This is a genomic window from Streptomyces sp. NPDC001502, assembly GCF_042894785.1.
Taxonomy (GTDB): Bacteria; Actinomycetota; Actinomycetes; order Streptomycetales; family Streptomycetaceae; genus Streptomyces; species Streptomyces kutzneri.
Window position 1 is genome coordinate 255,564 of record NZ_JBIAVW010000007.1, and the last position, 113,581, is coordinate 369,144.

96 protein-coding genes and 1 pseudogene (2 of these 97 only partly in view) are annotated in these 113,581 nt (G+C 71.8%); 59 read left to right on the forward strand and 38 right to left on the reverse strand.

Annotation, left to right across the window (positions count from 1 at the left end; translation table 11 throughout):
- Together ACFY0D_RS14695 and ACFY0D_RS14700 are read left to right on the forward strand one after the other, a co-directional pair.
- Positions 1-653: the 3' portion of an enoyl-CoA hydratase family protein gene (locus tag ACFY0D_RS14695; protein ID WP_382538972.1), read on the forward strand. It extends 175 nt beyond the left edge of the window; the window shows 653 of its 828 coding nt (coding positions 176-828); its start codon lies off the left edge, out of view; it ends in the stop codon at positions 651-653.
- 4 nt (positions 654-657) lie between these two features.
- Entirely contained in the window at positions 658-2,907 is a 2,250-nt protein-coding gene (locus tag ACFY0D_RS14700; RefSeq protein ID WP_390798678.1) for a bifunctional salicylyl-CoA 5-hydroxylase/oxidoreductase, read from the forward strand.
- A gap of 40 nt (positions 2,908-2,947) precedes the next feature.
- On the opposite strand, the gene ACFY0D_RS14705 is transcribed toward ACFY0D_RS14700, so the two are convergent.
- On the reverse strand, positions 2,948-4,516 hold the full coding sequence (locus tag ACFY0D_RS14705; RefSeq protein ID WP_390798679.1) for a M12 family metallo-peptidase: 1,569 nt from the start codon (positions 4,514-4,516) through the stop codon (positions 2,948-2,950).
- 309 nt (positions 4,517-4,825) lie between these two features.
- Between ACFY0D_RS14705 and ACFY0D_RS14710 the strand changes: the two genes are divergently transcribed.
- Positions 4,826-5,233, forward strand: a complete 408-nt coding sequence (locus tag ACFY0D_RS14710; protein ID WP_390798680.1) for an SgcJ/EcaC family oxidoreductase — start codon at positions 4,826-4,828, stop codon at positions 5,231-5,233.
- 208 nt (positions 5,234-5,441) lie between these two features.
- A complete protein-coding gene (locus tag ACFY0D_RS14715; protein ID WP_390798816.1) occupies positions 5,442-5,738 on the forward strand; it encodes a YciI family protein in 297 nt (98 codons plus the stop codon).
- Positions 5,739-5,791: 53 nt separating this feature from the next.
- On the opposite strand, the gene ACFY0D_RS14720 is transcribed toward ACFY0D_RS14715, so the two are convergent.
- From ACFY0D_RS14720 to ACFY0D_RS14735, 4 genes are all read right to left on the reverse strand, one after another.
- On the reverse strand, positions 5,792-6,643 hold the full coding sequence (locus tag ACFY0D_RS14720; RefSeq protein WP_390798681.1) for an SAM-dependent methyltransferase: 852 nt from the start codon (positions 6,641-6,643) through the stop codon (positions 5,792-5,794).
- 84 nt (positions 6,644-6,727) lie between these two features.
- Positions 6,728-7,567: a GNAT family N-acetyltransferase gene (locus tag ACFY0D_RS14725; RefSeq protein WP_390798682.1), complete on the reverse strand. Its 840-nt coding sequence runs from the start codon at positions 7,565-7,567 to the stop codon at positions 6,728-6,730.
- A 150-nt stretch (positions 7,568-7,717) separates the two neighbouring features.
- The gene (locus ACFY0D_RS14730) at positions 7,718-8,518 is read right to left on the reverse strand and encodes a PaaX family transcriptional regulator C-terminal domain-containing protein (RefSeq protein WP_390798683.1); all 801 of its coding nucleotides are present in this window, start codon (positions 8,516-8,518) and stop codon (positions 7,718-7,720) included.
- Positions 8,519-8,527: 9 nt separating this feature from the next.
- A complete protein-coding gene (locus ACFY0D_RS14735; RefSeq protein ID WP_390798684.1) occupies positions 8,528-10,183 on the reverse strand; it encodes an AMP-binding protein in 1,656 nt (551 codons plus the stop codon).
- 146 nt (positions 10,184-10,329) lie between these two features.
- Between ACFY0D_RS14735 and ACFY0D_RS14740 the strand changes: the two genes are divergently transcribed.
- A complete protein-coding gene (locus ACFY0D_RS14740) occupies positions 10,330-11,463 on the forward strand; it encodes an acyl-CoA dehydrogenase family protein (protein WP_390798685.1) in 1,134 nt (377 codons plus the stop codon).
- The gene (locus ACFY0D_RS14745; protein ID WP_390798686.1) at positions 11,460-11,858 is read left to right on the forward strand and encodes a RidA family protein; all 399 of its coding nucleotides are present in this window, start codon (positions 11,460-11,462) and stop codon (positions 11,856-11,858) included. The genes ACFY0D_RS14740 and ACFY0D_RS14745 overlap by 4 nt, the downstream gene beginning before the upstream one ends.
- A 168-nt stretch (positions 11,859-12,026) precedes the next feature.
- Here ACFY0D_RS14745 and ACFY0D_RS14750 read toward each other — a convergent pair whose 3' ends face one another.
- The gene (locus ACFY0D_RS14750) at positions 12,027-13,406 is read right to left on the reverse strand and encodes an aminopeptidase P family protein (protein WP_390798687.1); all 1,380 of its coding nucleotides are present in this window, start codon (positions 13,404-13,406) and stop codon (positions 12,027-12,029) included.
- A gap of 173 nt (positions 13,407-13,579) precedes the next feature.
- Between ACFY0D_RS14750 and ACFY0D_RS14755 the strand changes: the two genes are divergently transcribed.
- From ACFY0D_RS14755 to ACFY0D_RS14815, 13 genes are all read left to right on the forward strand, one after another.
- Positions 13,580-15,967, forward strand: coding sequence for a collagenase (locus ACFY0D_RS14755; protein ID WP_390798688.1), 2,388 nt, complete (start codon positions 13,580-13,582; stop codon positions 15,965-15,967).
- A 122-nt stretch (positions 15,968-16,089) separates the two neighbouring features.
- The gene (locus ACFY0D_RS14760) at positions 16,090-17,292 is read left to right on the forward strand and encodes an NAD(P)/FAD-dependent oxidoreductase (RefSeq protein WP_390798689.1); all 1,203 of its coding nucleotides are present in this window, start codon (positions 16,090-16,092) and stop codon (positions 17,290-17,292) included.
- Entirely contained in the window at positions 17,292-17,603 is a 312-nt protein-coding gene (locus ACFY0D_RS14765; protein WP_301365603.1) for a (2Fe-2S)-binding protein, read from the forward strand. The genes ACFY0D_RS14760 and ACFY0D_RS14765 overlap by 1 nt, the downstream gene beginning before the upstream one ends.
- A gap of 85 nt (positions 17,604-17,688) precedes the next feature.
- Complete coding sequence (locus ACFY0D_RS14770; RefSeq protein ID WP_390798690.1) at positions 17,689-19,143, forward strand: NAD(P)/FAD-dependent oxidoreductase; 1,455 nt, start codon at positions 17,689-17,691, stop codon at positions 19,141-19,143.
- Between the two features lie 75 nt (positions 19,144-19,218).
- Positions 19,219-20,133: a dihydrodipicolinate synthase family protein gene (locus ACFY0D_RS14775; protein ID WP_390798691.1), complete on the forward strand. Its 915-nt coding sequence runs from the start codon at positions 19,219-19,221 to the stop codon at positions 20,131-20,133.
- Between the two features lie 18 nt (positions 20,134-20,151).
- Complete coding sequence (locus tag ACFY0D_RS14780; RefSeq protein ID WP_390798692.1) at positions 20,152-21,156, forward strand: proline racemase family protein; 1,005 nt, start codon at positions 20,152-20,154, stop codon at positions 21,154-21,156.
- A complete protein-coding gene (locus ACFY0D_RS14785) occupies positions 21,153-22,169 on the forward strand; it encodes a proline racemase family protein (RefSeq protein ID WP_390798693.1) in 1,017 nt (338 codons plus the stop codon). The genes ACFY0D_RS14780 and ACFY0D_RS14785 overlap by 4 nt, the downstream gene beginning before the upstream one ends.
- A gap of 29 nt (positions 22,170-22,198) precedes the next feature.
- Positions 22,199-23,107, forward strand: a complete 909-nt coding sequence (locus tag ACFY0D_RS14790) for an ornithine cyclodeaminase family protein (RefSeq protein ID WP_390798817.1) — start codon at positions 22,199-22,201, stop codon at positions 23,105-23,107.
- 70 nt (positions 23,108-23,177) lie between these two features.
- Positions 23,178-23,888, forward strand: a complete 711-nt coding sequence (locus ACFY0D_RS14795; RefSeq protein WP_189739203.1) for a GntR family transcriptional regulator — start codon at positions 23,178-23,180, stop codon at positions 23,886-23,888.
- A gap of 79 nt (positions 23,889-23,967) precedes the next feature.
- Positions 23,968-26,082 (forward strand): CHAT domain-containing protein, encoded by a 2,115-nt coding sequence (locus ACFY0D_RS14800; protein WP_390798694.1) that lies wholly within the window; start codon positions 23,968-23,970, stop codon positions 26,080-26,082.
- Positions 26,083-26,094: 12 nt separating this feature from the next.
- On the forward strand, positions 26,095-26,526 hold the full coding sequence (locus tag ACFY0D_RS14805; RefSeq protein ID WP_390798695.1) for a hypothetical protein: 432 nt from the start codon (positions 26,095-26,097) through the stop codon (positions 26,524-26,526).
- Positions 26,527-26,757: 231 nt separating this feature from the next.
- Positions 26,758-26,988: a CD225/dispanin family protein gene (locus ACFY0D_RS14810; RefSeq protein WP_390798697.1), complete on the forward strand. Its 231-nt coding sequence runs from the start codon at positions 26,758-26,760 to the stop codon at positions 26,986-26,988.
- 11 nt (positions 26,989-26,999) lie between these two features.
- On the forward strand, positions 27,000-27,434 hold the full coding sequence (locus tag ACFY0D_RS14815; protein WP_390798698.1) for a DUF2752 domain-containing protein: 435 nt from the start codon (positions 27,000-27,002) through the stop codon (positions 27,432-27,434).
- A gap of 49 nt (positions 27,435-27,483) precedes the next feature.
- Here ACFY0D_RS14815 and ACFY0D_RS14820 read toward each other — a convergent pair whose 3' ends face one another.
- The gene (locus ACFY0D_RS14820) at positions 27,484-29,406 is read right to left on the reverse strand and encodes a bifunctional metallophosphatase/5'-nucleotidase (RefSeq protein WP_390798818.1); all 1,923 of its coding nucleotides are present in this window, start codon (positions 29,404-29,406) and stop codon (positions 27,484-27,486) included.
- Positions 29,407-29,694: 288 nt separating this feature from the next.
- Here ACFY0D_RS14820 and ACFY0D_RS14825 point away from each other — a divergent pair, with 288 nt between their 5' ends.
- The 6 genes from ACFY0D_RS14825 to ACFY0D_RS14850 all read left to right on the forward strand — a co-directional run bounded on the left by ACFY0D_RS14825 (position 29,695) and on the right by ACFY0D_RS14850 (position 36,018).
- Complete coding sequence (locus tag ACFY0D_RS14825; RefSeq protein WP_390798699.1) at positions 29,695-31,440, forward strand: ABC transporter substrate-binding protein; 1,746 nt, start codon at positions 29,695-29,697, stop codon at positions 31,438-31,440.
- 23 nt (positions 31,441-31,463) lie between these two features.
- A complete protein-coding gene (locus ACFY0D_RS14830) occupies positions 31,464-32,609 on the forward strand; it encodes an ABC transporter permease subunit (protein ID WP_390798700.1) in 1,146 nt (381 codons plus the stop codon).
- Positions 32,606-33,592 carry an ABC transporter permease gene (locus ACFY0D_RS14835; protein ID WP_390798701.1) on the forward strand — a complete coding sequence of 329 codons (987 nt, stop codon included), beginning with the start codon at positions 32,606-32,608 and terminating at the stop codon, positions 33,590-33,592. The genes ACFY0D_RS14830 and ACFY0D_RS14835 overlap by 4 nt, the downstream gene beginning before the upstream one ends.
- Positions 33,593-34,618: an ABC transporter ATP-binding protein gene (locus tag ACFY0D_RS14840; protein WP_390798702.1), complete on the forward strand. Its 1,026-nt coding sequence runs from the start codon at positions 33,593-33,595 to the stop codon at positions 34,616-34,618.
- Positions 34,615-35,595: an ABC transporter ATP-binding protein gene (locus tag ACFY0D_RS14845; RefSeq protein ID WP_390798704.1), complete on the forward strand. Its 981-nt coding sequence runs from the start codon at positions 34,615-34,617 to the stop codon at positions 35,593-35,595. The genes ACFY0D_RS14840 and ACFY0D_RS14845 overlap by 4 nt, the downstream gene beginning before the upstream one ends.
- Positions 35,596-35,688: 93 nt before the next feature.
- A complete protein-coding gene (locus tag ACFY0D_RS14850) occupies positions 35,689-36,018 on the forward strand; it encodes a hypothetical protein (protein ID WP_390798705.1) in 330 nt (109 codons plus the stop codon).
- Positions 36,019-36,062: 44 nt separating this feature from the next.
- Here the strand turns inward: ACFY0D_RS14850 and ACFY0D_RS14855 are convergent, their stop codons facing one another.
- Positions 36,063-38,120, reverse strand: coding sequence for an alpha/beta fold hydrolase (locus ACFY0D_RS14855; RefSeq protein ID WP_390798706.1), 2,058 nt, complete (start codon positions 38,118-38,120; stop codon positions 36,063-36,065).
- Between the two features lie 83 nt (positions 38,121-38,203).
- Here ACFY0D_RS14855 and ACFY0D_RS14860 point away from each other — a divergent pair, with 83 nt between their 5' ends.
- Positions 38,204-39,757 carry an MFS transporter gene (locus ACFY0D_RS14860; RefSeq protein ID WP_390798707.1) on the forward strand — a complete coding sequence of 518 codons (1,554 nt, stop codon included), beginning with the start codon at positions 38,204-38,206 and terminating at the stop codon, positions 39,755-39,757.
- A 24-nt stretch (positions 39,758-39,781) separates the two neighbouring features.
- Here the strand turns inward: ACFY0D_RS14860 and ACFY0D_RS14865 are convergent, their stop codons facing one another.
- Complete coding sequence (locus ACFY0D_RS14865; RefSeq protein WP_301365578.1) at positions 39,782-40,291, reverse strand: FBP domain-containing protein; 510 nt, start codon at positions 40,289-40,291, stop codon at positions 39,782-39,784.
- A gap of 115 nt (positions 40,292-40,406) precedes the next feature.
- On the reverse strand, positions 40,407-41,825 hold the full coding sequence (locus tag ACFY0D_RS14870; RefSeq protein WP_390798708.1) for a cytochrome P450: 1,419 nt from the start codon (positions 41,823-41,825) through the stop codon (positions 40,407-40,409).
- A gap of 201 nt (positions 41,826-42,026) precedes the next feature.
- On the opposite strand from ACFY0D_RS14870, the gene ACFY0D_RS14875 reads away from it, so the two are divergent.
- A complete protein-coding gene (locus tag ACFY0D_RS14875; RefSeq protein ID WP_390798710.1) occupies positions 42,027-42,863 on the forward strand; it encodes a class II glutamine amidotransferase in 837 nt (278 codons plus the stop codon).
- Positions 42,864-42,884: 21 nt separating this feature from the next.
- On the opposite strand, the gene ACFY0D_RS14880 is transcribed toward ACFY0D_RS14875, so the two are convergent.
- Positions 42,885-43,406, reverse strand: coding sequence for a hypothetical protein (locus ACFY0D_RS14880; RefSeq protein WP_390798711.1), 522 nt, complete (start codon positions 43,404-43,406; stop codon positions 42,885-42,887).
- 256 nt (positions 43,407-43,662) lie between these two features.
- On the opposite strand from ACFY0D_RS14880, the gene hisS reads away from it, so the two are divergent.
- Positions 43,663-44,991, forward strand: a complete 1,329-nt coding sequence (gene hisS, locus ACFY0D_RS14885; RefSeq protein ID WP_390798712.1) for a histidine--tRNA ligase — start codon at positions 43,663-43,665, stop codon at positions 44,989-44,991.
- A gap of 272 nt (positions 44,992-45,263) precedes the next feature.
- Here the strand turns inward: hisS and ACFY0D_RS14890 are convergent, their stop codons facing one another.
- The gene (locus tag ACFY0D_RS14890; protein ID WP_390798713.1) at positions 45,264-45,497 is read right to left on the reverse strand and encodes a hypothetical protein; all 234 of its coding nucleotides are present in this window, start codon (positions 45,495-45,497) and stop codon (positions 45,264-45,266) included.
- Between the two features lie 135 nt (positions 45,498-45,632).
- Here ACFY0D_RS14890 and ACFY0D_RS14895 point away from each other — a divergent pair, with 135 nt between their 5' ends.
- Both ACFY0D_RS14895 and ACFY0D_RS14900 read left to right on the forward strand, forming a co-directional pair.
- Positions 45,633-46,613 carry an XRE family transcriptional regulator gene (locus ACFY0D_RS14895; RefSeq protein WP_390798714.1) on the forward strand — a complete coding sequence of 327 codons (981 nt, stop codon included), beginning with the start codon at positions 45,633-45,635 and terminating at the stop codon, positions 46,611-46,613.
- Positions 46,613-46,996, forward strand: a complete 384-nt coding sequence (locus ACFY0D_RS14900; RefSeq protein WP_390798715.1) for a hypothetical protein — start codon at positions 46,613-46,615, stop codon at positions 46,994-46,996. Before ACFY0D_RS14895 ends, ACFY0D_RS14900 begins: the two co-directional genes overlap by 1 nt.
- A 216-nt stretch (positions 46,997-47,212) precedes the next feature.
- On the opposite strand, the gene ACFY0D_RS14905 is transcribed toward ACFY0D_RS14900, so the two are convergent.
- A complete protein-coding gene (locus ACFY0D_RS14905) occupies positions 47,213-47,617 on the reverse strand; it encodes a type II toxin-antitoxin system PemK/MazF family toxin (RefSeq protein ID WP_358558285.1) in 405 nt (134 codons plus the stop codon).
- Positions 47,618-47,783: 166 nt separating this feature from the next.
- On the opposite strand from ACFY0D_RS14905, the pseudogene ACFY0D_RS14910 reads away from it, so the two are divergent.
- The 4 genes and pseudogenes from ACFY0D_RS14910 (at position 47,784) to ACFY0D_RS14925 (ending at position 50,377) form a co-directional block, all read left to right on the forward strand.
- Positions 47,784-48,861: pseudogene (locus tag ACFY0D_RS14910) on the forward strand (IS701 family transposase).
- Positions 48,862-49,014: 153 nt separating this feature from the next.
- A complete protein-coding gene (locus ACFY0D_RS14915; protein ID WP_390798716.1) occupies positions 49,015-49,509 on the forward strand; it encodes a hypothetical protein in 495 nt (164 codons plus the stop codon).
- 170 nt (positions 49,510-49,679) lie between these two features.
- Positions 49,680-49,916 carry a winged helix-turn-helix domain-containing protein gene (locus ACFY0D_RS14920; RefSeq protein WP_390798819.1) on the forward strand — a complete coding sequence of 79 codons (237 nt, stop codon included), beginning with the start codon at positions 49,680-49,682 and terminating at the stop codon, positions 49,914-49,916.
- Positions 49,913-50,377, forward strand: coding sequence for a transposase (locus ACFY0D_RS14925; RefSeq protein WP_390798820.1), 465 nt, complete (start codon positions 49,913-49,915; stop codon positions 50,375-50,377). Before ACFY0D_RS14920 ends, ACFY0D_RS14925 begins: the two co-directional genes overlap by 4 nt.
- A 276-nt stretch (positions 50,378-50,653) precedes the next feature.
- Here ACFY0D_RS14925 and ACFY0D_RS14930 read toward each other — a convergent pair whose 3' ends face one another.
- On the reverse strand, positions 50,654-52,183 hold the full coding sequence (locus ACFY0D_RS14930) for a UDP-N-acetylglucosamine 1-carboxyvinyltransferase (protein ID WP_030008959.1): 1,530 nt from the start codon (positions 52,181-52,183) through the stop codon (positions 50,654-50,656).
- 70 nt (positions 52,184-52,253) lie between these two features.
- Positions 52,254-52,739 carry a MarR family winged helix-turn-helix transcriptional regulator gene (locus ACFY0D_RS14935; protein WP_390798717.1) on the reverse strand — a complete coding sequence of 162 codons (486 nt, stop codon included), beginning with the start codon at positions 52,737-52,739 and terminating at the stop codon, positions 52,254-52,256.
- Between the two features lie 97 nt (positions 52,740-52,836).
- Here ACFY0D_RS14935 and ACFY0D_RS14940 point away from each other — a divergent pair, with 97 nt between their 5' ends.
- A complete protein-coding gene (locus ACFY0D_RS14940) occupies positions 52,837-53,721 on the forward strand; it encodes a haloalkane dehalogenase (protein ID WP_390798718.1) in 885 nt (294 codons plus the stop codon).
- A 72-nt stretch (positions 53,722-53,793) separates the two neighbouring features.
- On the opposite strand, the gene ACFY0D_RS14945 is transcribed toward ACFY0D_RS14940, so the two are convergent.
- Entirely contained in the window at positions 53,794-55,719 is a 1,926-nt protein-coding gene (locus ACFY0D_RS14945) for an amidohydrolase (protein WP_390798719.1), read from the reverse strand.
- A gap of 92 nt (positions 55,720-55,811) precedes the next feature.
- On the opposite strand from ACFY0D_RS14945, the gene ACFY0D_RS14950 reads away from it, so the two are divergent.
- The 5 genes from ACFY0D_RS14950 (at position 55,812) to ACFY0D_RS14970 (ending at position 63,420) form a co-directional block, all read left to right on the forward strand.
- Entirely contained in the window at positions 55,812-56,912 is a 1,101-nt protein-coding gene (locus ACFY0D_RS14950; protein ID WP_390798720.1) for a LacI family DNA-binding transcriptional regulator, read from the forward strand.
- Between the two features lie 155 nt (positions 56,913-57,067).
- Complete coding sequence (acnA, locus tag ACFY0D_RS14955; protein WP_390798721.1) at positions 57,068-59,782, forward strand: aconitate hydratase AcnA; 2,715 nt, start codon at positions 57,068-57,070, stop codon at positions 59,780-59,782.
- Between the two features lie 297 nt (positions 59,783-60,079).
- Entirely contained in the window at positions 60,080-61,507 is a 1,428-nt protein-coding gene (gene ngcE / locus ACFY0D_RS14960; protein WP_390798722.1) for an N-acetylglucosamine/diacetylchitobiose ABC transporter substrate-binding protein, read from the forward strand.
- Positions 61,508-61,526: 19 nt separating this feature from the next.
- Positions 61,527-62,471: a carbohydrate ABC transporter permease gene (locus ACFY0D_RS14965; protein ID WP_390798723.1), complete on the forward strand. Its 945-nt coding sequence runs from the start codon at positions 61,527-61,529 to the stop codon at positions 62,469-62,471.
- Between the two features lie 13 nt (positions 62,472-62,484).
- Positions 62,485-63,420: a carbohydrate ABC transporter permease gene (locus tag ACFY0D_RS14970; RefSeq protein ID WP_390798724.1), complete on the forward strand. Its 936-nt coding sequence runs from the start codon at positions 62,485-62,487 to the stop codon at positions 63,418-63,420.
- Positions 63,421-63,442: 22 nt separating this feature from the next.
- On the opposite strand, the gene ACFY0D_RS14975 is transcribed toward ACFY0D_RS14970, so the two are convergent.
- Together ACFY0D_RS14975 and mgtA are read right to left on the reverse strand one after the other, a co-directional pair.
- Positions 63,443-64,318 (reverse strand): hypothetical protein, encoded by an 876-nt coding sequence (locus ACFY0D_RS14975; protein WP_390798725.1) that lies wholly within the window; start codon positions 64,316-64,318, stop codon positions 63,443-63,445.
- 150 nt (positions 64,319-64,468) lie between these two features.
- A complete protein-coding gene (gene mgtA, locus ACFY0D_RS14980; protein ID WP_390798726.1) occupies positions 64,469-67,189 on the reverse strand; it encodes a magnesium-translocating P-type ATPase in 2,721 nt (906 codons plus the stop codon).
- 608 nt (positions 67,190-67,797) lie between these two features.
- Between mgtA and ACFY0D_RS14985 the strand changes: the two genes are divergently transcribed.
- From ACFY0D_RS14985 to ACFY0D_RS15015, 7 genes are all read left to right on the forward strand, one after another.
- On the forward strand, positions 67,798-69,012 hold the full coding sequence (locus ACFY0D_RS14985) for an ROK family transcriptional regulator (RefSeq protein WP_030008678.1): 1,215 nt from the start codon (positions 67,798-67,800) through the stop codon (positions 69,010-69,012).
- A gap of 117 nt (positions 69,013-69,129) precedes the next feature.
- A complete protein-coding gene (locus ACFY0D_RS14990; RefSeq protein ID WP_373038325.1) occupies positions 69,130-70,242 on the forward strand; it encodes a sugar ABC transporter substrate-binding protein in 1,113 nt (370 codons plus the stop codon).
- A 159-nt stretch (positions 70,243-70,401) separates the two neighbouring features.
- The gene (locus ACFY0D_RS14995; protein WP_390798727.1) at positions 70,402-71,190 is read left to right on the forward strand and encodes an ATP-binding cassette domain-containing protein; all 789 of its coding nucleotides are present in this window, start codon (positions 70,402-70,404) and stop codon (positions 71,188-71,190) included.
- Between the two features lie 26 nt (positions 71,191-71,216).
- Positions 71,217-72,506, forward strand: a complete 1,290-nt coding sequence (locus tag ACFY0D_RS15000) for a sugar ABC transporter permease (protein ID WP_390798821.1) — start codon at positions 71,217-71,219, stop codon at positions 72,504-72,506.
- A 263-nt stretch (positions 72,507-72,769) separates the two neighbouring features.
- Positions 72,770-74,686, forward strand: a complete 1,917-nt coding sequence (gene dxs, locus ACFY0D_RS15005) for a 1-deoxy-D-xylulose-5-phosphate synthase (protein WP_390798728.1) — start codon at positions 72,770-72,772, stop codon at positions 74,684-74,686.
- A 123-nt stretch (positions 74,687-74,809) separates the two neighbouring features.
- Positions 74,810-76,309: an amino acid permease gene (locus ACFY0D_RS15010; RefSeq protein WP_390798729.1), complete on the forward strand. Its 1,500-nt coding sequence runs from the start codon at positions 74,810-74,812 to the stop codon at positions 76,307-76,309.
- Positions 76,310-76,439: 130 nt separating this feature from the next.
- Positions 76,440-77,249 (forward strand): class I SAM-dependent methyltransferase, encoded by an 810-nt coding sequence (locus tag ACFY0D_RS15015; RefSeq protein ID WP_390798730.1) that lies wholly within the window; start codon positions 76,440-76,442, stop codon positions 77,247-77,249.
- A 28-nt stretch (positions 77,250-77,277) separates the two neighbouring features.
- Here ACFY0D_RS15015 and ACFY0D_RS15020 read toward each other — a convergent pair whose 3' ends face one another.
- The 3 genes from ACFY0D_RS15020 to ACFY0D_RS15030 all read right to left on the reverse strand — a co-directional run bounded on the left by ACFY0D_RS15020 (position 77,278) and on the right by ACFY0D_RS15030 (position 81,768).
- Complete coding sequence (locus ACFY0D_RS15020; RefSeq protein WP_390798731.1) at positions 77,278-78,315, reverse strand: LCP family protein; 1,038 nt, start codon at positions 78,313-78,315, stop codon at positions 77,278-77,280.
- Between the two features lie 91 nt (positions 78,316-78,406).
- Positions 78,407-80,545 carry a 3-hydroxyacyl-CoA dehydrogenase NAD-binding domain-containing protein gene (locus ACFY0D_RS15025; protein ID WP_390798732.1) on the reverse strand — a complete coding sequence of 713 codons (2,139 nt, stop codon included), beginning with the start codon at positions 80,543-80,545 and terminating at the stop codon, positions 78,407-78,409.
- A complete protein-coding gene (locus ACFY0D_RS15030) occupies positions 80,542-81,768 on the reverse strand; it encodes an acetyl-CoA C-acyltransferase (protein WP_202199161.1) in 1,227 nt (408 codons plus the stop codon). Before ACFY0D_RS15030 ends, ACFY0D_RS15025 begins: the two co-directional genes overlap by 4 nt.
- 315 nt (positions 81,769-82,083) lie before the next feature.
- Between ACFY0D_RS15030 and ACFY0D_RS15035 the strand changes: the two genes are divergently transcribed.
- On the forward strand, positions 82,084-83,250 hold the full coding sequence (locus ACFY0D_RS15035; RefSeq protein WP_390798733.1) for an alpha/beta fold hydrolase: 1,167 nt from the start codon (positions 82,084-82,086) through the stop codon (positions 83,248-83,250).
- A gap of 172 nt (positions 83,251-83,422) precedes the next feature.
- On the opposite strand, the gene ACFY0D_RS15040 is transcribed toward ACFY0D_RS15035, so the two are convergent.
- The 3 genes from ACFY0D_RS15040 to ACFY0D_RS15050 all read right to left on the reverse strand — a co-directional run bounded on the left by ACFY0D_RS15040 (position 83,423) and on the right by ACFY0D_RS15050 (position 86,471).
- Positions 83,423-84,706 carry an HRDC domain-containing protein gene (locus ACFY0D_RS15040; RefSeq protein WP_390798734.1) on the reverse strand — a complete coding sequence of 428 codons (1,284 nt, stop codon included), beginning with the start codon at positions 84,704-84,706 and terminating at the stop codon, positions 83,423-83,425.
- Between the two features lie 161 nt (positions 84,707-84,867).
- Positions 84,868-85,530 carry a response regulator transcription factor gene (locus tag ACFY0D_RS15045; RefSeq protein WP_007267191.1) on the reverse strand — a complete coding sequence of 221 codons (663 nt, stop codon included), beginning with the start codon at positions 85,528-85,530 and terminating at the stop codon, positions 84,868-84,870.
- 284 nt (positions 85,531-85,814) lie between these two features.
- Positions 85,815-86,471 carry a DUF3000 domain-containing protein gene (locus ACFY0D_RS15050; protein ID WP_351155379.1) on the reverse strand — a complete coding sequence of 219 codons (657 nt, stop codon included), beginning with the start codon at positions 86,469-86,471 and terminating at the stop codon, positions 85,815-85,817.
- Positions 86,472-86,562: 91 nt separating this feature from the next.
- On the opposite strand from ACFY0D_RS15050, the gene hemE reads away from it, so the two are divergent.
- The gene (hemE, locus tag ACFY0D_RS15055) at positions 86,563-87,627 is read left to right on the forward strand and encodes a uroporphyrinogen decarboxylase (protein ID WP_382539132.1); all 1,065 of its coding nucleotides are present in this window, start codon (positions 86,563-86,565) and stop codon (positions 87,625-87,627) included.
- A 20-nt stretch (positions 87,628-87,647) separates the two neighbouring features.
- Here hemE and ACFY0D_RS15060 read toward each other — a convergent pair whose 3' ends face one another.
- On the reverse strand, positions 87,648-87,827 hold the full coding sequence (locus ACFY0D_RS15060) for a hypothetical protein (protein ID WP_390798735.1): 180 nt from the start codon (positions 87,825-87,827) through the stop codon (positions 87,648-87,650).
- A 163-nt stretch (positions 87,828-87,990) separates the two neighbouring features.
- On the opposite strand from ACFY0D_RS15060, the gene ACFY0D_RS15065 reads away from it, so the two are divergent.
- Positions 87,991-89,748, forward strand: a complete 1,758-nt coding sequence (locus ACFY0D_RS15065) for a replicative DNA helicase (protein ID WP_390798736.1) — start codon at positions 87,991-87,993, stop codon at positions 89,746-89,748.
- Positions 89,749-89,805: 57 nt separating this feature from the next.
- On the opposite strand, the gene ACFY0D_RS15070 is transcribed toward ACFY0D_RS15065, so the two are convergent.
- Positions 89,806-91,188, reverse strand: coding sequence for an FAD-dependent oxidoreductase (locus ACFY0D_RS15070; protein WP_390798737.1), 1,383 nt, complete (start codon positions 91,186-91,188; stop codon positions 89,806-89,808).
- A gap of 59 nt (positions 91,189-91,247) precedes the next feature.
- The gene (locus ACFY0D_RS15075; RefSeq protein ID WP_390798738.1) at positions 91,248-92,243 is read right to left on the reverse strand and encodes a DUF4349 domain-containing protein; all 996 of its coding nucleotides are present in this window, start codon (positions 92,241-92,243) and stop codon (positions 91,248-91,250) included.
- A 154-nt stretch (positions 92,244-92,397) separates the two neighbouring features.
- Between ACFY0D_RS15075 and hemG the strand changes: the two genes are divergently transcribed.
- Together hemG and hemQ are read left to right on the forward strand one after the other, a co-directional pair.
- Entirely contained in the window at positions 92,398-93,882 is a 1,485-nt protein-coding gene (hemG, locus tag ACFY0D_RS15080) for a protoporphyrinogen oxidase (protein ID WP_390798822.1), read from the forward strand.
- A 4-nt stretch (positions 93,883-93,886) separates the two neighbouring features.
- Entirely contained in the window at positions 93,887-94,600 is a 714-nt protein-coding gene (gene hemQ / locus ACFY0D_RS15085; protein WP_030012590.1) for a hydrogen peroxide-dependent heme synthase, read from the forward strand.
- A gap of 130 nt (positions 94,601-94,730) precedes the next feature.
- On the opposite strand, the gene ACFY0D_RS15090 is transcribed toward hemQ, so the two are convergent.
- The 4 genes from ACFY0D_RS15090 to ACFY0D_RS15105 form a co-directional block, all read right to left on the reverse strand.
- Positions 94,731-96,395, reverse strand: coding sequence for an alpha/beta hydrolase (locus ACFY0D_RS15090; RefSeq protein ID WP_390798739.1), 1,665 nt, complete (start codon positions 96,393-96,395; stop codon positions 94,731-94,733).
- Between the two features lie 133 nt (positions 96,396-96,528).
- Entirely contained in the window at positions 96,529-97,575 is a 1,047-nt protein-coding gene (locus tag ACFY0D_RS15095) for a TIGR04222 domain-containing membrane protein (RefSeq protein ID WP_390798740.1), read from the reverse strand.
- Positions 97,572-98,906 (reverse strand): DUF692 domain-containing protein, encoded by a 1,335-nt coding sequence (locus ACFY0D_RS15100; protein WP_390798741.1) that lies wholly within the window; start codon positions 98,904-98,906, stop codon positions 97,572-97,574. The genes ACFY0D_RS15095 and ACFY0D_RS15100 overlap by 4 nt, the downstream gene beginning before the upstream one ends.
- A gap of 120 nt (positions 98,907-99,026) precedes the next feature.
- Complete coding sequence (locus tag ACFY0D_RS15105; RefSeq protein WP_390798742.1) at positions 99,027-99,779, reverse strand: peptidyl-tRNA hydrolase; 753 nt, start codon at positions 99,777-99,779, stop codon at positions 99,027-99,029.
- A gap of 71 nt (positions 99,780-99,850) precedes the next feature.
- On the opposite strand from ACFY0D_RS15105, the gene ACFY0D_RS15110 reads away from it, so the two are divergent.
- From ACFY0D_RS15110 to ACFY0D_RS15125, 4 genes are all read left to right on the forward strand, one after another.
- Entirely contained in the window at positions 99,851-100,525 is a 675-nt protein-coding gene (locus tag ACFY0D_RS15110) for an AIM24 family protein (RefSeq protein WP_301365491.1), read from the forward strand.
- A complete protein-coding gene (locus tag ACFY0D_RS15115; RefSeq protein ID WP_390798823.1) occupies positions 100,522-101,331 on the forward strand; it encodes an ATP-binding cassette domain-containing protein in 810 nt (269 codons plus the stop codon). The genes ACFY0D_RS15110 and ACFY0D_RS15115 overlap by 4 nt, the downstream gene beginning before the upstream one ends.
- Positions 101,332-101,411: 80 nt before the next feature.
- Complete coding sequence (locus ACFY0D_RS15120; protein WP_390798743.1) at positions 101,412-101,978, forward strand: ABC transporter; 567 nt, start codon at positions 101,412-101,414, stop codon at positions 101,976-101,978.
- Positions 101,979-102,178: 200 nt separating this feature from the next.
- Positions 102,179-102,679 (forward strand): hypothetical protein, encoded by a 501-nt coding sequence (locus ACFY0D_RS15125; protein ID WP_390798744.1) that lies wholly within the window; start codon positions 102,179-102,181, stop codon positions 102,677-102,679.
- Positions 102,680-102,727: 48 nt separating this feature from the next.
- On the opposite strand, the gene ACFY0D_RS15130 is transcribed toward ACFY0D_RS15125, so the two are convergent.
- The 3 genes from ACFY0D_RS15130 to ACFY0D_RS15140 are packed head-to-tail and all read right to left on the reverse strand — an operon-like array spanning position 102,728 to position 106,346.
- Positions 102,728-103,714, reverse strand: a complete 987-nt coding sequence (locus tag ACFY0D_RS15130; protein WP_390798745.1) for a TolB family protein — start codon at positions 103,712-103,714, stop codon at positions 102,728-102,730.
- A complete protein-coding gene (locus tag ACFY0D_RS15135; protein ID WP_390798746.1) occupies positions 103,711-104,979 on the reverse strand; it encodes an MFS transporter in 1,269 nt (422 codons plus the stop codon). The genes ACFY0D_RS15130 and ACFY0D_RS15135 overlap by 4 nt, the downstream gene beginning before the upstream one ends.
- Positions 104,979-106,346: a discoidin domain-containing protein gene (locus ACFY0D_RS15140; RefSeq protein WP_390798747.1), complete on the reverse strand. Its 1,368-nt coding sequence runs from the start codon at positions 106,344-106,346 to the stop codon at positions 104,979-104,981. Before ACFY0D_RS15140 ends, ACFY0D_RS15135 begins: the two co-directional genes overlap by 1 nt.
- A 245-nt stretch (positions 106,347-106,591) precedes the next feature.
- Here ACFY0D_RS15140 and ACFY0D_RS15145 point away from each other — a divergent pair, with 245 nt between their 5' ends.
- Entirely contained in the window at positions 106,592-106,798 is a 207-nt protein-coding gene (locus ACFY0D_RS15145; protein ID WP_390798748.1) for a hypothetical protein, read from the forward strand.
- A 19-nt stretch (positions 106,799-106,817) separates the two neighbouring features.
- Here the strand turns inward: ACFY0D_RS15145 and ACFY0D_RS15150 are convergent, their stop codons facing one another.
- The 4 genes from ACFY0D_RS15150 to ACFY0D_RS15165 all read right to left on the reverse strand — a co-directional run bounded on the left by ACFY0D_RS15150 (position 106,818) and on the right by ACFY0D_RS15165 (position 110,867).
- Positions 106,818-107,732: a polysaccharide deacetylase family protein gene (locus ACFY0D_RS15150; protein ID WP_390798749.1), complete on the reverse strand. Its 915-nt coding sequence runs from the start codon at positions 107,730-107,732 to the stop codon at positions 106,818-106,820.
- A gap of 59 nt (positions 107,733-107,791) precedes the next feature.
- On the reverse strand, positions 107,792-108,832 hold the full coding sequence (locus ACFY0D_RS15155; RefSeq protein ID WP_390798750.1) for a PPK2 family polyphosphate kinase: 1,041 nt from the start codon (positions 108,830-108,832) through the stop codon (positions 107,792-107,794).
- Between the two features lie 86 nt (positions 108,833-108,918).
- The gene (locus ACFY0D_RS15160; RefSeq protein ID WP_390798751.1) at positions 108,919-110,286 is read right to left on the reverse strand and encodes an alkaline phosphatase PhoX; all 1,368 of its coding nucleotides are present in this window, start codon (positions 110,284-110,286) and stop codon (positions 108,919-108,921) included.
- Between the two features lie 20 nt (positions 110,287-110,306).
- On the reverse strand, positions 110,307-110,867 hold the full coding sequence (locus ACFY0D_RS15165) for a hypothetical protein (protein ID WP_390798752.1): 561 nt from the start codon (positions 110,865-110,867) through the stop codon (positions 110,307-110,309).
- A 248-nt stretch (positions 110,868-111,115) separates the two neighbouring features.
- Between ACFY0D_RS15165 and ACFY0D_RS15170 the strand changes: the two genes are divergently transcribed.
- Entirely contained in the window at positions 111,116-112,429 is a 1,314-nt protein-coding gene (locus tag ACFY0D_RS15170) for a cytochrome P450 (protein ID WP_390798753.1), read from the forward strand.
- Positions 112,430-112,468: 39 nt separating this feature from the next.
- A protein-coding gene (locus ACFY0D_RS15175) for an amidohydrolase family protein (RefSeq protein WP_390798754.1) crosses the window boundary here: on the forward strand, positions 112,469-113,581 show its 5' portion. 78 nt of this gene lie beyond the right edge of the window; 1,113 of the gene's 1,191 nt are visible here — the first part of the coding sequence; the start codon lies at positions 112,469-112,471; the stop codon falls past the right edge of the window.

Genomic DNA, 113,581 nt, shown 5'->3' on the forward strand with positions numbered 1-113,581 from the left:
CCGTACGCGCCCTCGTGCTCGGCGGCGAGGGGCGCGGCTTCTGCTCCGGCGGGGACGTCGACGAGATCATCGGCGCCACCCTCGCCATGGACACCGCCCAGCTCCTCGACTTCAACCGGATGACCGGCCAGGTGGTGCGCGCCATCCGCGAATGCCCCTTCCCGGTGATCGCCGCCGTGCACGGGGTGGCCGCCGGGGCCGGAGCCGTCCTCGCGCTCGCCGCCGACTTCCGGATCGCCGACCCCACCGCCCGCTTCGCCTTCCTCTTCACCCGCGTCGGTCTCTCCGGCGGCGACATGGGCGCGGCCTACCTGCTCCCCCGGGTCGTCGGCCTCGGCCACGCCACCCGCCTGCTGATGCTCGGGGAGCCCGTCCACGCGGCCGAGGCCGAGCGGATCGGCCTGCTCAGCGAGCTCACCGAGGAGGGCAAGGCCCACGTACGGGCCGCGGAACTCGCCGCACGCCTGGCCGCGGGCCCCGCCCTCGCCCACGCGCAGACCAAGGCCCTGCTCACCGCCGAGCTCGACATGCCACTGGCCGCGTCCGTGGAACTGGACGCCGCCACCCAGGCCCTGCTGATGCACGGCCAGGACTACGCGGAGTTCCACGCGGCCTTCACCGGGAAGCGGCCGCCGGAGTGGAAGGGCAGGTAGTCACATGGCTCCTGGTGCCATGCGGGTCGCCGTCGTCGGCGGGGGACCGGGAGGGCTGTACGCCGCCGCGCTGCTGGCCCGCCAGGGCCACACGGTGGAGGTCTGGGAGCGCAACGCCCCGGACGACACCTTCGGCTTCGGCGTGGTGCTCTCCGACGAGACGCTCGGCGGCATCGAGCGGGCCGACACCGTCGTCCACACGGCCCTGAGCGCGGAGTTCGTGCGCTGGGACGACGTGGACATCGTGCACCGCGGCCGGCTGCTGACCTCCGGCGGCCACGGCTTCGCGGCCATCGGGCGGCGCCGGCTGCTGGAGATCCTGCACGAGCGCTGCGCGGGCCTCGGCGTCCGCCTCCGCTTCCGCTCCGAGGCCCCGGCGGCCGCCGAGCTCGCGGCCTCGTACGACCTGGTGGTCGCGGCCGACGGGGTGCACAGCGCGCTCCGGGAGGCCGGCGCCGCGCACTACGGGCCGACACTGACCGGCGGACGCTGCCGCTACATCTGGCTCGCCGCCGACTTCGCCTTCGACGCCTTCCGCTTCGAGATCGCGGAGACCGAGCACGGGGTCATGCAGCTGCACGCCTACCCCTACGCGGCCGACGCCTCCACGGTGATCGTGGAGATGCGCGACGAGGTGTGGCGGGCGGCCGGCTTCGACCTGTGCGACGAGGACGAATCGGCGGCCCGCTGCGCCAAGATCTTCAGCGAGGCCCTGCGCGGGCGCCCGCTGCGCGGCAACCGCTCCGCGTGGACGCAGTTCCGTACCGTCGTCAACGAGCGCTGGTCGCACGGCAACACGGTGCTGCTCGGCGACGCGGCGCACACCGCCCACTTCTCCATCGGGTCGGGGACCAAACTGGCGGTGGAGGACGCGCTCGCGCTCGCCGAGGCCGTGGGCGCCGTGCCGGGCGACATCCCGGCCGCCCTCGCCGCCTACGAGGCGGCCCGCCGCCCGGCGGTCGCCAGCACCCAGCGGGCGGCGGCCGCGAGCCGGCACTGGTTCGAGGAGATCGCCGGATACGTCGGCCAGCCCGCCCGGCAGTTCGCCTTCAACCTGCTCACCCGCAGCCGCCGGGTCACGCACGACAACCTGCGGATGCGCGACGCACGGTTCACGCGGGCCGTGGAAGGGGACTTCGGCTGCCCGGACGGCACACCCGCGATGTTCACGCCCTTCACCCTGCGGGGCCTGACCCTGCGCAACCGGGTCGTCGTCTCACCGATGGACATGTACTCGGCCGAGGACGGGCTGCCGGGCGACTTCCACCTCGTCCACCTGGGCGGGCGGGCCCTCGGCGGGGCCGGGCTGGTGATGACGGAGATGGTCTGCGTGTCCGCCGAGGGCCGCATCACCCCCGGCTGCACCGGCCTCTACACCCAGGACCAGGCGGCCGCCTGGAAGCGGATCGCCGACTTCGTCCACACCTCGGCGCCCGGTACCGCCCTCGGCGTCCAGCTCGGGCACGCCGGCCGCAAGGGCTCGACCCGGGTGATGTGGGAGGGCATGGACGACCCCCTGCCCGAGGGCAACTGGCCGCTGGTGGCCGCCTCCGCGCTCCCCTACCGGCCGGGCGTCTCGGCGCTGCCGCGCACCCTCGGGCGCGCCGACCTGGCGGCGCTGCGCTCCGATTTCGCGGCCGCCGCCGTCCGCGCCGCCGACGCCGGATTCGACCTGCTCGAACTGCACTGCGCCCACGGCTACCTGCTCTCCGGCTTCCTGTCCCCCCTGACCAACCACCGCGACGACGAGTACGGCGGCTGCCTGGAGAACCGGCTGCGCTTCCCGCTGGAGGTCTTCGACGCGGTCCGCGCCGTGTGGCCCGAGGACCGCCCGATGACGGTCCGCCTCTCGGCCACCGACTGGGCACCCGGAGGCACCTCGCCCGAGGAGGCGGTACGGATCGCGGCCGCCTTCGCCGCCCGCGGCGCGGACGCCATCGACGTATCGACGGGCCAGGTGGTCGCTGACGAGGCCCCCGAGTACGGGCGCTCGTACCAGACCCCGTACGCCGACCGGATCCGCAACGCGCTCGGCGTCCCGGTCATCGCGGTCGGTGCCATCTCCTCCTGGGACGACGTGAACTCCTTGCTGCTGGCCGGGCGTGCCGACCTCTGCGCCCTCGGCCGCCCCCACCTCTACGACCCCCACTGGACCCTGCACGCGGCCGCCGAGCAGTCCTACGAAGGCCCCGGCGCGCCCTGGCCGGTCCCGTACCGCGCGGGCAGCCGCACACCGCCGACGGGCCGCGGCTAGACGGCGGCCCTTCGGCGGCCCATCGGCGGGACGGCTACGGCTACGGCTGCGCGATCGGGACGAACAGGGCGTTGACGGTCCGGTCCGCGTTCATGGTGAGCTGGTAGTTCGGGTTGTTCCCGTCCAGCTCGATCCCGTCCACCGCCCAGGCGTCGAACCGGAAGCCGGGGTTGGGGACGGCGGTGACGGTGACCTGCGTGCCGGGGTCGTACGGGCCGTACTCGCTGACCCGGACCGTGCCCGCGCCCGCGGGGTCGTGCAGCAGGGTGAGGGAGCGGCGGTTGGTCACGAGGGAGGCCCGGTATCCGGCCAGGGTGTCCGCGTTCTGCAGAGCGACGGCGGCGTTGTTGTTCTGGGCGTTGCCGAGGACCTGACCGTTCCAGGTGCGCTCGGGGGTGGAGTACGAGTTGACCACGTTGCACGCCTGGGGGCAGGCGGTGGAGTACGCCATGAGCGTGCGGTGCTGGCCGTTGGGCGTGACCCAGCCGTAGTTGAACGTGCCCGCGGGGGTGGCACCGCCCTGGTTCGTGACCGTCAGGCGGTCGTGCTTCATGCCGAAGTTGTGGCCGATCTCGTGCGCGAGGTTCTCCCAGGCCGCCACGGACCCGATGCTGGTGACCGAGAACGCGGCACTGTCGGTCGTCGAGGTCGGGCCCGGGTCGGGCAGGCTCGCCGCGCCGGAGCTGTCCTCGAAGGGGACGGAGGCGAGGAGCGCCACCAGGTCACCGCCGTACTGGTTGCGCCGGGCGGCGGCCGTGGCGCCGAGGACCGTGTTCGCGGGGTTGCTGATCATGCTGAGCAGGGTGTTGACGTTCTCTCGGGGGACGCCCGTGGCAGCGGTCTGGTAGGTGTGGACGACGTGCACGCTGGCCGGCACGTTGTCGGTGGCGAGCGCCCGGTTGAGCTGGTTCACGCCGTAGCTGATGCGGGACTGGACCGCCTGGACACTGCCCATCACCTCGACGGTGGCCGGCGTGTAGGCGACGACGATGTCGATGGCGGCCGGGTCGTTGGGCGTGGCGGCCCGCAGACCGGGCCTGTGCGGCTTGTGGGGCTTGTTCGGGTGGTGCGGCTTGTGCGGCTTCTTCGCGGGGACGTTGACCGTGTCGACACCGACCCCGCTGGGCGGCAGTTCGAGGGAGTCGATCTCCTGCAGCTCGTACCAGCCCGGACGCTTGGCCAGCGGCTGGTACGCGTACTGGCGGAAGCCGATCGTGATGACGCCGGAGAGGGTGACCGGTCCCTCGGTGCAGGCCCCGATGGCGGACACGGAGATGGTGTTCTCCGGGTTCTTCGGGTCGTGGCCGCCCCAGTACACCGTGCCGTCCGGCTCCTGGCGCTGGAAGTCCTGCACCGCGGTGAAGCCCTTGCCGCGCCCGAACAGCGGGAACGTGCGGCGCTCGGGTCTGCCCTCCTTCTGCTCACCGCACAGCGAACGGAACGCCTTGGCGTCCGTGCGCTGCGCGGCTGCGCGCACCACCCAGGGCTCGTGCTCCTCCCCGCCCCCACCCGTCCCGGCGGAGGCGGCGGGTGCGGTCAGGGCGAGTGACAGGGTGGCGGTGAAGGCGGTCGCCGCGGCGGAGGCGGCGAGCAGGAAACGACGGCGCATGGGGGACGTGGACCTCTCTTTGGGGGGTGGTCCCGCCTTGTATTCCGTGGCAGGGTTCACGCCACGCCGGTACGGCCGCCCCCGCACCGCCTGCCGGACGAGGTTCACCCGAATACGGTCGCGGGCCCCCCGGCGAGCCCGGCGTCCCTGGGCCTTCGGGGCCTGGGTGTGCCGGCAGGCGGTCTGGGGGCGGCCCACCCGGATCGCCGGGGCACCCCGGTCGAGGACCGCGCCGAGACCGTCCCGGCGTGACCGGCCTGCGAGACGGGCCTTGACCTCAAGTGCCCTTGAGGTTCGATGATGATCCACATGACGACCGAAAACGCAGCCCGGACCGCTGACATCGAGGCCATTCACCAGGTGGTGGCCGCCGTCGAGGCCTCGCAGCAGGCCAAGGACCCCGACGCCTTCCTCTCCCTCTTCCATCCCGACGCCCTGTGGACCACCGGCGGGGGCAAGGTCCTCATCGGCCTGGACGCCATCTCCGAGTTCACCCGCGCGGTTCTTCCCGGCGCGAGCTGGGACGGCCAGGTCAGCTACACCGTCACCCACCTCCAGTTCCTCCGGCCGGACGTGGCCGCGGTCAAGGTCAGCCAGCTCTACCACTCGGCCGACGGCCCCGGGGACGAGGGCGTCCCGACGTACGTGATGACCAAGGACGACGACGGCCGCTGGCTCCTGACCGTCTGCCAGAACACCCAGGTCCCGAAGGCCTGAAGGGAGTTGCAGAAGGCTTGCCGTGGGCAGGCCGGAGGGATCCTGCAGGGGTGCGCCTTCAGGACACTAGGATCGGCCATGCGGACATGGCCCGTGCGGTGCTTGGAGAGACCGGCTTGGCCGGAGCGAACCTGGCTTCACCCCGACCTCGCCGGCTGCGTCCTGGACGGTGTAGGTATGAGGGTGCAAGGAGGCGAACGTGCAGTTCATGCTCATCGGTCGTGATGGGACCGATGAAGGCGCGTTGAGCCGCCGGCTGGCGGTGCGTGATGCGCATGTCGCTCTGGGCGACAAGCTCGTGGCCGAGGGAAGGTTGCTCTTCGGCACGGCTCTGCTCAGGGAGGACGGGAACATGATCGGTTCCATGCTCGTTCTCGACTACCCGTCGAGGGCCGAGCTCGATCAATGGCTTGCCGTGGAGCCGTACGCCACCTCGGGAGTCTGGGAAGAGATCACGATCACCCCGGTACGGGTCGGTCCTTCCTTCGTGGGTCTTCACAAGTAGTGGCGGGTCGCCCTGGCCTCAGGCCGGGGCGATCGGTTCCGGTGCCACTCTGCTCAGGGGAGTTCACCCGAGACGAGGTAGCGCCCGCGCGTTCCCGGAACGCCTGGTGCGACCACCGCGTCACCCCAGCGCCCGTAGTCGGCGTCGGGATCGCCGTACGCTGCTGTGCGAACCGTCCAGCCGAATTCGGAGAACAGCGAATCAGGTTCGTCGCTCCCGGATTTCCAGGGGTGGCCCTGTTCCTCCATCCGCGTGCGCCAAGACGCCATCGCGGAGCTGTCGAGGACGGTCTGGCCCACGTAGTCCGCGAGGATGCGGCTCCCGGACGCAGACATCTCCGACAGGTGCCGCAGCAGCACATCGCGCTGCATCGGGTCCAGGAAGTAGAGCAGCCCCTCGATCAGCCACGTAGTGGACCGGGCCGCGTCGAAGCGCGCTTCCAGCAACGGCGTGGTCCAGTCCGCCACCAGATCCACGCCCAGCGGGACCCTCTCGCACTGGCTGCGGGCGCCGGCACGTTCAAGGAGCTCGTCCTTCAGCGTGAGCAAGGCGGGTCGGTCGAGTTCGAAGACAGTGACTCCGGTCGACCAGGGCAACCTGAAGGCCCGAGTGTCCATGCCCGCGGCGAGGAAGACGAACTGTCGCATTCCATCGCGGTCCTGTGCCACCAACTGGTCGTCGAGGTAGCGAGTCCGAACGGCGAGCGCAGGATCCTCCACGCCTGGCTGGACAGCACCTTCGAACCGACGCATGATCTCGGGACCCTCTGTGCCGGCCAGAAGACCCGCGAGGGGATCGCAGAAGAGGCGGTCCTCGCGGTCATGTTCACGCGCTCGCATCGACGCGGTCCACAGTGCGGTCTTTGCCAGCGGATCCAGCCGATCCCTCGACTCGGATGCTGCCACGCTCCCAAGCTCCCTTCGGATCACCCTGTCGGTGTGCACGCCATCCGATGCCAGGATGCCGGGCTGTTGAGGCGTTGACGTGCGTCACGCCGGGACGATCTCGGCGCGGTCCTCGACCGGGGCGTAGCCCAGGCGTAGGTAGACGCCGTTGCTGGTGGGGTTGGCCAGGTCCGTGAAGAGGAGGACCTCGGTGGCGCCGGCCGCGTACGCCGCTTCGCTCACCGCGTGCGTGACCGCGGCGGCGTAGCCGCGGCCGCGGTGCCCGGGCGGGGTGTAGACGGGGCCGATGCGGGAAGCGGGGCCGATCGGGCGGGAGAAGCCGGCCAGCGAGACGGGAGTCCCGGCGTGTTCCCACAGCCGGATCCCGCCGTAGGAGATCCGGTCGCGCAGCACGTCCTCGGAGGCGCTGCCCGGGACGCCCGCCTCGGCCCTGAAGGCCGTGGTCCACTCCAGCAGCAGCGGGAGGTCCGCCCCGGTGGCGGGCCGGGCCCGCCCGGCCGGGGCGGGATCCGGGGCGGTCAGGCCGGCCAGCCGGTACAGGCGCAGTTCCTCGGCGATCCGGGTGGGCCGGCCCCAGGCTTCGGCGAGTGCTTCCGCGTCCGGGCGGCGGGCGTTGAACGCGTGTGCTGCGGCGAGCAGCGGTTCGGTGGCGAGCGCGGCCCCCAGCGCGCGGACCGCCTCCCGGGGCAGCACGCCGAGCACGACCGGGAACGGCGGGGTGCACAGCAGGCCGCCGGCGACGGCGCCGTCGGGCCCGGTCCACCAGCCGAAGAAGGGGGCGCCGTCACCATAGGCCCCGGCCCCGCGGCGCCGCAGCCCGTCGGCCACGGTCAGCAGAAGGGTGTTGGAGACGGGCTGCGCGGCCGCGGCCGGGCCCGCCGCGGCCAGATAGGCCGTCAGGTCCGTACTGAAGGTCCAGGTCATGGTCCATCGTGGCGCGGCGCGCGGCGCGTCCGCACCCGGATTTCTCACGCGGGCAGCCAACGCGGCCGCGGACGGCGACTGCGGCGACTGCGGTGGGTGCGGAGGAAGACCGGAATGCGTTACAGCACCTCGTGACGCGGCCGGTTGCGTCTACGGTTCCGCGAACCCGGCCCCGATGTTCCGCAGCCGCTCGTGCAGCTCGGTGAAGACCGCCGCCGCCCGGTCGCCCGGCCAGTCCGCCGGGAGCAGTTCCCGCGGCAGGCCCGGGTCGGCGTACGGGAGGCGCCGCCAGGTGTCCAGAGCGAGGAGGTAACTCCGGTAGGCCTCCTCCGGGCTCGGCTCCGGGCCCGGCCGGAGCGCGCGCAGGACGGGTTCGTGCAGGTCGAGGAATTCCTCGTGCTGCTTGGCCAGGGCCGCCAGGTCCCACCAGCGGGCCACCGCCTCGGCGGTCGGGGCGAAACCGAGGTGGGCGCCGCGGAAGAGTTCCACGTACGGGGTCAGGTGCAGCCGCTCCAGGGTGTGCGCGGTCTCCTCGGCCAGCCGGGCCGGGGCGATCCACACGCCCGGCGCCACCGCGCCGAAACCGAGCCGGGCCAGCCGCGAGCGCAGCAGATGCCGTTTGTTCCGCTCCTGCTCCGGCACGGAGAACACCGCCACCAGCCACTCCTCCGACAGCTGCGGGCTGCCGTAGATCCGGCGGTCGCCGTCGTCCAGCAGCTGCCGCGCCTCCTCGGAGAGTCCGTACGCCGCCGAGCCGTCCGCCGCCCGCTCGGGCAGCAGGAAGCCGCGCCGCTTCAGCCGGGACACCGACGAGCGGACCGACGGGGCGTCCACGCCGGCCGCGCCCAGCAGGCGGATCAGCGCGGCCACCGGGACCGGGCCCTCGAAGGCCCGCCCGTAGGCTCCGTAGAACGTGACGATCAGGGATCGCGGAGTGTGCTGCTCGACCACGGGTTCACTCTAGATCCTGTCGGGTGGATCGGGCCGGGCGCCGGGATCGCGCAGCCGGAAGCGCTGCAGTTTGCCCGTCGCGGTACGGGGGAGGGCGGGGAGGAAGACGAAGGAGCGCGGGCACTTGTGCGGGGCCAGTTCCGCCCGCATGAAGGTGCGCAGGACCTCCTCCGTCAGCACCGCGCCGTCGCGTGCCACGGTGTACGCCACCACGATCTGCCCGCGGCGCTCGTCCGGGAGGCCCACCACCGCCGCCTCCACCACGTCCGGGTGGCGCAGCAGGGCTTCCTCCACCTCGGGGCCCGCGATGTTGTAGCCCGCCGAGACGATCATGTCGTCCGCCCGGGCGACGTAGCGGAAGTAGCCCTCCGGATCGCGGACGTAGGTGTCACCGGTCAGGTTCCACCCGCCCTGTACGTACTCCCCCTGCCGGGGATCGGCCAGGTAGCGGCAGCCCACCGGGCCGCGCACGGCCAGCAGCCCCGGCTCGTTGTCCGGGACCGGGAGGCCCGCCCGGTCCACCACCCGGGCCTCCCAGCCCGGGACCACCCGGCCCGTGGTCCCGGGCCGGATGTCCTCGTCGGCGGCGGAGATGAAGATGTGCAGCAGCTCGGTCGCCCCGATGCCGTTGATGATCCGCAGGCCGGTGCGCTCGTACCAGGCCTGCCAGGTGGCGGCGGGCAGGTTCTCGCCGGCCGAGACGCAGCGGCGCAGCGCCGACAGGTCGTACATGCCCACGTCGTACGGGCCCAGCGCGTCCAGCATCGTCCGGTACGCGGTGGGCGCGGTGAACAGCACCGTCACCCGGTGCTCCGCGAGCGCGGGCAGCAGCCGGCGCGGCACCGCCTCCTCCAGCAGCAGCGCCGAGGCCCCGGCCCGCAGCGGGAAGACGACCAGTCCGCCGAGGCCGAAGGTGAAGCCGAGCGGCGGGCTGCCCGCGAAGACGTCGTCCGGGCGGGGCCGCAGCACGCTGCGGGAGAAGGTGTCGGCGACGGCGAGCAGGTCGCGGTGGAAGTGCATGCAGCCCTTGGGCCGTCCGGTGGTCCCGGAGGTGAAGGCGATCAGGGCGACGTCGTCCGCGGAGGTCGGGGCGGCCGGGAAGGGGTCGGGATGTCTCTCGGCCAGCCGGAGCAGGTCGCCCGGGTCCCCGCCGCCGTAGACGGTGATCCGCAGCCCCGGCACCTCGGCCTTGACCAGGTCGTCCAGCACGTCCGCATGGCACAGGGCGTGCCCCACCCGGGCCATCGCGCACACCGTGGCCAGCTCCTGCGCGCGCTGCTGGGGCAGTACGGTGACGGCCACCGCGCCCGCCTTCATCACCGCGAGCCAGCAGGCGGCGAGCCAGGGGCCGGTGGGCCCGCGCAGGAGCACCCGGTTGCCGGGGACCACGCCGAGGTCGGCGGTGAGCGTGTGGGCCAGGCGGTCCACGCGCTCGCGCAGACCGCCGTACGTCCACACCTCGCCCGCGGCGCTGCGGAAGGCCGGGCGGTCGGCGCCCGCGGGGCCGAATCGGGCGATGGTGGCGTCGAGCAGCTCGGCCCCGCAGTTCAGGCGGTCCGGGTAGGCCAGTTCGGGCAGATCGAAGAGGAGCTCCGGCCAGGTGTCCGCGGGTGGCAGATGGTCACGGGCGAAGGTGTCGGTGTGAGCGGAAGGCTTGAGGTCCAAGGCGGGTCGCCCCCCTTGCAGCGGTCCGGGGTGGGGTGGAGCCGGCCGTGCGGTGGTTCCTCCGGCCCTAGCCGGAAGGTCCTTCCAGGAGCGTATCGTGATGGTGACGGCAGTCAACAGGACGCGATAGATGCGGGGATGTTCGGATGACCGGATTCGCGCTCGGGGTGGACCAGGAGGAGTGGTGCGGGCAGTTGCGCGCACTGGCGGTGCAGCGGCTGCGGCCACTGGCCGAGAAGGGGGAGCCGGGGCGGGTCAACCGGCCGCTGCTGGCGGCACTGGGGGAGCTGGGCCTGCTGGAGCGGGTGTTCGCCTCGGGCGCGCTGGAACTGTGCCTGCTGAGGGAATCCCTCGCCTACGGTTGCACGGAGGCCGAGACGGCGCTCGCCCTGCAGGGGCTCGGGGCCTACCCGGTCCTGCGGGCGGGGAGCGGGGAGCAGCGGGAGCGGTGGCTGCCGCAGGTGCGCTCTGGGCGGGCGGTGGCCGCCTTCGCGCTGAGCGAGCCGGGGGCGGGCTCGGACGCGGCGGCGCTGGCGCTGGCGGCGACGCCCGATCCGGCCGGCGGGGGCGGCTGGCGGCTCAGCGGTGAGAAGTGCTGGATCTCCAACGCCCCCGAGGCGGACTTCTACACCGTGTTCGCCCGAACGGGCGAAGGGCCGGGGGCGAAGGGGGTCTCGGCCTTCCTGGTCCCGGCCGACCGCCCCGGACTCTCCGGCGCACCCCTGGACATGCTCTCCCCGCACCCCATCGGCTCCCTCGCCTTCGACGGGGTACCGGTCGCCCCGCGGGACCTGCTCGGCGAACCCGGGCGGGGTTTCCGCGTCGCGATGGACACCCTGAACCTCTTCCGGCCGAGCGTCGGCGCCTTCGCGGTGGGCATGGCCCGGGCCGCGCTGGACGCGACGCTCGCGTACACGGCGGACCGGCCCGCATTCGGCGGAACGCTGAGCGATCTGCAGGCGGTGGCGCACCGGGTGGCCGAGATGGCCACCCGCACGGAGGCGGCCCGGCTGCTGGTGTACGCGGCGGCCGGGGCCTACGACCGGGGGGCCGGGGACGTCCCGCGCCGGGCGGCGATGGCGAAGCTGCTGGCCACGGAGACGGCCCAGTACGTGGTCGACCACGCGGTCCAACTGCACGGCGCGGTCGCCCTCCAGCGCGGCCACCTGCTCGAACACCTCTACCGGGAGGTGCGGGCACCGCGGATCTACGAGGGGGCGAGCGAGGTGCAGCGCACGATCATCGCGAGGGAGCTGTACGGGGCGGTGGCGGCGCGATGAGTCTGGAGCGGATCAACCCGGCGGAGCTGTCGCCCGCGACGGGTTTCTCGCACGCGGTCGCGGCGACCGGCACCCGGCTGGTGTTCCTGGCGGGCCAGACCGCCCTGGACGGCGGGGGCAAGGTGGTCGGCGAGAGCCTGCCGGAGCAGTTCGAGGTCGCCCTCGCCAACCTCCTGACGGCCCTCGCCGCGGCCGGCGGCACCCCGGCGGACCTGGCCCGGGTGACGGTGTACGCGGTGGACGTGGCGGCGTACCGGACCCACGCGGCCGAACTGGGCCGCATCTGGCGGCGGTCGGCCGGCCGCGACTATCCGGCGATGGCCGTCATCGGCGTGGTCCGCCTCTGGGACGATCAGGCCCTGGTGGAACTCGACGGCGTGGCGGTGCTCGCGTAGCGGCGCCGCTGCCCTGCCGGGGCTCCGCCCGGACCCGGTCCTCGAACTCCCCCGGCCACCGCCGGGAGGTGCCCCCTGGACGGGCTGAAACATCAGCCTCGCCGGCGTTTGAGGCGCGGGGTCCGGGACGGAGCCCCGGCAGCGGCGCCGCAGGCGAACCCGTGGTGGTCAGGACCGGTCGGGTTCCAGGAGGCGGCCCATCCACTCCTCGATCCCGGACACCGTGCGCGGCAGCGCACCCGACATCAGGCGCGCGCCGTTCGCCGTGATGACCAGGTCGTCCTCGATGCGGACGCCGATGCCCCGCAGCTCCGCCGGGAGGGTCTCGTCGTCGGGCTGGAGGTAGAGGCCCGGTTCCACCGTCAGGACCTGCCCCTCCTCCAGTACGCCGTCCAGATAGGTCTCCGCCCGGGCCTTCGCGCAGTCGTGCACGTCGAGCCCCAGCATGTGGCCGCTGCTGCACAGCGTGTACCGCCGGTGCAGGTCGCCCTCCGCGTCCTTCAGCACGCCCCACTCCGCCAGGCCCTCCGCGATCACCCGCATACCGGCCCGGTGGAAGTCCCCGAAGCTCGCCCCCGGGCGCAGCGCCGCGATGCCCGCCTCCTGGGCGGCCAGGACCAGCTCGTACACCTGGCGCTGGACGGGGGAGAAGCGGCCCGACAGCGGCAGGGTGCGGGTGATGTCGGCCGTGTAGAGGGTGTCCGTCTCCACGCCCGCGTCCAGGAGCAGCAGTTCCGCCCCGTTCAGCCGGCCGTCGTTGCGGATCCAGTGCAGGGTGCAGGCGTGGGCGCCGGACGCCGCGATCGTCTCGTACCCGGTGCCGTTGCCCTCCGCCCGGGCGCGCAGGCCGAAGACCCCCTCGATCCACCGCTCCCCGCGCGGATGCGCCAGCGCGCGCGGCAGGGCCCGTACGACGTCCTCGAAACCCGCCGTCGTGTGGTCGACGGCCAGTTGGAGCTGCTCGACCTCCCACGCGTCCTTCACCAGGCGCAGCTCCGCGAGCGCGGAGGCGAGTTCGGCGTCGGCGGACGCGTTGCGGCCGGCCGGTGAGCCGAGTGCGTCCAGGTGCGCGCAGCGGATACCGGTGAGGCGCTCGGCTTCCGCGAGGTCCGGCCGGCGGCCCACCCAGAACTCCCCGTACCGGCGGTCCCGGTAGAACTCCCCGTCCCCGTCCGCCCGCGGCGAGCGCGGCCGCAGGTACAGCACGGCTTCGTGGGCGTGCGGGCCCGACGGCTCCATGACCAGGACGTGGCCCGCCTGGTCCTCGCCGGTGAGGCCGGTCAGCCAGGCGTACGCGCTGTGCGGGCGGAAGCGGTGGTCGCAGTCGTTGGAGCGGACCTTCAGCTCCCCGGCCGGGACGATCAGCCGCTCGCCCGGGAAGCGGGCCGAGAGCCGCGCCCGGCGGGCCGGGGTGACGGCGTGGCCGGGAACCCGGCCGGAGTCGGGCAGCGGGGTCGCGGCCCAGTTGCCCGCCATGTACCGGGACAACTCCGGGGACACCGGGCGGTCGTGACTGCCCGTGTTGAGGCGGGCGGACGCGTCGGTCACGAGGACTCCCTCAAGAAAGATGCGAACTGGTGGGCGCACAGGGCTTGTCAGTGCAATTTCACATTACTATGTTACAGCTCACATTGCGGCACGTTAACCCCCGTCAAACGCCGTGTGACGCAGGGCAGTTCACGCACCACCCCCCACCTCACCTCTCCCATCAGGAGTTCTCGGTGCTCAAGCACAGAGCTGTGCGCTCTTCCCTTCTCGCCTCCGCCGTAGCCGTGACCCTCCTCGCCACGGCGGGACAGGCCACCACGCAGGCCGCCGAGTTCACGGCCCCGGCCACCTTCACCGGCGCGCAGGCCGCCCCCGCCACCCCCGCCCCCGGCCCCACGGGGAACCCGTTCGACGAGGTCGACCGCCTGGCCGACGCGAAGGACAACACCCCGGCGCCGGCGCCGGCCCCCGGCGGCCAGAACATCGCCGGGCAGGTCCCCGGTGCGGCCACGCCCGCCGCCGCGCCCGCCGACGACCTGCAGAAGCGCGGCAAGGCGGTCAAGGCGGCCCCCACCGCGAAGAGCGTCGCCGCGGGCGTCCCCTGCACCCTCGACGGGATCACCGGTCTCACCCCGGAGCAGTTCGCCGACTTCCTCGGCGACCAGGCCGTCCTCGCCGACGGCTGTCTGCGCGGGCTCATCTGGACCTGGGACGCCCGCCTGGCCCCGGTCATGTCGGACGCGCACGTCCAGGCCGTCTCCCGCCGGATATCCGGCCTGGCCGCCGCCCACGACGGCCGTAACTCCTCCCACCTGGAGGAGATGTTCACGTATCTGCACGCGGTCGCCTACCACGACTACTCGCGCTCCGAGATCGACGTGACCGACGCCCCCACCGTCGACGCCATGCGCCGCGCCATCGCCGACTTCGGCGCCGCCGCCCACACGTTCGACGCGACCCCCACCAACGCCCGCACCCTGCGCGAGGCCCTCTACGCCGGCAGCGCGCCCGGCCTGCGCCAGCACCAGCTCGGCCTCATCAAGAAGGTCCTGGCCACCATGGACCCGGCCCACCCGGCCACCCACCTCGACGCCGGCTGGGCGGGCGCCGCGCTGGCCGCGCTCTCCGTGACCTACCTGGGCGTCTACCCGGGCAACCAGGACGCCGCCTTCCACTCCGCGGTGGCCGCCGACTCCTCCTACCGCGACGCCTTCAAGGCCTTCTCCGCCTACACGCACCTCAAGGACACGGGCAACGCCTGGGTGGTGCGCGACGCGCTGAGCGAGTACGCCCGCTTCGGCCAGGTCGCGGGCCTGAGGGACCGGGTCGTCGCCGACCTCGGCGCGATGCTCGGCCCCGTCCGGTCCGCCTTCGGCGACGGCAGCGAGCCGTGGGCCAAGGTCGTCTCCTGGCTCAACTTCTACGAGGCCTGCAAGCCGTACGGGGTGTGCAAGGAGGACATCGAGAAGCAGCTGTTCCCCTACACCTACTCCTACGACAACGGCGCCATCAAGGTCCGCACCGCGCTGGACCGGGCCACCGTCGACCAGCTGTACTACGCGAGCAAGCAGGTGAAGTCCCAGTACCACCGCGTGCTCGGCACCGACCAGCCGCTCGCCGGCGACCCCAACACCACGCTGAACATCGTGCTCTACGCCTCCCGCGCCGACTACGTGAACTACCACCCGATCCTGACCGGCTACGGCACCAACAACGGCGGCATCTACATCGAGAACGGCGCCACCTTCTACACCTACCAGCGCCGCGTCCCGCAGGACTCCTCCCTCACCCTTGAGGAGCTCTTCCGCCACGAGTACACGCACTACCTCAACGGCCGCTTCGCCGTCCCCGGCTTCTTCGGCCAGGGCCCCTGGTACGAGAGCGACCGGACGACCGCCATGGACGAGGGCACGGCCGAGTTCTTCGACGGCGCCACCCGCGACAACGGCATCGCCGTCCGCAAGTCCCTCGTCAAGAGCATCATCAGCGACACGGCCGGCGGTGGCCCGCGCATGAGCGTCGAGCAGCTGCTGAACGCCACCTACGACGGCGACGGCTTCCGCTTCTACAGCTACGCGGGCACCTTCTTCGAGTTCCTGTGGACCGAGAAGCCCACGCTGCTGCGCGAGATGTACACGCACCTGCGGGCCGACGACGTGGCGGCGTACGACGCCTGGCGCCACCGGATGGGGGCGGACACCTACCTCCAGCGCGACTACGACCGCTTCCTGAACGCGCAGATCGCCAAGGTCGACCAGCTCTACGTGCCGAACACCTCCTTCACCCCGAACGACCGGCTGCGCGACGCGGCGCTCGCCTCGGTGAAGTCCTCCTTCGCCACGGCCACGTACAACACGCCGGACTGCGTGGAGAACGGCGACCCGGGCAAGCGCCGCTTCACCTGCACCGGCCGGATCACCGCGAACCTGAAGAACTGGCGCAACGACGACCAGAACTTCAAGGACATGTCGGAGACGGTCGACTACTTCATCCTCGACCGGGCGGGCGCGGCGTCCAACAACCTCGCCGACATGAACTGTTCCTTCGGCCCGGTGGAGATCTGGACCAACAAGGTGGCGGGCACCTCCGGTTACAGCTGTGAGGGCCCCCTCCGCAGCTGACCGGCACCTGACCGGCAGCTGACCGGCACCTGCCCGGCGCCGGACCGGTCCCGCATCCGAGGGGGGTGCGGGACCGGTCCCGGCATCTGGGCAGACCCTAAAGAATGTGACATATTACTGCCGTGCTCAAGAGACACTCCCTGGACGCCGTGATCATCGGCGCCGGCGTCGTCGGGGCGGCCTGCGCCTACTACGCGGCCCGCGCCGGACTCTCCGTGGCCGTGGTCGACCGGGGCCCCGTGGCGGGCGGCACCACCGGTGCCGGCGAAGGCAACCTGCTCGTCTCCGACAAGGAGGCGGGACCCGAACTCGACCTCGCCCTGCTGTCCACCCGACTGTGGACCGAACTCGCCGCGGTCCTCCCGCCGGACATCGAGTACGAGCCCAAGGGCGGGCTCGTCGTCGCCCCCGACGAGCGGACCGTGAAGGCCCTGCGGCACTTCGCGGAGGGGCAGCGCGCGGCCGGCGTCGACGCGGTCGAGGTGGCGGCGGACACCCTGCGCGACCTGGAGCCGCACCTGGCCCCGGGCCTGGCGGGCGGCTTCCACTACCCGCAGGACGCGCAGGTCCAGCCCGCCCAGGCGGCGGCCCGGCTCCTGGCCGCGGCGCGCGCCGCGGGTGCGGCCGGAGCCCCGGCCGCCGAGGTGTACCTCGGCGAGGAGGTGACGGAGATCCTGCTGGACCGGGGCGCCGTACGCGGGGTGCGGACGCGGCGCCGCGAACTCCTGGCCCCGGCCGTGGTGAACGCGGCCGGCACCTGGGGCGGCCACATCGCCTCGCTGGCCGGGGTCACCCTGCCCGTCCTCCCGCGCCGCGGCTTCGTCCTGGTGACCGAACCCCTGCCGAGGGTGGTCCGGCACAAGGTCTACGCCGCCGACTACATCGCGGACGTCGCCAGCGGATCCGCCGCCCTGCAGTCCTCGGCGGTGGTCGAGGGCACCCCGTCCGGCCCGGTCCTCATCGGCGCCACCCGGGAGCGGGTCGGCTTCGACCGCACCCTCTCGACGGAGGCCCTGCGCCGCCTGGCCGCCCAGGCCGCGGAACTCTTCCCCGTCCTGGCCGACGTCCGGGTGATGCGCGCCTACCACGGCTTCCGCCCCTACCTGCCCGACCACCTCCCGGCGATCGGCCCGGACCCGCGGCGCCCCGGGCTGCTGCACGCCTGCGGCCACGAGGGCGCGGGCATCGGCCTGGCGCCCGCCACCGGAGCGCTGATCGCCGCCGCCCTGACGGGAGCCGAACCGCTCCTCCCCGCACACCCGTTCCGCCCGGACCGCTTCGCCGCGGACCCGGCCGCCACCGACACCCCCGAGGAGCAGCACTGATGCGCAGCCCCCGCTCGCTGGTCGGCGGCAGCCCGGCAGCCGCGCACGAGATCACCTTCGACGGCCGGGAACTGCCCGCCCTGCCCGGCCAGAGCATCGCCGCCGTGCTGTGGGGCGCGGGCATCCTCGCCTGGCGGACCACCCGGGAGGGCGGCGCCCCGCGCGGCGCGTTCTGCGGGATCGGCAGCTGCTACGACTGCCTCGTCACCGTCAACGGCCGCTCCAACCAGCGCGCCTGCCTGGTCCCGGCCCGGCCGGGGGACACCGTCACCACCCAGGAGGGAACCGGCCATGCCGACCTCGCCGTCTGAGCCCGCCGGCCGCGCGGGCCGCGCCTGCCGCGCGCATCCCGCGGGGCCGCCGAGTCCTGCCGCCGTGTCGGCGCCGGCGCCCGTCGTGGCGTCCGCTTCCGGGCCGGCGCCGGCCCGTGCCGATCTCGCGATCGTCGGAGCCGGCCCGGCCGGGCTGGCCGCGGCCGTCACGGCCGCCCGCCTCGGCCTGCGGGTCACGCTCCTCGACGCGGGCGACCGCCCCGGCGGGCAGTTCTACCGCCACCCCGCCCCGGGCCTGGGCGCGGCCCGCCCCGAGGCGCTGCACCACGGCTGGGCGGAGTTCGCGACCCGCGAAGCCGCCCTGCGCGCCCACGAGTCGGCCGGCCGGATCACGTACCTCCCGCTCCACCACGTGTGGGCGGTCGTCCCGCGCGAGGCGGCCGTGGCGGCCGAGGCGCGCCGCGGGCCTGCCGCACCCGCCGCGGAGTGGATCCTGCACGCCGTCGCCGGCCACGCCCCCGAGGAGCGGGCCACCGCCGTCACCGCCCGGGCCGTGCTCATCGCCACCGGCGCCTACGAGCGGCAACTGCCCTTCCCCGGCTGGACCCTGCCGGGAGTGGTCGGGGCCGGCGGGGCGCAGGCCATGCTCAAGGGCGGGCTGGTCCTGCCGGGCAAGCGGGTGGTCGTCGCCGGGAGCGGACCGCTGCTGCTGGCCGTGGCCGGGTCGCTCGCCGCCGCCGGAGCCACCGTGCCCGCCGTGGTGGAGGCCGCCGCGTACACCGCGTACGCGGGCCAGGCCCCCGCACTGCTGCGCAACCCCGGCAAGCTCGTCGAGGCCGCCGTCCACGGCGGGGCGCTGGCCCGCCACCACGTCCGGCTCCTCACCCGGCATGCCGTCATCGAGGCGCACGGCACCGACCGGGTCGAGGCCGTCACCGTGGCCCGGCTCGACCGCACCTGGCGACCGCTGCCCGGCACCGCCCGCCGGATCCCCTGCGACGCCCTGGCCGTCGGCCACGGACTGGTGCCCCAGCTGGAGTTGGCCACCGGCCTCGGCTGCGCGACCCGCCCCGGCCCGGACGGCGCCGTCGCCCTCGTCCTCGACGCCGGGCAGCGGACCTCCGTCCCCGGCATCTGGTCGGCGGGCGAGACCGGCGGCATCGGCGGGGCCCAACTGGCCATGGCCGAGGGCGAGCTGGCCGCGCACTCCATCGCGGGTACGCCGCCCGGAGCCCGCCTCACGCGCCGCCGCGCCCGGCTGCGCGCCTTCGCCGACGCGATGGCCGCCGCCCACCGCCCCGGCGCGGGGTGGACCGGCTGGCTCCGCGACGACGACGTCGTCTGCCGCTGCGAGGAGGTGCCGGCCGGGCGGATCCGCGAGGCCGCCGAGGACCTCGGCGCGCGGGACGCCCGTACGGTCAAACTCCTCACCCGGGCCGGTATGGGCTGGTGCCAGGGCCGGATGTGCGGCCCGGCCGTCGCGGCCCTGGCCGGGGAGGAGCCCGCGCCCGACCGGCGTCCGCTGTCCTGTCCGGTTCCGCTGCGCCACCTCGCCGAACTTCCGCCCGCCGGGCACTGATCGGGGCGCCGGGGCCCTTGTGGCCACGCCGCACCCGCTAGTAAAATGTCACACACCACTCTAGGGAGCTCTCACATGACCCACGCGCACACCCCCGCGCCCCGCACCCGCCCCTGGCACGGAATCATGGTCGCCACCGCGCTCCCGCTGCGCGAGGACCTCACCGTCGACCACGACGCGTACGCCGAACACGTGGCCTGGCTGATCGAGGGCGGCTGCGACGGCGTGGTCCCCAACGGCTCCCTCGGGGAGTACCAGACCCTCACCGACGAGGAGCGGGCGCGCGTCGTGCGCACCGCCGTCGAAGCGGCGGGCGACGGTGCCCGCGTGATGCCCGGCGTCGCCGCCTACGGCAGCGCCGAGGCCCGCCGCTGGGCCGACCAGGCCGCCGAGGCCGGCGCCGGCTCCGTACTCCTGCTGCCCCCCAACGCCTTCCGGGCCGACGAGGACGCCGTACGCGCCCACTACGCCGAGGTCGCCCGCGCCGGGCTGCCCGTCGTCGCGTACAACAACCCCATCGACACCAAGGTGGACCTGACCCCGGACCTGCTCGCCCGGCTGTACGCCGACGGCTCCATCGTCGCCGTCAAGGAGTTCAGCGGCGACGTGCGCCGCGCCTACGAGATCGCCGAGCTCGCCCCCGGCCTCGACCTGCTCATCGGCGCCGACGACGTCCTCCTCGAACTCGCCCTCGCGGGCGCCGTCGGCTGGATCGCCGGCTACCCCAACGCCCTGCCGCGCTCCTGCGCCCAGCTCTACCGGGCCGCCGTCGCCGGTGACCTCGACACCGCTTTGCCGCTCTACAAGTCCCTGCACTCGCTGCTGCGCTGGGACTCCAAGACCGAGTTCGTCCAGGCCATCAAGCTCTCCATGGACCTGGCCGGGCGCCCCGGCGGCGCCACCCGCCCGCCGCGCTTCCCGCTCACCGGCGAGAGCGAGGCCGCCGTCCGCGCCGCCACCGAGAAGGCCCTCGCCGAGGGCCTCAACTAGCCGTCCGGGGGACCGCACATGCGTACGCGCCACGTCTACCACGCGGTGGACTCGCACACCGAGGGCATGCCGACCCGGGTCATCACCGGGGGAGTCGGGGTGATCCCCGGCGCCACCATGGCCGAGAAGCGGCTCCACTTCATCGCACACATGGACCACGTCCGGACCCTGCTGATGTACGAGCCGCGCGGACACTCCGCGATGAGCGGCGCCATCCTGCAGCCGCCGACCCGCCCGGACGCCGACTACGGCGTCCTCTACATCGAGGTGTCGGGCCTGCTCCCCATGTGCGGGCACGGCACCATCGGGGTCGCCACCGTCCTCGTCGAGACCGGCATGGTGCCGGTCGTCGAGCCGGTCACCACCGTCCGGCTCGACACCCCGGCCGGGCTGGTGAGCGTCGACGTCCGGGTCGAGGACGGGGCGGCCACCGCCGTCACCCTCACCAACGTCCCCTCCTTCAGCGTCGGCCTCGACCTCAAGACCGAGGTCCCCGGCTTCGGAACGATCACCTACGACCTGGCCTACGGCGGCAACTTCTACGCCTTCGTCGAACTCGACGCCCTCGGCCTGCCCTTCGACCGCGCCCGCGGCGACGACCTGATCGCCGCGGGGCTCGCGGTGATGGACGCGGTCAACGCCGGCCCGGACCGGCCCGTCCACCCCGAGAACCCCTCCATCGCCGGGGTCAAGCACGTCTACCTCGCCGCCCCCGGCTCCGACGCCCACCGCTCCCGGCACGCCATGGCCATCCACCCCGGCTGGTTCGACCGCTCGCCCTGCGGTACGGGGAGCAGCGCGCGGATGGCCCAGCTGCACGCCCGCGGCCTGCTGGAGCTCGGCACGGACTTCGCCAACGAGTCCTTCATCGGCACCGAGTTCACCGGCAGGCTGGTCGCGGAGACCACCGTCGGCGGCCTCCCGGCCGTCGTCCCCACCGTCACCGGCCGGGCCTGGATCACCGGCACCGCCCAGTACTTCCTCGACCCGGCCGACCCCTTCCCCGGAGGGTTCCTGCTGTGATCGCCGTCCGCACGGTGGACTACCACACCGCCGGCGAGCCCTTCCGGATCGTCGACTGCGGCGCGGAGGGCCCGGCCGTGCCCGGTGACACCGTCGCCGAGCGCTGCGCCACCGCCATCGGCCCGGGAGGCTCGGGGACCGCTCCGCGCCGGGGCGCGCTGGACGACGTACGGCGCCTGCTCGTGCAGGAGCCGCGCGGGCACGCCGGGATGTACGGGGGGTTCGTGGTTCCGGCCGACGACGACGGGGCCCACTTCGGTGTGCTGTTCTGGCACAAGGACGGCTACTCCACCGCCTGCGGCCACGGCGCCATGGCCCTCGGGGTCTGGGCCGTGGACACCGGCCGGGTCGCCGCCCCGGACGACGGGGACGCCCCGGTGCGCATCGACGTACCGTCGGGGCGGGTCACCGCCACCGTCCACCGCGGCGGGGGCCGCACCACCGGGGTCACCTTCCGCAACGTCCCGGCCCGGGTCGGCGCCCGCAAGGTCCCCGTGGCCACCTCGTTCGGGCTGGCCGAGGTGGACATCGCGCACGCCGGGGCCTGTTACGCCGCCGTCCGCGCGCGCGACCTCGGCCTGGACGTCTCCCGGGCGGCGCTGCCCGCCCTGGTCCGGGCGGGACAGGAGATCCGGGCGGCGCTGGCCACCCACCCCGCCACCTGGCACCCGGACGGCCCGCTGCTCTCCGGGGTCTACGGGGTGATCCTCCACGACGAGCTGCCCGACACCCCCTTCGGGCCGCACCAGCGCAACGTCACCGTCTTCGCCGACGGGCAGATCGACCGTTCGCCCTGCGGCTCCGGGACCTCGGCGCGGCTCGCGCTGCTCGCCGAGGACGGGCGGCTCGGCCCGGGAGAGGACCTGCTGCACGAGTCGGTCACGGGCACGGTGTTCACCGGGCGGATGCTGGACGGCGGGGTCACCGAGGTCACCGGCACCGCCCACCGCACCGGCGAACACGCCTTCGTGGTGGACCCGCACGACGCGCTCGGCACCGGATTCCTCCTGTGACGGGCATCCCCCAGCTCGCCGCCGGGCGGATGGCCGCCCTGCTCACCCCGGCGGCGGCCGCCGACGCCGTGGCCGCCGCCCTGCTCGGCGGCCTCGACCCGGAGAGCTGCCCGCCGCGTTCCGCGATCGAGGTGCCCGGCGGGGGCGAACTGCTGCTGATGCCGGCCGCGTCCGGCTCGTACGCCGGGGTGAAGATCGCCGGGGTCGCGCCCGGGAATCCGGCCCGCGGGCTGCCCCGGATCACGGGCTCCTACCTCCTCCTGGACGGCCCCACTCTGCGCCCGCTGGCCCTGCTCGACGGCGCGGCGCTGACCACCCTGCGCACCCCGGCGGTCTCCGCCCTCGCGCTGCGCCACCTGGCACCTGCCGGGCGGCCGCTGCGCCTGGTGCTCTTCGGCTCGGGGCCACAGGCGTACGGGCATCTGGAAGCAGCCCTGTCCGTACGGGAGTTGGCCGAGGTCGTGGTGGTCGCCCGGTCCCCCGGGGGCGCGGAGCGGCTCGCCGCGTACGCCCGCACCCTGGGTCCGGCCGCCCGGACCGGCAGCCCGAAGGACGTGGCCGACGCCGATCTGGTGATCTGCTGCACCACGGCCCGGGAGCCGCTTTTCGACGGGCGCCTCGTCGGGCCGGGCGCCACCGTCGTCGCCGTCGGCTCGCACGAGCCGACGGCCCGGGAGACGGACACCGCCCTTGTGCGACGGGCGGCGGTGTACGTGGAGTCCCGGGTGGCGGCCCTGCGCGAGGCGGGGGACCTCCTTGTCCCGGAGGCCGAGGGGGCCATCGGGCCCGGTCATATCACCGGCACCCTCGCCGACCTGGTGGGCGGGCGGATGCCGGCGGCCGGGCCGCGGAGTTGTCCACAGCTCTTCAAGAGTGTGGGCATGGCCTGGGAGGATCTCGCTGTGGCGGTCGCGCTGTTCGAGGCCGCCGGAGTGTGAGCAGCGCAACGTGACATTGTACGCTGTTGCCCTCCTCGTCGGTGGTGTCGGGGGTCTCGGAGGAAAAGCAATGGGTGACCTGAAGCAGCACAGTCTCATCAAGGCCCAGGAGCGCCTCCGCGACCAGGTCGGCCACGCACTCCGAGCCGCGCTGATAGCGGGTGAGCTGCGCCCCGGCAGCGTCTACTCCGCACCGGGCCTCGCGGCCGAACTGGGCGTCTCGGCCACACCCGTCCGCGAGGCCATGCTCGACCTGGCCCGGGAAGGACTGGTCGAGCCCGTCCGCAACAAGGGCTTCCGGATCACGGAGGTCAGCGAGCGCGACCTGGACCAGTTCACCGAGCTGCGCACGATGATCGAGGTACCGACCATCGGGCGGATCACGAAGATCGCCACGGCCGAGCAACTGGAGGCGCTGCGCCCCGTCGCCGAGGAGATCGTCACCAGCGCGCGCGAGCACAACCTCATCGGCTACCTGGAGGCCGACCGCCGCTTCCACCTCTCCCTGCTGGCCCTCGCGGGCAACGACCGGCTGGTGGAGACGGTCGGCGACCTGCGCAAGCGGTCCCGGCTCTACGGCCTGACCGGCCTCGACGAGGCCGGCAAGCTGGTCTCCTCGGCGGAGGAGCACATCGAGCTGCTCGACCTGATGCTGAGCGGCGACGCCGAGGCGGCGCAGGAGTGCATGCTCCGCCACCTCGGCCACGTCCGCTCCCTGTGGGCCCAGGGCCGCGACGAACCGGTCGGCCGCGTCCCCGGAGGCCTCGGCTCCGGCCTTTAGGCCTCCCGCTTCGCAAGCCCCTGGGTGGACGCCGTGAAACATCGGGTGTGAACTGAATCCAGGGGTGGAGGTGGATTGGATGAAAGGTCTCCCATTCCAGCTCGAAATCATTGAAGCCGACACCAACTGGATCGTGTCGTGTGCTTCCGAGTACGGTGAAGCGCTGATCCGCGTCCCGGCGCCCTATTCCGAGAACGAGCTCCAGTCTGCGCTCTCCCGGGTGGAGATTTCGCTGGCCAAGTCGTACAGTCCCGTGGTCGTTCGGGGTGCGCCCGTATCGGAAAGGCCTGTCAGGGAATTCGGGGAACGCCTCACCGAAGCGATATTCCGAGATGACATATTCGTCCTGTTCGATCGATGGCGCAGCAGCGCCGCCCGCACGCAGGAAAATCCGTTGCGCATCCTGCTGCGGACCAACGGCCCGCATGTCGCCCACATCCCATGGGAATTTCTCGTCGATCCTTCCCGAGACGACTATCTCGCGCTTCGCGTCCCCGTTGTCCGGTACTTGCGGCTCATGGACCCGGTACCCCCGCTGCCTCTGACTCTTCCTTTGCGCGTGCTGGGAATTTCGGCACAGCCGGATGATCTGCCCGTACTTGAGGGGGCGCGGGAAGTGCAGCAGGTTTCGCAGGCGCTTCAGCGGTGCAGCTCCGAGAGTGTGGACGTCCACTGGCTTCCCGGGGATAAATGGCAAGACCTGGCAAAAGAGCTTCGATTCGGCTCCTGGCACGTCCTTCACTGCGTCAGCCACGGAGGGTTCGACGAGGAGAGGAATGCGGGGTACATTCAGCTCTCGGGTGCCGACGGATCGGCAAGGAAGATATATGCCAGCGACTTTGAGCGGTTGATCGCGGACAGTCCCAATCTGCGTCTCATCGTGCTGAATTCCTGTGAGTCCGCGGTCAGTGGCTCCGAGGACGTGTTCGCGGGTACGGCCGCCAATCTCGTACGCGCCGGTGTGCCGGCCGTGGTCGCCATGCAGTACGAGATCACCGACAAGGCCGCCCTCGTCTTCGCCTCCTCCTTCTACGAGCGGATCGCCGAGGGAATGCCGGTGGACCGAGCGGTCACCCTGGCCCGTGAAGACGTGAAGATGGATCTGGACAGCCTTGAGTGGGCCACCCCTGTGCTGTTCCTGGCATCCGACGAGACCCGGATCTTCTCGGTGCCGAGGACGCCGCAGACCCCGCAGACCCCGCAGAGCCCGCAGACCGCGCAGAGCCCGCCACCGCAGACGCCCACCGTCCGGCCGCCCCCTCCGCCCGAACCGCCGCCTCCCGCACGGCCACCCCGCCTCTCCCAGAGCTTCCTGCTCGCCGACATCGGCCCGTGCAGCCACCTGGAACTAGGGCCCTCGAACCTCCTTGCGGCTGCCTGCCGCGACGGTGCCGTCCGGGTCCTGAACGCAGTCGACGGCGGGCTGGTCAGGCAGTGCATGCCCGTGCAGCGCGAGAACCCGGTACAAGTGGCCTGGGGTCCCTGGCGGCGGAACCTGGCCAGCCGGCACAACGACGGCACCGTCGTCGTCTGGGACCTCCGGACCGAGACGCCGGCCCGCGTGATGAACGTGGGCGAAGAGGGCGGTGCCCTCGCGTTCAGTGCGGACGGCCACTGGCTGGCGGTGACCGTCAAAGACCGTGTCTATGTCTACAACGCGTGGGGTGCCCGGGTGCGGGATCTGCCCGCACGGTCGGGGAAAGAGCCGAAAGTCTGGCAGCGAATGGGCGGGCGCGGCAGTCTCGGTCCCCTTGCCTTCGCACCGGGTGACCGGCACGTCGTCGTCGCGACCGGTGACGGCATGGTGCGGCAGCTGGATGTGCGGGGAAAGCCGGTGGCGACCTGGCGGCACCCGCAGCCCGTGACATGTCTGGCCGTCACGGCGAAGGCGCTCGCCACCGGATGCGCCGACGGCAGGGTGCGTCTGTGGTCCTGGGACGGTCGTCCCCTGCGGCAGACGGAGCACGGCCGACAGCCTTCCCACCTGGTCTTCGCCACCGACTTCCCGGCACTCGCCATGTCCGACGACGACGGCACGGTAACCCTGTGCGATCTGAAGACCGGCGAGCTGACCGTCGTGGCGGAACTGGTGCACCAGCTGGCAGGGCTGGCGTTCCTCGAAGGCGGCAAGGGGCTGGTGACCGGCACCCGATCGGGACGCATCGAGCGCTGGTCGCTGCCCCGCCGACCGTGAAGGGAGAGAGTCATGGCAGACCCCGAGGTAGAGATCTTCTGGCCCTCATCGCTCCCCTCCACTCCGGCGCTGGAGCAGCGGGATGCGTTGCGCGAAGCCGGAGTCACCGCCACCTGCCTGCTGCGGCCCACGCGGAGAGGGGCGGCCGATGCCGTGCTGGTGCTGCTGACGTCCGCCGTCCTGGAGCCGTTCCTCAGTGCGCTGTTCCAGCGTCTGGCCGAAGAGGCCCACAAGGGGCTGAAAGCGTTCGTGGACGGACTGCTGAGAGACGGCCGGGACGGAGCGGTGCCGCCCGAGGGCGTGGTCGTCGAATCGGCGACGGGCGGCCGGGTCACTTTCACGGCGGATCTGCCCGAGCAGGCGTATGAACAGGCTGTCGGCCTGGAGGCCTGTGGTGACCGGTGGATCTGGGATTCCCGACGAGCGATGTGGACTCCTGCCTGAGGGCCGGGTCCGGAGAGGTGTGAAGCCATGGCAGACCGACAGCAACCCCCGCTTCCCGAGGACGAGAACTGGGGCCCGGCGACTTCCTGGCAGGACCCGCTCCTCCCACCGCAGTCCCCGCCGCCACCGCAGTCCCCGCCGCCGTACCAGCCTCCCCAAGCCCCGTACCAGCCTCCCCAAACCCCGCCCCCTCAGTGGCACTCAGGGCAACCGCGAGCGCCGGAGACGTACTTGACCGGCGCCATCCTCGTCACGCTCTTCTGCTTCCTGCCGACGGGAATCGCCGCCATCGTCTTCGCCTCGCAGGTCTCGGAGAAGTGGAAGGCGGGTGATGCCGTGGGTGCCGCCGAATCGGCGCGGAAGGCGAGGCTCTGGGTGATCGTGAGTGTGGTCGCCGGCTGCCTCATGTGGGTGCTCCTCTTCCTCATCGGCCTCGGTGCCGACACGAGCACCACCACGTAGCTGCCACCGCCGTGAACAGGCTGCGCTTCCTGGCCCTCCGCCCTGTTTCGTGGGCCCGCACGCCGAACCGTGTCCGCGACGCCTGGCTCGCCGTCGGCGTTTTCGCAGCGGTCGCCGTTGTCGTAGGACGCGCCGATCCCGCACGCCCCGGCCGGTTCCCCAGCTGTCCGTTCCGCGCTCTCACGGGCTTCGACTGTCCGGGCTGTGGCAGTCTGCGCGCTCTGTACCAGCTCCTTCACGCCCATGTGGCGGCCGCGGCGGACTACAACCTGCTCCTGGTCGTGGTACTGCCGTGCGCCGCCTTCGTGTGGCTGCGTGCCGTCACGGGCAGGGCCACCCGGCGCACTGCCCCTCCCTGGCGGGGGCCGCGTGCGATCCTCGTCGTGATCGCGCTGTGGACAGTGGTGCGCAATCTTCCCGTCCTCGGCGGAGCGCTGGCCGCCTGACGGGCGGAGTGGACGGGCGCTCCGGTGGCCTCGGGGTGACCGCGGAGGATCAGCAGGGCGGGCGGCCGCCGCCACGGGCCGGCAGCGGCCGGTCCGCCGAGATGATCGCCGCCTCCGGGCGCGGTACCGGCGTGCCGTCGGGCAGGAGCAGCACCGGCGGGTCCACCACGGCGCCCACGGCGCCCGCCGCGCTGCTCGCGTTCGCCGCCGTGACCCGCCCCCTGGGCTGCGGGGTCAGTACCGCCGTCTCCCGTACGTACGCCACGAAGCTCTCGAAGTCCCGCTGGTGCCGGTAGGGCTCCTGGAACTCGGAGAGGGCCGGATAGCCGTCGCTCGCCAGGAGCGTGTACGAGGGGGCGGCGAGCCGGTAACTGCGGCCGAGGTCCAGCGGGACGCCGTCGATGAAGACCTCCGCGGGATGCACCCGGTCCCCGACCGGACCCCGCGCGTCGAAGCTGTAGCGGACGTTGCGGGAGACGGCGAGGGGGGCGAAGCGCAGTTCGCCGCTCTCCGCCGTCGTCCACTGCTCCTCCAGCGCGTCGTGGATCCGCTGCCCGGTCACCCACGCGCTGACGATCGGATCGCCGAACCCGATGGCCCGCCAGGCGCTGCCGAAGGTGACGGTGCCGCCCGAGGCCCGGTCCAGGACGAGGTCCCCCGCGATGATCGCCTGGCCGACCCGGGGCGCCACGGCGACCACGGCGAGCTGGGCCGGGACGTTGGGGTGGATGTTGGCGTCGTTCTCGGGATCGGTGGGCCTGCCGCCCGCCCACAGCGCCCAGTCGGCGGCCAGGTTGCCCATGGTGCTCTCGCCCGCCGTGTTCCGGGTGCGCAGGAACGAGCCGCTCTGCCGCCCGACCGCTGACCGGTCGCGCGCGGCCGCCTGCCCCACCCAGTAGGTGACGACCTCCTGCAGCTCCGGATGAGGGGCGATGTCACGGGTGTTGGGGTGGTTGGTGGACACGGTCAGTTCCCGGATCACCCGGCCGGTGAGCGGGTCTAGCCGCAGGTTGATCTCGTTGATGACCTGGCCGTAGCAGCCGGCCTCGACGAACGGGCGGGGGACGCCGTTCGGGTCGGGGACCATCATGTTGAACCGGGTGTGCCAGTGCCCGGTGACGATCGCGTCGATGTCCGGGGAGACGCGCAGTGCGAGGTCGAGGGCCGGCCCCGAGGGGTCGACGCCGCTGTTGAAGTCGGCTCCCGCCACCGCCCCGTCGTGCAGGCTGAGCACGATCGCGTTCACGCCCTGGCTCTTGAGCAGTGCCGCGTAGCGGTCGGCGGTGGCGACGTCGTCGAGGGTGGCGAGGCCCGGCTGGAAGGAGCCGGGGAAGCGTTCGCTGCCCACGGCGGTGAGGTGGATGAACCCGATGGGCAGCTCCCGGCCGTCGGCGGTGGGTACCCGCTCGATGTTGTAGGCGGGCAGGACCGTCTGCCCGTCCTGGCCCCGGACGAGGTTGGCGCTGTAGTAGCGGAAGTCGGCGCCGTGGAAGCGCAGGCCGGAGGAGTCGGTGAAGGAGGTGTCGCGGCCCTCCACCGGGAACGGGATGCCCTGCTCCATGTGGCGCTGGAGCATGGCGGGCGATTTGTCGAACTCGTGGTTGCCAGCCGTCGCGAAGTCGAGCCCCATGCGGCCCAGGGCCTCGATCGTCGGCTCGTCGGCGAAGGCCGCGGCGTCGAACTCCCAGCCGGAGAAGGCGTCTCCGGGGGTGAAGAAGAGGGAGTTGGGGTGGCCGTCGCGGAGTCGTTCGAGGTGCGCGGCCATGTACGCGACGCCGCCGACGGTGTAGCTGCGGCCGCCGTTGCCGACGATGACGGAGTTGCTGCCGGGTGCGCCCTGCAGATAGCCGTGCAGGTCGGTGATGTTGAGGAGCTGGACGTCGACGTACTCGGCGGCGGTGGCGGCGTCCCGGGCATCGGCGGTGGCCCGTGCGGGAACCCCGAGCGCGAAGGTGGCCGCCGCGGCCCCCATCGCGGTGAGGAAGTCCCGGCGCCCCGGCTCCCGGCGTCCCGGATCCCGCCGCCCTTGCGCCGGCGGTCCTGACTCCCGACGCTGTGAACTCCTGCTCGGCTGCGTGGCCTTGGCCTGCGTGATCACACCCGGCATGTTCCCGCCCGCCGGGCCGGCTGTCGCGCCGACGCGCCGCCCGGCCGTTTTGGACACGGCTGGATAACGGCGGCACCAACCCCTTGTCAGTGCAATTTCACATTACTATGTTACCGGTCACATCCTAGAGCGCGGCCCTTCACTGGAGTGACCATGACCAAGCGCACCCAACTCGCCCTCGCCACCGCCCTGGTGGCAGCTCTCGCACTCGGCGCCTCGGGCTGCTCCGACACCAAGAAGGGCAAGGAGGGTGCCGCCTCCGGGGTGAACCCCGCCGCCGCCAACGACGGCAAGATCCTCGGCGGGACCCCGGTCAAGGGCGGCACCCTCACCGTCCTGTCCAACCAGGACTTCGCGCACCTCGACCCCGCCCGCAACTGGACCATGCCGACCATGGACTTCGGCACCCGGCTGCTCTACCGCACGCTCGTCACCTTCAAGGCCGAGCCCGGCAAGCCCGGCAGCGAGCTGGTCCCCGACCTCGCCACCGACCTCGGCACCCCTTCCAATGGCGGCCGCACCTGGACCTTCACCCTCAAGGAGGGCGTGAAGTACGAGGACGGCACGCCGGTCAAGGCCCAGGACATCAAGTACAACGTCGAGCGCTCCTTCAGCCCCGACCTCACCGGCGGCCCCGACTACGCCGCCCAGTACCTGGCCGGGACCGAGGGCTACAAGGGCCCGCTCCAGGGGCAGCACCTGGACTCCGTCAAGACGCCCGACGACCGCACGATCGTCTTCGAACTGAAGCGCCCGGTCGCCGAGTTCTCCGCGACCGCCACCCTGCCGACCTTCGCCCCCGTGCCCCAGTCCCAGGAGAAGGGCACCCAGTACGACGCCCGCCCGTTCTCCTCCGGCCCGTACAAGATCGAGTCGTACGACCGTGACAAGAAGCTGGTCCTGGTCCGCAACGAGCACTGGGACCCGGGCACCGACACCGTCCGCAAGGCCTACCCGGACCGCTTCGTGGTGGTCATGGGCCTCAAGGGCGGCCAGATCGACGACCGGATCATCGCCGGCGAGGGCGCCGACGCCTCCACCGTCCAGTACGCCGACATGCGCCCCGAGAGCGCCCCCAAGGTGCTGCCCAAGCCGGAGATCAAGGCCCGGCTGCTCGCCGAGTCCCAGGGCTGTACGGAGATGCTCCACCTGAACAACTCCCGCGCCCCCTTCAACGACCCGAAGGTCCGCGAGGCCATGCAGTACGCCGTGGACAAGGAGGCCGTCATCACCGCGGGCGGCGGCCCGGCCCTCAACGAGATCGCCACCGCCTACCTGCCCCCGGCCCTCTCCGGCGGCAAGCAGGCCGACGTCCTGAAGATCGCCCCGGCCGGCGACCCCGCCAAGGCCAAGGAACTCCTCAAGGCCGCCGGCAAGGAGACCCTGAAGGTCTCCCTCGCCGTCTCCACCGGCGACAAGGGCAAGGCGGAGGCCATCCAGCAGGGCCTGTCCCGCGCCGGCGTCGAGGTCGTCATCGACACCGTCGACCCGGGCGCCTACTACGACGTCATCGGCGACCTCTCCACCACCCCCGACATGACCCTCACCGGCTGGTGCCCCGACTACCCCTCCGGCTCCACCTGGATCCCGTTCGTCTTCGACGGACGCACCATCAAGGAGAAGGGCAACCAGGGCAACTACAGCCAGTTCCGCGACGAGGAGGTCATGAAGCGCATCGACGAGATCAACGCCATGGCCGACGCCAAGCAGGCCAACCAGGCCTGGATCGACCTCGACGCCGCCCTGATGGCCAAGTCCCCGAACGTTCCGCTCCTCCTGGAGCGCAAGCCGCTCCTCGTCGGCACCAACATCGCGGGCGCCTTCGGCCACCCGGTGTGGACCGGCACCATCGACTACGGGACCGTCGGCCTCAAGGACCCCTCGAAGAGCCAGGGCTGAGGGCCCGAAGGATCCCCGCAGCCATGACCACCACCGCACCGGTCCCGGACGACCGGGCACCCCTGGAGCCCGACGGCCCCCCGGCCCCAGGTGCCGCCCGCGCCCCCGGCAGCACACCGGCCTCCGGCACGGCCCCGGCCTCCGGCAGCACCCCGGCCTCCGGCACGGCCCCGGCCTCCGGCACGGCCCCGGCCTCCGGCACGGCCCTGGCCTCCGGCACGGCCCCGGCCCCGGTCCCCGATGCCGCCACGGTCCTGCCCGCGGCAGCGCCCGGCAGCAGTCCCTGGCAGCTCGCCCGGCAGGAACTGCGCCGCCGCCCCGCCGTCCGCGTCAGCCTCTGCGTCGTCCTCCTCTTCGTCCTCATGGCCGTGACCGCCCCCTGGCTGGGCGCCCTCGGCGGCTGGTCCCCGAACGAGTTCGACAAGACCGCCATCGACCCCTACCTCGGGGGACAGCCCCTCGGCACCCTCGGCGGGATCAGCCCCGAGCACTGGCTCGGAGTCGAACCCGTCACCGGCCGCGACCTGTTCGCCCGCGTGATCAACGGCGCCCAGGTCTCGCTCCTGATCGCCTTCGCCGCCACCGCCATCGTGGTGGTCGCCGGCACCGCCGCCGGGATCGCCGCCGGCTACTTCGGCGGCCGCACCGACACGATCCTGTCCCGGCTCATGGACCTGACCATGTCCTTCCCCTCGCTGATCTTCATGATCGCGATGCTGTCCGTGGCCAAGGACGTCAACCGGATCGTGTTGATGACCACCGTCATCGGGGTCTTCGGCTGGCCCGGCGTCGCCCGCGTGGTCCGCGGCCAGACCCTCTCCCTCAAACACCGCGAGTACGTCGACGCCGCCCGCGTCGGCGGCTCCGGCCCCTGGCGGATCCTGACCCGCGACATCCTCCCGGGCGTCTCGGGCCCGGTCATCGCCTACACCACCCTGCTGATCCCCGGAATGATCAGCACCGAAGCCGCCCTCAGCTACCTCGGCGTCGGCGTCCGCCCGCCCACCCCCTCCTGGGGCCAGATGATCGCCGAGTCCGTGGCCTACTACGAGACCGACCCCATGTACTTCGTCATCCCCAGCGTCTTCCTCTTCCTCGCCGTGCTCGCCTTCACCTTGCTCGGCGACGCCCTGCGCGACATCCTCGACCCGAGGGGCGGCCGCAGTTGATCCTCTACCTCGGCCGCCGGCTCCTCGCCCTCGCCGGCGTGCTCCTCGCCATCGCCGCCGTCACCTTCCTCATCTTCTACGTCCTGCCCGCCGACCCGGCCGCGGCCGCCTGCGGCAAGACCTGCAGCGCGGAACGCCTGGCCGACGTACGCACGTACCTGGGCCTCGACCAGCCGCTGTGGCGGCAGTTCACCGACTTCCTCACCGGCATCTTCACCGGCCGCACCCTGGGCACCGGCCAGTACGCCGTCGCGTGCGACTTCCCCTGCCTCGGCTACAGCTACGAGAACTCGCTGCCCGTGTGGGACCTGCTGATGGACCGGCTCCCGGTCTCCGCCTCCCTCGCCGTCGGCGCCGCCGCGCTGTGGCTGCTCCTCGGCCTCGGCGCCGGGGTCACCGCCGCCCTGCGCAAGGACTCCGCCACCGACAAGGCCCTGATGGTCGGCGCCGTCGCCGCCGCCTCCCTTCCCGTGTACTTCACCTCCGTGATGCTCATCTACGGCGTCATCCGCGTCGCCGGCCTCCTGCCCTACCCCACCTACCAGGCCTTCACCGACAACCCGCCGGCCTGGGCCGCGAACCTGGCCCTGCCCTGGATCGCGCTCGCCCTGCTCTACGCCGCCATGTACGCGCGCCAGAGCCGCGGCTCGATGATCGAGGCGATGGCCGAGCCGTACATCCGCACCGCCCGCGCCAAGGGCATGCCCGAGCGCACGGTCGTCGTCAAACACGGGCTGCGCTCCGGCATGACCCCGATCCTCACCATCTTCGGCATGGACCTCGGCGGACTGCTCGCCGGAGCCGTCATCACCGAGTCCATCTTCGGACTCCCCGGCATCGGGAGGCTGTTCTACGGCGCCCTCGTCAACTCCGACCAGCCCGTGGTCCTCGGCGTCACCCTCCTCGCCGCCTTCTTCATCGTCGTCGCCAACCTCCTCGTCGACCTCCTGTACGCCGTCATCGACCCGAGGGTGAGGTACTGAATGGCCGCGGCCGCTCCGCTTCTCGAAGTACGCGACCTGCACGTCACCTTCACCACCGGGCGCGGGACCGTGCGGGCCGTCGACTCGATCGGCTTCACCGTCGAGGCCGGACGTACCCTCGGAATCGTCGGCGAGTCCGGCTCCGGCAAGTCCGTCACCTCGCTCGCCGTCATGGGCCTGCACCGGGGCCCGGTCGAGGTCGGCGGATCCGTCGCCCTCGCCGGACGGGAGCTGACCGGGCTGCCGGAAAGGGAACTGTCCAAGGTCCGGGGCCGCCGGATGGCCATGATCTTCCAGGACCCGCTCTCCAGCCTGCACCCCTACTACACGGTCGGCGAGCAGATCGCCGAGCACTTCCGGGTGCACTTCAAGGCCGGCCGGGCAGCCGCCCGCAGACGCGCCGTCGACATGCTCGGCGAGGTCGGCATCCCGGAACCGGCCCGCCGCGCCCGGGAGTACCCGCACCAGTTCTCCGGCGGCATGCGCCAGCGCGCCATGATCGCCATGGCCCTCGCCTGCGAGCCCGACCTGCTGATCGCCGACGAGCCGACCACCGCGCTGGACGTCACCGTGCAGGCGCAGATCCTGGAACTGATCGCCCGGCTCCAGCAGGAACGCGGACTCGGCGTCGTCATGATCACCCACGATCTGGGCGTCGTCGCCCGCGTCGCCCACGAGGTGCTCGTCATGTACGGCGGCCGGGCCGCCGAACAGGCCCCGGCGGACGAGCTGTTCGCCGACCCCGCCCATCCCTACACCCGGGGCCTGCTCGACTCGCTGCCCCGCCTCGACACCGCCGACGACGTCCCCCTGCCCTTCATCCCCGGCTCCCCGCCCTCCCTGCTCGCACCCGCCCCCGGCTGCGCCTTCGCCCCGCGCTGCCCCGTGGCCGCCGCCGGTCCGGACGACCGCAGGACGCGCTGCACCGGCGTACGCCCGGAACCGGCGGCGTTCGGGGACGGCCCCGCGCGGACCGTGGCCTGCCACTTCGCCGGGGACCGTACCGCCCAGGAGGCGGCCCGATGACCGACACCGCCACACCGCTGCTGTCCGTACAGGACCTCACCATGACCTTCCCCGGCCGGCGATCCGTGACCGGGCGCCGGGGGGCGCCCGTGCGCGCCGTCGACGGGGTCTCCTTCGACCTGGCGGCCGGCCAGACCCTCGGCCTGGTCGGGGAGTCGGGCTGCGGGAAGTCCACCACCGGCCGGATGCTGGTGCGGCTGCTGGAGCCCACCTCGGGCCGGGTCGCCTTCGAGGGCAAGGACATCAGCCGCCTCTCCCCGTCCGCCATGCGCCCGCTGCGCAAGCACATCCAGATGGTCTTCCAGGACCCGCACTCCTCCCTCAACCCCCGCCAGACCGTGGCCCGGATCATCTCGGATCCGCTGCTGGTGCAGGGCTGGAGCGCGGGGGACGCCCGCCACCGCGCCGCCGAGCTGATGGAGCTCGTCGGCCTGATCCCCGAGCACATCGACCGCTACCCGCACGAGTTCTCCGGCGGCCAGGCCCAGCGCATCGGCATCGCCCGCTCGCTGTCCACCAGCCCCCGGCTGATCGTCGCCGACGAGCCGGTCTCCGCGCTGGACGTCTCCGTCCAGGCCCAGATCGTCAACCTGATGGAACGGCTGCGCGCGGAGCTCGGCCTCGCCTACGTGTTCATCGCCCACGACCTGTCGGTGGTCAAACGGGTCAGCGACCGGGTCGCCGTCATGTACCTCGGCAGGATCGTCGAGATCGGGGACAAGAAGTCCCTCTACGAGGACCCGCAGCACCCGTACACCCGGGCGCTGCTGTCCGCCGTACCGCTGCCCGACCCGGCGGCGGAACGGCGGCGGGAGCGGATCGTGCTGCTCGGCGACCCGCCGAGCCCGGCCGCTCCACCCCCGGGCTGCACCTTCCACCCGCGCTGTCCCAAGGCGCAGCAGATCTGCCGCACCGACCGCCCGCCGCTGCGGCCCGCCGCCGCCCGCGAGGTGGCCTGCCACTTCCCTGGTGACTGACGGGGACCCATGGGAAGCGGCGGTGCCCCGGAGCCGAAGGCGTCTTCGGGGCACCGCCGTACGGTGCGGACCCCGCCGGTTAGGGTCGCGGTCATGAACGCTGATCCGGAGTCCGCGAGTGCCTTCCGGAACCCGCTGCGCGCGGTGACGGCCGGAGCGGCGGCCCTCCTGCTGGTGCTGCACACCGTGGCGGGCTTCTTCGTTCTCAACGCGCTGCTCACCGAGTCCGAGGGGCCCTGGGACCGTACGGTGACGGATACGGCGCGCCTGATGGCCGGGTTCGGCCTGGCGGTGGAACTCCTGGCCCTCGCGGTCACGGCCGTCTGCGTGAACACCGGCCGGCTGCGGCGCTGGTGGTACGCACCGGTGGCAGCCGTGGTCGTCACCGCCCTGATCCGGATGGTCTTCGCCCCGCAGCCCTGACCGCCCCGCCGGTGTCGGGGCCGGCGGGGCGCGGGGGACGGTGCTCAGGCCAGTTCGCGGCGGAAGAACTCCAGCTCCAGCGCCATCAGCTTCTCCCGGGTGCCGCCCGGGGTCATGTGGGTGACGCCGGGGAGGGCCAGCAGCTGGTGCGGGCGGCCCGCGTCCGTCAGCGCCTGGGAGAGGCGCAGGGTGTGGGACGGGTGGACGTTGTCGTCGGCCAGGCCCGTGATCAGCAGCAGGGGGCGGGACAGTTGCGGGGCGTCCGGGATGAGGGAGTCCCGCTCGTACACCTCGGGCTGCTCCTGCGGGAGTCCCAGGTACCGCTCGGTGTACGCCGTGTCGTAGTGCCGGAAGTCGGTCGGCGCGGCCCCGGCGGCCGCCGCGTGGAAGACGTCCGGGCGGCGCAGCACCGCCATGGCCGCGAGGTAGCCGCCGTACGACCAGCCGCGCACCCCGACCCGGCCGAGGTCGAGGTCGCGGTGGCGGGCGGCGAGCGCCTGGAGCGCCGCGATCTGGTCGTCGAGGGTGACCTCGGAGAAGCCGCGGTACATGGCGTGCGTGTAGGCGGGGGAGACGTACGGGGTGCCCCGGTTGTCGATGGTGACCACCGCGAAGCCCTGGTCGGCCCACCACTGGCGGTGCTGGCGGCGGCGCTGGTCGGCGGTGACGTCCTGCATGCCGGGGCCGCCGTAGCCGTCGACCAGGACGGGCAGCCGCCGGCCGGGGACGTGGTCGCGGGGCAGTACGAGGGCGGTGGGGATGCCGTGCTCGGTGACCCGCTCCAGGATCGCGTCCACCCGGTGGGGCAGCGGCTCGGACAGGTCGGCGGGGGTGAACTCCCGCCCGTCGGGGGTGCGTACGGTGCGCCGTACCCCGTCGGCGTCGGCGCAGGTCAGCAGCAGGGTCCCGGCGGACGCGGCCACGGTGTGCACGCCGGGCCCGTCGGCGACCGGGGTCAGCTCCCCGGTGGCCGGGTCCAGCAGCAGCACCTGCTGCTCGGACGGGTCGCGCAGGCCCGCCTCGATCAGCAGCAGGCCTTCGTGAACCCCGGCCACCGCGCGGACCTGGATGCCGTCCCCGGTCAGCAGTTCGCCGTCCACCGCGAGGGCGCGGGCGGCGCCGCCCGGGGTGTCGGCGGAGGTCAGCATCCGCCCGTCGGCGAGGCGGGCCGGGGTGCCGGGGACCAGGGGGTCCACCCACTGCGGGTGCGTGGTGCGGGACAGCTCCCGGGTGCGGCCGGTGGCCGGGTCGGCGGAGAGCAGCAGGACGCATCGCTGGAGCCGGTCCTGGACGGTCAGCAGGATCTCGGTGGCGGACTCCCAGCCCGCGTCGGAGACGTACGGGTAGGTGCCGGCGTCCCAGTCGAGCCGTATCCGGGTCCCGCCGTCGCCGAGCACCCACAGCTGGACGTCGGCGTTGGGCCCGCCGGCCTCGGGGTAGGCGAAGTCCTCGGCCGGCAGCTCCGGGTGCGCCGGGTCGGCGAACCAGCGCCGCTGGAGGGCGGATTCGTCGACGCGGGCGGCCAGCAGGGTGACCCCGTCCGGGGACCACCAGTGGCCCCGGTGGCGGCCCAGCTCCTCGGCGGCGGCGAATTCGGCGAGGCCCCAGCGGGCCCCGTCGTCCGGGCTGATCCGGCCGCCCGGGGCGACGTACAGGACGTCGTCGGCGACGTACGCGGTGCGCGAGCCGTCGGCGTTCGGCCGCGGGTCCAGCGCGGGTCCGGCGGCCGGGATCTCCTTGGGTGTTCCGGCTCCGCCCGCGGCGACCTCGAAGAGCCGCCCGTACAGCGCGAAGACGGCGTGCAGGCCGTCGCCGGAGAGGGCGTACGAGCCGATGCCGGCGGCGACGAGCCGGGTCCGCTCGCGCAGCCGGCGTTCGGCCACGGGGAGAGGTCCGGGCTCGGGGCACAGTTCGCGGGGATCGGCGAGCCGGGTCTCGGCGCCGGTGGTGGTGTCGAGCACCCAGAGCGAGTCGAAGGCGTCGGTGGGGCCCGTCGACCGGAGGAACCAGAGCAGTCGGCCGCCGTCCCCGAAGGAGAAGGCGCGCGGGGCGCCGTAGGTGAAGCGGGCCGTGCTCGCGGAGAGCCTGAGGAAGTCATCCATGATCGTAGTGTGACATGTGAAATGTCACCATTACTAGGCTGTTCGAGTGGTGACCCCAGAGGCGCGGGCTTAGCGTCGAAAAGGTGGATCCGAACGCATCGCCGAGCAACAGCGGGACCGAAGGCAAGGTCCGGGGAAGCGGCAGCGGACTCGCCCTGTTCGTCATCGCCTCCTGCCAACTCATGGTGGTTCTCGACATCACGATCGTGAACATCGCGCTGCCGCACATCCAGACCGCTCTCGATTTCTCGACCGAGAGCCTTTCCTGGGTCGTCAACGCCTACACCCTCGCCTTCGGCGGACTTCTGCTCCTCGGCGGCCGCACCGGCGACATCCTCGGCCGCAAACGCGTCTTCATCTTCGGCGTCCTGCTCTTCGGGCTCGCCTCGCTGCTCGGCGGACTCGCCCAGAACGAGGGCCAGCTGATGGCCGCACGCGCCCTTCAGGGCGTCGGCGGCGCCATCGCCTCGCCGACCTCCCTCGCGCTGATCACCACCACCTTCCGCGAAGGCCCGGCCCGCAACCGGGCGTTCGGCGTGTTCGCCGGCGTCTCGGCCGCCGGCGGCGCGATCGGACTCCTCGCGGGCGGCATCCTCGTCGAATGGCTCGACTGGCGCTGGGTGCTCTTCGTGAACGTCCCCATCGCCATCGTGATCGCCGTGCTGGCCACCAAGGTCCTGCACGAGTCCGAACGCCACCCGGGACACTTCGACTTCGCGGGCGCGCTGCTGTCCACCCTGGGCATGGTCTCGCTCGTCTACGGCTTCATCAGGGCGTCCCAGGAGGGCTGGCGCGACCCGGTCACCCTCGGTTCCTTCGGCGCCGCCGTGGTCCTGCTGACCCTCTTCGTCCTCAACGAACGGCGCTCGCCGCAGCCGATCACCCCGCTGCACATGTTCGCCGACCGCAACCGGGCCGGGACCTACGGCATCATGCTCATGCTCGCCTGCGCGATCTTCGGCATGTTCTTCTTCCTGACCCTCTTCGTGCAGATCGTGCTGGGCTTCAGCCCGATCCAGGCCGGCCTCGCCTTCCTGCCGGTCAGCGCGGTGATCGCCGTGGGCGCCGCGATCACCGCGAAACTGCTGCCGAAGTTCGGCCCCAAGCCCTTCATGGTCACCGGCGCGCTGTCCTCGGCGGCCGGACTCGCCTGGCTGACACAGACCGACGTCAACTCGACGTACCTCGGCAGCATCCTGGGCCCGATGCTCCTCTTCGCCCTCGGCATGGGCCTGCAGTTCGTCTCGCTGACGCTGATGGCCCTGTCCAACGTCACCGACCGGGAGTCGGGAGCGGCCTCCGGACTGCTGAACACGATGCAACAGGTGGGCGGCTCGCTGGGCCTGTCGATCCTGGTGACCGTCTACGGCACGGCGAGCCGCAACGAGGCCAAGCAGCAGATCCCGGACTTCCTCAGCACCGCCGGCCCGGTGCAGAAGGCCTTCTTCCAGCGCACCGGACAGCTCCCCAAACCGTGGGGCGACCAGGTCCTCACCTCGGGCATCAGCGCGGCCTTCGTCGTGGCGTCCCTGTTCACCCTGGTCGGAGCACTGATCGCGCTGTTCGTCATCCAGGTCCGCCCATCGGACCTCGCACGCCTGCAGGGCAACCACCATCCGGCGGCAGACCGGACCTGAGGTCCGCGGGGGCCTTCGGCCCTGCTACGCGGCGGTGACGCGGGCCGCGAAGGCGTCCAGGTTGTCGGACATACGGGCGAGCCGCTCGTCCAGCGTCAGGGACTCCTCGTACCGCCCGGCGCGCAGCTTCGGCTGCCGCTTGCCGCGGACGTACAGGGGGCAGGCGAGGTCCGCGCAGATGTACGTGCCGACCGTGTTGCCCTCGCGGCCGCGGGCGCCCGCCAGCGGGGCGGCCAGCAGGGTGACCCCGGAGGAGGCGTGACCGGTCAGGCAGATCTGGCACAGGCTGGACTTCACCACGCTGGTGCGGCCGACGGCCGGTACGCGCAGCGAGATGCCCAGCGGACCGCCACCGCCCTCCCGGGGCAGCACGAGATGCGCCCGCAGGGGCGCTCCCGGGTCCACCCACCCCAGGAAGTCCAGGTCCTTCCAGGGCAGTTCGGCGAAGTCGAGCGGCAGCCGCAGCCGCGCCGCCTCGCCCTTCGTGCAGTTCACGAAGGACGAGCGGATCTGTTTCTCGGTGAGTGGTTCCACGGGCATCGACCCTACGACCCGCCCTGACCTGCCCGCATCCCAATATCCGGCCCGGAGCACGGCCTGGAGCGCGGCGTGGAGCACGGCGTGCGGCCGGGCCGCGTCCGGACCGCCGTCATCCGTCCAGGCGGCGGATCCGGCAGCGCGCCGGGCCCTTCGTCTGCAGGGTGATCCCGGCGCTGACCGGGATCTCGGTGTCCACGGCCTCGAACTCGTAGGCCCGCAGGATCATCGCCAGCGCTGTCACCGACTCCAGCATCGAGAAGTGCTGCCCGATGCACGCGCGCGGCCCCCCGCCGAACGGGAACCAGGCGTAGCGCGGCCGCCCCGCCTCCGCCTCGGGCGTGAAGCGCTCGGGGTCGAAGCGGTCCGGGTCCGGCCAGTAGTCGGGGTGGCGGTGCGTCACCCAGGGCGCCAGGATCACGTCCGCGCCCGCGGGGACGGTGTGCTCCCCGACCCGGGTGGCGGCGACGGCCTTGCGCCCGATGACCGGCGCGGCCGGATAGAGCCGCATGGCCTCCTTGAGGACCTGGGTGAGGTACGGAAGCCGGTCCAGGTCGGCGGCGCCGGGCGTACGGCCGCCCAGGACGCGGGAGATCTCCTCGCGGGCCCGGGACTGCTCCACGGGGTGGCGGGCCAGCAGGTGCAGGGCGAAGCAGAGAGAGGTGGCGGTCGTCTCGTGCCCGGCGAGCAGGAAGATCAGCACCTGGTCGCGCAGCTCGGCGGCGTCGAACTCCCCGTCGTCCGAACTCCGGGCGCCGGCGAGCAGCGTCAGCAGATCCTCGCCGGGAGCGTCGGCCCCGGCCCCGGCCCCGGCACCGGCCCCGGCGCGCCGGCGCTCCGCGATGATCCGGTCGCACACCCCGTAGAGCTCGTCCATCGCGGCGGCCGCGCGCCGGTTGCCGGGGGTGGGCCAATCGCGCGGGATGTTGGCGGGTGAGTAGCCGCGGCGCAGCACGTAGTCGGTGATGACCGGGAAACATCCGGTCACGACATCGGCGGTGGCCTCGACGTCGGTGCCGAAGAGGATGCGGGCGACGGCGCGCAGGGCGAGGTGCGTCATCTCGTCGGAGACGTCCACGACGCCGCCCGGGGCTTCGCCCCAGGCGGTGAGCACCGATGCGGTCTCGGCGGCGATCACCTCGGCGTAGCCGTCCACCCGGCGCCGGGTGAACAGCGGCTGCACGAGGCGGCGCTGGCGCAGGTAGTCCTCGTCCTGACTGGTGAGCAGCCCGTTGCCGAAGGACTCCCGGACCTCCTGGTAGAAGTGGTTGTCCTTGCGGAAGCGGGCCGCGTCGGAGGCGAGCACCTGCTGGGCGCCCGCGGGGGAGAAGACGCAGTACAACTCGGCACGCATGCCGGGCGGACCGGCCGTGATCCGTACCAGGTCACCGTGCTGGTGCTGGGCCCGCAGATAGGTACCGAGGGAGTCGGACTTCAGGTCGAAGAGCGACCCGAGCAACGGCACCCCGGCAAGCCCGGGCACCGGCACCGCCTTCCCCGTATCCGCTCCGGAGTTCGTTCCCACTGCCATGGCCGCCCCTTCGTCCTACGGAAGGCCGATTCTGCCGCGCCCGCGCGCACCTGGCGAGGACGGCGTTCGTTCAGGCCGATGAGTGGCCGGATGACCACCACCCCCGCCCGCCCGAGGGTCGGCCCGTTCCGCGTGGCGATCAGCAGGGGGCGCGGCCACAATGGAGGGGTTATCTGCGTTGCACCCCCGAGGTGATGGCTCATGTGTCGGTGGCTCGCGTATTCGGGAACACCCCTGCTGCTCGAAACCATCCTCTACAAACCGGCCCACTCGCTGATCGACCAGAGCCTGCACTCCAAGCTGGGTGTGGAGACGACGAACGGCGACGGATTCGGTGTCGGGTGGTACACGGAGGAGGACACGGCCACCCCGGCGACCTTCAGGGACATCGGCCCCGCCTGGAACAACCGCAACCTGCGGGAGATCGCGGACCACGTCCGGTCCCCGCTGTTCTTCGCCCACATCCGGGCATCGACCGGCACGGCGGTGCAGCAGACGAACTGTCACCCGTTCCGGCACGGCCGCTGGCTGTTCATGCACAACGGGGCCATCACCGACTTCCACCGGATGCGGCGGGAACTCACCCTGCTCATCGACCCCGCGCTGTACCCCGAAGTCGAGGGTTCGACGGACTCCGAGGTGATGTTCCACCTTTCGCTCACCTTGGGCCTGGAGGCGGACCCGCCGGGCGCGGTGGCCCGGATGGCGGGCGTGGTGGAGCGGGTCGGCCGCGAGCACGGCGTGGAGTACCCGCTCCAGATGACCCTCGCCATCAGCGACGGCGAACGCCTGTGGGCCTTCCGCTACTCCACCCGGGGTGAGTCGAGGTCGCTGTTCTACAGCAGCCGGGTGGACGCGCTGCGCAGGCTGCACCCCGACATGGAGTTCCTCCAGGAGGTCTCCGACGAAACCCGCCTGGTCGTCTCCGAACCCCTCGGCGACCTCCCCGGCGCCTGGAACGAGGTCCCGGAGAGCACCTTCGGCCTCGTCCAGCCGGGGATGGACTCCCTCCACCCCTTCACCCCGCAGGCGGCGTAGGAACCGGCGCTCCGTGGGCGGTCAGTAGCCCCAGCGCTGGCCCACGCTGTCGTCGTCACGGCAGTGGATCGTGCGCCCGTTGGCGTCGCGGCCGGACGTACCGACATCGGCCTTCCGGCATATCTGACCGGCCCGGTAGCAGTTGCCGGCGTTGGAGCGGGGATAGCAGTCGGTGCTCGCCTTGGTGGGCTCCGGCGCGGGCGCCTGGGTGCGGGTACGGGTGGGAGCCGGCGGGGCGGGGGCGGCCTTGGTGGGCGCGGGCGCCTGGGTGGTGGGCTCGGCGACCGGGACCTGAGGGGTCGGCGCCGCCGTGGTGGGGTCGGCGGTCGGGGTCGCACTGGCGCTCGGACTCGGGCTGGCCGACACCGCGGAGGGACTGGGGCTGGGGCTCGCACTGACGGTGACGGCGGCGCTGGTGCTCGGGGTGGTGGCCGGCGCGGCCGGGTCGCAGGCGGCGAGCGACAGAACGGCGGCCATGACGGTGAGGACGCCTCTGCAGCGCATCTTCACCGTCATCGACTTGCGGCGGGGCGGCATGGTCATCGGGAACTCCTGGGTCGTAGTGCTCGTTGAGCGGCGTTCAAGATACCCAGAAGGTTGAATTCGCTACTAGTGTTGACGAGGGGTGAGATGCAAGCGGTTCGACGTGCCGATGTCCGTCGCGCGCCGCTTCAACTCGGTTGATGGCGCACAGGTCTTTGTAAGACGCTGGTCACCGGCGTTCGCGCGAGGCCGCGGATGCGTCCCGGTCGGCGCAACTCGAATGCCGAAGCCTCGGAGCGAAGAGAGAGTGCCGCCGATGACCGAGTCCCCGCGGGTCCGCCCTGTTCCCGTCAGCGGATTTCCCGAATGGCTGCCTGAAATCCGCATGGTTGAGCAGAAGTGGCTCGATCTCATTCGGTCGGGTTTCGAGAGGTACGGGTTCTGCTCGATCGAGACGCCCTCGGTGGAGCCCCTTTCCGTACTCACCGCCAAGGGCGAAACCTCCAACGAGGTGTATGCGCTGCGAAGGCTGCAGGAAGATGCCGATGACGCGAGTGACTCCCGGATCGGCCTTCACTTCGATCTGACCGTGCCGTTCGCGCGCTACACGGCCCAGCACTTCAACGAGCTCGTGTTCCCGTTCAAGCGCTATCAGATGCAGCGAGTATGGCGCGGTGAGCGGGCTCAGGACGGGCGATTCCGCGAATTCACCCAATGTGACATCGACGTGATCAACGTCGACCACCTGCCGCTGTACTTCGATGCCGAGCTGCCGCGCGTGATCCACGAGATCATGACCAGCCTGGATCTGCCCGCCTGGACGATCAACATCAACAACCGGAAGGTCCTTCAGGGATTCTACGAGGGGCTCGGCATCGACGATCCGTCGGCCGTGATCCGCGCCGTCGACAAGCTGGACAAGGCCGGTCCCGAGGGCGTTGCGAGGATTCTCTCCGGCGAAGTCGGCCTGTCCGCACGGACCGTCGATTCCTGCCTCGCGCTCGCTCGGATGCGCGGCACCGGCCCGGCCGTCGTGGACGACATCAAGGGCCTGGGAGTGACGTCCGATCTGCTCACCGAAGGCCTCGGCGAGCTGAGCTACGTACTGGATTCCCTCGGCAACCTGCCGGCCGGCAGCGTCGTCGCCGACCTCTCGATCGCTCGTGGGCTCGACTACTACACGGGAACGGTCTACGAGGGAAAGTTCGTCGACTGGCCGAACTACGGCAGCATCTGCTCCGGCGGGCGCTACGAGAACCTGAGCGGATCCTTCATCCGGCGCAGCCTTCCGGGAGTGGGAATGTCGATCGGACTGACGCGCATCTTCGCCAAACTCCTGGCGGAGGGGCTCCTGGAGACCCGCGCGAAGTGCCCCAGCGACGTTCTCGTGGTCATCCCGCGGGCCGATCGCCTGAGCGAAGCCGAGAGCACGGCCGCGCGCCTGCGCGGGCGGGGGATGAACGTCGAGCTCTACCACCAGGCCGACAAGGTGGCCAAGCAGGTCCGCTACGCGTCCCGGAAGGGCATCCCGTTCGTCTGGTTCCCGCCTTTCGAGGAGGGCGCGGCGCACGAGGTGAAGAATCTGACGACGGGCGAACAGACGGCCTCCGACCCCACGAGCTGGGTTCCGGCTCCGCGACCATGACACGAGCGTGAAAGGCCGTCGTCGGCGCCTTCGCGGGAGGCGGAGGCACCGACGACGGGCCGCGGACTGCACAGGGGGCTCGGAGGCGTCCTGCCCTGTGGCCGGGTTTGAGGGCCGGCACCTGATCGTGCCCGCAGCGGCCTTCGCGTACGAAGTTGCCGCAGGCTGAGTGCTACGGCGCGCCGTGGTGGAACGAGTAGCCCGAACAGGCGATGCCCCGTACTCCTGTTGCCCGGAGACAGGGCATCGTCGTGTCGAGACGGGCAGCCTGCTCATCCCCGGCCTCCCTCGGCAGCGGTGTCCTCGTCAGCCGGGTCGATGCGGGCGCGCAGAGCACCGAGGTTCCGCCAGCCGCGTTTCGCTCTCGCCATCAGGCCCGGGGACGGCTGGCCGTACATCCCGGTGATGTCGGCCTCGACGGCGAAGACGACCCACGGGATGCGCTTGTCGGGCTGGTCTTCGAGCTGTCGGGCCAGGGGGCTTCGGCCAGGCAGGGGCTGGGTCATGGCTTCGCTCCTGCCGTCTGTCGAAGGAGGTGCGGCGGGGAACCCTGCGGTTTCCAGCCGGACGAGAACATGCTGGCCGCTTTGTGTGGTGTTCTGGGGCTGACCGCTGCTGATGTCGGACTCGAGGGGGATGACGTGCACCGCCGAAAAGTGCTTGCGCTCGGGCTGGGAGTCGGCATCGCCGCCGCCATGCCTGGTAACGCCTCCGCCGCGGCCGTCGACCCGAAGGAACTGGTGGAACGCTCCCTGTTCCGCCTTCCCGAAGCACGGCCGGCGTCGCGTGCAGCGCTCTTCGCCGCGCTCACCGAGGCCCGGACGGTGTTTCAGGCGGCCCAGTACGGCAAGCTGGGCCGGACCCTGCCGTCACTGATCTCCGGCTCGCTCGCCTCGCAGGCCCACGACATCGCGGCCCGCGCCTACGTGCTCCTCGCACAGCTGGCGATCAAGAACTCTCAGGGCATGGCCTGGGTGGCGGCCGAGCGCGCGCGGTTCCAGGCGCAGCTGACGGGCAACCCGGTGGTGATGGGTGAGGCCGCGCACTCCATGGGCGTGTCCCTGCGGCGCAGCGGGGACTACCAGGCCGCGATCGACCACCTGCACGAAGCGGCTGGCCGGCTGGGGCAGCAGCCGGATGAACTCGCGATGCGGGGCACGCTGATGCTGACGGCCTCGTACAGCGCTGCGCAGGCCGGTTGGCGGGGGCAGGCGATGGAGTTGATCGGAGAGGCCGAGGAGACGGCGAAGCGCCGCGAGACGGCCGCACAGCGGCTCTACGTTCCCGGGGAGTTCGGCCAGGCCCAGACGCAGGGGTTCCGGATCAGCGTGCACCATGCGCTCGGCGAGGACGAGCAGGCCCTGACGTACGCGGAGAAGCTCGACTCGCGCCGTCTGCCGACCGCCGAGCGCCGGGGCCGGATGTGCATGGACGTCGCCCGGGTCTGGCAGGCCCTGGACGAGCCGGAGAAGACCTTCCACGCACTCCGCGCCCTGGCGTCGTACGCGCCGGAGGAAGCGGCCCGGCCGAAGGTGCGGGCGATCACATCGGAGCTGCTGCTGATGCACCCGGAGACGCCGGGCCTGCGCAGGTTCTCCCAGAAGATCGGGGCGACCGTCTGATGACGAAGGGGATAGGGGTGAACGACGAGGGCCGGGCTTTCCGTGAGGCGTGGATCGCCGGCGTGAAGAAGCACTTCCCCGGGGAGCCGAAGGCGGGCTACATCGCCCCGTGGGACGAAACCCCCGAGTGGGAGCGGGAATCGGCCGCGGCCGTCTTCGGTCAGGTCCGCGACTTCGTCCAGGTGAGCAGCGGCCGGACGGACAAGCTGAGCCGGGAACAGAAGGGCCGGTTCGTCGCGCTGTGCTGGATCGCGCAGATCCACAAGCACATCCCCGACCCGAAGCCCGGCTACGTCGCCGACTGGTCCGAGCTGCCCGAATGGCAGCGGCAGACCGACGCCGACATCTTCGAGCACATCGAGCACATCGAGCAGTCCGTCTGACCCGGTGCACGTCCAAGGCTCCCGCCGTGGCGTCGATGGGGGCCTTCGGCATGGGACGGGAGGAGACAGAGCCGGTCAGACGGCGTCACTGAGGGCCAATACTCCAGCCGTAGATCGTGATCTCGGTGGTGAGGGGCGCCGAGGCGGCAGGTGGCCGGCGTCGATCATCTCGCCCGAGATCGCCCACGCCGTCGCGGACGTCGGCTCCTTCTCCGCCTACCCGAGTTCACCGAGACGGAGGGCATCCCTTGTCTCGCCGAGCTTCGCGGTCGTGGCCGGGGTCCGCTCCTGCGCTTGTTCAGCGAGTCGGAGGGCGTCGTCAATCTCGCTGAGCTTCACGGAGGACAGGACGGCCGCCCGCTCTATCAGGTCGTCCCGGGACACAGTGGTCAGCCACGTGCACGGGGTGAAGCCTGGACGCGGGAACGCGAGCCGCAGCACGCCTTCGAACGGCAGTCCTTCACCGGCGCCGACCGTCACTTCGATGCCCAGACCGCTGATGTCGACGCCCGCCGGAGCGACGACCTGCATCACCCGGATCCCGGACGTGTCGTCTCCCGACAGCAGTACGACCAACCTCCGCTCGTCGAACTGGACCCACCAGACTTCGCCACGTTGCACAAGTCCTCCAGACACATGACGGCAGGCAGACGCTGCGCGACCCTGACGCGCTGCGGAGACGGGTGCGGCCACCGTTGATCATCGGTGTGTGAAGACTGAAGATCATGCGGTGGCCACAGGTCGCAGCGTAGACCCTGCCCGCCAGCAGGAGGCGTTCGAGGGCCTGATGGCCCGGATCGCGGGCCGGTTCGCACGGGTCGAACCCCGACGTCGGGTCGGGCGGTTGGTGCTCGGCCTGCTGTCGGACCTGCCGCGCAAAAACTGCCGGACCATCGCAGAGTGGGCCGGAGAGAGCACCCCGGACGGCATGCAGCACCTGCTCGGGCGGGCCAAGTGGGACGCCGACCAGGTCCGCGACGACGTGCGGGCCTGCGTGGCGGAGCATCTGCGGGACGACCAGGCGGTTCTGGTGGTCGACGAGACCGGCGACGTGAAGAAGGGCACCGACACCGTCGGTGTCCAGCGCCAGTACACCGGCACCGCGGGCAGGGTCGAGAACGCGCAGGTCGCCGTCCATCTCGTCTACGCCGGCCGCCGCGGACACGCCGCGGTAGACCGGGAACTGTACGTTCCGCGTTTCTGAACCTCGGACCTCGGACCCCGACCGCTGCCGGGCCGCCGGACTCGGTGACACGACCGAATTCGCGACCAAACCGCAGCTTGCCGCCCGCATGGTCACCCGATTCCTGGACGCCGGCCACCGGGGCGCCTGGCTCGCGGGAGACGAGGTCCACGGCGGCAACCCGACGCTACGCGCCGCGCTGGAGGAACGCGGCACCGGCCACGTTCTCGCGGTGGCCTGCTCGCACGAAGTCACCACAGACGCCGGGAAGTTCCGCGCGGACACGCTGGCCAGGAAGGTGCCCAAGAGGGCCTGGCAGAAGCTGTCCGCAGGGAGCGGAGCCAAGGGCCACCGCTTCTACGACTGGGCCGTCATCGACCTCACCGACCCCCGGCCCGGGAGCCGGCAGTTGCTGATCCGCCGCAACCGCAGAACCGGCGAACTCGCGTACTACCGCTGCTACTCGCCGGCCGCCGCAGTGCCGCTGACCACCCTGGTGCGCGTCGCTGGATCAAGGTGGCGGGCCGGGGAGTTTTGCCAGTCCGGCAAGGGCCTGGCGGCCTTGGACGAGCACCAGGTCCGCCGCTACCCGTCCTGGTCCCGCTGGGTCACCCTGGCCATGCTCGCGCACGCCTTCAAGCCGCTCGAACGTGAAGATCACGATGTACTGCTGGAGTACTAAGCGGTTTCGGTGAAGTCGAGTGCTGATCCTTTGGCCGTCCAGGCTGACGACCGGTGGGCCTGCCCTGTGCCCGGTGTTGCCTAGCCGGTCGTTGTTTCGACGGCGGCGGACGGCCGCAAGGCTGTGTCAGTGGGTTCCTCTACGGTGCCCGGCATGATGCATTGGATACACCGCGCGCTCCCACACCATCAGGAGACCAACGTCGTCTTCTTCCGAGGGTTGCCTCTGGACGCGCTCGTGCGAGGACTCCTCGGTCAGCGGCGAATGCCACTCGCGTACGGCAAGGGAACCGGCTGGGGGCTGATGATGCACGACATGCTCAGTTGGGACACCGGCGACTACGACCTTGCCCACTACCAGCGGCTGTGCCCGGACGGCGGCGAACTCGTCGTCTTCGTGACCGAGCCGTGCTGGGCGAAGGCCCACGGTCCATGGATCGAGTACTACCGCGACGGGAACCTGATCACCGGCTTCAGCTTCGAGAATCCATTCGACCGAGTGGGCGAGGAGCCCGATCTGCTGCTGCCCGTCCTCATAGCGGCGAATCTGATCGGGCCGACGGAAGATCTTGACAGAGATGACAACGAGGAACGAACGGTGCAGGCAATCACCGGCTTCTTCTCCTTGCCCGAACTCGACATGCCCTGACCGAGGGCACTGAGCGGTCTCGGTGCTGTGCGGCTGCCGTTCGGGTATGAGACGGGGCAGGCAGGGGCTGCCTCGCCGGGGGATTCGACGTGCTGGCGGACGCCCCTCGGTCGGGCCGTCGGGCTTCGGTCACCCGTGAGGACCCCGAAGCGCTGGCCGCTCGCCTGGACGTGTCTGCCCGGCAGGGCCGGAGGTGTACTGCCGCCGCGTTGTGCGAATGGCTGGCCGCCGAGCGAGGGGTTCGGGTCTCGGCGGCGTGGCTGACCGAGTCACTGCACCGGGACGGGTTCCGGTGGAAACGGACCAGGGACACGCTGCGGCACAAGGCCGACCCCGTCCTCCAACAGGCTGCCTGCGCCGAGCTGGAGGCTTTACGGCTCTACGGTTGGGCGCGCATGCGGGCGTGAGGGACTTGTACTTCCTCGACGAGAGCGGGTTCGCTCCGACCATGCCCACGGGATACAGCTGGTCACGGGCAGGGCAGCGTGCCGTGGTGCCGCGCGAGGACAAGAAGGGCCGGCGCGTGAACGTGCTCGGCGCCCTGGCCGTGGGCCGGCATGCCGACCTGTTGTGGGAGAAGACCTGCGGGAAGATCGACGCGGCCATGCTGCTGGAGTTCGTGTGCACGAAACCGGCCGGCCTGCCTGGCGGTGCCGACGCGCTGGAAAAGCCGCCAGCAGGCTTCTCTCGCGTGTGGCCGTGCACTGTCGCACTGGACAACGCCTCCGCGCACGTGGCCCGGATCTTCAAGGGGCGCCGGGAGGAACTGGCCGCCATCGGCGTCGAACTCTTCTACGGCGCTCGATGTACCGGAAGAAGAAGTCGGCCGGCATCTCGCACGCCCGGCTCTCATCGGCCTTGGTTCTGATCGCGACGAGGCTGCGGCCTTACGAGGTGCGCATCATGCAGTCCTCGATGACGGTCAGGAAGTCGATCCAGCTCTGGCCTGGGCTTCTATGGGCAAACACCATGAAACGACCGAGGCCCCGTCCCCCTCCGTGAAGGGTGACGGAGCCTCAGGTCATCAGCGCTCAGAGACCGATGTAGCGTCAGTCAATCGGCCGTTCGAGGTATTTCCGCAGGCCGGAGGCCAGTTTTCAGGGCTTCGGGCAATGCCCTGACTGATCCCTGTATGACCGGCTGCCTAGATGTCGCGGAAGATCTCGATCTGGGCGCCCACCGAGTTGAGGCGCTCGGCCAGTTCCTCGTAGCCGCGGTTGATCACGTAGACGTTGCGCAGTACCGAGGTGCCCTCGGCCGCCATCATCGCCAGGAGGACGACCACCGCCGGGCGCAGGGCCGGCGGGCACATCATTTCCGCCGCGCGCCAGCGCGTGGGGCCCTCGACCAGGACGCGGTGGGGGTCGAGGAGCTGGAGGCGGCCGCCGAGGCGGTTCAGGTCCGTCAGGTAGATGGCCCGGTTGTCGTACACCCAGTCGTGGATCAGGGTCTGGCCCTGCGCCACGGCGGCGATGGCCGCGAAGAAGGGGACGTTGTCGATGTTCAGCCCGGGGAACGGCATGGGGTGGATCTTGTCGATCGGGGCTTCGAGCTTCGAGGGGCGGACCGTGAGGTCGACCAGGCGGGTGCGGCCGTTGTCGGCGGTGTACTCCGCCGAGCGGTCGTGGTCCAGGCCCATCTCCTCCAGGACCGCGAGTTCGATCTCCATGAACTCGATCGGCACCCGGCGGATGGTGAGTTCCGACTCCGTGACGACCGCGGCGGCGAGCAGGCTCATCGCCTCGACCGGGTCCTCGGAGGGGGAGTAGTCCACGTCCACGTCGATGCTCGGGACGCCGTGGACGGTGAGCGTGGTGGTGCCGACGCCGTCGACCCGGACGCCCAGGGCCTCCAGGAAGAAGCACAGGTCCTGGACCATGTAGTTGGAGGAGGCGTTGCGGATGACGGTCACACCGTCGTGCCGGGCGGCGGCCAGCAGCGCGTTCTCGGTGACGGTGTCCCCGCGCTCGGTCAGCACGATCGGGCGGTCCGGGGAGATCCCGGGTACGACCTTCGCGTGGTAGATGCCCTCGGTCGCGGTGATGTCCAGGCCGAAGCGGCGCAGGGCGATCATGTGCGGCTCGATGGTGCGGGTACCGAGGTCGCAGCCGCCCGCGTAGGGCAGGCGGAACGTTTCCATGCGGTGCAGCAGCGGGCCCAGGAACATGATGATGCTCCGGGTCCGGCGGGCCGCGTCCGCGTCCATGGCCTCCATGTCGAGGCGGGCCGGCGGGATCAGCTCCAGGTCCACGCCGTCGTTGATCCAGCGGGTGCGCACGCCGATGGAGTTCAGGACTTCCAGGAGGCGGTAGACCTCCTCGATGCGGGCCACCCGCCTCAGCACCGTACGGCCCTTGTTGAGCAGCGAGGCGCAGAGCAGGGCGACGCACGCGTTCTTGCTCGTCTTGACGTCGATGGCGCCGGACAGACGGCGGCCGCCGACCACGCGCAGGTGCATCGGGCCGGCATAGCCGAGGGAGACGATCTCGCTGTCGAGCGCTTCGCCGATCCGGGCGATCATCTCAAGGCTGATGTTCTGGTTGCCGCGCTCGATGCGGTTCACTGCGCTCTGGCTGGTGCCGAGGGCGTCGGCGAGCTGACTCTGTGTCCAGCCCCGGTGCTGCCGGGCGTCACGGATGAGCTTGCCGATGCGTACGAGGTAGTCGTCTGCCATGGGGGCACGCTATCTCAGATATGAGATGACCCTTGCGCTGGGTGCGGCAAATGGGTGAATTGAGTGGAAGTTACCGGCCATCAGGTCCCATGACAGGGTGCCCGTACGCGTGATGGTCGACGATGCGGCCCAGCAGGCGGGTGAGCTGCTCCCGCTCCTGGGTGGACAGCGGGGCCAGTAGTTCCTCCTGGGCCGCGGCGAGGATCTGTTCCAGTGTGCGCAGTTGCCGCCGGCCGGGCGGTGTGAGGGTGATGACGTTGCGCCGGCGGTCCTCGGGGTCGGGGGTCCGCTCCACCAGTGCGCGTGCGGCGAGTTCGTTGATGACGGCGACCAGGTCGCTGCGGTGGATGCCGGTGCGGGCGCTGAGGGTGGCCTGGCTCGCCGGGCCGGACTCCTCCAGGGCGACCAGGGCCGCATAGTGCCATTTGTGAGCATCTGCCCCGCTCAGGCCCTCGCTCACGAGTCGCTGCGCGTGGGTGGAGGCTTGTCCCAGCAGCCGGCTGGGCAGTTCGCGCAGCCGTGCGGGGACGAGGGGTCCGTTCTCTTCCGTGGTCATGGGGCGATGGTACCCATTGCGTTAGTGGCACTAACGGTATAGTTTCGTTCGTGTCACCAACGTTAGTTAGGTCAACGATTGCCGGAAGGGGCCACTCATGCCCACGATCGACGTACTCGACTCGACGATGTACTACGAGGACCACGGTGTCGCCGGCGCCCGGTCCGGCGGTGTCCCCTTCGTGTTCCTGCACGGCAACCCGACCTCCTCCCACCTCTGGCGGGGCGTCCTGCCCCGGATCGAGGGCGGGGTCCGCGTCCTGGCCCCGGACCTCATCGGGATGGGCCGCTCCGGAAAGCCGGGCGGGGAGTACCGCTTCGAGGACCACGCCCGCTACCTGGACGCGTGGTTCGACGCCCTCGGGCTCGACGAGGTGGTGCTGGTCGGTCAGGACTGGGGCGGGGCGCTCGCCTTCGACCGGGCCGCCCGCCACCCCGGGAGGGTCCGCGGCATCGCCTTCATGGAGACGATCGTGCGGCCGCTGAGCTGGGCGCAGTACCCGCCCGCCGCGCGGGCGCGGTTCGAGGCGATCCGCACCCCGGGCGTGGGGGAGGAGATGGTCCTGGACCGGAACATCTTCATCGAGGACAGCATCCGGCAGACGGTGCTGAACCCGATGGGCGAGGCGGACCATGCCGTCTACGCCGCCCCCTATCCGACCCGCGAGAGCCGGCTGCCCATGTTGCGGTGGGCCCGCTCGCTGCCGATCGACGGCGATCCGGCCGATGTGCGCGCCGTCGTCGAGAAGTACGACGCCTGGTTGTCCGCCAGCCCGGACGTGCCCAAGCTGCTCCTCACCTTCGACGGCTCACCGGCCCTGATGGTCGGCCCCGAGACGGTCGCCTGGTGCGAGGAGAACGTCTCGGCGCTGGAGACCGAGTACTGCGGCCCGGCCGCCCACCTCTGCCCCGAGGACCGGCCCGAGGAGATCGCCGCAGCCGTCAACTCCTGGGCAGCCCGCCACGGCCTCGCGGCGGGCTGATCCCGGCAGCCCGGCCCGGCAGCGGCGAGAAGCAGCGGCGACCGACGGCGACGACCAGCCCCCGCGCCCCGCTCAGTGCTTGCAGGCGTGGTGCCGCCCCCCGGCGTGCACCGCCGCGTACGAGGCCGGGCGCGGGCCCGAGGCGGCGCCCGCCACCCGCGCCGAGGCCGCCCGGCCCGACGCCGAATCCGCGTCGTGCACCACACGGCCGCCGACCAGGGTCATCCGTACCCCCGTACCGCTGATGTCGGCCACCGGGCAGCGCGTCACGTCCCGGTCCAGCACCACCAGGTCCGCCGCCCTGCCCGGCTCCACCGTGCCCGTCAGCTCCTCCTGGCGCAGCTGCCAGGCCGTTCCCGACGTGTGCATCCGCAGGACCGCGTCCCGGCCGAGCCCCTCCAGTTCGCGGTACAGCGGACCCGCCCCGAAAGCGCCCTGGCGGTCGATCGCCGTCCGCAGCTGGTTCCACACCTGGAGGGCGTCCACGGGCCAGTCGGAGCCGCCCGACAGCCGCGCCCCCGCCTTCTCCAGGCTCCGCGCCGGGTACATCCACCGGTGCCGCTCGGGGCCGATGTAGGGAAGCAGCGCCTCCATCGTCCAGGTGTCCTTCGCCGCCCACTGGAGCTGCATGCACGCCGTGACCCCCAGCTGCGCGAAACGCCGCAGGTCCGCCGGGTCCACGAGCTGCAGGTGCGCCACGGCGTTGCGGGCGTCCCGCAGGCCCGTCACCCGCTTGGCGTACGCGTACCCGTCCAGAGCGGTGCGTACCGCACGGTCGCCGAGCCCGTGCGCGTGCATCTGCCAGCCCGCCTTGTTGAAGGCGGCGCTGAGCCGGCCGTAGTCCGCCGCCGAGGTGTACAGCTCGCCCCGGTTGTCGGTCGGCCGGCCCTGCCCGTCGAGGTAGGGCTTCAGCAGTGCGGCGGTCTGCGCCGGGTACTCGATGACCCCGTCCAGGAACACCTTGACCATCCCGAACCGCAGCCCCCGTACGCCCGCGAACTCCCGTCGCAGGCCTCGCGCGTACGCCAGCGACCCCGCCGGGTCCTTGGTCTGCTCCGCCTCCAGCCGGATCGCCGGGACGATCCGCTGCGGCAGCTTCCCCGCCGCCGACAGTGCCCGGTACAGCTCCAGTTCGTGCCGTCCCACCAGCGCGTCCATCATCGTCGTGACCCCGGAGGCGGCCGCCAGCTCCAGCACCTTGGCGCAGGCCGCGACCAGGTCGGCCCGGGTGGGCTCCGGTATGTGCCGTCGTACCAGGCCTTGGGCGTCGTCCTTGAGGACGCCCGTCGGCCGCCCGTCCGCGCCCTTGACGACCTTGCCGCCGACCGGGTCGGGCGTGGCCGCCGTGATCCCGGCGATGTCCAGGGCTCGCTGATTGGCCCACAGGTTGTGCCCGTCGCCGCCGACGAGGGCGATCGGCCGCCGGGTCGGGAGCGCGTCCAGCATCGTGTGGTGGGGGTTGGTGCCCGTGGGGAGCAGCCCGACCGGGTTCCAGTCCTCGACCACCAGCCAGCGGTCGGGCTCCGCGCCCGCGCCGCCCGTCTCGGCGAGGAAGCCGGTCAGGATCTCCTGGAGCTCGGCCAGGGTGGTCTCCGCGCCCTCCAGCGAGGGGGACAGCGAGCGCTCGCCCGCGCCGAGCGGGTGGACGTGGCCGTCGTGGATGCCGCTCATGACCGTGTTGCCCCGGGCGTCGACGACCTCGGTGTCCCGGCCCGCGTACCGGCGCAGCGCCGCGTTCGTCCCGGTGGCCAGGATGGTGCCGTCCCGGCCGACCGCGACGGCCTCTACGGGAGCCCGGCCGCCGGTCCCGGTGAACACCGCGGCGTTGCGGACCACCAGGGCCGCCGAACCGCGCCCGCCGGAGGACGAGGACGAGGGCGAGGGCGCCGGGGAGGCCGAGGCCGGAGCGGCCCCCAGCAGGCCCGCGGCCCCGGCGACCCCGGTGATCCCCGCGGCGGCGAGGAGTCCCCGGCGGGAAAGGTGCGAAGAAGACGTCATGCCCACTCCAAACGTTGGTGTGGCCAGGACACTGTTTGATTAACCGCTTAACCAGAAGCCGCCTCCGGCGACGAAATCCGTACGATGGCCGCGTGCCAGAGCACCCATCCGCGCCGGGACCGACCCTCGCCGACATCGCGCGCGCCGCCGAGGTCTCCACCGCGACCGTCTCGCACGCGCTCAACGGCACCGGCCGCCTCGGCGAGTCCACCCGGCGACGGGTCCGCGAGGTGGCGGGCGCGCTCGGCTACGGAGCCCGCCGCGGCCCGCGCACCCGCAGCCTCGGTGTCGCGGTGACCACGTACGCGGGGGACGCCTGGGACTTCGTGCGGATCGCCTACTTCTCCCGCTGGCTCACCGCCGCGACCTCGGCCGCGCACGCGCACGGGTACGCCCTGACCACCCTGCCCGCCGACCGGGGCGCCGAGCCGCTGTGGCACACGCTCGCCGTGGACGGGATGCTGCTGCTCGACAGCCCGGCCGGCGACCCGGTGCTGCGGGCCCTGCGGGCGCGGGGTCTGCCGGTGGTCTTCGACGGGCGGCCGCCCGACCCCTGGCCGGGGGACATGTGGGTGGACAACGACCACACCGCCACCACGCGGGAGGTGCTCGACCACCTCGCGGCGTCAGGGGCCCGGCGGATCGCACTCCACTCGGGCTACGGCCGGGAGTTCTACACCGGGGCCGTCACCTCGGCCTACGAACAGTGGTGCGCGGAGCGCGGCCTGGCTCCGCTCCTGGTCCCCTTCGACCCGGACGACACGGCGGGGCACGCCTTCGACTCCGCCTTCACCGGGCCGGACCGCCCCGACGCCGTCTACTGCGTGTACGACCCGGGGGGCAGGCAGGTACTGGCCGCCGCCGCGCGCCACGGCCTGCGTACACCCGGCGTACGGGGAGCACCCGCAATCCCTGGGATGCCTGGCATGGCCGGCGCACCCGGCGCACCCGGCACGCCCGGCAGCCCGGGGCACGACGGGCTGCTGCTGGTCTGCGCCAGCGAGGATCCGGCGTACGCCGAGACCGAACCCGCCGTGACCACCGTCACCCTGAATCCGGAGCGGATCGCCGCTTCGGCGGTGTCTGTCCTGGTCAACCTGATCGAATCCGGGCATGCGGAATCGCCTGGTCAGCTGACGGTCCCGGCGGGACTGCGGGTGCGCGCCTCGTCCCTCCCCCCGGACATGTACTAGAGTTATCTCGACATCGAGATATCTGCCGAAGGCGTACCGCAGCCGCCCCCGTTGGTAAGGGTTACCTAACTTAGCCCTACCTTAGCGGATTGGCCAAGGGGCGTGGCGGCAGGATTGCGGTAATACGCGCGAATTCATGCATGAAGGAGACTGTCGTGTCGGCGAACAGCTTCGACGCCCGCAGCACGCTGCAGGTGGGCGACGAGTCGTACGAGATCTTCAAGCTGGACAAGGTCGAGGGCTCCGCCCGCCTTCCCTACAGCCTGAAGGTCCTGCTGGAGAACCTGCTTCGCACCGAGGACGGCGCGAACATCACCGCCGACCACATCCGGTCGCTCGGTAACTGGGACTCGCAGGCCCAGCCCAGCGAGGAGATCCAGTTCACGCCGGCCCGCGTGATCATGCAGGACTTCACCGGCGTCCCCTGCGTGGTGGACCTCGCCACCATGCGCGAGGCCGTGAAGGCGCTCGGCGGCGACCCGGCGAAGATCAACCCGCTCTCGCCCGCCGAGATGGTCATCGACCACTCGGTCATCGCCGACAAGTTCGGCACGAAGGACGCCTTCGCGCAGAACGTCGAGCTGGAGTACGGCCGCAACAAGGAGCGCTACCAGTTCCTGCGCTGGGGCCAGACCGCCTTCGACGACTTCAAGGTCGTCCCCCCGGGCACCGGCATCGTCCACCAGGTCAACATCGAGCACCTGGCCCGCACGGTCATGGTTCGGGGTGGTCAGGCGTACCCCGACACCCTCGTCGGCACCGACTCGCACACCACCATGGTCAACGGCCTGGGCGTGCTGGGCTGGGGCGTCGGCGGCATCGAGGCCGAGGCCGCGATGCTCGGCCAGCCGGTCTCCATGCTGATCCCGCGCGTCGTGGGCTTCAAGCTGACCGGCGAGCTGCCCACCGGCACCACCGCCACCGACCTGGTGCTGACCATCACCGAGATGCTCCGCAAGCACGGTGTCGTCGGCAAGTTCGTCGAGTTCTACGGTGAGGGCGTCGCCGCCACCTCGCTGGCGAACCGCGCCACCATCGGCAACATGTCGCCGGAGTTCGGCTCCACCGCCGCGATCTTCCCGATCGACGGCGAGACCCTGAAGTACCTGCGCCTGACCGGCCGCGACGCCCAGCAGGTCGCGCTCGTCGAGGCGTACGCCAAGGAGCAGGGCCTGTGGCTGGACCCGGCCGCCGAGCCGGACTTCTCCGAGAAGCTGGAGCTCGACCTCTCCACGGTCGTCCCCTCCATCGCCGGCCCGAAGCGCCCGCAGGACCGCATCATCCTCGCCAACGCCGCCCAGCAGTTCGCGCAGGACGTGCGCAACTACGTCGAGGACGACGACGAGGCCGGCAAGGAGTCCTTCCCGGCGTCCGACGCCCCGGCCGCCGCCAACGGCGTGCCGACCCGCCCGACCCAGGTCACCCTGGCCGACGGCACCTCCTTCGAGATCGACCACGGCGCCGTCACCGTCGCCGCGATCACCTCCTGCACCAACACCTCGAACCCCTACGTCATGGTCGCCGCGGCGCTCGTGGCCAAGAAGGCGGTCGAGAAGGGCCTGTCCCGCAAGCCGTGGGTCAAGACCACCCTGGCCCCGGGCTCGAAGGTCGTCACCGACTACTTCGACAAGGCCGGCCTGACCCCGTACCTCGACAAGATGGGCTTCAACCTCGTCGGGTACGGCTGCACCACCTGCATCGGCAACTCCGGTCCGCTGGACGAGGAGATCTCGAAGGCGATCAACGAGCACGACCTCGCGGTCACCTCGGTCCTCTCGGGCAACCGCAACTTCGAGGGCCGCATCAACCCCGACGTCAAGATGAACTACCTGGCCTCCCCGCCGCTGGTCGTCGCGTACGCCATCGCGGGCTCCATGAAGGTGGACATCACCAAGGACGCCATCGGCATCGACACCGAGGGCCAGCCGGTCTTCCTCCAGGACATCTGGCCGTCCGAGGCCGAGGTCAACGACGTCGTGGCGAACGCCATCGGCGAGGACATGTTCAGCAAGTCCTACCAGGACGTCTTCGCGGGCGACGCCCAGTGGCAGGCGCTGTCGATCCCGACCGGCAACACCTTCGAGTGGGACCCGCAGTCCACCTACGTCCGTAAGCCCCCTTACTTCGAGGGCATGACGATGGAGACCACCCCGGTCTCCGACATCGCCGGCGCCCGCGTGCTGGCGAAGCTGGGCGACTCGGTCACCACCGACCACATCTCCCCGGCCGGTGCGATCAAGGCCGACACCCCGGCCGGCAAGTACCTCACCGAGCACGGTGTCGAGCGCCGCGACTTCAACTCGTACGGTTCCCGCCGTGGCAACCACGAGGTCATGATCCGCGGTACCTTCGCCAACATCCGCCTGCGCAACCAGATCGCGCCGGGCACCGAGGGCGGCTTCACCCGCGACTTCACCGTCGACGGCTCGCCGGTCTCCTTCATCTACGACGCCTCGCAGAACTACCAGGCCGCCGGCATCCCGCTGGTCATCCTGGCGGGCAAGGAGTACGGCTCCGGCTCGTCCCGCGACTGGGCCGCCAAGGGCACCGCGCTGCTCGGCGTCAAGGCCGTCATCGCCGAGTCCTACGAGCGCATCCACCGCTCCAACCTGATCGGCATGGGCGTCCTGCCCCTGCAGTTCCCGGAGGGCGCCACCGCCGCCTCCCTGGGCCTCACCGGCGAGGAGACCTTCTCCTTCACCGGTGTGGAGGAGCTGAACAACGGCACCACCCCGCGCACGGTCAAGGTGACCACCGACACCGGTGTGGAGTTCGACGCGGTCGTCCGCATCGACACGCCGGGCGAGGCGGACTACTACCGCAACGGCGGAATCATGCAGTTCGTGCTCCGGAACCTCATCCGCGGCTAAGCGCGCACCGGCACCAAAGGGCCGTATCCCCGTCACGGGGGTACGGCCCTTCCGCTTGTCCGGCGGCGTGTCCATGTGACGGACAGGTCTCAACTCGGAAAAACTGGTGGCCATAAATGTGCATGATCTTGCTCACACGAGCGGGAGTGGACTATACCTGTGCCCGTCCGGATCACCGCTAGACGAGTGGCTCCGGGCCGGGGGACGGGCGGGGACCTGTGGTGATGTCCGCATGCACGGCGACCACCGTGAATCTCCGGCCTCCTTCACACTTCTGACGAAGGCGAGGACATGAGCATGGGATCCACTGGTGAGGGCCTCGGACGCCGCGACCTGATCAAGCGCTCAGCAGCACTCGGACTGATCACGGTGCCGACGATGAGCTTCCTGTCCGCCTGCGCCTCCGGCGGTGCGGAGAACTCCACGAAGGGCCCGGCCAAGGCGCCGGTGACCAAGGAGAACCCCTTCGGTGTCGGGAAGGGCGGCAAGCTGGACGTCGTCGTCTTCAAGGGGGGATTCGGCGACGACTACGCGAAGGCCTGGGAGGCCGCCTTCGACAAGAAGTGGGGCACCACCAGCTCCCACCTGGGCACCCAGGAGATCACCGCCAAGCTCCAGCCGCGCTTCAACGGCGGCAATCCGCCGGACGTCGTCGACGACTCCGGCGCCCAGCAGATCAAGCTGGACGTACTCGCCAAGGGCGACCAGCTCGCCGACCTCACCGCCGTGCTCGACGCGCCCTCGCTGGACGACCCGACCAAGAAGGTGCGAGACACCCTGGTCGAAGGCGCCTACGAACAGGGCCTGCAGGGCGGCAAGTTCGTCGTGCTGAAGTACGTCTACGCCGTGTTCGGCTTCTGGTACTCCGGCAAGCTCTTCAAGGAGAAGGGCTGGACGCCGCCGAAGACCTGGGACGAGTTCCTGGCCGTCTGCACCCAGGCCAAGGAAGCCGGCATCGGCGGCCTCGCCCACCAGGGCAAGTTCCCGTACTACATCAATGTCGTCATCATGGACCTGATCGCCAAGAAGGGCGGTCTGGAGGCCATGAAGGCGATCGACAACCTGGAGCCGAACGCCTTCGAGGGCAACCCGGCCGCCCTCGCCGCCGTCGAGGCGGTCTACGAGGTGGTCGAGAAGGGCCTGCTGATGCCGGGCACCAACGGCCTCACCCACACGGAGTCCCAGACCGCCTGGAACCAGTACAAGGCCGCCTTCATCCCCTCCGGCTCCTGGCTGGAGAACGAGCAGCTGAAGCAGACGCCGGAGGACTTCGACATGAAGTTCCTGCCGATGCCGCTGCTCGCCGACAGCAAGCTGCCCTTCGAGGCCGTCCGGGCCGGTGTCGACGAGCCCTTCATCGTCCCGGAGAAGGCCGCCAACAAGGCCGCGGGCCTGGAGTTCCTCCGCTCGATGCTGTCCCGCGAATGGTCGACGATCTTCGCCCAGCAGGCCAACTCGCTCACCGTCGTCAAGGACGGCGTGGACCCGAGCGTCAAGCTGCGGCCGGGCACCCAGTCGGCGGTGGACGCGCTCAAGGCGGCGGGCGGCAACACCTTCAGCTACCGCTACCCCGACTGGTACAGCGAGATGGACAGCGAGATCCAGAACGCGTCCAATGAACTGATGGCCCAGCGGATCCAGCCGAAGGAGTGGATCAAGCGGGCCCAGGCCGCGGTGGACAAGGCCGCCAAGGACCCGAACGCCAAGAACAACAAGCGCGTCTGAGACCGCGGGGACGGACACCATGAGCCATGTAGCCCAGGGCAGGGGGCGGGCCGGTTTCATCACCGGCTTCCTCATCGCGCCCCTCGCGCTGTACCTGACCTTCGTCATCTGGCCCTACGTACAGACGTTCGGCTACTCCTTCACCAACTGGAGCGGCCAGTCCCCGACGTTCGACTTCGTCGGCACGGACAACTACGCGACGTTGCTGAAGGACGAGGTCTTCCGCGGCGCCCTCTGGCACAACCTGCTGCTCCTGGTGTTCGTCCCGGTCGTCACCATCCTGCTCGCCCTCTTCTTCGCCTTCATGGTGAACGCGGGAGGGCGCAGCGGGGCCGGCGGCGTGCGGGGCGTCGGCGGATCGCGCGTCTACAAGGTCGTCTACTTCTTCCCGCAGGTCCTCTCCCTCGCCATCCTCTCCGTGCTCTTCGGCGCGATCTACCGAAGCGACGAGGGCGGCCTGCTCAACGGCTTCCTCACCAGGATCGGCCTGATCGACGCGCAGCACCCGGTCGAATGGCTCAACGAGCCCGACTTCGTCCTGTGGGCCCTGCTGTTCGTGGTCGTCTGGCACGGAGTCGGCTTCTACCTCGTCCTGTTCTCGGCGGCCATGCAGTCCGTCCCCAAGGACATCTACGAGGCCGCGCTGCTCGACGGCGCCGGGCGCGCCCAGACCTTCTTCAAGGTCACGCTGCCCCTGCTGTGGGACTCCGTGCAGACCTCCGCGGTCTATCTGGGCATCGCCGCGATGGACATGTTCGTGCTGGTGTCGACCATGACCTCCGGCCAGTTCGGCGGCGGACCCGACCACCACAGCGAGGTCATGTCGACGGTGCTGATGCGCAACTTCCTCTACTTCGGCAAGAGCGGCTACGCCTGTGCCATGGGCGTGGTCATGCTCGCCCTGACCATGATCCTCTCCATCGTCACGCTGCGCGCCACCCGCCGCGAGCGCATCGAGTTCTGAGCGGAGTTCCAACATGGCTGCACAGTCCACAGTGATCAAGGCTCCGGGTGAAGCCGCCGCGGAGCGGTCCGGCAACACGGGCCGGACGGGGGAGCGGGACAAACGACGCTCCGAGGGTGTGGTCCTCAACGTCTTCTCGCACGGCTTCCTCGTCCTCTGGGCGATAATGATCGTGCTGCCCCTGATCTGGCTCGCGCTCGGCTCCTTCAAGACGGACGCGCAGATCGGCGGCTCGGCCCTGAGCTGGCCCGGCAACTGGCACTTCGACGCCTTCGGCCGGGCCTGGGAGAAGGGCATCGGCGGCTACTTCGCCAACACCCTCATCGTGCTGGTGTTCTCGGTCCCGCTGACCATGCTGTTCGGGTCGATGGCCGCGTACGTGCTGGCCCGCTACCCCTTCTCGGGCAACCGGGTAATCTACTACTTCTTCGTCAGCGGGGCGATGTTCCCGGTGTTCCTGGCGCTCGTACCGCTGTTCTTCATGGTCAAGCGCTTCGACATGCTGAACACCTACCAGGGCCTGATCCTGGTGTACGTCGCCTACTCGATGCCTTTCACCGTCTTCTTCATGCACTCCTTCTTCCGGACACTGCCCACGGCGATACACGAGGCGGCGGTCATCGACGGGGCCTCCGACACCCGGATCTTCTTCCAGGTGATGCTGCCGATGGCCAAGCCCGGCCTGATCAGCGTCGGGATCTTCAACGTCCTGGGCCAGTGGAACCAGTACATCCTGCCCGCCGTGCTGATGCAGCCGCAGACGAGCGGCGAGCCCGAGCGCTACATGCTCACGCAGGGGCTCATCCAGCTCCAGTACCAGATGGGCTACGAGACGGACCTGCCGGTGCTGTTCGCCGGCGCCACCATCGCCATCATCCCCATGCTGGCGGTCTACCTCTCCTTCCAGCGCCAGATCCAGGCGGGTCTCACCTCGGCGACGCTGAAGTAGCTCCGGCGTCCCGCGGCCGGCGTCAGGATCCGTCGGAGGCCTTCCGCAGCTTGTAGAGCTCTCCGGAGCCCGGGTCGCCGATGTTCTGGTGGATCCGGGGCTCCCGGGCGGTGCCGCCGACGCCCCAAGCGGGCCAGCTGCACCCCGGGATGTCTATGCGGACCTTCTGCGTCCAGACGTCCCGGCCCGGCTCGTACGACCAGGTCCCGGAGCCCGAGCAGCTCGGCGACGGGTCGCTGGGGTAGTCGACGGCGAGGCGCCCGCCGACGCCGGAGGCGGTGACCCGGCCGTCCGGTGTGAAGACCAGGGTCCCGCCCGTGTGGTCGACCCAGCTGCCCGGCATGGTCCGCGGACCGATCGCCGGCGGCTCGTACGCGGGCAGCAGGCCGACGGCGAGCCCGAGTGCGCCGAACAGGCCCGTCCCCGCCACCACCGCCGTGCCCCACGACGCCACCCGCCGCAGCAGTCCCTCGCCCCGGGGCAGGGCGATCACCGCCCCCAGCGAGAGCGAGGCCGTGGCCGAGGCCCAGAAGACGAACACGGACCGCGGCTCCACGTCGTTGTACGCCAGGAAGCACATGAGGGGAGGCGCCAGCAGCGCCGCCACCACCAGCGGCGCCGGCCACCATGCCGCGCGCCTGCCGAACCGGCGGCCGAGGAGGTCGGTCAGCGCGACCGCCGGCAGTACGAAGAGCAGTGACAGCAGGAACGCGATGATGCCGACGAGGGGCGTGAGGGAGATCAGGCTTCCCCCGATCGCGGTGTGGTCGGCGGGTTTGTCCGGCGGCGGCTGCGTCTGCACGTAGAGCAGGACCACCACGACGGTGAGCGCGACCTCCAGGCATCCCACCAGCGTCGAGACCACCAGCACGCGCCCGTACGACCGTTTCTGATGCACGATCAATCCCCCTCGTGGCACGGCGAACCCGTGCGTCCGCCCGGCCGGCGGCGTCCTGGATCCATAGTGCCAGCCGGGCTGAACGTGTTCAATTCATTCTTCGCGCCCTGTCACGCGGACACGACCGACCGCACCGGCCCCTGCCTTCTCCTACAGCCAGGTGCCGAACCGGCGGATGTACCAGGTCTTCACGAGCTGGGTGAGCGTGCAGTACGCGAGCAGTACGCCGATCAGCCACGGGAAGTAGCTCGCCGGCAGGGCCACGAAGCCCAGCGAGGGAGCGAGCGGCGAGAAGGGCAGCCAGAGCCCGGTCAGCACCGCGAGGACGGTCGTCACCATCACGGGCCAGGAGGCGCGGGACTGGATGAAGGGGATCTTCCGGGTGCGGATCATGTGGACGATCAGGGTCTGCGAGAGCAGGCCCTCGACGAACCAGCCGGACTGGAAGAGGGACTGGCCCGCCTCGCTGTTCGCCGCGAAGACGTGCCACATGATCAGGAACATCGAGAGGTCGAAGACGGAGCTGACCGGCCCGATGGTGACCATGAAGCGGCCGATGCCCTTGGCGTCCCAGTTGCGGGGCTTGCGGAGGTACTCCTCGTCCATCCGGTCCCACGGGGTGGCCAGCTGCGAGATGTCGTAGACCAGGTTCTGGACCAGCAGCATGATCGCGAGCATCGGCTGGAAGGGGATGAAGGCGCTCGCCACCAGGACCGAGAAGACGTTGCCGAAGTTCGAAGACGCGGTCATCTTGATGTACTTGATCGTGTTGCCGAAGGTGGTCCGGCCCTGGACGACGCCCTGCTCCAGGACGGTCAGGTCCTTCTCCAGCAGGATGATGTCGGCCGACTCCTTGGCGATGTCCACGGCGGTGTCCACCGAGATGCCGACGTCCGCGTCGCGCAGCGCGGCCGCGTCGTTGATGCCGTCGCCGAGGAACCCGACGGTGTGCCCGTCGGCCTGCAGGGCCCGCACGATCCGGGCCTTCTGGACCGGATCGACCTTGGCGAAGACCGTCGTACGGGCGGCCAGCGCGCGCAGTTCGGTGTCGTCGAGGGCGTCGGTCCCGGGGCCGAGGACCACCTGCCCGACGTCGATGCCGACGTCGGCGCAGACCCGGGCGGCGACGAGGTCGTTGTCGCCGGTGACGACCTTGACCGCGATGCCCTTGTCGGCCAGGCCCGTCAGGGCCCGGGCGGCGTCGGCCTTCGGCGGGTCGAGGAAGGCGAGGAAGCCGACCAGCGTCAGCCCCTCCTCGTCGGCGACCGTGTAGGTCTCGCGCGGGGCGTCCATCGTGCGGGTGGCGACGGCGAGGACCCGCAGGCCCTGCCGGTTGTTCTCCTCGGCGATCCGGGTGACGTGCCACCGCAGCTGCTCGGTCAGCTCCACCCTCTCGCCCCGGTCCGTCAGGTGCGTGCAGAGGTCCAGGACCTCCTCCACGGCACCCTTGGTGATCATGATGTGCTCGCGCTGTCCGAAGTCGCCGACCAGGGAGTTGCGGTCCAGGACCACGGACATCCGGCGCCGGGCGAAGTCGAAGGGGATCTCGTCGACCATCGAGAACCGTGCGTCGGCGACAACCTCCTCGGCCTCGTCCACGCGGTCGATGACCGCCTGGTCCATCAGGTTCTTCAGGCCGGTCTGGAAGCGCGAGTTGAGGTAGCCGTACTCCAGGACCTCGCCGTCCTCGTCGCCGTGCACGTCCAGGGAGCGGTCCAGGACGATCCGGTCCTCGGTGAGGGTGCCGGTCTTGTCCGTGCAGAGCACGTCCATCGCGCCCAGGTTCTGGATCGCGTTCAGCCGCTTGACGACCACCTTCCGCCTGGACATGGCGACCGCGCCGCGCGCCAGGTTGGCGGAGACGACCATCGGCAGCATCTCGGGGGTCAGCCCGACGGCGACGGCGATGCCGAAGAGGAAGGCCTCGTCCCAGTCGCCCTTGGTGAAGCCGTTGATCATGAAGACGACCGGGACCATCACCAGCATGAAGCGGATCAGCAGGAAGCTGACCTTGCGCACGCCGGTGTCGAAGTTGGTCTGCGGGCGCTCGCCGACGAGCGAGCCGGCCATCGAGCCGAAGTAGGTGTCGGAGCCGGTGGCCACGACCACCCCGGTGGCGGTGCCGGAGGTGACCGAGGTGCCCATCAGGACCAGGTTGTCGGCCTCCACCGGGTCGGTGGTCTCCTGCTGGCCGAGGTCCCGCGTAGGGGTGTCGGCCTTCGCCACCGGCAGGGACTCGCCGGACAGCGCGGCCTGGCTGACGTTGAGGTCCTTGGCCGTGACGATCCGCAGGTCGGCCGGGATCAGGTCGCCGGCCGCAAGCTTGACCACGTCGCCCGGGACCACCTGGTCCATGGGCACCTCGAACGTGGTGGGCGCGCAGCCGCTGCCGGACCGGCGCTGCACGGCGCACGTGGTGGTGACGAGCTGCCTCAGCGCTTCGGCGGCGCGGCCCGAGCGGAACTCCTGCCAGAAGCGCAGCAGACCGCTGATCCCCACCATCACGGAGAGGATGACGACGCCCGGGTCCGCCGGGTCCTGCCAGTACATGACCGCCGCCAGGAAGACCAGGACGGCGATGAAGGGGTTCCGGAAGGCCTTCGCCAGCTGGAGGTACCAGCGGGGGGCGCGCTCGTGGGCGACGGTGTTGGAGCCGTGCCGCTCCAGGCGCAGCGAGGCCTCGGCGTGGGTGAGGCCGGCCAGGGAGGCGTCCACCTCCTGCAGGACCTGGACGCCCGGCCGGGCGCTGATCCCGGCGAGACGCTCGCCGACGAGCCGGGTACGGGCCTGGAGCTCGGCAGCCTTGCGCTCGCGGCGGGACCGGCCCGGCGGTGCGAGCGTGGTGGGGGTACGGGGGGTGAGCATGGTCATGACGGATACCTCCCTCCACGGTGTCCGGGCAGCACGAAGCCGAGCGGTCACGTGGAGTGATCACGGGTCGGCGCGCAGCGGCCCCGAGGGGCCGCGGGCACGCCGACGGGCATGGATGACGCACGCCCGGCGGAGTTGGCAGGGCATGCGGAAGGAAGGGAACGTGGAAGGAAGGAACGCGATGGAACGCGAACGGAACGCGAGCGCGCACGGGGACAGCGGTCCACCGCTGCCGTGCGCACCAGGAGAGAGATCAGCCGGTCGGAAGAAGGTCAGCCGACGGGAGCGCTGCAAGGACTTCGATCGGGACTCATCCCGAACACCTCCTTGCGTAGCGCGGTCATTGCACGACGCCAGGTCCGGCCGAAAGGGCCGCAGAGGACCGGCGTCCCAGCGACCGTAGCACGATCCAACGGCCGCTTCTCTCCCCCTTTAGGTCAGTACCAGCCGTTTCATGCCGTGTCAGCCTCTTGACGTGTGGATGCGTAAAGGCTCGACTTAGGGTTCACAAGTTGGAGAGATGTCGGGGTCTCGGAGCGTGAAGCCGTGACGTGTCCCGGCCGGGGGGCGACGGCTGGCCGTCGCTAATGGGCAGGAGTGGATGAGTCGTGCAGACTCCCGGATCGCAGTCGTCGCTGCATCGCGCGAATCTCGAACGGGTCGTGCGGGCGGTGCGGCTCGCGGGATCGCTGACCCAGGCGGAGATCGCCCGCGCCACCGGACTGTCGGCGGCCACGGTCTCCAACATCGTCCGGGAGCTGAAGGACGGCGGGACCGTCGAGGTCACCGACACCTCGGCCGGCGGCCGCCGGGCGCGCAGCGTCTCGCTCAGCGGCGACGCGGGGATCGTCATCGGTGTCGACTTCGGCCACACCCACCTGCGGGTGGCGGTGGGGAACCTGGCTCACCAGGTGCTGGCCGAGGAGTCCGAGCCGCTGGATGTCGACGCGTCCTGGGCGGACGGCTTCGACCGGGCGGAAGCCCTGGTCGGACGCCTGATCGCGGACATCGGCGTGGGGCTGGAGAAGGTGATCGGCGTCGGGCTCGGCGTGCCCGGCCCGATCGACGTGGAGTCCGGGACCCTGGGCTCGACCGCGATCCTGCCGGGCTGGGCGGGCATCAACCCGCGCCAGGAGCTCTCGCAGCGCCTCGGGGTGCCCGTGTACGTGGACAACGACGCGAACCTCGGCGCCCTCGGCGAACTCGTTTGGGGGAGCGGGCGGGGAGTAAAGGACCTGGCCTACATCAAGGTGGCCAGCGGCGTCGGTGCGGGCCTGGTGATCAACGGCCAGATCTACCGCGGACCCGGCGGCACGGCGGGCGAGATCGGGCACATCACCCTGGACGAATCGGGCCCGGTCTGCCGCTGCGGCAACCGCGGCTGCCTGGAGACCTTCGCGGCCGCCCGGTACGTACTGCCGTTGCTCCAGGGCACGCACGGACCGGAGTTGACCATGGAGCGGGTGGTCGAACTGGCCCGTGAGGGGGACCCGGGCTGCCGCCGGGTGATCACGGACGTGGGCCGGCACATCGGCAGCGGCGTGGCCAGTCTGTGCAACCTCCTGAACCCCAGCCGGGTGGTGCTGGGCGGCTCGCTGGCGGAGGCCGGTGAACTCGTCCTCGCTCCCATCCGTGAATCGGTGGGAAGGTACGCGATCCCCAGTGCGGCGCGGCAGTTGTCGGTGCTGACGGGGAACCTGGGCGGGCGGGCCGAGGTGCTGGGCGCATTGGCGCTCGTCCTCAGCGAGATGGGCGATTCGACACTTTTGTCAGATCATGGAAGTGGAGTGCGAGCTCCAGCCGTCTTGTCTTCAGGTAGATAACGAATGGCACCGTTGTCATCTCGTTAAGAATTCACTCCTTGACGGCAAAACGCGGCCGGGGTTGACTCACATCCACCTCGGCCGCGCCGCTGCGGCCTCGTCAGGGAGGTTCAAGTAATGAACACGCGTATGCGCAGAGCCGCCGTAGCTGTAGCCGCTGGTGCCATGGCCGTTTCGCTCGCCGCCTGTGGCAGTGCGAAGGAGGCCGGCGACACGACGAAGGCGTCCTCCGGCGCTGCCAAGGGCGATGAGATCAAGGTCGGTCTGCTCCTGCCGGAGAACCAGACCGCGCGCTACGAGAAGTTCGACAAGCCGCTGATCGAGAAGAAGGTCGCCGAGCTCACCGGCGGCAAGGGCAAGGTCGTCTACGCGAACGCCAAGCAGGACGCGACCACGCAGAACTCCCAGGTCGACACGATGATCACCAACAAGGTGGACGTCCTGATCATCGACGCGGTGGACTCCAAGGCCATCGCGGGCTCGGTCAAGAAGGCCAAGGACGCCGGCATCCCGGTCGTCGCCTACGACCGCCTGGCCGAGGGCCCGATCGACGCGTACACCTCCTTCGACAACGAAGAGGTCGGCAAGGTCCAGGGCAAGGCTCTGCTGGAGGCGCTGGGCGACAAGGCCAAGGACGGCCAGATCGTCATGATGAACGGTTCGGTCACCGACCCGAACGCCAAGCTCTTCAAGTCCGGCGCGCACTCCGAGCTCGACGGCAAGGTGAACGTCGGCAAGGAGTACGACACCGTCGAGTGGAAGCCGGAGAACGCCAACACCAACATGGCGGCCGCGCTCTCCGCGCTCGGCAAGGACAAGGTCATCGGCGTCTACTCCGCCAACGACGGCATGGCCGGCGGCATCATCACCGCCCTCAAGGCCGCCGGTGTCTCCCCCCTGCCGCCGGTCACCGGCCAGGACGCAGAACTCGCCGGTGTGCAGCGGATCGTCGCGGGCGAGCAGTTCATGAGCGTCTACAAGCCGTACGCCCCCGAGGCGGAGGCCGCCGCGAAGATGGCCGTCTCCCTCGCCAAGGGCGGCAAGGCCGAGGGCACCACGTCCACGGTCGACAGCCCGACCACCAAGGGTGTCGCGTCCGTCCTGATCCCGGTCGTCTCGCTGACCAAGGGCAACATCAAGGACACCGTCGTCAAGGACGGCGTCTACACGGTGGACGAGATCTGCACCGACAAGTACGCGGCGGCCTGCGCCGCCGCCGGCCTGAAGTAGCGGCCCCCGTCGCCTCCCTACGAGGCGGCCCCCCGTGCCTGACCGGCGCCCCGCCCCTCTCTCCCCGCCACCCGGCGGGGCGCCGGGCAGAAACGTTCCCCCATTCGCCCCGCTCCTGCTCTTCTGCACGACATCCCCGCCGGTCAGGCGGCGAAGGAGATGGTTCATGTGTCCGCTGCGCCCGTGCTGGCGTTGCGAGGGGTCTCGAAGCGGTTCGGCGCCGTTCAGGCCCTGACCGACGTAGAACTCGAGATCCACTCCGGTGAAGTGGTCGCCCTCGTCGGCGACAACGGCGCCGGAAAGTCCACGCTGGTCAAGACGATCGCCGGCGTGCACCCCATCGATGAAGGTGTCATCGAGTGGGAAGGCCGTCCGGTTTCCATCGGCAAGCCCCACGACGCCCAGAACCTGGGCATCGCGACGGTCTACCAGGACCTGGCGCTGTGCGACAACATCGATGTCGTCGGCAACCTCTTCCTCGGCCGCGAGCTCAAGAACTACGGCATCCTCGACGAGGTGGAGATGGAGCGGCGCGCCCGCGAGCTCCTGACCACCCTGTCCATCCGGATCCCCAGTGTCCGGATTCCCATCGCGTCACTCTCCGGCGGTCAGCGCCAGACCGTGGCCATCGCCCGTTCCATGCTGGGCGAGCCCCAGCTCGTCATCCTCGACGAGCCCACCGCCGCCCTCGGTGTCGAGCAGACCGCACAGGTTCTCGACCTCGTGGAGCGGCTGCGCGAGCGCGGCCACGCCGTCATCCTCATCAGCCACAACATGGCCGATGTGAAGGCCGTCGCCGACAAGGTGGCGGTCCTGCGGCTGGGCCGCAACAACGGCGTCTTCAACGTCGCCGACACCTCGCAGGAAGAGATCATCTCCGCCATCACCGGTGCCACGGACAACGCCGTGACCCGCCGGGCGGCCCGCACCTCGGAGGCCGGCAAGTGAGCACCCAGAACCCTGCCACCGGTCCCCTGGACAAGGGCTCGGTCGACCAGCAGGAGCACATCGACCCGGTCAACCCCGCGGCCGCGCACGACGCGATCCCGGCCGTGGACCCCCGCCTGCTCGTCAGGGAGGAGGGGCTCGCCGGGTACGTGGGCGAGTTCAAGCGCAAGATGAAGGCGGGCGACCTGGGTTCCCTCCCGGTCGTCATCGGCCTGATCGTGATCTGGTCCATCTTCCAGGGGCTGAACTCGAACTTCCTCTCCCCGGAGAACCTGACCAACATCGCGATCACGATGACCGGCACCGGCATGATCGCCATCGGCATCATCTTCGTGCTGCTGCTCGGCGAGATCGACCTCTCGGTCGGCTCGGTCAGCGGTGTCTCGGGCGCGATCGTCGCCGTCCTCGCCGTCACCCACGGCGTGAACGAATGGCTGGCCATCCTCGCGGCCATCGTCGGAGGCGCCCTGATCGGCTGCATCCACGGCTTCTTCTTCGCCAAGATCGGCGCCCCGGCCTTCGCCGTCACCCTGTCGGGCCTGCTCTTCTGGCTCGGCGCGATGCTGCAGATCCTCGGCAGCAACGGCACGATCAACATCGACTCCGACGGCGTGGTCGGCCGGCTGACCACGTACTTCTTCTCGGACGTGGCCGTCGCCTACGGGCTGGCCGCGCTCGCGGTGGCCGGCTACTTCCTCGCGGCCTTCCTCGACGCGAGGCGCCGCGAGGCCGCCGGGATGCCCTCCCGGCCGCTCGCCGAGATCCTGCTGCGCACCGGCCTGCTCGCGCTGTGCACCTTCGGCCCCGCCGTGCTGTTCAACCAGTACAAGGGCCTGCCGCTCGCGGTGGTGCTCTTCCTGCTGGCCCTGGTCGTCACGGACTTCCTGCTGCGCCGCACGACCTTCGGGCGAAACGTTTTCGCACTGGGTGGCAGCGTCGAGGCCTCCCGCCGCGCGGGCATCAACGTCACCCGGATCCGGATCACGGTCTTCGCGATCTCCAGCACCTTCGCCGCCATCGGCGGCCTGTTCTGGGCCTCCAAGATCGCGGCGGCCAACCAGAGCGCCGGCGCCGGCGACCTGCTGATGAACGTCATCGCGGCGGCCGTCATCGGCGGCACCAGCCTCTTCGGCGGCCGGGGCCGGACCTGGAACGCCCTCCTCGGCGTCATGGTCATCGTCTCGATCCAGTACGGTCTGGCCCTGGAAGGCATTGCGACGCCGATCCAGTACATGATCACCGGCGCGGTGCTGCTGGCGACCGTGGTGATCGACTCGGTGACGCGCAAGACCCAGAAGACGGCCGGACGCGCCTGATCGCGCGTCCGACTGCCCGCCGGAGTGACATCCGGCGGTAAGACCGGTCACAGTGCCCGGCGCCACTTCTCGTGGCGCCGGGCATCTGCGCGTGCATGTACGAGGTACTCATGTGCGGGTATACGCCCGTATGTGATGTGTGGCCGTCAGGTCGTGCGTACATGTATGACAAAGGTGTGACTCCCTCGGGACGGCCCGATGACCGCGGCCGGGGGCGGAACACTAGACTCGACAGACCAGCAAGCAACTGCAAGGAGGCACGGGTGCTGCTGCCCCGCATCAAGGGACCGCGCGATCTGGACCGGCTCAGCCAGGAGGAGCTCGACCAGCTCGCGGCCGAGATCAGGTCCTTCCTCGTCGACGCCGTCTCCAAGACCGGCGGGCACCTCGGCCCCAACCTCGGGGTGGTCGAACTGACGATCGCCCTGCACCGGGTCTTCGACTCGCCCAAGGACAAGGTCCTCTTCGACACCGGCCACCAGGCCTACGTCCACAAGCTGCTCACGGGCCGCCAGGACTTCAAGGGCCTGCGCACCAAGAACGGCCTGTCGGGCTACCCCTCGCGCGCCGAGTCCGACCACGACGTGATCGAGAACTCGCACGCCTCCACCGTGCTCGGCTGGGCCGACGGCCTGGCCAAGGCCAACGAGGTGCTGGGCCGCGAGGACCACCACGTCGCCGCCGTCATCGGCGACGGCGCGCTGACCGGTGGCATGGCCTGGGAGGCGCTCAACAACATCGCCGCCGCCAAGGACCGCCCGCTCGTCATCGTCGTCAACGACAACGAGCGCTCGTACGGCCCCACCATCGGCGGCCTCGCGAACCACCTGGCGACCCTGCGCACCACGGACGGCTACGAGCGCTTCCTGGCCCGCGGCAAGGAGATCCTGGAGCGCACCCCGGTCGTCGGGAAGCCGCTCTTCGAGACCCTGCACGGCGCCAAGAAGGGCCTCAAGGACTTCATCGCCCCGCAGGGCATGTTCGAGGACCTCGGGCTCAAGTACATCGGGCCCATCGACGGCCACGACATCGAGGCCCTGGAGTCCGCCCTGCAGCGCGCCAAGCGCTTCAGCGGCCCGGTCATCGTGCACTGCCTCACCCAGAAGGGCCGCGGCTACACCCCGGCCCTGGAGCACGAGGCGGACCGCTTCCACGCGGTCGGCGTGATCCACCCGGACACCGGCCTGCCGGTGAAGACCGCCGCCGCCAGCTGGACCTCCGTCTTCGCCGACGAGATGGTCAAGCTCGGCCACGAGCGCGAGGACATCGTCGGCATCACCGCCGCCATGCTCCACCCGGTGGGCCTCAACAAGTTCGCCGAGGCCTTCCCGAACCGGATCTACGACGTGGGCATCGCCGAGCAGCACGGTGCCACCTCGGCGGCGGGCCTGGCCACCGGCGGGGTCCACCCGGTCTTCGCCGTGTACGCGACCTTCCTCAACCGTGCCTTCGACCAGGTCCTGATGGACGTGGCCCTGCACAAGTGCGGTGTCACCTTCGTCCTGGACCGCGCCGGTGTCACCGGCGACGACGGCGCCTCCCACAACGGCATGTGGGACATGTCCATCCTGCAGGTCGTCCCCGGCCTGCGGCTCGCCGCGCCGCGCGACGCCGAGCAGCTGCGCGCCCAGCTCCGCGAGGCCGTCGAGGTCAAGGACGCCCCGACCGTCGTGCGCTACTCCAAGGGCGTCGTCGGCCCGGCCGTCCCGGCCATCGGCCGGATCGGCGGCATGGACGTCCTGCGCGCCCCGGGCGCCGACGTCACCCGTCCGGACGTACTGCTCGTCTCGGTCGGTGCGCTCGCCCCGATGTGCCTGGAGATCGCCGACCTGCTGGACAAGCAGGGCATCTCCACGACCGTGGTCGACCCCCGCTGGGTCAAGCCCGTGGACGAGGCCCTGGCCCCGCTCGCGGACCGGCACCGCGTGGTCGTCACCGTCGAGGACAACGGCCGTACCGGCGGTGTGGGCGCCGCCGTCTCGCAGGCCCTGCGGGACGCGGGTGTCGACGTACCGCTGCGCGACTTCGGTATCCCGCAGCGCTTCCTCGACCACGCCCTCCGCAAGGAGATCATGGCCGAGATCGGCTTGACCGCGCCGGACATCGCCCGGCAGGTCACCGGGCTGGTCGCCAAGCTGGACGGCCGCTACGACAGCGAGCCGGCCGCCGCCGTCGACTAGTCGGAACGCGCCACGCGCGCCGTTCGTAGATCGACGCGCGGTTGCACGTCACGGGCCGGGAGATCACTCTTGAAGGGTGGGCCTCCCGGCCCGTTCGTGCGTCGTCACCTTTCGGAGGCGTCGGTGAGCAAGGATCTGAACAGCCCATTCCGTACCAAGACGGTGGAGCAGTCCATCCGCGACACGGAGGAGCCGGAACACGCACTCCGCAAGTCGCTCTCCGCCTGGGACCTCACGGTCTTCGGTGTGGGCGTCATCATCGGCACCGGCATCTTCGTCCTCACGGGCATCGCCGCCCGGAACAATGCCGGTCCCGCTACCGCCCTCGCCTTCGTGGTGGCGGGCATCGTCTGCGCCCTCGCGGCGCTCTGCTACGCCGAGTTCGCGTCCACCGTCCCGGTGGCCGGGTCGGCGTACACGTTCTCGTACGCCTCGATCGGTGAGCTGCCCGCCTGGATCATCGGCTGGGACCTGGTGCTGGAGTTCGCACTCGGCACGGCCGTCGTCGCGGTCGGCTGGTCGGGGTACGTGCGCCACCTGATGGACACCAACCTCGGCTGGACCCTGCCGACCTCCCTGGCCGGCCCCGATGCCGGCGGCCACTTCGACCTGCTGGCGTTCCTGCTGGTCCTGGCGCTGACGGTGATCCTGGTCGTCGGGACGAAGCTCTCGGCCCGGATCACCGCGGTCGTCGTCGCGATCAAGGTCACGGTCGTGCTGCTGGTCATCATCGCGGGCCTGTTCTTCATCAAGGCCGACAACTACTCGCCGTTCATCCCGCCGGCCCAGCCCCAGGGCGAGGGCGTCAGCGGCTGGCATGCGCCGCTGGTCCAAGTGCTCTTCGGCTACGAGCCCACGAACTTCGGCGTCATGGGCATCTTCACGGCGGCCTCGCTCATCTTCTTCGCCTTCATCGGCTTCGACGTGGTGGCGACGGCGGCCGAGGAGACCAAGAACCCCCAGCGGGACATGCCGCGCGGCATCCTCGGCTCGCTCCTCATCTGCACGGTGCTCTACGTCGCCGTGACCCTGGTGGTCACGGGCATGCAGAAGTACTCGGAGATGTCCCCGACCGCGCCGCTCGCCGAAGCCTTCAAGTCGGTGAACCAGCCGTTCTTCTCGGGCGCCATCAGCCTCGGCGCGGCCGTCGGTCTGATCACCGTGTGCATGATCCTGCTGCTCGGCCAGACCCGCGTGTTCTTCGCCATGAGCCGTGACGGACTGCTGCCGCGGGTCTTCTCCGTGACGCACCCGAAGTACCGCACCCCCTACCGGGCGACCATGCTGCTCGGCGGGATCATCGCGATCGTCGCGGGCTTCACCAGCCTGAAGACCCTCGCGGAACTGGTGAACATCGGCACCCTGTTCGCCTTCGTGGTGGTCGCCCTCGGAGTGATCATCCTCCGCAAGACCCGCCCCGACCTGCACCGGTCCTTCCGGACCCCGTGGGTGCCGTTCGTCCCGATCGTGTCGATCGCGGCCTCGTTCTGGCTGATGCTCAACCTGCCGACCGAGACCTGGGCGCGCTTCGGCGCCTGGATGATCATCGGCATCGGCGTCTACTTCGCCTACGGCTACCGCAACAGCCGCCTGCACAAGGTCGGCCAGAACGCGGAGTTCTAGCGGGCGACCGGTTCGCCGCTGTGTACCGGCGAGGGTCGTACGGGCCACCCGTACGGCCCTCGCCGGTCGTACGGGTGGCCGACGGGTCCGGGAGCCGTGTGGGGACGTGTGGGGACGTGTGGGGGCGCCCATGACGCACAGCGAGGAGCACCGGTTCGACGTGTGGACGGCCGGGGCCGGCTACGAGCGGTACATGGGCCGGTGGAGCCGGCCCGTCGCGGAGCGGTTCACGCGGTGGCTCGGCCGCCCCGGCCGGCTGCGGTGGCTCGACGTCGGATGCGGCACCGGCGGGCTGTCGGCGGCGGTGGCCGCCGGGTGCCGGCCCCGTGAGGTCCTGGCGATCGACCGGTCACCGGGGTACGCCGCCTGGGCCCGGGACGCGGCCACGGCCGGGACGCACGTCGTCGTGGCGGACGCGACGGCCCTGCCGGTGCGCGACGGGGCGTGCGACGCGGTGGTCAGCGGCCTGACCCTGAACTTCCTCACGCCGCCCGCCGCGGCCGTCGCCGAGATGGTCCGCTCGGTCCGCCCGGGCGGCCTGGTCGCGGCGTACGTGTGGGACTACGCGGAAGGCATGGACCTCCTGCGGCTCTTCTGGGGCGCGGCCGCCCGGGCGGACCCGACCGCGGCCGCGCTGGACGAGCGCCGGCGCTTCCCCTCGTGCCGTCCGGAAGCACTGCGCGCGCTGTGGACGCGGGCGGGACTCGGCGAGGTGGCCGTCGCCCCGATCGAGGTCCCCACGGTGTTCGCCGACTTCGCGGACCTGTGGGAACCGTTCCTTACGGGGCAGGGCCCGGCCCCCGGATACCTCGCCGCGCTCCCCGCGGCCGGCCGGGACCGGGTACGGGACGCGCTCCGCGAGGCCGTCCCGTACGGGCCGGGCGGATCCGTCGCGCTCAGCGCCCGGGCCTGGGCGGTCCGGGGGCGGCGCGCCGGGTGAGGGCGGATCCCGGACGGCCTGACCTCGTTCAGCCCTTGGCGGGGGAGTTCTTCGCCGAGGCCGGGATCTGCTGGTCCTTGCGTATGGCGTCCCACAGCTGGGTCGCCTGCGGCTCGGCCACGATCACGCGGTTGGGGTCCACCTTGTCGTAGGCGACCGGCAGCATGATCGTCTCCATCGTCTCCGGGTTCACGCCCTTCATGCTCTGCGCGAAGTCGGCGAGCGCCGTGAGCGAGCCGAGGTCGGAGTCGGTGGTCAGCGACTTGGTGCCGGCGTCCGCGAGCTTGTAGAGCCGCGCCGGGTTGCCGAGGGCGTCCTGCTTCTTGATCTCGGACAGCATCGCCAGCATGAACTGCTGCTGGAGGCCTATGCGTCCGAGGTCGCTGCCGTCGCCGTAGCCGTAGCGGGTACGGACGAACTTCAGCGAGTCGGTGCCGTCCAGCCGGTGCGTGCCCGCGTCGAGCTTCAGGCCGCCCTTGGCGCCGCTCATCGGCTTGTCCAGCGTGACGGTGACCCCGCCCAGCGCGTCGACCAGGCCCTTGAAGCCGGCGAAGTCGACCTCGACGAAGTGGTCCACGCGGACGCCGGACAGCTGCTCCACGGTGTTGACCACACAGGCCGGGCCGGCGAGCGAGTAGACGGAGTTGAACATGACCCGCTTGGCGGACGGCAGCGTCTTGCCGTTCCCGTCCTTGCACTCGGGCCGGGTGATCAGGGTGTCGCGGGGGATGCTCACCGCGGTGGCCTTGGCCCGGCCCTCGGGTATGTGCACCAGCATCGCGGTGTCCGAGCGGGCACCGCTGACATCGCCGTGGTCGAGATCGCCATTGGCCCCGGCGCGCGAGTCGGAGCCGAGCACCAGGATGTTCTGGGCGTTCGCGACGACCTTCGCGGGCCGGTTGTCGCCGATCGCCTGGTCCAGGTCGACGCTGTCGATGTTGGAGTTGAGGTGGCTGTACGTCCACCAGCCGGCCCCGGCCGTGCCCAGGATCAGCACGGCGACCAGCAGCAGGGTGATCCGCAGAATGCGGCGGCGGCGCCTGGGCCGCCCGTGCTTTTCCGTCATGGGGGTGAATCTTAGACAGGTATTCGAACGGCGGTGGCCCGCCCCCCGGAAGGGGCGGGCCGAGCCGTCGAACAGCCTGCAGAGACCCGGACTAGGCCGGGATGCTCGCGAGGCCGGGGGCGAGGAACTTCTTGCCGTTCACGCGCTCCGAGACGCCTTCACGGTCCAGGTACGGCGTCACGCCGCCCAGGTGGAAGGGCCAGCCGGCGCCCGTGATCAGGCAGAGGTCGATGTCCTGGGCCTCGGCCACGACACCCTCCTCCAGCATCAGGCCGATCTCCTGCGCCACCGCGTCCAGGACACGGTCGCGGACCTGCTCCTCGGTCAGGACGACATCGCCCTGGACCAGGAGCGCGGCGACCTCGGGGTCCAGCTCCGGCTTGAAGCCGTTCTCGGCGGAGTAGACGTAGAAGCCGCGCTTGCCGGCCTTGACCACGGCCGCCAGGTTCGGCGAGACGGTGAAGCGCTCCGGGAAGGCGCGGTTCAGGGTCTCGGAGACGTGCAGACCGATCGCCGGGCCCACGAGCTCCAGGAGCACCAGCGGGGACATCGGCAGGCCGAGCGGCTCGATGGCCTTCTCCGCCGTGACGACCGGGGTGCCCTCGTCGATGACGTTCTGGATCTCGCCCATGAAGCGGGTCAGGATGCGGTTCACGACGAACGCCGGGGCGTCCTTGGTGAGGACCGCGGTCTTCTTCAGCTTCTTGGCGACACCGAAGGCCGTGGCCAGCGAGGCGTCGTCGGTCTGCTCACCGCGGACGATCTCCAGCAGCGGGAGGATCGCGACCGGGTTGAAGAAGTGGAAGCCGACCACGCGCTCCGGGTGCTGGAGCTTCGAGGCCATCTCCGACACCGACAGCGAGGAGGTGTTGGTGGCGAGGATCGCGTGCGCCGGGGCGACCGCCTCGACCTCCGCGAACACCTTCTGCTTGACGGACATCTCCTCGAACACGGCCTCGATGATGAAGTCCGCGTCCGCGAAGCCCTCGGCCTTGTCCAGGACGCCGGTCACCAGGGCGGTCAGGCGGTTGGCCTTGTCCTGGTTGATGCGGCCCTTGCCGAGCAGCTTCTGGATCTCGGCGTGGACGTAGCCCACACCCTTGTCCACGCGCTCCTGGTCGATGTCGGTGAGGACCACCGGCACCTCCAGGCGGCGCAGGAAGAGCAGCGCCAGCTGCGAGGCCATCAGGCCCGCGCCGACGACGCCGACCTTGGTGACCGGACGGGCCAGGGACTTGTCCGGGGCACCGGCCGGGCGCTTGGCGCGCTTCTGCACCAGGTTGAAGGCGTAGATGCCCGAGCGCAGCTCGCCGCCCATGATGAGGTCGGCCAGCGCCGTGTCCTCGGCGTCGAAGCCGGCCTGGAGGTCGCCCGACTTGGCCGCGGCGATGATGTCCAGCGCGCGGTAGGCGGCGGGAGCCGCGCCGTGCACCTTGGAGTCCGCGATGGCGCGGCCCTTGGCGACGGCCGCGTCCCAGGCCTCGCCGCGGTCGATCTCGTCGCGGACGACCTCGGTGGTGCCGTTCAGGACGTTCGCGGTCCACAGGAGCGACTGCTCCAGGAAGTCCGCGCCCTCGAACAGCGCGTCGGCGATGCCCAGGGTGAAGACCTGCTTGCCGCGCAGCTGCTTGTTCTGGTTGAGCGAGTTCTCGATGATCACCGAGACCGCGCGCTCGGCGCCGATCAGGTTCGGCAGGATGGCGCAGCCGCCCCAGCCGGGAACCAGGCCGAGGAAGACCTCGGGCAGCGAGAAGGCCGGGATGGCCTTCGAGACGGTGCGGTAGGAGCAGTGCAGACCGACCTCGACGCCGCCGCCCATGGCCGCGCCGTTGTAGTACGCGAAGGTCGGGACCGCCAGCGCCGAGAGGCGCTTGAAGACGTCGTGGCCGCCCTTGCCGATGGCGAGCGCCTCGTCGTGCTTCTTCAGCAGCTCGACACCCTTGAGGTCGGCGCCGACCGCGAAGATGAACGGCTTGCCGGTGATGCCCGCGCCGACGATGGAGCCGGCAATGGCCTCCTGCTCGACCTGGTCGATCGCCGCGTTCAGGTTGGCGAGCGACTGCGGGCCGAAGGTGGTCGGCTTGGTGTGGTCGAAGCCGTTGTCCAGCGTGATGAGCGCGAAGCGCCCGGCGCCGAACGGCAGGTCCAGGTGGCGGACGTGCGCGGACGTGACGACCTCGTCCGGGAACAGCTCGGCCGCGCCCTTCAGGAGCTCAGCGGTGGTGCTCACTTGGAGTCTCCCTCGGCGTTGAAGTTCGGGTTCTCCCAGATGACCGTGGCGCCCATGCCGAAGCCGACGCACATGGTGGTCAGGCCGTAGCGGACGTGCGGCTGCTCCTCGAACTGACGGGCCAGCTGCGTCATCAGGCGCACGCCGGAGGAGGCGAGCGGGTGACCGAAGGCGATGGCGCCGCCGTACTGGTTCACGCGGGCGTCGTCGTCGGCGATGCCGTAGTGCTCCAGGAACGCGAGGACCTGGACCGCGAAGGCCTCGTTGACCTCGAAGAGACCGATGTCCTCGATGGTCAGGCCGGCCTGGGCCAGGGCCTTCTCGGTGGCCGGGATCGGGCCGTAGCCCATGACCTCGGGCTCGACACCCGCGAACGAGTACGAGACCAGGCGCATCTTGACCGGGAGGTTGTTCTCCCGGGCGAAGTCCTCGGACGCGATGATCGCGGCGGTGGCACCGTCGTTGAGACCGGCGGCGTTGCCCGCGGTGACCCGGCCGTGCGTACGGAACGGGGTCTTCAGGCCGGCCAGGTTCTCCAGCGTGGTGCCCGGGCGCATCGGCTCGTCGGTGGTGACCAGGCCCCAGCCCGTCTCACCGGCCGCCTCGTTGGTGTTGCGCACCGAGATCGGGACCAGGTCCTGCTGGATCTTGCCGTCGGCGTACGCCTTGGCGGCCTTCTCCTGCGAGCGCACGGCGTACTCGTCGGCGCGGAGCTTGGTGATCGTCGGGTACCGGTCGTGCAGGTTCTCGGCGGTCATGCCCATGAACAGGGCGGACTCGTCGACCAGCTTCTCGGAGACGAAGCGCGGGTTCGGGTCGACGCCCTCGCCCATGGGGTGGCGGCCCATGTGCTCGACACCGCCGGCGAGGGCGACGTCGTAGGCACCGAAGGCCACACCGCCCGCGACGGCGGTCACGGCGGTCAGCGCGCCGGCGCACATGCGGTCGATGGAGTAGCCCGGGACGGACTGCGGAAGGCCCGCGAGAATGCCGGCGGTACGGCCCAGCGTCAGGCCCTGGTCACCGATCTGCGTGGTCGCGGCGATGGCGACCTCGTCGATCTTCTTGGGGTCCAGGTCCGGGTTGCGGCGCAGCAGCTCCCGGATCGCCTTCACGACGAGGTCGTCGGCGCGGGTCTCGTGGTAGATGCCCTTCGGGCCCGCCTTGCCGAACGGGGTGCGGACGCCGTCGACGAAGACGACGTCCCTGACGGTACGAGGCACGTTGGCTCTCCTCCAGGTGCGGGTGTGCACTGCTGCGCGCGGGGGCGTTCGGCGTACGTCGCTGAGCGCCCGCTCACCCGACCATGCTACTTGCGGGTAACCAATGTGCACACCCCCTCCCGGAGGAGCGGCGAAGGTCACACTCGGGCCGCGGCGCCGCGGCCCTCGGCCCCGACCGATCGGACCCGTCCGGCCAACCCGTTCAGGTCACGTGCACCCGGCCCCCGGCCGCGATCGTGGCGCCGCCCCCGGGCAGTCCCGATCCTGACCGGGCCGGAGCGTCCCCTCCGGCCCGGTCGACGGAGGATGCGAGCAATGGCCACCACCCCACCCATCAAGCACCAGGTCGAGCACGTCTCTGCGGTGCCCGCCAACGCGGGACAGACCGTCCGGCTGTACGTGCGGGAGTACGACGGCACCCCGCCGGGCCCCAACGCACAGCGCAAGGTCGTCCTGATGCTGCACGGCCGGAGCGTTCCCTCGGTCGTGGCCTTCGACCTCCAGCACGACAACGGCAAGTACAGCTGGGCGCAGCACCTGGCCAAGGCCGGATTCGACGTGTTCCTCATGGAGCTCACGGGCTCCGGCCTGTCGCCGCGTCCGGAGATGGACAAGCCCTGCAACGCCAACCCGCAGCACCAGGAGATCCTGAACCCGAACCCGCTGACGTACACCTGCACCCCGCCCTACCCGCACGAGCTCGGCAACTCCGCGAGCGAGTGGGGCGAGGTCGACGCGGTCGTCGAGTACATCAAGGCCACGAAGGGCGTCACCAAGGTCGCCCTCGTCGGGCAGTCCGCCGCCGCCTTCGTCTTCGGGCCGTACGCGATCCAGAACCCGGGGAAGGTCGAGAGCCTGCTCCTCCTGGCGCCGATCTACCCGCCCGCCGGCCGGGCCAGCGCGCCGCCGAAGAGCTTCGGCGCACCGGTGGCGTCGTTCCCGGTGTCCACCCCGGCCTCCCTGTTCGGCTTCCCCATGAACCTGTCCAGCAGGACGGGCCTGGAAAGCGCCTGGGACAAGGAGGTGCGCTCCCCGAAACAGCGGGCGGCGGGCATGGTCGACGCGGTGTGGAAGGAGCTCATGGACGTCGACCCCGTCGGCAAGACCTGGGGCGGCCCGACGGCCGGAGCACCCGAGGGCGTGCTGCGGTTCCGCAACTCCTACTGGTGGGGCTGGAACCAGGACACCGTCCCGATCGGCGGCGTGCTCGGCGACAAGGTGCCGGTGATGATCGTCTACGGCGAGCACGACGCGACGGCTAACTCGCCCACGTTCTCGGTCCCCGCCTTCTACGACGCGGTCCCCGGCGTCCGCAAGCTGATGTTCCGGGTGTCCTGTGCCGGCCACTCCCTGGTCTGGGAGCGCCAGTCCACGGTCCTGCACCGGCTGTCCAAGCAGTGGCTGAAGCACAAGAAGGTCGACGACCTGGAGAAGGGCAGCTTCTACGTGGACGAGGACGGCGCCTACGCCGACACCCTCTAGGGGGTCTTGCCGATCAGGCCGCGGCCAGGACCCCGGCCGCGCCCAGCAGCCAGGGAGCCGCCTGCCGCGTGCACGCCGCCCGCTCCGCCGCATCGGCCGGCGCCACCCGCACGACGCCCCCGGCACCGGGCCGGGGGCTCCTACGGGTGGGACCGGATCGCGGTCCGCCGGGTCAGGCGGTCGCGGCCAGGGCCGTGACCAGCACCGGGGTCACCAGTTCGATCTGCCAGGGCCGGGCACCGTAGCCCGCCAGGGCCTCCGCGACCGCGTCCGCGTGCAGCCGCTGCGGCGGCTCCCAGCACAGACGGCGGACCGTGTCCGGGGTGATCAGGTTCTCCTGGGGCAGGTTCAGCGCCTCCGCCAGCGCCGAGACGGCGGTACGGGCCGCCGAGAGCCGGGCGGCCGCAGCCGGGTCCTTGTCCACCCAGGAGCGCGGCGGCGGGGGACCCGCCGGGGTGGCCCCGGGCTGCGGCAGCTCGTTCTCGGGCAGCGCCTTCGCCCGGTCCACGGCCGCCATCCACTGGTCCAGCTGGCGCCGGCCCATCCGCTGCCCGTAGCCGGGCAGGGCGGACAGGGTGTGCACGTTGGCCGGAAGGGCGAGAGCGGCCTCGACGATCGCGGCGTCGCCCAGCACCTTGCCCGGAGACACGTCTCGCCGCTGCGCGATCCGGTCCCGGGACTCCCACAGCTCCCGTACGACCGCCATCTGCCGGCGCCGGCGCACCTTGTGCATGCCGGACGTCCGGCGCCAGGGGTCCTTGCGCGGCGGGGCGGGCGGGGCGGAGGCGATGGCGTCGAATTCCTGGTGGGCCCATTCGAGCTTGCCCTGCCGGTCCAGCTCCTTCTCCAGCGCGTCCCGCAGGTCCACCAGCAGCTCCACGTCCAGGGCGGCGTAGCGCAGCCACGGCTCGGGGAGCGGGCGGGTGGACCAGTCGACGGCGGAGTGGCCCTTCTCCAGCGCGTAGCCGAGCACGCTCTCGACCATCGCGCCGAGTCCGACCCGGGGGAAGCCGGCGAGGCGGCCGGCGAGCTCGGTGTCGAACAGGGAGGTGGGCACCATGCCTATTTCGCGCAGGCACGGCAGGTCCTGGGTGGCGGCGTGCAGGATCCATTCGGTGCCGGACAGGGCTTCGCCCAGTGCGGACAGGTCGGGGCAGCCCACCGGGTCGATCAGCGCGGACCCGGCACCCTCACGGCGCAGCTGCACCAGGTAGGCGCGCTGGCCGTAGCGGTATCCGGAGGCCCGTTCGGCGTCGACGGCCACGGGGCCGGTGCCCGCGGCGAAGGCCGCGACCACTTCGGCGAGGGCGTCCGCGTCGGCGACCACCGGAGGAATCCCCTCGCGGGGCTCCAGCAAGGGAGTCGGCAGCCCACCGGGCGGAACAACGACGTCGTCCGAGGGGCCGCCCCCGGTGGTGGTGCGCAGGTCTGCTGCGGGATCTTGGGCGTCGGTCACCGGTCAAGGGTATCCGTGTATACGACGCGCCCGTCGCCGGAACGTTCCGTCGACGGGCGCGGGCGGTATGCGGGGAGTTTTCCCGGGGTATTCCGGGGGTCTCCCGGCAGGTACCCCGGCAGCGGCTCCCGAGGCGGATATCCGGGGGCTCAGGCCCGCGGTCAGTGGATGATCCCGGTGCGCAGCGCCACGGCGACCATTCCGGCGCGGTCACCGGTGCCCAGCTTGCGGGCGATCCGGGCGAGGTGGGACTTGACGGTCAGGGCGGACAGGCCCATCGAGACGCCGATGGCCTTGTTGGACTGGCCCTCCGCGACGAGGCGCAGGACCTCGACCTCGCGGCCGGAGAGCTCTCGGTAGCCGCCCGGGTGGCTCGGGGCGCCCGGGGGGCGGCGGTGCATACGGGCGGCGGCAGCGCCGATGGGAGCGGCGCCGGGCCGGGTGGGGAGCCCGATGTTGGTCCGCGTACCGGTGACGACGTAGCCCTTGACGCCGCCCGCGAGGGCGTTGCGCACGGCGCCGATGTCGTCGGCGGCGGACAGGGCCAGGCCGTTGGGCCAGCCGGCGGCGCGGGTCTCGGAGAGCAGGGTGAGACCGGAACCGTCGGGCAGGTGTACGTCGGCCACGCAGATGTCGCGCGGGCTGCCGACGCGGGGGCGGGCCTCCGCGATGGACGACGCCTCGATCACGTCACGTACTCCGAGGGCCCACAGATGGCGGGTCACGGTGGAGCGGACGCGCGGGTCGGCCACGACGACCATGGCCGTCGGCTTGTTCGGGCGGTAGGCGACCAGGCTTGCGGGCTGCTCGAGAAGAACGGACACCTAGGCCTCCTGGGGGAGTGGCGGGACGGCCGGCTCGGGGAAGGAAGCCGGTGCGAACCGTGCGGATGGTCACCCACTCCTTCGGCACGTCACCCGCCCGGCTTTAGGGAATGATCACGATTTGGTGAGTAACAATTCGGGCAATTCGGACGCGCGATCGATCATCGGTTGATCAGAAGCCCGCAAGGGACGCCGCGTTTCGACCGTCCGCCCAGTTCTTCGATCAGCCGTTCTGTGTCGCACGCCGGTTCCGGCGGCCGTCCGGCCCTGTGGCTGGTGGCCGGCTACGGGTGGTGCGGACCACGACGCTGTGGCAGGGAGACCACACCCGTCGCCGTGTCCGTCGGACCCACCGGCGGCAGCCCCGCGATCTGGCACAGCAGTTCGCACCACGCCGACAGGTGCGCCGAGGTGTCCGGCACCCCGCCCACGCCCTCGCGCGGCGTCCACGAGGCTCTGATCTCGATCTGCGTGGCCGGGCGCCGCTCCGCGAGCCCGCCGAAGTAGTGCGAGCCCGCCATGGTCACGGTGCCGCTCGCCTCCCCGTACGCCAGCCCGCGCGCCTCCAGTGCCCCCGTCAGCCAGGACCAGCACACCTCGGGCAGCAGCGGGTCCGCCGCCATCTCCGGCTCCAGCTCCGCGCGCACCAGCGTCACCAGCCGGAAGGTCCCCTGCCAGGCGTCGTGCCCGGACGGATCGTGGAGCAGGATCAGCCGGCCGTCGGCCAGGTCGTCCTCGCCGTCCACCACCGCGGCCTCCAGTGCGTAGGCGTGCGGCGCCAGTCTCTGGGGCGGCTTCGTGGGGTCGATCTCGATCCCCGGACGCAGCCGGGCCTTCTTCAAGCCGTCGACCGCCCGCCGGAACGGGAGCGGGACGGAGCTCTCCTTCGCGCTGTCCATACCCTCGGCGCCATCTGAAAATCGTCCCTGAGCCGCAGCCATGCGGGGAAGACTAGGCGGAACGAGCGCCCGTACGGCGCAGGGACACCCTCGCCGGGTCGGACACTTCTTCATACGTGCGAAGATTTGGGTCGTGAGCGCCAACACCCGCCCCACGGGCCAGCCGAGCCAGACGTACGATTCCGCCTTCCTGAAGGCGTGCCGGCGGGAGCCGGTGCCGCACACCCCGGTGTGGTTCATGCGGCAGGCGGGGCGCTCACTGCCGGAGTACCGCAAGCTGCGCGAGGGCACGCAGATGCTGGAGTCCTGCATGCGGCCCGACCTGGTCACCGAGATCACGCTGCAGCCGGTGCGCCGCCACAAGGTGGACGCGGCGATCTTCTTCTCCGACATCGTGGTCCCGCTGAAGGCCATCGGCGTCGACCTGGACATCAAGCCGGGCATCGGCCCGGTCGTCGCCCAGCCGATCCGCCGCCGCGAGGACCTCGCACAGCTGCGCGATCTCACTCCGGAGGACGTCTCGTACGTCACCGAGGCGATCGGCATGCTCACGGGTGAACTGGGTTCCACGCCGTTGATCGGATTCGCGGGCGCGCCTTTCACCCTCGCGAGCTACCTGGTCGAGGGCGGTCCCTCCAAGAACCACGAGCACACCAAGGCCCTCATGTACGGGGACCCCCAGCTGTGGGCCGACCTCCTGGACCGCCTCGCGGAGATCACCTCCGCCTTCCTGAAGGTCCAGATCGAGGCCGGCGCCTCCGCCGTCCAGCTCTTCGACTCCTGGGTCGGCGCCCTCGCCCCGGCGGACTACCGCCGCTCGGTGATGCCCGCGTCCGCGAAGGTCCTGGAGTCCGTCGCCTCCTACGGGGTCCCGCGGATCCACTTCGGCGTGGGCACGGGTGAGCTCCTCGGCCTGATGGGCGAGGCCGGCGCGGACGTCATGGGCGTCGACTACCGGGTCCCGCTGGACGAGGCCGTCCGCCGCGTCGGCCCCGGCAAGGCGCTCCAGGGCAACCTGGACCCGGCCGTGCTCTTCTCCACCACGGAGGCGGTCGAGGCCAAGACGGACGAGGTCCTCGCGGCCGCCGCCGGCCTGGAGGGCCACGTCTTCAACCTGGGCCACGGCGTCCTCCCGACGACCGACCCGGACGCGCTGACCCGCCTGGTGGACTACGTCCACACCAGGACGGCCCGCTGACCCACGGTCTGCGCACCCGTTCACCGGGTGCGCAGCCACCACAGTGCGGCCGCCACGGCCGCGCTGCCGAACGCGGTCGAGGCACCGCGGGCGAAGCCGAGGACCATCGTCCGCCGCAGGACGGACGTCCTGCGGCGCGCCTTCGACGCCGATGCCGGGTCCGGGTACGGGGTGGAGCCAGTGTTCTCCGTGGTCCTCATGTGCGTCCTTCCGGTTCGGTCACACCAGCCTGCCGGGACCCTCATGGCAGGTGATCACTTCTGGGCGGAACCCGACGCATTCGGCTGTCCTGACCTCGCTGACCTGCTATGACAGCGGGAGAAGCGTGCGACGCGGGACACTTTGCGACACATGGGGGGACGGATGGCGGCTGCCCGGGGCAAGCGCGGGATCGCGGTGCCGGACGAGACGTCGGTGCCGCGCGGGCCACATCGCGACTTCCTCGTCGCCCTCCACGAGGTCTACGCGGCCGCCGGCCGCCCTGGGCTGCGGGCTATCGCCCACGGAGTCACCGCCGACGACCGGCTGCCCACCACGCTGACCCACCACGCGATCGGCCGGATCCTGAGTGGCTCCGCCATCCCGTCGCCACGCCAGGTCCGGGCTTTGGCCGCCTGGCTCGCGGAGGAGGCGGCCGCAGGCGCGGGGGGTGACGATGCCATCGAGCAGACGGTGCAGCGGCTCGCCGACCTGTGTCGTGCCGTCGGCCCGGCTGCGCAGGCCCCGTCCGCCGGTGCGGTTTCCGGCAGCCGATCCGTACCCCGCCCCCGACACGACGTCAGCGCCGTGCCAACGGCCCCCGATCCCGGCGCGGTCGAGGCCGAGCGCCTTGTGCTCGGCGCCATGCTCGCGTCGAACGACGCAGTGGCCGACGCCGTGGAGGCCCTCGTGGCCGACGACTTCTCCGCACCCGCCCACCGAACGCTGTACACCTCCCTCCTCGGCCTCTACGGAAGTGGTACTGCGATCACCCCGGGCCGGGCGGCATCGGCCCTGGCCGGAGGGCCGGACGGCCCGGCCGTGCCGGCGGCCGAGGCCCTCGTCGCCGAACTGGGCGCCCTGGCGTCCCGAAGCGGCCCGGAGCAAGCTGCGGACGCGATGGAGGTCGTGCAGGCCAGGGCGCAGTTGCGCCGGCTGGTGGTGGCGGGACGCACCGCGGCCGACTTGGGGACGGAGGCGCTCGCGGGGGACCCCGAGCAAGCCGGGGCCCGCCTGGAGGCCGCCGAAGCCGCGTTCCACAGCGTGTTCCGCGACCGGGATCGGAACGCATTGGAATGGGCGGCCGGTCCGCTGGAACGTGCTCTCGATCGAGCGGAACTGGTCGGGGTCGGCGGTCAGGCCGGTGTGCTCACCGGCTTCGGCGATCTGGATTCCCTCCTGGGAGGCCTGCTGCCGGGCCATGTCGTGGTGGTCGCGGGTGCTCCGGCGATGGGGAAGTCCACCCTTGCCCTCAACCTCGTCCGCAGTGCCGCCGTGGCACAGGGCGTGGCCAGCCTCTACATCTGCCCGGACGGGGACGAAGAGGAGACGCTGCTGCGGGTGTTCTCGGCGGAAGCACGCGTGCCCCTCCACCGCATTCGTGGGGGGACCATGACCTCGGAGGACTGGACCCGCCTGGCCCGACGGATGCCGGACGTCGCGGGAGCCCCATTGACCGTCCACGACCAGGCAGATACGACCGTGGCGGGCGTTCGGAGATTGTGCCGGAGCCTTCAGCGGGGCAGCGGACTCGGACTGGTCGTGGTGGATCCCGTGCAGTGGATCCGGCCGGATGCGGCGCCTGACGGAAGGGGCCCGGACGACCTGGGCGCGATCGTGCGGGAACTGGCCGTGACGGCGAAGGAGATCCGGGTTCCGATGGTGCTGGTGGCCCAGGTGCCCGACAGCCCCGTGCGGCGGTCGGACCACCCGTTGGGCCTCGGCGATCTGGAGAGCGGGCTGGTGGAGAACGCTGACGTCGTCATCCTGCTGCACAGGGAGGATGCGTACGAGAAGCTGTCGCCGCGGGCCGGCGAGGCGGACCTCGTCGTGGCGAAGCACCGCTACGGGCCGACCGCCACGATCACCCTTGCCTTCCAGGGGCACTACGCGCGCTTCGTGGACATGGCGCCGGGCACCTGACCACCGGGCCTGGTGCGGTGTCCCGGCAAACCTTTCCGGCCACAGCACCAGGTCGTTTCAGACCCCCGCCGAGTGCACCGCCGAGACCGCCTTGCGGGCCGCCACCAGGATCGGGTCCCAGACCGGGGAGAAGGGCGGGGCGTAGCCCAGGTCCAGGGACACCATCCGGTCCACCGTCATGCCCGCCGTGAGGGCGACCGCCGCGATGTCCACCCGCTTCGCCGCGCCCGCGCCGCCGACGATCTGGACCCCGAGGAGGCGGCCCGTACGGCGCTCCGCCAGCATCTTCACCGTCATCTCCGCCGCGCCCGGGTAGTAGCCCGCGGTGTTGGTGGAGGTGATGGTGGCCGTCACGAACCGCAGGCCCGCCTCCAGCGCGTCCCGCTCGCGCAGCCCCGTACGGGCGATCTCCAGGTCGCAGACCTTGCTGACCGCCGTCCCGACCACCCCGGGGAAGGTCGCGTAGCCGCCGCCCACGCCCGAGCCGATGACCTGGCCGTGCTTGTTGGCGTGCGTGCCCAGCGGGATGTGCCGCGTGCGGCCCGCGACCAGGTCCAGGACCTCCACGCAGTCGCCGCCCGACCAGATGTTCTCGTGGCCCCGGACCCGCATCGAGAGGTCGGTGAGGATGCCGCCCGAGGGGCCGAGCGGGAGGCCGGCCGCGCGGGCGAGCGCGGTGCGGGGCTCCACGCCGATGCCGAGCACGACCACGTCCGCCTCGTACTCCTCGCCCGCCGACGTGGCCACCGCCCGGGCCCGGCCCTCCTCGTCGGTGAGGATCTTCGTCACCTCGGCGCGGGAGACCGTACGGATCCCCATCCGGTTCATCGCGCTGTGCACCAGGCCGCCCATGTCCGGGTCCAGCGTGGCCATCGGCTGCTCGCCCCGGTGCAGGACGGTGACCTCGTACCCCCGCGCCACCAGGGCCTCCGCCATCTCCACACCGATGTAGCCGGCGCCGACCACGACGGCCCGGCGGCCCTCGGTGCGCCGCAGGGTGTCCATCAGGCGCTGGCCGTCGTCCAGGCTCTGGATGCCGTGGACCCCGTGCGCGCCGATGCCGGGGAGCCGGGGGCGGACGGGGCGGGCGCCCGTCGCCAGGACCAGCTTGTCGTAGCCCGTCCAGGATTCGGATCCGCTGTCCAGATCGCGGGCGCGGACCCGGGACCCGGCGAGGTCGAGCTCCACGACCTCCGTGCGCGTGCGCAGATCGATGTCCCGGGCCCGGTGCTCCTCGGGGGTACGGGCGATCAGGTCGTCGCGCTCGGCGACCTGACCGCCGACCCAGTACGGGATCCCGCACGCCGAGTAGGAGGTGAAGTGCCCGCGCTCGAAGGCCACGATCTCCAGTTCCGCCGGGCCCTTCAGCCTGCGGGCCTGTGACGCGGCGGACATCCCCGCCGCGTCACCGCCCACCACCACCAGTCGTTCCGTCGCCATCGTCCGTACCGCCCCTTCACCACCGTCGGATGGTGAACACGCTACGGCCGAACGCGCGTTCAGTCCTGTACGCCGGCCTCGGTGTCCGGAGCCGGCCGGGCCGCCGGTACCGTCGCCCGCCACGGCACCGGGGCCGGCTTCGGCGCCGCCGGACGCCACCGCCGGTACAGCCGGAACAGCAGCAGCCCCACCACGGCCGTCAGCGCGAACGGCAGCACCGCGCCCACCGCCACCGTCAGGTAGCGCACGACCTTGGTGAAGACGTCCCAGCCACCGCCCAGGGCCCCCAGGAAGGTGGGCTCCTTCTTCTTCTCCTTCTTCTCGGCCTCCGGCTTCGCGGCCGGCTCCGAGACCTCCAGCGTGATCGTGCCCAGCGAGGTCTGGTCCTTCAGCGCCGTCTGCTGCGCCAGCAGCGACTCCAGGTCCGACTGGCGGCGCGACAGCTCGCTCTCCAGCATCACCACCTCGCTCAGCGCCGAGGCCTTGCCCATCATCTCCCGCACCCGCGCCACGCTGGCCTGCTGCGAGGAGACGCGGCTGCCGATGTCGGCGACCTTCTCCGTGACGTCCTGCGCGTCGACCTTGCGGTGCAGGAGCTTCCCGCTGCCCTCCATGGCGCCGAGCACGGCGTCGTAGCGCTCGCCCGGCACCCGCAGGGTCAGCGTCGAGGTCATCCGGCCGTCCTCGCCGCGCTTGGTGGACTCGTTGCCGACGTAGCCGCCCGCCTCGTCCGCGGCCGTGCGGGCCGAGGCGAGCGTCTTCTGGACGTCCGCCGTCTCGATGCCGAGCGTCGCCGTCCGGATGACGTTCGGGCGGACCACGGCCGGCGGCGCGGCGTTCTTGCCGGCGGCGGAGCCCGCGGCGCCCGCGGACCCGGCCGGCGCCGGGGCCGCCGCGGCGCCCTCCGGGGCCTTGCCGTCGGCGGCGGGCGCCACCGCCGCCTTGTCGCTCGCGGAGCCCTGGCCGCTCGCGCCGCAGCCGGTGAGCGCGAGCGCCCCGGCCAGCGCGAGGGCGGCCAGGGCCGCCGCGGAACGGTGTCTGTCGAAACTGCGCATCGCTGTAAACCCCCGAGGATCGGCTGGTGTTGCCGGTTCGACGTCCAGAGTCCCGTCGCGGGTTTCGAATCCATGGTCCCGGGGTGATCCCGATGCGGTCACGGTCCGGCCTCGGAGATCGGTCTGAGACGATGTGTCCATGCACGAAGCGGACATGCGTACGGATCGGCCGGGCGGCTCCCCCCGGTCCGCCGGCTCCCCGGGCCACGCCGTCGTCATCGGCGGCGGTATCGCGGGCCTCGCGGCAGCCCACCGGCTGCTCGCCGAGGGCGTCCGCGTCACCCTGCTGGAGGCCGGGCCGCGGCTCGGCGGCAAGCTGTACGCCGGTGAGCTCGCCGGGGCCCGCGTCGACCTCGGCGCCGAATCCATGCTCGCCCGCCGCCCCGAAGCCGTGGCCCTGGCCGAGGCCGTGGGCCTCGGCGAGTCCGTGCAGGCGCCCGCCACCGCCACCGCCCACCTGTGGACCCGCGGCGCGCTGCGGCCGATGCCGCGCGGCCACGTCATGGGCGTCCCCGGCGACCTGGGACCGCTCGCCGCCTCCGGGGTGCTCTCCGCCGAGGGACTGGCCCGCATCGAGGCCGAGCGGACGCTGCCGCCCACCGAGATCGGCGACGACGTCGCCGTCGGCGCGTACGTCGCGGCCCGCCTCGGCCGCGAGGTCGTCGACCGGCTGGTGGAACCGCTGCTCGGCGGGGTCTACGCGGGCGACGCCTACCGCATCTCCATGCGGGCCGCCGTCCCCCAGCTCTTCGAGGCCGCCCGCACGCACGCCCTCCTGGGCGACGGCGTACGCGCACTGCAGCGCCGGGCGGAGTCCGCGCCCCAGCCCGCCGGTCCGGTCTTCGCCGGCATCGACGGCGGCATCGGACGGCTCCCGGTCGCCGTGGCCGAGGCCTGCCGCGCCGCGGGGGCCCGGCTCGTCACCGACACCCCCGTCCGCGAGGTCGTCCGTACGGCCGGGGGCTGGCGGGTGGTGGCCGGCGCCGAGGTCATCGAGGCCGACGCCGTGGTCCTGGCCACCCCGGCCGGGGCCGCCGCACGGCTGCTGGACGGGCTCGCCCCGGCCGCCGCGGCCGAGCTGCGCGGGGTCGAGTACGCGTCGATGGCCCTGATCACGATGGCCTTCCGCCGCTCCGAGCTGCCGGCGGCCGTCTCCGGCGGCGCCGCCAGCGGATTCCTCGTACCGCCCGTCGACGGCCGGACCATCAAGGCCTCCACCTTCTCCAGCAACAAGTGGGCCTGGGCCGGGACGGATCCCGACCTCTTCCTGCTGCGCACCTCGGTCGGCCGGTACGCCGACGAGAGCGACCTGCAGCGCGAGGACGGAGAGCTCGTCGACGTCTCCCTCGCCGACCTCGGCGAGGCCGTGGGCCTCGCGGCCCGGCCGGTCGCCTCCACCGTCACCCGGTGGGACGGCGGACTGCCCCAGTACCCGGTCGGCCACCTCGACCGGGTCGCCCGGATCCGCACCGCCGTCGCAGCCCTGCCGGGCCTCGCGGTGTGCGGCGCGGTCTACGACGGAGTGGGCATCCCGGCCTGCATCGCGAGCGCCGGCAAGGCCGCGGACGCGGTGATCGCCGCGCTCGGTGCGCGTACGGCACCCCTGGCACCGACCACTGATCAGCGCACGGGACAATAGGCACATGACTGCACCAGAGAAGATTCCCAACGCGGGGAAGAAGGCGAAGGACCTCAACGAGGTCATCCGCTACACCCTGTGGTCCGTCTTCAAGCTGAAGGACGTTCTTCCCGAGGACCGCACCGGCTACGCCGACGAGGTCCAGGAGCTCTTCGACCAGCTGGGCGCCAAGGACATCACCGTCCGCGGCAGCTACGACGTCTCCGGCCTGCGCGCCGACGCCGACGTCATGATCTGGTGGCATGCCGAGACGGCGGACGAGCTGCAGACCGCCTACAACCTGTTCCGCCGCACCAAGCTGGGCCGCGCGCTGGAGCCGGTGTGGTCGAACATGGCCCTGCACCGCCCGGCCGAGTTCAACAAGTCGCACATCCCGGCCTTCCTGGCCGACGAGGTCGCGCGCGAGTACGTCAGCGTGTACCCCTTCGTGCGCAGTTACGACTGGTACCTGCTGCCCGACGAGGACCGCCGCCGCATGCTCGCCGACCACGGCAAGATGGCCCGCGGCTACCCGGACGTGCGCGCCAACACCGTCGCCTCCTTCTCGCTGGGCGACTACGAGTGGCTGCTGGCCTTCGAGGCGGACGAGCTGTACCGCATCGTCGACCTCATGCGTCACCTGCGCGCCTCCGAGGCCCGTATGCACGTCCGTGAAGAGGTGCCCTTCTACACCGGGCGCCGCAAGTCCGTCGCCGATCTGGTGGCCGGGCTCGCCTGATACCTCCCCTGGGGGGAAGGACCGGAGGACGACCACACCGTCAGGTGAGTTCCTCCGGTGGATCGGGAGGCTGGTCCGAAAGACGGCCCCTGCCCCCGAAACGACGCAGCCGGAGATCCCGCCCGGAAGTTCAGACGACTGGCGGCAGCAGTGCCCTGTGGGCGCTCGCTGCCCGGTCGTCCAGCGACACCGGTGCGGGCTCCGGATGCGGCGCACATGTGACACGCCACCCCGGGGTGGCGCCCGTCAGCAGGTACCGCTCCACGTGACGGTCGACGCAGCCATTGCGTCCGCCGACCACTCCGTGGGAGCCGGCTCCCTTCTCCGTCACCAGCGAAGCCCCGGCGCCGAGCCGCCGCTGCAGTTCCAGCGCGCCCGGGTACGGCGTCGCCCCGTCCCGCTCCGCCGCGACCACCAGGGTCCGAGGCAGCCGCTCCGGCTGGGCCCCGACCGCCACCGGCCGCTGCCGCTCGCGCACCGGCCAGGAGGCGCACGGGAGGTTCAGGAAGGCATTGGCCCAGGCCTCGAAAGGGGCCCTGCGCGCCAGCTCCGTGGTGTCGCGGTCCCAGGTCTCCCAGTCCGCGGGCCAGGAGGCGTCGTTGCACAGCACCGCCGTGTACACCGCCGTCGCGTTCTCCGCCTCGGCCGCCGCTTGCGGGTCGGGTGCGGCCTGGGCGGTCAGCCGCGCCGGATCCCCGCGCAGGAAGGCCGTGAGGGCCGCCGCCCGGTCCGGCCACACGTCGTCGTAGTACGCGGCCTGGAGGTAGGCGGCCCGGAGTTCGCCGGTGCCGACGACCCCGCCCGCCGGAGTACGGGCCACCGCGTCCCGGACGCGTGCGTAGCTCGCCTGCACGGCCGCCGGGGTGGCCCCGAGTCCGTACGTGCCGTGGTGCCGGGCCGCCCAGGCGCGGAAGTCGTACCAGCGGCGCTCGAAGCCCGGTGACTGGTCGAGGTTGTTGCGGTACCAGACACGGCGCGGGTCGGGGTCGACCGCCGAGTCCAGGACCATCCGGCGGACGCGGCCCGGGTGCAGCGTGGCGTACACGGCACCGAGGTAGGTGCCGTACGAGGCGCCCACGAAGCTCAGCTTCCGCTCGCCGAGCGCGGCCCGCAGGACGTCCAGATCGCGGGCGTTGTTGAGCGTCGTGTAGTACGGCAGGGCCGCGCCTGCCCGGCGCGCGCAGCCGCGGGCGTAGGCCCGGGCGGCCGCGAGGCGCTGCCTCTTGTACGCCGGGGAGGGGTCGGCCGGGTCGGCCGGGTCCTGGACGGGGCCCTTGGCCCGGGCGGCGGGGTCCTGGCAGGACAGCGGGGCGGAACGGCCGACGCCGCGCGGGGCGTAGCCGACCAGGTCGTAGGCGGCGGCGATCCGCTCCCAGCCGGGGAGGTCGGCGAGGAGCGGGAAGTACATGCCGGAGGCTCCGGGGCCCCCGGGGTTGTGGACGAGCGCGCCCTGGCGGACGGCGCCGCCGGCCCCGGTGGCGGCGACCCGGCTGACGGTGAGGGAGATCTGCGGGCCGTCGGGCCGGGCGTAGTCGAGCGGGACGCGCAGGGTGGCGCACCGGACCGGGCCGGGGAGTTCCTCGGCGTCGGGGCAGCGGCGGAAGTCGAGTCCGCCGCTGCCTCCGGCCGTGGCCCGGGCCGCCGCACGGCGGGCGGCGAGGGCGGCGCCGGCGGACTCGGCCGCCGTCCCGCCGAGGGGGCCCGGCGCGGCCGGCCGCGCGGCGTGGGCCGGGACGCAGAGGAGGAGGGAGAGCGCCGCCAGGGCGGCCGCGCAGCCCGCGAGTCCCGTCCGCATGGCGGCCCCTTCCTCTCATCCGATGAACCGATGAGAGGGTCGGACGGCGGCGTTGTAAAGGATCACCGGCCGGTGTCGGCGCCGATGGTCCCGTTGCCGCGGATTTCGCCCCCGGTTGCCGTACCCCCGGCGGTCAGGAGCTGCTGCTGCCGCAGCTGGAGCTGGACGAGCTGCCGCAGCTCGACGAACTGCCGCAACTGGAGCCGCTGCTGCTCGAACAGCTGGAGCCGCCACCGGAGCAGCCGGAGCCGCCGCCGGAGGAGCCGCAGCCCCCCCCGGAGGAGCCGCATCCCGAACCGCCGCCGCAGCTTGAGCCGCTGCCGCCGCCGTCGCTCCCGGCGCACCAGACGATCGGCAGCACCTCGGCCGAGGACCAGTGCGAGGAGCTGTCCGTGGTGTGGGTGTGGGGGCGGGTGCGCGACTGCGCCGCGGCCAGCCGGGTGCCGCGCACGGCGGGCACCAACTGCTGGCGCAGATAGGGGTCCCGCAGCCCGAACAGCGCGGTCTGCACGTGCGGGGTCCGGTCGTTCAGGTGGGCGGAGCGGACCGCGCGCAGCGCCCGCGCCCCCGCCCGGGTCACCCGGCTCTTGGCCCGGGCCGCGCACACCAGGCCCACGACGATGCCGCCCACCAGGGCGAACAGCACCTTGAGGATGAACGGCACCCCGGAGCCGGAGTCGAGGGCGAGCCCCACGAAGGTCAGCACCATCGACACGGGGAACAACAGCGCGCACACGGCTGCCTGGACGAGCGCCCAGCGACGCCGGGTCCGCGGACCGGATCCGGGCGGGGCGATCAGCCCGCGGGCGGCCAGCGCGTCCCCGATCTCCTGGACGGCCGGGTCGCACATGGCGGCGTAGCGCACCTGGTAGAGCCAGCCCGAGGCCGCCCCCTGGTGGGCCTGGAGGACGGCCCGCTCGGCGGGGTCGGTGGCCCGCGCCCCGGGGCGGACCTGGACGATGCCCGGACCGCCGACGACCAGCCGGCCGTCCCCGAGCATCGAGACGAGCGCGGCGTCGACGACGGTGCCGGGGCCGCCCACCACGAAGGCGGTCTCGGACAGGTCGTGCAGGGCGGGTGCGGGTCCCGCGGGCGCGGACCGGGATCGGCCGATCCCGGTCATCAGCAGGACGGAGGAGGTGATGACGGCGATCCAGATCGCCACGGCGAGGAGGTTCATGCCGCTCTCCCCGACAGCGTCCGGGCCCAGCGCACGATCCGGCGGGGCGGTTTGGCCCCGGCCCGGTCCCGCCACCAGGTGGTGAGCCGGCGCCGGGCGGCCGGATCGGCCGGCAGGTCCCGGATCAGCAGGTCCTCGGCGAAGTCCAGCGCGTCCCGGCGGTACCCGGAGGTCATCGGGCGGCCCTTGGCGTAGGAGAGGAAGGCTTCGCGGTACGGGTCCGGGCCGCCCAGGATCACGGGCAGCTCGGGAGCCAGCTTCGCCACCACGTCGGCCCGCTTGGCGGCCAGCGCCCGGGCCTGCACCCGGATGCGCCGGCGGTCGAAGCCTTCGGGTACGGGGGTCCCGGCCACCAGCGCCGACAGCAGCGCGGCCTGTCCGAGCGCCACCCGGGTCCGGGCCGACTCCTCGACCGGGCGCGGTTCCCCGACCGGGCGCGACCCGGCGGCCGGGCGCGGCGGCGTGTCCGCCGGGGCGGACACGCCGCCCGCCGGCGCCGGGGGAGCGGGGGCCACTCCCACCGTCACCACGGCGCGGATCGCGGCCAGCTCGCCCGCGAGCTCGGCCTCCGGCGGGAAGTCGTCGTCCCGCTCCAGCAGGACCCCCGCCGGTTCCACCCGGGAGCGCAGCTCGGCCAGCAGGTCGAGCACCACCGGCGGGACCGGGTGCGCGTGGGTGTCGTGCCAGACACCGTTCCGCTCGATGCCGCCCGCCACGTGCACGTACGCCAGCGCCTCCAGCGGGATCGCGTCGAGCACGGCGGCCGGGTCCTCGCCCCGGTTGACCCGGTTGGTGTGCAGGTTGGCCACGTCGATGAGCAGCCGGACACCGGTCCGCTCGACCAGTTCCGTGAGGAACTGCCCTTCCGTCAGCTCCTCGCCCGGCCACGAGAACAGCGCGGCGATGTTCTCCAGCGCCAGCGGGACCGGCAGGGCGTCCTGCGCGATCCGCACGTTCTCGCACAGGACGTCCAGCGCGTCGCGGGTGCGCGGCACCGGCAGCAGGTGCCCCGCCTCCAGCACCGGCGAGGAGGTCCGTACGAAGGCGATGTGCTCGGTGACGAGCGGCGCCCCCAGCGCCACCGCCCGCTCGCCGAGCGCCGCCAGCTTCCCCGGATCGGGGCGGTCCGCGCCGCCGAGGCCGAGCGAGACCCCGTGCGGCACGACGCGCGTGCCCCGCTCGCGCAGCCGCAGCAAGGACTCGGGCAGGTGGCCCGGGCATACGTTCTCGGCCACCACCTCGACCCAGTCCAGGCCGGAAAGCCGTTCGACGGCGTCCGCGATCTCCGGCCGCCAGCCGATGCCCACCCCCAGGTGTGCCATGGGCTTCATGTCCCCTCGCCCCCTCTCGTCGCACCGTGTGCCGATGTCATGGCCCCGACGGAGTCGCGCCAATCGCAGGAGGGGACGTTCAGAGGAACATTTGAGGTTCCCGCCTGCCGGGGAACCGCGTCAGAGCCGGGCCCGCAGCGCCGGATGGTCGGCGACCACCGTCGCGCTGCCCGGCGCGATCTCGGTGAACCCGGCGTCCCGGACCACCGGCAGACCGCTGCCGCCCAGCTCGGCCCACCGCTCGCGCGGGGCCGTCCGTACCGCCAGCCGGAAACCGGAATCCTGCCAGGCGGTCCGCTCCGCCCCCGTCAGCTCCCACCACGCCAGCTGCGCCGCGTGCCCGGCCTGGGCCATGGCCTTGCCGGCCGACATGTCGAGGCCGGGGTTGAGCCACAGCACCGGCAGACCCGGCTCCGCGGTCGCGGCGGCCGGCTCCGGGTCGTCCAGATCGGTGCCCGACACCTGGAGCTTGGCCAGTTCCTTGGGCCAGCCGTCGAGGGGCACCGGCGGGAAGACCCGTACCTGCGCGCCGTCCCCGTGCACCGTGACGCCCGGCAGGGTCTCCGCCTTGCGCCACTCCGCCCCGCGCGCCCGCCGGACCACCTTGCGGATCCGGGCGTCCTGCCAGTCGCGGACGGCCTGGGCCCACTCGCCCTCGCCGTGCGCCCGCTCGTCGGTGAGCAGGACCAGCACGGCGCGGGCCGCCGTCTCCAGGGCGTCCGTCCGGGCGGGCGGCTCGGCCTTCTCGATCCGCACCACCAGCGGCAGTACGAACTGCGGTGCCTCGTCACGCAGTACGTGCTCCTGCCGGAAGGGGCTGTCCGCCCCGACCGCGGGGACGTCGGAGATGTCGTTCGTGTGCTGGCTGCTCATCCTGCCAAGGATGCCAGCCTCCGCCTTCAGGATGATGCCCCGGGTGGTCGGCCCGGGTGAGGATCGAAGCCATGAAGAGTGATCTTTTCGCGTCCGAGAACCTGGCCCAGGCAGCCGTCGCCCCCGGCATGACCCTGCAGAACGCCAAGTCCGTGAAGTACAACGTCAACGGTGAAATGCTGGCCCGGCAGGGCTCGATGGTCGCCTTCCGCGGCAACCTCCAGTTCGAGCGCAAGGGACAGGGCATAGGCGGCATGCTCAAGCGCGCCGTGACGGGCGAGGGCCTCGCGCTCATGTCCGTACGCGGCCAGGGCGAGGCCTGGTTCGCCCACCGGGCGGGCAACTGCTTCATCATCGACTTCGAGCCCGGTGACGCCCTCACCATCAACGGCCGCAACGTGCTCTGCTTCGACCCGACCCTGTCCTACGAGATCAAGATGGTGAAGGGCGCCGGCATGACCGGCGGCGGACTCTTCAACAGCCTCTTCACCGGCACCGGCAAGCTCGCCGTCGTCTGCGACGGCCACCCGATCATCATCCCGGTCACCCCCCAGGCCCCGGTCCACGTGGACACGGACGCGGTGGTCGGCTGGAGCGCCCAGCTGGAGACCGGCCTGCACCGCTCCCAGTCGGTCGGCTCGATGATCCGCGGCGGCTCCGGCGAGGCCGTCCAGCTGAAGCTGAGCGGCGAGGGCTTCGTCATCGTCCGCCCGAGCGAGGCCGTCGAGACGGCGGCCGCACACTGAACCTGACCGGTGTGGGCCGCCGCTACGGACGGCGCCGGCCCTGGGTGCTGCGCGGCATCGCGCTGGACCTCCCGCGCGGCGCCCTCGTCCGCGTCGAAGGCGGCAACGGCGGCGGCAAGTCCACCCTGCTACGGCTCGTCGCCGGCATCGAGGCCCCGACCGAGGGGCGCGTCAGCGGCCGCCCGCCCCGCACCGGCTACGTGCCCGAACGCTTCCCGGCGGCGCTGCCGCTCACGGCCGCCGGCTACCTGACCCACATGGGCCGGGTGCACGGGCTGCCGCGCGCCGAGGCGGCCCGCCGGGCGGCCGACCGGCTGGAGCGCTTCGGCGCCGCCGCGTACGCCCGCACCCCGATGGCCGAACTGTCCAAGGGCAGCAGTCAGAAGGTGGCCGTCGCGCAGGCCCTGCTCGCCGAACCGGGGCTGCTCGTCCTCGACGAGGCGTGGACCGGCCTGGACGGCTCCGCCCGGGAGGAGCTGGACCGGGCCGTCGCCGAACGCACCGCCGCCGGAGGCACGGTGGTGTTCGTCGACCACGACCCGCGGCGGCTCGCGGGCGCGGCCGACGCCCACTACCGGGTCGAGGGCGGGGCGCTCGTACCGGTGTCCGCGGCGGCCGGGCCCCGCGTACGGATCCACGCGATCGGCCCGCCCGGCCGAACCCCGCCCCCGGACCTCGCCGCTTCCCCGGCACCCGGCGGGGGAGTGCTGCTCACCGTGGAAGCCGAACGCTCCGACGCGGTCCTGCGCGACCTGCTCACCGCCCGGCCGCCCTGGCACATCCGCGCCGTGGAGGAACTCCCCTGACCGCCCTGCTCCGATACCAGGGCGCCCTGCTGCTGCGCTCCCAGCGCTGGCTCGCGCCCCTCCTCACCTACGCCGCCTTCGTGGCCGTCGCCATCCGGCCGGGCGACCCGGTGCCGGACTCCCTCGGCCTCGCGGCCGCCGGACTGGTCCCGGCCACCGCCTGGCTGGTCCGGATCTGCGTGAGCGCCGAACCGGACGCGGCCCGCGACTGCACGGCCGCCGCGGCCGGTCCCGTACGGGTGCACGCGGCGGCCCTGCTCACCGCGTCGGCCGGGGCGCTGCTCGCCGGGGCCGGGGCGGCGGCCGTGGCCCTGCTGACCGGCGACCGGGCCGGCGCCGGCGTCGGCGCGGCCGCCCTCGCCGGGGCCCTCGCGATGGCGGCCTGCGCACTGACCGGCGCGGCCGTGGGCGCCCTGTGCAGCCGGCCGCTGGTCCGGCGCCGGGGCTACGCGGTCCTGGCCGGGACCTTCGGCTCCCTGCTCGCCCTGGTCCTCGCGGTCTCCCCGGCCCGCGGCGCGGTGTCCGCCCTGGTCACGGCGGGACGCTCGGGGACGGTGCCGCTGCCGTTCACGGCCCTGGCGGGCGCGCTCCTGCTGGCCGCCGGCGCCGGCACGACGGCCTGCCTGACCGCCGCGCGGCGGCGCTAGGGGGTGTCTCATGGACACCCATCGGCGGCTGCCGGGCAGATGGGCGCCTGGTCGCCGCCATTCGAGGCCTCCCGCGGTTCCAAAGAGTGATGATATGTAACCTTCGGTGAGCATCCCGTGGCGAGCGGGGATACCCCTTCCCGTAGAAGTGGCCACGCCGTGCAGGTCACGGAAGGCCTCCCCTCCAGGAAAGGAATCGCATGAGGAAGCTGGCTTGGGCTGCACGGGGCATGTCGGCCGTATCGGGAGCGGTGCTGCTCGGGGCACTGATGGTCCCGTCCGCGGTCGCCGACGACACTCCGGGGAGCACTCCGACCCCCAATAGTTCCGTGACAGACCAGGGCAAGAAGTGCGGTGCCCGCGACGTCAGCTCCGCGGCTCCGGACTTCATCAACTTCCCGACCCCCGTGATCTTCCGTGTCGCGACCGACGCGCAAGGCCACTCGTTCGTCAACGACAGCCGGAACCCGGGCGTGTGGGTCAACCTCGGCCTTCTCGCCAACGCCCCGAGGTGCGTCACCGACAGCGCACTGTCGGTCACCGAGGCGAACCCCGGCATCCTCTACATCACCCTGCTGGCGCAGGACGGGGTGCTGCACGAGGCCCGCTGCACCACCAGCAACACGCCTTTCACGCCGGCGAACATCGTGGCGGCCTGCGGCACCGGATTCTCGCCCCTCCCGGACACCCCCGTCCTCTGAGGCAGGACCTGACCTAGGGGTGTCCTGCCGACAGCCGGTAGGACACCCCTAGTCCACGTTCGCGGGTGACGAACCGCCCGGGACGAGGAGGGCCGGTTCGCCCGTGCCGTCGGCCCGGGCCGACCAGATGTCGCTCGCGCGGCCGTCCCGGCCCGGCAGGGCGTAGGCGAGGGTCGCGTCGTCCAGCCACGCGGCCTGGTCGTCGACGCTGTGCGGCTCGGCCAGCGGGTGTTCGCGCATCGCCGCCAGGTCGAGGACGTACAGCCGCCAGGGCGTCCGGGGGTCGTCGGAGACCTTCTTCTTGAAGGCGACGCGGGCACCGTCCGGTGACAGCGAGGGGCATTCGGCGTTCTCCCGCAGGGCCTTCGCCGACCAGGCGCGCAGGTCGCCCTCGACGAGGTGGGTGGCGCCCCGGGTGGAGACGGTGGCGTAGAAGCGGTTGTCGTCGGCGGCGAAGGTCACGCCCCAGTAGTTGACGTCCGGGTCGTGGTGGCGGGCCCCGCCGAGGGTCAGCGGGATCTGCTCGATCGACTTGACCAGATAGCCGGTGCGCAGGTCCAGGATCGCCGTCCGGGTGGAGAACGCGGCGGTGTTGTAGGAGTCGCCGGTGGTGAAGGTGGTCCAGGACAGGACCTGGCCCGAGGGCGAGACACGGGCCCGGTTCGGGATGCCGGGCACCGTCACCTTGCGGACCTCACGCATGCGCCGGTCGAGTACGAGGGCCTCCGTGCGGGCCGGGACCCCGGGCAGCTTGCGCAGGCACAGGGCATGGTCCCCGGCGGTGTGGAAGCGGTCGCAGGACGGGCCGCCGGTCACCCGCGGCAGGCCCGGGCCGCCTTGGCGCGCGATCCGCCCGCCGGCCGTGTCCCGGAAGTAGAGACCCGGTTCCAGGACGCCGAAGGAGGCGTCGGCCTGCTGCCCGGACGGCCCTTCGCGGTGCCGCGCGTGCAGGACGTAGCCCAGCGAGCCGCCCGCCAGCAGCAGGACCGCGGTGACGACGAGGGCGAGGCGCAGCCGGCGGGACGGGGGATTCACGGGGCCTCCGGGGCGGTCGGGGCGGTCGGGGGACCGGCGGGCAGGATGCGCGAGGCGGCCGCGAGGGCCCCGGCCAGCGCGAGGGCCGCGGCCCAGAGGGCGGGCCGGGGCCCCCAGAGGGTCCACGCCGCCCCGAAGCCGGCGGCGCCCAGCAGCCGGGCCAGCGCCTGGCCGGTCTGCAGCACCGCGAGCCCGCCCGCCCGGCCGGCCGCGGGGAGCGCGGGAGCGGCGAGCGCCATCAGGACCCCGTCGGTGGCCGCGTAGAAGATGCCCAGCAGGGCGAGCACCCCCACGACGGTCGGCAGGGAGACGGGGGCGAGCAGCAGGGCGTACGCGCCCAGCAGGGCGCCGTGCCCGAGCAGGAAGGCCGTCCGGCGCCCGGACCGGTGGGCGGTCCGGTCGGCGATCCGGCCCGCGGGGACGGCGAGCAGCAGGTAGACGGCGGCGGCCCCGAGCGGCAGCAGCGTGAACAGGGCGGGCGGGAGGTCGAGTCCGCGCAGGAGCAGCAGGTAGAGGAAGGCGTCGCCGATGGTGGTGGCGCCGAGCAGGGCCGAGGCGCCGAGCACGCGGCGGAACGCGGGGTCGCGCAGGACCGGTCGGCGCGCCGGGCGGGGCCCGGCCGGGGGAGCGGCGGCCGGCCCCGGCGCCGCAGGCACGTACACGACGAGCAGCAGCACACCGAGCAGGCCGGTGCAGAAACTGACGGCGAACACCGCGTCGTAGGCATCGGCGGTCGCCCACAGCACGGCGAAGGCGGCGAGCGGCCCGAGCAGCGCGCCCGTGGTGTCCATGGCGCGGTGCACGCCGAAGGACCGGCCGAGGCTCTCCGGGGGCCCGCTGAGCGAGATGAGGGCGTCGCGCGGGGCGGTACGGATGCCCTTGCCCAGCCGGTCGGCGGCGAGCGCGGCGGCGATCCCACCCGTGGCGCCCCCGGCGAGGAGCAGTCCGAGCCGGGAGAGCGCGGACAGCAGGTAGCCGGCGCCGGCGACCCGCTTGTGGTGGCCGCGGCGGTCGGCGAGCCGCCCGCCGAGCAGCCGGACGAGGGCGGTGGCTCCGTTGAACATGCCGTCCAGGAAGCCGAACTGGAGGGGGGTCAGGCCCAGGCCCAGGACGAGGTAGAGCGGCAGTACCGCCGTGACCATCTCGGAGGAGATGTCGGTGACGAGGCTGACCGCGCCGAGCGCGAGGACGGCGGCGGGGACGCGCCGCCGGGCCCCTGGGGGGCGGGGCGGCGCGTCCGGGCGGCCGTTGGCGGCCAGGTACATCAGTGGCAGCTGTACTTCGGGCTCGTGTCCTTGACCTGGCCGTCGGTGGCCACGTAGGTCCACCCGTAGCCGGAGTCGGTGAAGTCCAGCTTCACCACGCCGTACGGTCCGCTGATTCGCTTCTGGCTGTTGGGCTGGACCTCCTCGATCGGGTAGGGCTCGGCGCCGCCCATCCCGCCGACGATCTCCACGATCCCGTCGGCGGTCGCCCGGCCCTCGGGGTCCTGCGGGGCGAACCGTTCGTAGTGGTGGTCGTGCCCGTTCAGGACCAGGTCGGCCTTGGCCGCGTACAGGATCTTCCACACCGGCTTGGAGACCGGGTCGTTGCCGTGTCCGCCGGACGAGTAGAGCGGGTGGTGCCAGTAGGCCGCGATGCATTGCCTGGTGTTGGCGGCGAGGTCGGCCTTCAGCCAGGTGAGCTGGGCGGCCTGGTCGAAGGAGTTGGAGTCGAGGGCGACGAAGTGCCAGTTGCCCTCGTCGAAGCTGTAGTAGCTCTTGCCCTGCGGGTAGGCGATGCTGCCGAAGTACGACTTGTACCCGGCGAGCGGGCCGGCCGGGTCGTACGTCTCGTGGTTGCCGGGGACCGGGCGGGTCTTGGCCTTGAAGGCGCCCCAGCTCTTGTCGTAGTAGGCGCGGTAGTCGGAGAGCCGGGCGTCGTCGTACTGGTTGTCGCCCATCGTCAGGTAGAACTTCGGGTCGATCCGCTGGGCGAGCGCGGCGGTCTTGGGGTGCGCGCAGCCGCTGTCGGACGCGGTGCACTGCGCGGCGATGTCACCGGCGGCGACGACCGTGAAGGAGCCGCCCGGCGGCGGCCCGTCGCCGACGGTGCCGTACACCTCGGCCTCGAAGAGCGAGTAGCCGTACGAGGTGCCGCGCGCGGTGCCCTGGACGCGCAGGTAGCGGCCCTTGCCGGACAGGCCGGTCCAGTCGTCGGTGCCGCCGTTGCCGGCGGTCTCGGTGGCGAGCGTGGTCCAGGCGGCGCCGTCGGCGGAGACCTCGACGCGGTACGCCTTGGCGTAGGCGGCCTCCCAGGTGAGCCGTACCCGCGAGACGGTGGCCCCGGCGCCGAGGTCGACCCGGATCCACTGCGGGTCCTTGCCCTCGGCGCTGGCCCAGCGGGTGGCCGGGTCGCCGTCGAAGGCGTTCTTCGCGCCCAGCGAGGAGGACTCGGCGGAGGAGGCGGTGGCGGGCTTCCCGCGGGATATGAGGGGGTCGGCGGCGGCCCCGGCCCGTCCGGGCCAGGCCAGGAGGAGCCCGCCGACGAGGGTGAGGGCGGCGAGGCCGGTGAGGGCGGTGAGGAGGAGGGTGCGAAGTCTGCCGCGTAACAGAGGGGGGTGAGCGGAGGCGTTCAGGCGGTTCAGGCGCATACCTGGAACTCCCTGCCTTGAGGGGCGGCGAGAGCTGGACACTGGCGCGGGGCGCCGCGCCCGCCCGCGGTGCGGGCGGGGGGCGGCACCACGGCGGCCGGGTCAGAGCTCTCACTGAGCGCGTCATGCCCGTGGGGGTGGGCACCGCGCCAAGCCGCCGCCCGGGACACTAACAGGAAGGAAAGTTTCCTACCAGTACTCCGGCGGCAGTTGTCCGTAAGCCGCCCGCCGGTAGGCTCGCAGGCATGAACCAGCCGGACGAGACCCCGTCGCAGCAGACCCCGTCGTACTGCCCGGCACCGGCCGCCCCGGCCGGCCGGGTGGCGGGACCGCCGTACGCGGACTGCCTGGAGTGCGCAAAGCCCACCGAGTACGGGGTCGCCACCCCGGGCGTGGTGCTCTGCCCGGTGTGCGAGTGGCAGGAAGCCCAGCGCACCGCCTGTTCCGGCTAGAAACGGCCCGGGGCCCGCGCTATTTGCCGATCAGCTCGGAGACCTTCACGAAGCGGTAGCCGCGCTTGCGCAGCTCCGGGACGATCCGCTGGACGGCCTCCTCGGTGACCGGGGCGGCGCTGCGCGTGCAGTGCATGACCACCACCGAGCCGGGCTTCACGCCGCCGAGCACCTGCTCGGCCACGGCGCCCGGGTCCTTGGCGAAGGCGTCCCCGCTGACCACGTCCCACTGGACGGCCGTGACCTTGGCCGTGGACAGGGCCCGCAGCGCCTGGTCGTCGTAGCAGCCGCCGGGGAAGCGGAAGTACGGGACGGTGTTGACCGCGCCCGCCTGCCGGAAGGCCGCGAACGCCCGGTCCACGTCGGCGCGGGCGGCCGCGGCGTCGAGCGCGGGCAGCCCGTAGCAGGGGGACTTGAAGGCGTGGTGGCTGTACGAGTGGTTCGCGATCTCGAAGTTCGGGTCGGTGCCGATGGACTTGGCCTGGTCCGGGTACTCCTCGGCCCAGCGGCCCGTCATGAAGATCGTCGAGGGCACCTTGAGGGTGCGCAGGGTCGAGATCAGCGCGGGGTTGTCGAAGTGTTCCCCGTCCGCGGCGCGCGGGCCCTGGTCGGAGGTCATGTCGGCGTCGAAGGTCAGCGCCACGGTCTTGTCCGTCTGCTGCTTCGCCCGTTCGAAGACGGGGGTCAGGCCGTTCGGGCCCGGCGCCATGGTCGGGGGTTTGGCGGGCGCACCGGCCTGCGGGGACGCGGCGGACGATCCGGCGGCGGCGGCGGTGGAGGCCGAGGCCGAGGCGGACGCCGAGGCGGCGGGGGTGCCCATACGGGCCTCGCGGCCGGCGTCCGGCGCGCCGGCGCCGCCCCCGCATCCCGCGAGGGCGGCGCCGAGCACCGCCGTGGCAGCTGCGGCAGCTACTTTTCGTACGGAATTGGTCACGTACGCAAACTATATGACTAACTGATCAGATGAATGAACGACAGGCGGTCGGGCGGAGCTCACCCCGCCAGTAGCCTCCTGCGGCACTCCTCGACGTCGAAGTCCCCCTTCGGATACCGCGGATCGATGTCCTCCAGGTGCTCCCGCAGCAGCGTGGTGATGGCCCAGTTGCGATACCACTTGCGGTCCGCGGGCACCACGTACCAGGGCGCCGCATCGGTGGAGCAGCGCTCCAGCGCCACCTCGTACGCCTCCTGGTACGCGGGCCAGACGCTGCGCTCCTCGATGTCGCCCACGTTGAACTTCCAGTGCTTGTCCGGGTTGTCCAGCCGCTCCAGGAGCCGGGCCCGCTGCTCCTCGTAGCCGATGTGGAGGAAGACCTTCACCACGGTGACACCGTCGTCCGCGAGGGCCTTCTCGAACCGGTTGATCTGGGCGTACCGGGCGCGCACCCGGTTGCGCGGCACCAGCTCGCGGACCCGGGCGATGAGCACGTCCTCGTAGTGGGAACGGTCGAAGATGCCGATCTCGCCCGGCCGGGGGAGCTCCTGCTTGATCCGCCAGAGGAAGGGATGGCTCAGCTCCTCCGCCGTGGGCGCCTTGAAGGCCTTGATCCGACAGCCGGAAGGGTTGAACAGGCCGATCACGTGCTTGAGGGTGCCGCCCTTGCCGCTGGTGTCCATGCCCTGGAGGACGAGGAGCACCCGGCGGCGGTCCCCGGCGGTGCTCGCCGCGTAGAGCCGCTCCTGGAGGGAGCCGAGCGGCTGCGCCAGCAGAGCGGTGGCCGCCGCCCCGGCCGCCTTGCCGGTGGGGCCGCCGGGGGTCGCGGAGGGGTCGAGGCGGCCGAGGTCCGGCCGTTCGCCCGGGGTCACGCGCAGCAACTCCCGCAGCGGCCGGGCCCCGGCACCGTCGTCCTTGGAGCGCTTCCCGGGCTCGGCGGCCTTCTCCTGCTCCGGGGCCTTCTCCCGCTTCCCGGACTTCCCGGTTTTCCCGGGCTTCGCGTCCTTCGCGTCCTTCGCGGGCTCGGCGTCCTTCTCCCGCTTCTCCCGCTGCTTCCCGGACTTCACCGCTTTGCGCTTGTCGTTCTGCTTCCCGGCCATCGCTGACCACCCCAATCCCGTCGGTTCCGTACGATCTTCCAGCAGACCGAACGGGAGCGCGAGGTCAGTACGAGGTCAGTGCCAGGTCAGTGCCAGGGCCCCGTCACCGCGAACGTGGTCCCCGGCGCGTAGGCGTTCACGTACATCGTCCGCCCGTCCGGAGAGAAGGTGACCCCGGCGAACTCCCCCCACTCCGGGGCCCCCGGCCGGCCGATGTCCTCGGCGTTGCGGGCCATCGGATAGACCTCACCGCCCACCGTCACCCCGAAGACGTACTGCGCGCCGCCGCCGTCCTCGCACACCATCAGCCCGCCGTCCGGGGCCAGGCAGATGTTGTCGGGGGAGTCCCCGGGCAGCGCGATGTCGGCGGCCGGGCCGAAGCGCACGTCCAGGCGCAGCCGGGCGCGCCGCGGATCGTAGAACCACACCTGCCCGTGGTGGTCGGCGGCCGCGCCCTCGCCACTGCGCGCGAAGCTGGACACGAAGTGCACCCCGCCGTCGCCCCAGTAGCAGCCCTCCAGCTTCTGCGCGTGGGTGATCCCGCCCGGCCCGAAGTCCTGGAGCCGGATCGGCGTTCCGGCCGCCGACGGGTCCGGTACGGGCACCCACTCCACCGGGAACTCCGCCCCGGGCTCGTCCACCACCGCGAGGTCCGCGAGCCCCGGCACCCGCAGGCCCTCCAGCCGGCCCCCGGCCCGCAGCGAGCCGAGCCCGCCGAGCGGCCGCTCCGGCAGGAACCGGTAGAACAGCCCGAACGGCCGGACGAAGGCGTCCTCGGTCTCGTAGACGACCCCGCGGTACGGGTCCACGGCGACGGCCTCGTGCGCGAAACGGCCCATCGCGGTGAGCGGGACCGCGCCCGAGCGGTGCGGGTCGGCCGGGTCCACCTCGAAGACGTAGCCGTGGTCGAGGGTGTAGCCGGAGGTGCCCGCGCGGTCCTCGGTCTCCTCGCAGCTCAGCCAGGTGTTCCAGGGGGTACGGCCGCCCGCGCAGTTGACGGCGGTGCCCGCGAGGGCGACGCGCTCGCCGGTGACCCGCCCGGCCGCGTCCAGTTCCAGGGCGGTGCAGCCGCCGAGGGCCTGGGGGTCGTAGGTCAGTCCCGGGACGGCGGGGACGCGCAGGGCGGCGGTGGTGCGGTTCTCGTGGTTGCGGACGAGGCGCACGCGGCCGCCGCCGGCCTCGAAGGAGGCCATGCCGTCGCAGTTGGCGGGCGCGGGCCCCTCGCCGGAGCGCAGCGGCTCGCCCGCCCGGGAGAGCACCCGGTAGGTGAACCCGGCGGGCAGGTCGAGCAGCCCCCGCGGATCGGCCACCAGCGGCCCGTACCCGCGGTCGGTGCGGGGGGTCCGCGGGGCCCGGGCGGCGGCCCGGGAGCCACCACCGGCGAACAGTGCGCCGAGCGCCCCGGTGAAGGCGATCCCGCCCGCGGCGAGCAGGCTGCGCCGGGTGACGGGCATGGGCGGCTCCCGGGGCGGCATCAGAGCGACGGCTTGGGGCGGGTGGTGCCCGGAAGACAGGTCACCGCCCGGTTGAAGGTCTCGAACAGGCCGTCGGGGTTCTTCTTCCACAGCCACAGGTGCAGGGCGTAGTGCACCGGCTGACCGGGGAAATTGCCGGGCTTGGGGCCCTTGAAGGGGGTGGCGAACATCGTGGGGCGGTCGTCGTCCGTCGTGAGTTCCTGGTCGCGGTCGTAGAGCAGCCACTGGACCGCGACGAGCCGTTTGCCGCCGCGCCCGTCGTCCTCGTAGAACAGCGCGGCGGGCTTCGCCGGGTCGAGGGAGTTGTCGTACTTGTGATTGAAGTGCGGGTAACCGAGCGCGCCCGGGCCCGCCTTGTCGACGACGCAGTACTGGTCGGGCTTGTAGCCGTCCGCCACGGCGTTGGCGTGCACCTGGTACCGGGCCGTCGCCGCGTACGTACGGGCGAGGTCGCCCTGGGCCCGGCCGGGGCCCGTGTCCGCGGCGGCGAGGGGAGCGGTGACGGCCGCCAGGGTGAGCGAGGCGGCTGCGGTGAGGGCCGGGGCGAGACTGCGGGCCATGCGCGGGCTCCTTGTGACGGGCTGGCTGGGGGCACCTGCAGCCCTTCCCCGGGCCGCCGGGCCCGCCACACACTCGGCCCGGACGGGCGACCGCCGATCGGCTGACGGTCGGCCGGACGCGTACCCGGACCCGCCCCGGCCCCCGGCACCGCCGGCTCACTCGAACGGGAAAGGCGCCGTTTCGCGACGCATCCGCACGGGGAACCGGTGTTGTCCCCAGCAGGCGAGTGCGACGGAGGGTACGGACCATGGCGCAGCAGGATGCGGCACCGGACGGCGGCGGAGAGCTGCACGACATCGTGTCGGCCGTGTCCAGGGGCGCGCCGGAGTACCGGCAGTGCCCCCATGCGATGTACGCCGCCCTGCGCGAGCAGGCCCCGGTGTGCCGGCTGACCCCTCCCCACGGGATCGAGACGTACCTCATCACCCGTCACGACGACGCCCGCGACGCCCTGTCGGACCCCCGGTTCAGCAAGAACATGCACGGCGCCATCGACACGTACCACGCCGTGTACGGCAGCTTCTTCGACGCGCTCGACGACAACGTGCTCTTCTCCGACCCGCCCCGGCACACGCGGCTGCGCCGCGTCCTGCGGAGCGCCTTCACCCCCCGGCGGGTGGAGCAGATGCGCCCGAGGATCACCGAGATCGCCGAGAACATCCTGAGCGAATGCCGGAAGGCGGGCACGGTCGACCTCATGGCCTCGTTCGCGTTCCCGCTGCCCGTCGCGGTCCTGTGCGAACTGATGGGCATCCCGCAGGAGGACCGCCCGGAGATCCTGGAGCAGTTCGCGGTGGTGACCCGCTCCCGCTTCGACCCCAGCAGGAGGGCGGAGCTGAAGGCGGCCGAGGAACGTCTGCAGCACCGGCTGGAGCGGCTCATCTCGGACACGCGCGAGCACCCGTCGGACTCCTTCCTCAGCGACCTCCTCCAGGCGGAGGAACGGCTGGAGGATCCCGAACTGGTCGCGTCGCTGTGGGTCCTGTTCTTCGCCGGCCACAAGACCACCGCCTACCAGATCGGCAATTCCGTCCTCAACCTGCTGCTCCGCCCCGATCAGGCGGCGTTGCTGCGCGAGGACCCCGCGCTCGTCCCGCGGGCGGTCGAGGAGATGCTGCGCTTCGAGGGCTCGGTGGAGACGTCGACCTTCCGGTACGCGGCGCGGGACGCCGAGATCCGGGGCACGCTGATTCCCGAGGGATCCCTCGTGCAGATCGCGATCTCCTCGGCCAACCGGGACCCCGAGAAGTTCGACCTCCCCGACGAGCTGGACGTGACGCGCGAGGGCCTCCAGGGCACGCACCTGGGCTTCGGGCACGGAACCCACTACTGCCTGGGAGCACCGCTGGCACGGCTCGAACTCGAGATCGCGCTCGCCACCCTCCTGCGGGAGTTCCCGGACATGGAGCTCGCGGACGCGCAGGAGACCGGCAGGGCGTGGCTCAAGGGTCCGGTGCCGGCGTTCCGGGGTCTCGAACACCTCCGGCTCGTCCTGGAGCCGCGCCGCCCCGGCGCGGACCCGGACGAGTCGTCCCTGGCCTCCGTGGCCTCCGGCAGGTAACCCAGACCCGATGGGCGGTGGATTGGCATGACGGATTCCGTGAGTACCTCCGCACTGCGCCTCCTGGGGACGCCGGCGGACGAACTGCGGATCGCCGCAGTGGGCACCAGCGAGGTCATCCGGGTCGCGCGGGGCTACTCCGCACCGGGTGCGGACGCGGCGCGCACGGTCCATTCGAAGATCGACATGCATCATCACTTCTGTGCGCCGCAGTGGCGCGACTGGGCCGCGCACCACGAACTGATCAAGCCGGAACGGCTGCCCCCGTGGAGCCGGCTCGACACCGATGCGGCGATCCGCTTCATGGACGGCGCGGGCATCACGACCGCCGTCCTCAAGCCGATGCTGCCGGCGCGCTACCGGTCGTCTGCGCAGTTGCGCGAAGCCATCAACATCACGCTGCAGTCGATGATCGAGGTGGCGCAGGCGCATCCGGGAAGGTTCTCGTACTACGTGCCGCTGTTCCTGGACGACCCGGAGGCCTCGTCCTGGGCCGTGCGCCGCGGGCTCGGGCAGCTCGGGGCCGTCGGGGTGAACGTGACGGCCAACTACGGGGGCGTCTACCTCGGTGATCCCGCCTACGACCGGCTGTTCCACGAGCTGAACGAGTTCTCCGCCGTGGTGGACACCCACCCGCACAACCTTCCGGACGGCCCGCCCGGCCCGCCCGGTGGGGCTTCCGGCCCGCCCGGTGCCTCAGGCCCGCCCGGCGGTGCCTCAGGCCGGCCCGGTGGTGCCTCAGGCCGGCCCGGTGCGTCCGGCCCGCCCGGTGGGTCGACGGTTCCGGGTATCCCGAACTTCATGTGCGACTTCCTGCTGGACACCACGCGGGCCGCCGTGAACATGATCAGCCACAGGACGCTGGACCGGTTCCCGGACATCTCCGTCGTCCTGCCGCACGCCGGAGGCTTCCTGCCGTACATCGCGACGCGCCTGCAGGCCCTCGGGCGGTTCTGCGAACCGCCCGTCGAACCCGCCGCCGTCCGTGACCACCTGAGCCGCTTCTACTACGACACGGCAGGCCCCATGGCGCCCGCCGCGACCCTGCTGGAGCACGTGCCGGCCGACCACGTCCTCTTCGGCACGGACTGGCCCGCCGCCCCCGCCGACACGGTCATGGACCTGGCACTGCCCGCCCTCGAAGCCGACCCG

Excerpts from the sequence above, each read along its gene's own strand:
- ACFY0D_RS15100 (WP_390798741.1), bottom strand. The coding sequence starts at position 98,906 with ATGAAGCCCATGGCACACCTGGGGGTGGGCATCGGCTGGCGGCCGGAG.
- ACFY0D_RS14850 (WP_390798705.1), top strand. The coding sequence starts at position 35,689 with ATGAACGCTGATCCGGAGTCCGCGAGTGCCTTCCGGAACCCGCTGCGC.
- ACFY0D_RS15090 (WP_390798739.1), bottom strand. The coding sequence starts at position 96,395 with ATGCGGACGGGACTCGCGGGCTGCGCGGCCGCCCTGGCGGCGCTCTCC.
- ACFY0D_RS14970 (WP_390798724.1), top strand. The coding sequence starts at position 62,485 with ATGGCTGCACAGTCCACAGTGATCAAGGCTCCGGGTGAAGCCGCCGCG.
- ACFY0D_RS14935 (WP_390798717.1), bottom strand. The coding sequence starts at position 52,739 with ATGACCACGGAAGAGAACGGACCCCTCGTCCCCGCACGGCTGCGCGAA.
- ACFY0D_RS15050 (WP_351155379.1), bottom strand. The coding sequence starts at position 86,471 with ATGGCTGCGGCTCAGGGACGATTTTCAGATGGCGCCGAGGGTATGGAC.
- ACFY0D_RS14965 (WP_390798723.1), top strand. The coding sequence starts at position 61,527 with ATGAGCCATGTAGCCCAGGGCAGGGGGCGGGCCGGTTTCATCACCGGC.
- ACFY0D_RS14900 (WP_390798715.1), top strand. The coding sequence starts at position 46,613 with ATGACGAAGGGGATAGGGGTGAACGACGAGGGCCGGGCTTTCCGTGAG.
- ACFY0D_RS15170 (WP_390798753.1), top strand. The coding sequence starts at position 111,116 with ATGGCGCAGCAGGATGCGGCACCGGACGGCGGCGGAGAGCTGCACGAC.
- ACFY0D_RS15060 (WP_390798735.1), bottom strand. The coding sequence starts at position 87,827 with ATGAGGACCACGGAGAACACTGGCTCCACCCCGTACCCGGACCCGGCA.
- ACFY0D_RS15075 (WP_390798738.1), bottom strand. The coding sequence starts at position 92,243 with ATGCGCAGTTTCGACAGACACCGTTCCGCGGCGGCCCTGGCCGCCCTC.
- ACFY0D_RS15035 (WP_390798733.1), top strand. The coding sequence starts at position 82,084 with ATGGCCACCACCCCACCCATCAAGCACCAGGTCGAGCACGTCTCTGCG.
- ACFY0D_RS14930 (WP_030008959.1), bottom strand. The coding sequence starts at position 52,183 with ATGGCAGACGACTACCTCGTACGCATCGGCAAGCTCATCCGTGACGCC.
- hemG (WP_390798822.1), top strand. The coding sequence starts at position 92,398 with ATGCGTACGGATCGGCCGGGCGGCTCCCCCCGGTCCGCCGGCTCCCCG.
- ACFY0D_RS15160 (WP_390798751.1), bottom strand. The coding sequence starts at position 110,286 with ATGCCCGTCACCCGGCGCAGCCTGCTCGCCGCGGGCGGGATCGCCTTC.
- ACFY0D_RS14825 (WP_390798699.1), top strand. The coding sequence starts at position 29,695 with ATGACCAAGCGCACCCAACTCGCCCTCGCCACCGCCCTGGTGGCAGCT.
- ACFY0D_RS15125 (WP_390798744.1), top strand. The coding sequence starts at position 102,179 with ATGAGGAAGCTGGCTTGGGCTGCACGGGGCATGTCGGCCGTATCGGGA.
- ACFY0D_RS14795 (WP_189739203.1), top strand. The coding sequence starts at position 23,178 with ATGGGTGACCTGAAGCAGCACAGTCTCATCAAGGCCCAGGAGCGCCTC.
- ACFY0D_RS14945 (WP_390798719.1), bottom strand. The coding sequence starts at position 55,719 with ATGACGTCTTCTTCGCACCTTTCCCGCCGGGGACTCCTCGCCGCCGCG.
- ACFY0D_RS15140 (WP_390798747.1), bottom strand. The coding sequence starts at position 106,346 with ATGCGCCTGAACCGCCTGAACGCCTCCGCTCACCCCCCTCTGTTACGC.
- ACFY0D_RS14780 (WP_390798692.1), top strand. The coding sequence starts at position 20,152 with ATGCGTACGCGCCACGTCTACCACGCGGTGGACTCGCACACCGAGGGC.
- ACFY0D_RS14790 (WP_390798817.1), top strand. The coding sequence starts at position 22,199 with ATGGCCGCCCTGCTCACCCCGGCGGCGGCCGCCGACGCCGTGGCCGCC.
- ACFY0D_RS14890 (WP_390798713.1), bottom strand. The coding sequence starts at position 45,497 with ATGACCCAGCCCCTGCCTGGCCGAAGCCCCCTGGCCCGACAGCTCGAA.
- ACFY0D_RS14805 (WP_390798695.1), top strand. The coding sequence starts at position 26,095 with ATGGCAGACCCCGAGGTAGAGATCTTCTGGCCCTCATCGCTCCCCTCC.
- ngcE (WP_390798722.1), top strand. The coding sequence starts at position 60,080 with ATGGGATCCACTGGTGAGGGCCTCGGACGCCGCGACCTGATCAAGCGC.
- ACFY0D_RS14800 (WP_390798694.1), top strand. The coding sequence starts at position 23,968 with ATGAAAGGTCTCCCATTCCAGCTCGAAATCATTGAAGCCGACACCAAC.
- ACFY0D_RS15095 (WP_390798740.1), bottom strand. The coding sequence starts at position 97,575 with ATGAACCTCCTCGCCGTGGCGATCTGGATCGCCGTCATCACCTCCTCC.
- ACFY0D_RS14710 (WP_390798680.1), top strand. The coding sequence starts at position 4,826 with ATGACGACCGAAAACGCAGCCCGGACCGCTGACATCGAGGCCATTCAC.
- ACFY0D_RS14870 (WP_390798708.1), bottom strand. The coding sequence starts at position 41,825 with ATGGCAGTGGGAACGAACTCCGGAGCGGATACGGGGAAGGCGGTGCCG.
- ACFY0D_RS15155 (WP_390798750.1), bottom strand. The coding sequence starts at position 108,832 with ATGGCCGGGAAGCAGAACGACAAGCGCAAAGCGGTGAAGTCCGGGAAG.
- ACFY0D_RS15105 (WP_390798742.1), bottom strand. The coding sequence starts at position 99,779 with ATGAGCAGCCAGCACACGAACGACATCTCCGACGTCCCCGCGGTCGGG.
- ACFY0D_RS14705 (WP_390798679.1), bottom strand. The coding sequence starts at position 4,516 with ATGCGCCGTCGTTTCCTGCTCGCCGCCTCCGCCGCGGCGACCGCCTTC.
- ACFY0D_RS14820 (WP_390798818.1), bottom strand. The coding sequence starts at position 29,406 with ATGGGGGCCGCGGCGGCCACCTTCGCGCTCGGGGTTCCCGCACGGGCC.
- ACFY0D_RS14775 (WP_390798691.1), top strand. The coding sequence starts at position 19,219 with ATGACCCACGCGCACACCCCCGCGCCCCGCACCCGCCCCTGGCACGGA.
- ACFY0D_RS14990 (WP_373038325.1), top strand. The coding sequence starts at position 69,130 with ATGAACACGCGTATGCGCAGAGCCGCCGTAGCTGTAGCCGCTGGTGCC.
- ACFY0D_RS14855 (WP_390798706.1), bottom strand. The coding sequence starts at position 38,120 with ATGGATGACTTCCTCAGGCTCTCCGCGAGCACGGCCCGCTTCACCTAC.
- hemQ (WP_030012590.1), top strand. The coding sequence starts at position 93,887 with ATGACTGCACCAGAGAAGATTCCCAACGCGGGGAAGAAGGCGAAGGAC.
- ACFY0D_RS14700 (WP_390798678.1), top strand. The coding sequence starts at position 658 with ATGGCTCCTGGTGCCATGCGGGTCGCCGTCGTCGGCGGGGGACCGGGA.
- ACFY0D_RS14875 (WP_390798710.1), top strand. The coding sequence starts at position 42,027 with ATGTGTCGGTGGCTCGCGTATTCGGGAACACCCCTGCTGCTCGAAACC.
- ACFY0D_RS14845 (WP_390798704.1), top strand. The coding sequence starts at position 34,615 with ATGACCGACACCGCCACACCGCTGCTGTCCGTACAGGACCTCACCATG.
- ACFY0D_RS14715 (WP_390798816.1), top strand. The coding sequence starts at position 5,442 with ATGCTCATCGGTCGTGATGGGACCGATGAAGGCGCGTTGAGCCGCCGG.
- ACFY0D_RS14765 (WP_301365603.1), top strand. The coding sequence starts at position 17,292 with ATGCGCAGCCCCCGCTCGCTGGTCGGCGGCAGCCCGGCAGCCGCGCAC.
- ACFY0D_RS14740 (WP_390798685.1), top strand. The coding sequence starts at position 10,330 with ATGACCGGATTCGCGCTCGGGGTGGACCAGGAGGAGTGGTGCGGGCAG.
- ACFY0D_RS14940 (WP_390798718.1), top strand. The coding sequence starts at position 52,837 with ATGCCCACGATCGACGTACTCGACTCGACGATGTACTACGAGGACCAC.
- ACFY0D_RS15015 (WP_390798730.1), top strand. The coding sequence starts at position 76,440 with ATGACGCACAGCGAGGAGCACCGGTTCGACGTGTGGACGGCCGGGGCC.
- ACFY0D_RS14745 (WP_390798686.1), top strand. The coding sequence starts at position 11,460 with ATGAGTCTGGAGCGGATCAACCCGGCGGAGCTGTCGCCCGCGACGGGT.
- ACFY0D_RS15065 (WP_390798736.1), top strand. The coding sequence starts at position 87,991 with ATGGCGGCTGCCCGGGGCAAGCGCGGGATCGCGGTGCCGGACGAGACG.
- ACFY0D_RS14880 (WP_390798711.1), bottom strand. The coding sequence starts at position 43,406 with ATGACCATGCCGCCCCGCCGCAAGTCGATGACGGTGAAGATGCGCTGC.
- ACFY0D_RS14725 (WP_390798682.1), bottom strand. The coding sequence starts at position 7,567 with ATGACCTGGACCTTCAGTACGGACCTGACGGCCTATCTGGCCGCGGCG.
- ACFY0D_RS15145 (WP_390798748.1), top strand. The coding sequence starts at position 106,592 with ATGAACCAGCCGGACGAGACCCCGTCGCAGCAGACCCCGTCGTACTGC.
- mgtA (WP_390798726.1), bottom strand. The coding sequence starts at position 67,189 with ATGACCATGCTCACCCCCCGTACCCCCACCACGCTCGCACCGCCGGGC.
- ACFY0D_RS15165 (WP_390798752.1), bottom strand. The coding sequence starts at position 110,867 with ATGGCCCGCAGTCTCGCCCCGGCCCTCACCGCAGCCGCCTCGCTCACC.
- ACFY0D_RS14840 (WP_390798702.1), top strand. The coding sequence starts at position 33,593 with ATGGCCGCGGCCGCTCCGCTTCTCGAAGTACGCGACCTGCACGTCACC.
- ACFY0D_RS14915 (WP_390798716.1), top strand. The coding sequence starts at position 49,015 with ATGATGCATTGGATACACCGCGCGCTCCCACACCATCAGGAGACCAAC.
- ACFY0D_RS15110 (WP_301365491.1), top strand. The coding sequence starts at position 99,851 with ATGAAGAGTGATCTTTTCGCGTCCGAGAACCTGGCCCAGGCAGCCGTC.
- ACFY0D_RS14995 (WP_390798727.1), top strand. The coding sequence starts at position 70,402 with ATGGTTCATGTGTCCGCTGCGCCCGTGCTGGCGTTGCGAGGGGTCTCG.
- ACFY0D_RS15135 (WP_390798746.1), bottom strand. The coding sequence starts at position 104,979 with ATGTACCTGGCCGCCAACGGCCGCCCGGACGCGCCGCCCCGCCCCCCA.
- ACFY0D_RS14830 (WP_390798700.1), top strand. The coding sequence starts at position 31,464 with ATGACCACCACCGCACCGGTCCCGGACGACCGGGCACCCCTGGAGCCC.
- ACFY0D_RS15020 (WP_390798731.1), bottom strand. The coding sequence starts at position 78,315 with ATGACGGAAAAGCACGGGCGGCCCAGGCGCCGCCGCCGCATTCTGCGG.
- ACFY0D_RS15070 (WP_390798737.1), bottom strand. The coding sequence starts at position 91,188 with ATGGCGACGGAACGACTGGTGGTGGTGGGCGGTGACGCGGCGGGGATG.
- hisS (WP_390798712.1), top strand. The coding sequence starts at position 43,663 with ATGACCGAGTCCCCGCGGGTCCGCCCTGTTCCCGTCAGCGGATTTCCC.